Source organism: Burkholderia sp. AU33803 (genome assembly GCF_002223095.1).
GTDB lineage: Bacteria > Pseudomonadota > Gammaproteobacteria > Burkholderiales > Burkholderiaceae > Burkholderia.
Genome location: NZ_NKFJ01000004.1, coordinates 457,256 through 570,790, shown reverse-complemented (window position 1 = coordinate 570,790; position 113,535 = coordinate 457,256). Strand labels below are relative to the sequence as shown.

The following is a 113,535-nucleotide window of genomic DNA, read 5'->3' as shown; positions in this document are numbered from 1 at the left end:
CTTCCTGTTGTTCAGCCGAATCCTTCGCCTTGATCGACAGGTTGATGCCGCGCGACTTGCGATCGATGTTGATCACCATCGCGTTGACCTTGTCGCCTTCCTTCAGCACGTTGCGTGCGTCTTCGACGCGATCCTGCGAGATTTCCGACGCGCGCAGGTAGCCTTCGATGTCACCCGTCAGCGTAACGACCGCACCCTTCGCATCGACCGTCTTCACGACGCCGTCGACGATCGAGCCCTTGTCGTTCATTGCAACGTAGTTGCTGAACGGGTCGCCTTCGAGCTGCTTGATGCCCAGCGAAATACGTTCCTTCTCGACGTCGATACCGAGCACGATTGCTTCGACTTCGTCGCCCTTCTTGTACTTGCGAACAGCTTCTTCGCCAGCTTCGCTCCACGACAGGTCCGACAGGTGAACCAGGCCGTCGATGCCGCCCGGCAGACCGATGAACACGCCGAAGTCGGTGATCGACTTGATTGCGCCCGTGATCTTGTCGCCCTTCTTGAAGTTGCGGCTGAAGTCATCCCACGGATTCGGCTTGCACTGCTTCATGCCGAGGCTGATACGACGACGGTCTTCGTCGATCTCGAGGACCATGACTTCGACTTCGTCGCCCAGCTGGACAACCTTCGACGGAGCAACGTTCTTGTTGGTCCAGTCCATTTCCGACACGTGGACGAGGCCTTCGATGCCCGATTCCACTTCGACGAATGCGCCGTAGTCGGTGATGTTCGTGACCTTGCCGAACAGGCGCGTGCCCGACGGGTAACGGCGCGAGATGCCTTCCCACGGATCGTCGCCCAGTTGCTTGATGCCCAGCGAGACGCGGTTCTTCTCTTGGTCGAACTTGAGGATCTTCGCGGTGACTTCCTGGCCAACCGACAGGACTTCGCTCGGGTGACGCACACGACGCCATGCGATGTCGGTGATGTGCAGCAGGCCGTCGATGCCGCCGAGGTCGACGAACGCGCCGTAGTCGGTGATGTTCTTGACCACGCCGTTGACGATCGCGCCTTCCTTCAGCGTCTCGAGCAGCTTCGCGCGCTCTTCGCCCTGGGTTGCTTCGATCACTGCACGACGCGACAGCACGACGTTGTTACGCTTGCGATCGAGCTTGATCACGCGGAACTCGAGCGTCTTGCCTTCGTACGGGGTCGTGTCCTTGACCGGACGCGTGTCGACCAGCGAACCCGGCAGGAACGCGCGGATGCCGTTGACCATCACGGTCATGCCGCCCTTCACCTTGCCGGTGATCGTGCCGGTGACGAGTTCGTTGTTGTCGAGCGCCTTTTCCAGCGACAGCCACGATGCAAGGCGCTTCGCCTTGTCGCGCGACAGGATCGTGTCGCCGTAGCCGTTTTCGAGTGCGTCGATCGCGACGGACACGAAATCGCCCGACTGCACCTCAACCTCGCCCTGATCGTTCAGGAATTCCTCGATCGGAATGTAAGCCTCGGACTTCAGGCCTGCATTGACGACCACGAAGTTGTGGTCGACGCGCACGACTTCGGCGGAAATCACTTCGCCGGCGCGCATGTCTTGGCGGGTCAGCGACTCTTCGAACAGAGCCGCGAAAGATTCAGTATTCGGGGTAGAGGTTTGCAGGTCGGACATAAAAATCTGATTGTGCATGGATCGCTGTGCCACGCCGGCCGGAATGGCAGGCTGAAAGGGCCAGATCGAGGTCCACACGGGGTTAAGGGTTCGAAACACGCTCCGCACTTACGCGTGGAGCACCTACCGCTGCCCGCCTTCTCAGGCCGGCTGGCCGAGCGCCCGGTACCACTGCAGCACCTGGTCGACCGCTTCGTCGACCGACAGCGCCGACGTATCGAGCAGCTTGGCATCTGCTGCGGGCTTGAGCGGCGCGGCCGCGCGATTGCTGTCGCGCGCATCACGTTCACGGAGATCCCGGAGCAAGTCATCAATATTAGCAGAAAAACCTTTTTGCATCAATTGCTTATGCCGTCTGGTCGCGCGCGCCTCGGCGCTGGCCGTCAGGAACACCTTCAGCACGGCGTCCGGGAAGATCACGGTACCCATGTCGCGCCCGTCCGCGACGAGGCCCGGCGTCTTGCGGAACGCGCGCTGGCGCGCGACGAGCGCGGTGCGCACCGGCCCGTGCACGGCGATCGCCGACGCGCGGTTGCCGACCGCTTCGGCGCGGATGTCGTTCGACACATCGACGCCGTCGAGCTGCGCGCAGCCTTCGCGGAACGTGATGTGGAGATCGTCGATCAGCTTCACCAGCGCGTCGATGTCCTCGGCCTCGATGCCGTAGCGCACGCTCGCGAGCGCGGCGAGCCGGTACAGCGCGCCGCTGTCGAGCAGGTGGAAGCCAAGATGCGCGGCGACGAGCGCGGCGACGGTGCCCTTGCCGGAAGCAGTCGGGCCGTCGATCGTGATGACGGGAGTCGGGTGAAAGGGTCGGGTCGATTTCATCAGAACAGTGGGGTCAGGCTTTGGCGAGCGCGGCGAAGCGGTCGAAATAGTCGGGGAACGTCTTGCCGACGCACTTCGGATCGTTGATCCGCACGGGCACGCCGCCCAGGCTGACGAGCGAGAAGCACATCGCCATCCGGTGATCGTCGTACGTATCGATCGCCGCGTTCGGCGTGAGCTTTTCCGGCGGCGTGACGACGAGGTAGTCCGGGCCTTCCTCGACGATCGCGCCGACCTTGCGCAGCTCGGTCGCCATCGCGGCGATGCGGTCGGTTTCCTTCACGCGCCAGCTCGCGATGTTGCGCAGCGTGCTCGTGCCGTTCGCGAACAGCGCCGCGACCGCGATGGTCATCGCCGCATCGGGGATCAGGTTGAAGTCCATGTCGATCGGCTCGAGCTTGCCGTGGTCGTGGCCGATGCCGCGCACGTCGATCCAGTCGTCGCCCATCGTCACGTTCGCGCCCATCTGCATCAGCGCGTTCGCGAAGCCGACATCGCCCTGGATGCTCGCCCGCCCCACGCCCTCGACGCGCAGCGGGCCGCCGCCGAGCGCGCCGGCCGCGAGGAAGTACGACGCGGACGACGCATCGCCCTCGACCATGATCCGCCCCGGCGAGCGGTAGCGGACGCCGGCCGGCACGACGAAGCGCTGCCAGCCGTCGCGCTCGACGGTCACGCCGAAGCGCTCCATCAGCCGGATCGTGATGTCGATGTACGGCTTCGAGATCAGCTCGCCATCGACCTCGACGACGATCTTGCCGTCCTTCGCCTTCACGAGCGGCAGCGTCATCAGCAGCGCCGTGAGGAACTGGCTCGACACGTCGCCGCGCACGCGGATCGGCGCGTCGACGGAAATGCTCGCCGGCTTGATCCGCAGCGGCGGGTAGCCTTCGTTCAGCTCGTAGTCGATCTGCGCGCCGATTTGCCTCAGACCGTCGACGAGATCGCCGATCGGCCGCTCGTGCATGCGCGGCACGCCGTGCACGCGATAGTCGCCGCCGTTCACCGCGAGCGCGGCGGTCAGCGGCCGCACGGCCGTGCCCGCGTTGCCGAGGAACAGGTCGGCCGTCTTCGCGGTGAATGCGCCGCGCGTGCCCATCACGACGCAGGTGTCGCCATCGCGCGCGAGCTTCACGCCGAGCTTGCCGAGCGCGTCGAGCATCACGCGCGTATCGTCGGAGTCGAGCAGGTTGGTGATCGTGGTTTCGCCTTCGGCAAGCGCCGCGAGCAGCAGCACGCGGTTCGAAATGCTTTTCGAGCCGGGCAGGCGCACGGTGCCCGATGCACTGGAGTACGGGCCGAGATCGAGATAGTCCATGGGAATCGTCCTGTTATTTCTTGACCGGTTCGGCAGCGGGCGCACCGCCGCGCTCCTGCCATACCTTGCGCGCAGCGCGCGAGCGCGTGAACACCGCTTCGAGCGCCGCGCCGTCGCCGGCGTCGATCGCCGCGCGCAGCCGCGTGAGCACACGCGTGTAGCCATCGAGCTCATCGAGCAGCGCCGCGCGGTTCGCGACGCACACGTCGCGCCACATCTCCGGGCTCGACGCCGCGATGCGCGTGAAATCGCGGAAGCCGCCTGCCGCGTACGAAAATTTCAGTTCCGCGTCGGCCTCGCCGAGGATCTGCTCGACGAGCGCGAACGACAGCACGTGCGGCAGATGGCTGATCGACGCAAATACGCGATCGTGCTGCTCCGTGCTCATCGTGCGCACGTCGGCGCCGGTCGCACGCCACATCGCGTCGATTCGCGCGACCGATTCGGGGGCGTTCTCCGGCAGCGGGCACAGCACGACGTTGCGGCCGACGTACAGATCCGGCAATGCGGCCTCGACGCCGCTCGACTCGCGGCCGGCGATCGGGTGACCCGGCACGAACTGCGCGATCCGCGCGCCGAGCGCTTCGCGCGCGGCCGCGACGACATCGGACTTGGTGCTGCCCGCATCGGTGACGATCGTCGCCGCTTCAAGCCACGGCGCGATGCGCGCGAGCAACGGGCCCGTCTGCGCGACAGGTGCCGCCAGCAGCACCAGATCGGCGCCAGTCAGCGCATCGCGCAATTGCGCGTCGTCGTCGAGCGCCGCCGCGCGGTCGATCACGCCGAGTGCGAGCGCACGCTCGACCGAAGCACGCGAACGGCCCACGCCGACAACCTCGCCCGCGCCGCCCGGCGCGCGCTCGCGCAGCGCGCGGGCCAGCGATCCGCCGATCAGGCCGACGCCGAAGATGACCAGTTTGTTGAATGCAAAGCCTGACACGACAAGAGCCAAGTTACGCGCACAGGACGACGCCCCGCACACGGAATTCCAGATTCCGGGCCACGGGACCGCATCCGGCGCAACCTGCGCCGGATGCCGCCCGAACCCGCCTTCGGCAGCGCCGATCGGCCTGCCCTGCCCGCCCGGGCCCAACGCCTGCGCGAACAGGCGACGGGCCGCCACGCATCAGCGTGCGCGCGGATACGAACCGAGTATCTTCAGGAACGCGGCCTTCTGGCCGAGTTCCGCGAGCGCGGCCGCAACCGACGCATCGTCCCGGTGCCCTTCGATGTCGATGTAGAAGTAGTACTCCCACGTGCCGACGCGCGCCGGACGCGACTCGAAGCGCGTCATCGACACGCCGTGCCGCGCGAGCGGCTCGAGCAGCTTGAACACGGCGCCCGGTTCGTTCTTCACCGACACGATCAGCGATGTCTGGTCGTGACCGCTCTGCCCGGCCGGCTGCTTGCCGACGATCACGAAGCGCGTGCGGTTGTGCGGATCGTCCTGGATCAGCGAGAACGCGATCTGCAAGCCGTAATGTGCGGCCGCGCGGTCGCCCGCGATCGCCGCGACGGTCGGATCGGCCGCCGCGAGACGCGCAGCCTCCGCGTTGCTCGCCACCGCCTGCCGCTCGAGCTGCGGCGCATTCGCCGCGAGCCACTGCTGGCATTGCGCAAGCGCCTGCGCGTGTGCGCAGACGCGCTTCACGCCGTCGAGCGTGCCGCTCTGCGTCAGCAGGTTGTGATGGATCGGCAGCGCGAGTTCGCCGCTGATCAGCAATTGCGTCTGCAGCAACAGGTCGAGCGTGCGCGACACGGCGCCTTCGGTCGAATTCTCGACCGGCGCGATACCGAACGCGGACGCGCCGGCCTCGACCGAGCGGAACACCTCGTCGATCGACGGGCACGGCAGCCCTTCGATCGACTGGCCGAAATACTCGAGCATCGCCTGCTCGCTATACGTGCCGACCGGCCCGAGGAACGCGACGTGGATCGTCTGCTCGAGCGCGCGGCTCGCGGCCATGATCTCGCGCCAGATGGCGCTGATGTGCTCGCTCGCGAGCGGCCCCGCGCTCATGTCCTGCAGCCGGGCGATCACTTGCAGCTCGCGCTCCGGCCGGAACACCGGCGCGTTGAAATGCTTCTTGACCTCGCCCACCTCCAGCGCCACCGCGGCGCGCTGGTTCAGGAGCGCGATCAGCTGCGCGTCGATCGCATCGATGCGATCGCGCAGCGGTTTCAGGCGGGAATTCAGTTCGTCGTCCATGCGTTTTGCCGTGCTGTTTGAACAGCGCCGCCGTCAGGCGCCGCGCTGCTCGAAATCCTTCATGTACTCGACGAGCGCTTTCACGCCCTCGAGCGGCACCGCGTTGTAGATCGACGCCCGCATGCCGCCGACGGACTTGTGGCCCTTCAGCTGCAGCAGCCCGCGCGCCTTTGCGCCGGCAAGGAAGTCTTCGTTGCGCGTTTCGTCGGCCAGGAAAAACGGCACGTTCATCCGCGAACGTGCTGCCGGCTCGACCTTGTTCAGATAGAAACTGCTCGCGTCGATCGTGTCGTAGAGCAGCTTCGCCTTTTCGATATTGCGGGCCTCGATCGCTTCGAGGCCACCCTGCCGCTTCAGCCACTGGAACACCAGGCCCGCGATGTAGATCGCGTAGGTGGGCGGCGTGTTGTACAGCGAGTTGTTCGCGGCGATGGTCTTCCATTCGAACGCGGACGGGCAGATCGACAGCGCGCGGTCGAGCAGATCCTCGCGTACGATCACGAGCGTCACGCCGGCCATCCCGATGTTCTTCTGCGCGCCGCCGAACAGCACGCCGTACTTCGCGACGTCCATCGGACGCGACAGGATGTGCGACGAGACATCCGCGACCAGCGGCACGTCGCCGAGATCGGGAATCTCGAACGTCTCGACGCCGTCGATCGTCTCGTTGGTACACAGATGCACGTAGGCCGGATCGTCCGACAGCTGCCATTCGGCGCGCGCGGGCGCACGCGTGAAGCCGTCTTCCGTCTTGCCGGTGGCGGCGAGATGCGGCGTGCCGTATTTCTTCGCTTCGCTGAACGACTTCTGCGACCACGAGCCCGTGACGACGAAGTCGGCCGTCTTGCGCGACCCGAGCAGGTTCATCGGCACGATCGCGTTTTCCGCGATACCGCCGCCCTGCAGGAACAGGATCCGGTGGCTGGCCGGCACGCCGAGCAGGTCGCGCAGGTCGGTCAGCGCGGCCTCGTGGATCGACATGAATTCCTTGCCGCGATGGCTCATTTCCATCACGCTCATGCCGCTGCCATGCCAGTCGAGCATTTCCTCGGCCGCTTGCCGCAGCACTTCCTCGGGCATCGCCGCAGGGCCGGCGGAGAAATTAAAGACGCGCATCGTGAAAACCTCGGAGGGACGCGACCGGCTCGCCGCCGGCAGAACGCGCCAGAAAAGAAATGGCCGCTTGCGCTCGCGCGCAAACGGCCATTATCGCACTGTCGTCAGGCTCCCGCCAAACCCGGCCGAACGGCCGGGGGCGTGCCCGGACGGCTTTACTTGCCCGGCTTGACTGCTGCGACTTCCTTGTCAGCCTGCGTGCGCGTTGCCTGGATAGCTTGCGGCATGTACTTCTGCATCAGGCCGTTGACCACGTCGCGACCGACCTGATCCTGAACCTGGATGAACTTGCGGCCCGTCGGGCTCTTGTAGAACGTCGTCAGATCCTTGATCTCCGACGTGCTGTAGTACTTCGCGTAGGCGTCGTACTGAGCCGACATCGCGTCGTTCTGGAACTGTTGCGTACCGAACACCTTGCCTGCGCCGTCAACCAGCTTCGGCACCGCGTTCTTCTGCAGCGTCGGAACGGCAGCCTGCTTCTGCTTGTCGTTCAGCGTCTTGTTTTCCGACAGCGCGTCCGACAGGATCGCCGGGACGAGTTGCTTGGCCTGCATTTCGGCGCTGTTGCCGATTGCCGACACGAGCTTCGGCGCGTCGATCGCGTCGAGCAGATCCTTGATCGCTGCCTTCTTGTCGGCGTCGATCGGCGCAGCTGCTGCCGGAGCTGCTGGTGCGGAATTCGACAGCGCTTGCGCCATCGCGAACGTCGGCACCAGTGCAGCCAGCAGAACCAGTTGCTTGAATTGCTTTTGCATCATCACTCCCTTTTGGAAATATGAATGGTTGCTCGCCGGCCGCGGCGCTTCGCGCCTGCGGCGGCTAGAGTCTCATCCGTTCTTCAGGCTTCGCCGTCCGACGCCTCGTCGGCTTCGCCCTCTCCCTCTTCGGCCTCCGCGATCTGCTGCAGGCCAGAGAGCTTGGTACCCTCATCGAGACTGATGAGTGTAACACCTTGCGTGGCACGCCCCATCTCGCGAATCTCCGAGACACGGGTGCGAATCAACACGCCGGCCGTCGTGATCAGCATGATCTGATCCTCGGCGTCGACGAGCGTTGCCGCCACGACCTTGCCGTTACGCTCGGACGTCTGGATCGCGATCATACCCTTCGTGCCGCGGCCGTGACGCGTGTACTCGGTGATCGGCGTGCGCTTGCCGTAACCGTTCTCGGTCGCGGTGAGCACCGTCTGCTCCTCGCTGCCGGCAACCAGCATCGCGATGACCTGCTGCCCGTCTTCCAGCTGCATGCCGCGCACGCCGCGCGCCTCGCGCCCCATCGGACGCACGTCGTTCTCGTCGAAGCGCACGGCCTTGCCGGAGTCCGAGAACAGCATCACGTCGTGCGCGCCGTCGGTGATCGACGCACCGATCAGGAAGTCGCCTTCGTCGAGGCCGACCGCGATGATGCCCTTCTTCATCGGACGGCTGAATGCCTCGAGCGGCGTCTTCTTCACGGTGCCGAGCGACGTTGCCATGAAGATGAACTTGTCGGCCGAGAATTCCTTGACCGGCAGCACGACGTTGATCTTCTCGCCTTCCTGCAGCGGGAACATGTTGACGATCGGGCGGCCGCGCGAGTTGCGCGAGCCCTGCGGCACTTCATAGACCTTGACCCAGTACACGCGGCCGCGGTTCGAAAAGCACAGGATGTAATCGTGCGTGTTCGCGATGAACAGCGTCTCGATCCAGTCGTCTTCCTTCATCTGCGTCGCCTGCTTGCCGCGACCGCCGCGCTTCTGCGCACGGTACTCGGACAGCGGCTGCGACTTCACGTAGCCCGCATGCGACATCGTGACGACCATGTCCTGCGGCGTGATCAGGTCTTCGGTGTTCAGCTCGGTCGCGTTCAGCTCGATCTTCGAACGGCGCGCGTCGCCGAACTCGGCCTTCACCGAGGTCAGCTCCTCGCCGATCATCGTCGTGATCCGCTCGGGGCGCGCGAGGATGTCCAGCAGGTCGGCGATCTGGGCCATCACTTCGCGGTACTCGCCGATGATCTTGTCCTGCTCGAGGCCGGTCAGGCGCTGCAGACGCATCTGCAGGATTTCCTGGGCCTGCGTGTCGGACAGGCGGTACAGCCCGTCGGCCTGCATGCCGAACGCCGGGTTCAGGCCTTCCGGGCGGTACGCGGAGCGGCCGCCGGCCGCCGCGTTCTCGCTCTCGGCACGCGTGAGCATTTCGCGCACGAGCGACGAATCCCACGGCTTCGCCATCAACTCCGCCTTCGCGATCGGCGGCGTCGGCGCGGCCTTGATGATCGCGATGAACTCGTCGATGTTCGCGAGCGCGACCGCGAGACCTTCGAGCACGTGGCCGCGTTCGCGGGCCTTGCGCAGTTCGTAGATCGTGCGGCGCGTCAGCACTTCGCGTCGATGCGACAGGAAGCACTGCAGGATTTCCTTCAGGTTCAGCAGCTTCGGCTGGCCGTCGACGAGCGCGACCATGTTCATGCCGAACGTATCCTGGAGCTGCGTCGCCTTGTACAGGTTGTTCAGCACCACTTCCGGCACTTCACCGCGCTTGAGCTCGATCACGACGCGCATGCCGCTCTTGTCGGACTCGTCGCGGATGTCGGAGATGCCTTCGAGCTTCTTCTCGTTGACGAGCTCGGCGATCCGCTCGAGCAGCGAGCGCTTGTTAACCTGGTACGGCAGCTCGTCGACGATGATCGCCATCCGCTGGCCGCGGTCGATCTCCTCGAAGTGCGTGGCCGCGCGCATCACGACGCGGCCGCGCCCGGTGCGATAGCCGTCGCGCACGCCGGCGACGCCGTAGATGATGCCGGCCGTCGGGAAATCCGGCGCCGGGATGATCTCGATCAGCTCGTCGATCGTCGCTTCCGGGTTGCCCAGCAGGTGCTGGCACGCGTCGACGACTTCGTTCAGGTTGTGCGGGGGGATGTTGGTCGCCATGCCGACCGCAATACCCGACGAGCCGTTGATCAGCAGGTTCGGGATGCGCGACGGCAGGACCGACGGCTGCATTTCGTTGCCGTCGTAGTTCGGCTCGAAATCGACCGTTTCCTTGTCGATGTCGGCGAGCAGCTCGTGACCGATCTTCGCCATGCGAATTTCGGTGTAACGCATCGCCGCGGCATTGTCGCCGTCGATCGAGCCGAAGTTGCCCTGCCCGTCGATCAGCATGTAGCGCAGCGAGAAGTCCTGCGCCATCCGCACGATCGTGTCGTAGACCGCGGTGTCGCCGTGAGGGTGGTACTTACCGATCACGTCACCGACGATACGCGCCGACTTCTTGTACGCGCGGTTCCAGTCGTTGTTCAGTTCGTGCATCGCGAACAACACGCGCCGGTGCACGGGTTTCAGGCCATCGCGGACATCCGGGAGGGCACGTCCGACGATCACGCTCATCGCGTAATCGAGATACGAACGGCGCATTTCCTCTTCTAGGGAGGTGGGCAGGGTCTCTTTGGCGAATTGATCCATGTATCCGTATCGTTTCGGAGCGAAGACGGCGAACGCCTTTCGCGTGGGCGCTGCATGCGCAACGCAACGCGAGATTCTAACATGCGCCCATCAGCCGCCAATTCGCCCCCTCTATATATGAATAGCAAAAATCGCGGCGTCGACGAATCGGCCGCCATTGCACACCGCAATCGCACCCGGCTCGTCATCACAGATGAATGCCGCGTCACGTGTTCCTCGCGCACGAGTAAACAACTGCCTCCATCGGCGCAATTTCACCGCCACACTCTTGACAATTCCTAAAAGTTACGGCAGGTCAGTGTTGCGCATGCACCACAAAGTTGAAGCGATCTTGGGGTGGGGAGGATTTTTTTTCGTAGGAAGGGAACGATATGGCAAAATGCCAACGCACTGAAAGTTAGACGCTGCTCGAAGTCTACACAGAGGCGGCGCCGCGTTTTTTGTGCCGCACCAATGTTATACTTCGAGCAATGTATGACTTGTCACCGTCAACAGGCTCGCAGTAAACCTGCGGTAATCTCAATTTCGAGAGGAGAAATATGAATAAACTTTCAAAGCTCGCGTTCATTGCAGCTACCGCAGTTATGGCTGCATCCGCTTCGGCACAGTCGGTGCCGGCGTCGCGCCAAGCCGTCAATGACAACTGGGTCAACGGCACGGGCGAATGGGTGTGGATGAACGGTACGAACGAGCTCTGCTGGCGCGATGCGTTCTGGACGCCGGCCACCGCCAACGCGAAGTGCGATGGCGCACTGGTCGCCCAGGCACCGGCACCGGCTCCGGTCGCTCCGGTCGCTCCGGCCATCACGAGCCAGAAGATCACGTATCAAGCTGACGCACTGTTCGACTTCGACAAGGCAACGCTCAAGCCGCTGGGCAAGCAAAAGCTGGACGAACTGTCGTCGAAGATCCAGGGCATGAACACGGAAGTGGTCGTCGCAACGGGCTACACGGACCGCATCGGTTCGGACAAGTACAACGACCGTCTGTCGCTGCGCCGTGCGCAAGCCGTGAAGTCGTACCTGGTCAGCAAGGGTGTGCCGGCCAACAAGATCTACACGGAAGGCAAGGGCAAGCGCAACCCGGTTACGACTGGCTGCAACCAGAAGAACCGCAAGCAACTCATCGCCTGCCTCGCACCGGACCGCCGCGTGGAAGTCGAAGTGGTTGGTACGCAAGAAGTCCAGAAGACGACCGTTCCGGCAAACTAAGCCGCGGTTTTCGACTGCTTCAAAGCCCCGCTCCGGCGGGGCTTTTTCTTTGACGCCCGCCCAGGCGCTCTCCGCTTCGCCGCTCGTCCGCTTCTTATATACTCGGGGCTGACGAATCGCAGCACCGCCCTCCTTCCGTAGCCCGTTTGCCGACATGACCAACGCCGATCCGCACGAACTCCAGAAATTCAGCGACCTCGCCCATCGGTGGTGGGATCCGAATGCCGAATTCAAGCCGCTGCATGACCTGAACCCGGTCCGGCTCGGCTGGATCGATGCGCATGCGCACCTCGCCGGCAAGCGCGCACTCGACATCGGCTGCGGCGGCGGCATCCTGTCCGAATCGATGGCCGGACTGGGCGCGCAGGTGAAAGGCATCGACCTGTCGACCGAAGCACTCGGCGTCGCCGACCTGCACAGTCTCGAAAGCGGTATCTCGGTCGATTACGAGGCCATCGCGGCCGAAGCAATTGCCGCGCGCGAACCGGGCACCTACGATGTCGTCACGTGCATGGAAATGCTCGAGCACGTGCCGTCGCCCGGCGATATCGTCGCCGCCTGCGCGACGCTCGTGAAGCCGGGTGGCTGGGTGTTCTTCTCGACGCTGAACCGCAACCTGAAGGCATACCTGTTCGCCGTGATCGGCGCGGAGTACATCGCACAAATGCTGCCGAAGGGCACGCACGACTACGCGCGCTTCATCCGTCCGTCGGAACTGGCCAGCTTCGTGCGGGCAACGGATCTGCACATCGTGGAGATCAAGGGCATCACGTATCACCCGATCGGCAAGCGCTTCGCGCTGTCGAACGACGCCGACATCAACTACCTCGTCGCGTGCCGTCGCGGCGCGTGACCTTCCAACCGGCATGACGACTCCCCTCTCGACCGCGCGGGCGGCACTCGACGAACCGCGCCTGCTGCACTGCGATGCCGTGCTGTTCGACCTGGACGGCACGCTCGCCGACACGGCCCCCGATCTCGCGGCCGCCGTCAACAAGATGCAACGCGTGCGCGACCTGCCCGAGACACCGCTCGACGTGCTGCGGCCGCTAGCCTCGGCCGGCGCGCGCGGCCTGCTCGGCGGCGCGTTCGGCATCGATCCGCACACGCCCGGTTATGAAGCGATGCGCGACGAGTTCCTGGCCAACTACGCGACGGATCTATGCGTGCATACGACGCTGTTCCCCGGCATCGACGACGTGCTCGACGAACTCGACGCGCGCGGCGTGCGCTGGGGCATCGTCACGAACAAGGCCATGCGGCTCACGGCGCCGCTCGTCGACCTGCTCGGCCTTGCGCGGCGCGCCGCCTGCGTCGTCGGGGGCGACACAACGCCGCACCCGAAGCCGCACCCGGCCCCGCTGCTGCATGCGGCCGACCAACTAACGCTCGCGCCTGCGCGCATCGTCTACGTCGGCGACGACCTGCGCGACATTCAAGCCGGGAGTGCCGCCGGCATGGCGACGGTCGCGGCGGCGTACGGCTATTGCGGGGATGGCGCCGCGCCGGCCGACTGGCAAGCGCAGCATCTCGTCGACACGACGCTGCAACTGCGCGAACTGCTGCGCGATGTTGGGCTATAATGATCGATCTTATCCGCGGGGGCGACCTGGTTTCGACAGGGGTTGTGAAGCGGCTAGGGCATGTCGAGGACCCGTCACCTCGTTAATCAATGGGAAAATCGTAACTGCAAACGACGATACGTTCGCACTGGCAGCCTAACGGCCGCCGTCCTCTGCCTAGTTCACTGACGGGCTAGTGTCGCAAGACCGGTAGCAATACCGCCAGAGGTCATTTACGTCAGTTAAGCCCTGTCGGCGTCGCGACGCCAGGGTCGAAAACCTAGCGAATCGCCGTAGTGCAGCGTGTTCGTCCGCGTCGCTGCGGTTAAATCAAATGACAGAACTAAACATGTAGAACTAGTCGTGGAGCGCTTCTGGACGCGGGTTCGATTCCCGCCGCCTCCACCAAATTCCGCGCTCACCGCACGAACCCCGCATGACGCAAGTCTGCGGGGTTTTTTGTTGCCGGCGAAACGCACGCGCCCGCTCCTTCCGAAAAAGCGCCCAGCCACGGGTGGGCCGGGCGGAATGCCACCGGACTTCCGGCGACAGGAGGTGACGGATAGCCTGCCGTGCCCGCGCACTCATCGATCGCGCCAGGCAGCGGCCCGCCCGGGTGCTGCGGCTCCAGGCGCGACGCGTCGTCGCACCCGGCATTCACGCACACCGGGCAATACGCGGTTTAGCTGCCGCGATACAGCGACTTCATTTCTTCAGCGGTGGCCGGACGCACACCCATCGCACGCGAACCCGATGCCGACGCGCCCTGTGCCTGTGCGCCGTAACCGCTCGCGTCGGCGCCTTGCACTTGCGCCAGCGCGGCACGCTGCTGCTCCGCAACACGCGCGGTGGCAGCCTGGATCGCCTCCGGGTAGTGCGGATCTTCACCGCGAGCGGAGTTGTAACCAGCCTGCTGCAGCTGGACCAGTTCGGCACGGACCTGCGCGCGGGTGATCGTCGAACCCGACTGGGCGAACGACACGACCGGGGCAACGAGAGCGGCAGCAACGACAACAGCTTGAACGAGCGATTTCATGATGACCTACCTCCAGATTTGTCTGTGTTCGCGGTGAACACCTTGTTCATCGCTGACAACCCGAAGTTTATGTAGGCGGATGCTTAAGAATAAGGCAGGTTTCTGGAAGACACCCTTCCTGATTTACGGGTTAACCCTAAATAAGCCGCCAGGCCGGCAACGCACCTCCTCTCCATCGCCCGGTATCGAATCGCATGACGATTCGACGGAAAGCAAAAGCCCCGCGAAGCGGCAACGTTTCGCGGGGCTCGGACAAAATGGGAATCGTACGGGACTCCTGCCATCACCAATCGCACAGCCAGGGCGACATGCGCGCGCAACACCCGCCGGTCGAATCGGCACTGCGGGCGGCCCTCTCGTTCGGACGCGCCCGTCGGCCAGGTTACCGGCTATCCATCGGACACTTCAGATTGCAGCCGTTGGGGTCCCCCAGGTCACCCTTGCGGCGCAAGGCCGACTTCTTGCCGCTCTGGTATTTCTGCGACGGGGCAGACGCCGCGAACGGCATCTGCGGATGCTCGTTCAGGCGAAACTGTTCGCTCAGGATACCGCCGGGCACACCGGGCGAATTCTGCGCGAGCGCAAACGGCGAAACAGCGGCCAGCAGCCCCGCGGTCAACACTGCCGCGGTGAGGGAAACGGAAAATTTCATGGCGGAATGACGCTTGAACGGCGTACTTGTTGGAACGTTGGTCGAGCGGCAAGCGTAGCGCAAATCCCCTGCTGCTGCATCGCGGTTCGATTGCGCCCGCGTTACCGGGAATTGCCCGCCGGCACGCCCGCGCCGTCGCCGCCGGCCAGCCCCGACGCGATGCTCGTCAGCGTTCCGCACGCAGCCGGATCGTAGCCGTCGAGATGCGCGACGCGCTCGACAAAGCGCGCATCGCGCAGCAGCGCCAGCACACCGGCGAGCGGCCGCGCGTCGAGCCGCGCGCGCTCACATGCGAAGTAATAGTCTTCATCGACGACCGGGATGAAATCGAGCCCGAAATGATGGGCGGCCGGCTCGACGCCGAAACCGAGATCGGCCATCCCGCTCGCGACGAACGCCGCGATCGCCGAATGCGTGAGCTCGGCCGACGCGTAGCCGTCGATGCACTCGGGATCGATGCCGATCGCGCGCAGCGCGAGATCCAGCAGCATGCGCGTGCCCGACCCCGGCTGGCGGTTGACGAAGCGGATGTCATGGCGCGCGAGATCCGCGAGCCCGCGAACCTGCTTCGGGTTGCCGCGCGGAATGAACAGCCCTTGCTGGCGTCGTGTCAGGTGAATCAGAACATGGCGCGTATCGTCGAGCCACGGCCGGTAGATCTGCGCGCACTGCGCGCGAAACGCGCCGCGCGGCAGATGGAAGCCGGCCAGGTCGCACTCGCCGCGGGCAAGCGCCTGCACGGCCTCGACGCTCTCGCGATACTTGATGTCGACAGCCGCCTGCGCATCGACCAGCGCGGAGACGAGCGTCGCGACCGCGTAGCCGTGCGACGCATGGATCCGCACGGCGCCGTCGCGCTGCGCGAGCCGCCGGTTCAGGTCGCTCGCCACTTCGGCGGCCAGCGTGCGCAGGTTCCCGTCGAGCCGGCTGCGCGCGAGGCGCTGCGCATCGACGACGGCCTGCCCGAGCGCCGACAACGTCGAGCCCTTGCCGCGCGCGGTTTCGATCAGTTCCCCGCCGATGCACGCCTCCAGCGCACGCAGCATGCCCCATGCGTGCCGATAGGACAGCCCTTTCGCTTGCGCGGCCTGCGCAATGCTGCCCGTGTCGGCCACGAGTTCGAGCAACGGCGCAACATCCGACAGGCTGGCCGCACGGCCTTCCGTGTCGCGTACGGTCAGATACGCGTCGCATTCGATGCGAATCAATTATGCACTCCGATTTCCTATTGCGACCGCCAAATCTTCCGCTTATCGTTGGTTAAAATCAATCAGAACGAAGTTGCGATGCGCACTATATGAACCTCGAGCGCATATGAGACTTTGGAGGAGCACAACTGATGTCCCCGAATTCCCAAGCGCCCGACGCGCTCGTCGAGCGCCATGCACGCGCCGGCCGGTCGCTCGTGGCGATCCTGCACGCGATCCAGGACGACGCGGGTTACGTGCCGCCAGGCTGCGTCGCGCCGCTCGCCCGCGCACTCAACCTGTCGCGCGCCGAAGTGCATGGCGTCCTGACCTACTACCACCACTTCCGCACCGCGCCGCCCGCCCGCGTGACGATCCAGATGTGCCGCGCCGAAGCGTGCCGCAGCATGGGCTGCGAAGCGCTGGCCGCGCATGCGGAAGCCCGCACGGGTTGCCGGTTCGATACGGCGCACCGCGATGCCGCCGATGCGCATGCCCCCGGTGACGTCGCACTCGAATCGGTCTACTGCCTCGGACTGTGTGCGCAGTCGCCGTCGCTGACGGTCAATGGCGTGCTGCATGCCAAGGTCACGCCGGAGAAATTCGACGCGCTGCTTGCCGACGCCGTCGCCCGCACCCCGGAGGCCGCATGACGACCCGCGTCCATGTCCCGCGCGATTCGTCCGCGCTGGCGCTCGGCGCCGACGCGCTCGCCGCCGCGATCGAGGCGGAAGCCGAACGCCGCGGCATCGCCATCGAACTGGTCCGCAACGGTTCGCGCGGGCTGCTGTGGCTCGAGCCGCTCGTCGAGGTCGGCACGGCCGCCGGCCGCGTCGGCTATGCGAACCTGTCGGCCGCCGACGTGCCGGCCCTGTTCGACGCAAACTGGCTCGAAGGCGGCACGCATCCGAGCGGCGTCGGCCTCGTCGACGCGCTGCCCTATCTCGCGCGCCAGCAACGTCTCACGTTCGCCCGCATCGGCCTGACCGACCCGCTGTCGATCGACGACTACCTGCGATACGAAGGCCTCGCCGGCCTGAAGAACGTGCTCGCGCTCGACGGCGATGCCGCGTGCGAAACATTGATCGAATCGGGGCTGCGCGGCCGCGGCGGTGCGGCGTTCCCGGCCGGCATCAAGTGGCGCACGGTCCGGCAAGCACGCGCCACGCAGAAGTACATCGTCTGCAATGCGGACGAAGGCGATTCGGGCACCTTCTCCGACCGCCTGCTCATGGAGTGCGACCCGTACTGCCTGATCGAAGGGATGATCATCGCGGGCGTCGCGACGGGCGCGACGGTCGGCTACATCTACGTACGCAGCGAATACCCGCACGCGATCGCCACGCTCGAAGCCGCGATCGTCCGTGCACGCGAAGCCGGCTGGCTCGGCGAGCACGTGCTCGGCTCCGCGCACGCGTTCGAGCTGCACGTCGCGAAAGGCGCGGGCTCGTACGTGTGCGGCGAGGAAACGGCGCTGCTCGAATCGCTCGAAGGCAAGCGCGGCGTCGTGCGCGCGAAACCGCCGCTGCCCGCGCTCGCCGGCCTGTACGGCCAGCCGACCGTCATCAACAACGTGATCACGCTCGCAACGGCGCCCGTGATCTTCGCGCGCGGCGCCGCGTTCTATCGCGATTACGGGATGGGCCGCTCGCGCGGCACGCTGCCGTTCCAGCTCGCCGGCAACATCCGCCACGGCGGCCTCGTCGAACTCGCGTTCGGGGTCACGCTGCGCGAACTGCTGTTCGATTTCGGCGGCGGCACGGCCAGCGGCCGGCCCGCACGTGCCGCGCAGGTGGGCGGCCCGCTCGGCACCTACCTGCCCGACCACCAGTGGGACGTGCCGCTCGACTACGAAGCGTATACGGCGATCGGCGCGGTGGTCGGCCACGGCGGCATCGTGCTGCACGACGACACGTCGAACCTCGCCGAGCTCGCCGAATACGCGATGAAGTTCTGTGCGATCGAGTCGTGCGGCAAGTGCACGCCGTGCCGGATCGGTTCGACGCGCGGCGTCGAGACCATCGCACGCATTCGCCACGGCGATACGTCTGAGCGGCAGGTCACGCTGCTGCGCGACCTGTGCGACACGATGCTGGCCGGTTCGCTGTGCGCCATGGGCGGCATGACACCCTACCCGGTGCTGTCCGCGCTCGACCATTTCCCCGAAGATTTCGGGCTCGCTGCCGGCAAACCTGCCGCGTCGGGTCCGGTCAAGGCTGCGGCCTGACCCAGAAGGAGCCCTGCATGTCCCTCGACACGAACAACGTCCGCCAAGGCGGCTGCGGCTCGGGCCAATGCGCGTGCAAGAGCGCTGCGCAGGCGCGTGCCCTCGATCCGTTCGACGATACCGACTACGGCACGCCGCAACGGCATGCCGATACCGACGTCACGCTCGAAATCGACGGCCAGCCGGTCACGGTGCCGGCCGGCACGTCGGTGATGCGCGCGGCGATCGAAGCCGGCGTCAACGTCCCGAAGCTCTGTGCGACCGATTCGCTCGAACCGTTCGGCTCGTGCCGGCTGTGCCTCGTCGAGATCGAAGGCCGGCGCGGTTATCCGGCGTCGTGCACGACACCTGCGGAAGCGGGCATGAAGGTGCGCACGCAGTCGGACCGGCTGCAGTCGCTGCGTCGCAACGTGATGGAGCTGTACATCTCCGACCATCCGCTCGACTGCCTCACCTGCCCAGCCAACGGCGACTGCGAGCTGCAGGACATGGCCGGTGTGGTCGGGCTGCGCGAGGTGCGTTACGGCTTCGACGGTGCGAATCACCTGCGCGACAAAAAGGACGAATCGAATCCGTACTTCACGTACGACCCGTCGAAGTGCATCGTCTGCAACCGCTGCGTGCGCGCCTGCGAGGAAACGCAGGGCACGTTCGCGCTGACGATCGCCGCACGCGGCTTCGAATCGCGCGTGGCCGCCGGCGAAAGCGAATCGTTCATGGCGTCGGAATGCGTGTCGTGCGGCGCGTGCGTCGCCGCCTGCCCGACCGCCACGCTGCAGGAAAAATCCGTCGTGCAACTCGGGCAGGCCGAACACTCGGTCGTCACGACCTGCGCATACTGCGGCGTCGGCTGCTCGTTCAAGGCCGAGATGAAGGGCACGCAGGTCGTGCGCATGACGCCGCACAAGAACGGCCTCGCGAACGAGGGTCACGCGTGCGTGAAGGGACGCTTCGCGTGGGGCTATGCGACGCACAAGGACCGCATCACGAAGCCGATGATCCGCGAGAAGATCACCGACCCGTGGCGCGAAGTCAGTTGGGACGAAGCGCTCACCTACGCGGCAACGCAATTCCGCAAGCTGCAGGACAAGTACGGCCGCGATTCCATCGGCGGCATCACGTCGTCGCGCTGCACGAACGAGGAAACCTACCTCGTGCAGAAGCTGGTGCGCGCCGCGTTCGGCAACAACAACGTCGACACCTGCGCACGCGTGTGCCACTCGCCGACGGGCTATGGCCTCAAGACAACGCTCGGCGAATCGGCCGGCACGCAGACGTTCGCATCGGTCGGCCAGGCCGACGTGATCGTCGTGATGGGCGCGAACCCGACCGACGGCCACCCGGTGTTCGGCTCCCGGCTGAAGCGGCGCGTACGTGAAGGCGCGAAGCTGATCGTGATCGACCCGCGCCGCATCGACGTCGTCGACGGCCCGCACGTGAAAGCGACCCACCACCTGCAACTGCGCCCCGGCACCAACGTCGCGATCGTCAACGCGCTCGCGCACGTGATCGTCACCGAAGGGCTCGTCGCCGACGCATTCGTCGCCGAGCGCTGCGAGACGCGTGCATTCGAGCAATGGCGCGAGTTCGTCTCGCGAGCCGACAACTCGCCCGAAGCGACCGCCGACGTGACGGGCGTGCCGCCCGAGTTGGTACGCGAAGCCGCGCGCCTCTATGCGACGGGCGGCAATGCGGCGATCTATTACGGCTTGGGCGTGACCGAACACGCACAGGGCTCGACGACGGTGATGGGCATCGCGAACCTCGCGATGGCGACCGGCAACATCGGCCGCGAAGGCGTCGGCGTCAATCCGCTGCGCGGCCAGAACAACGTGCAGGGCTCGTGCGACATGGGCTCGTTCCCGCACGAACTGCCCGGCTACCGGCACATCGGCGACGAGGTCGTGCGCACGCAGTTCGAAGCGGCGTGGTCGGCGAAGCTGCAACCGGAACCGGGGCTGCGCATCCCGAACATGTTCGACGCGGCGCTCGACGGCAGCTTCAAGGGGCTTTACTGCCAGGGCGAGGACATCGTCCAGTCGGATCCGAATACGCAGCACGTCGCGGCCGCGCTGTCGGCAATGGAATGCATCGTCGTGCAGGACATCTTCCTGAACGAGACCGCGAAATACGCGCACGTGCTGCTGCCGGGCTCGTCGTTCCTCGAGAAGGACGGTACGTTCACGAACGCGGAACGCCGCATCTCGCGCGTGCGCAAGGTGATGCCGCCGCTCGCGGGCTACGCGGACTGGGAAGTCACGTTGATGCTGTCGCGCGCGCTCGGCTACGAGATGGACTATGCGCATCCGTCGGAAATCATGGACGAAATCGCGCGGCTCACGCCGACCTTCTCGGGTGTGTCCTACGCGAAGCTCGACACGCTCGGCAGCATTCAGTGGCCGTGCAATGAGCACGCGCCGGAAGGCACGCCGACGATGCACATCGACGCATTCGTGCGCGGCAAGGGCAAATTCGTGATCACGCAGTTCATCGCGTCGCCGGAGAAAGTCACGCAGCGCTATCCGCTGATCCTGACGACGGGCCGCATCCTGTCGCAGTACAACGTCGGCGCGCAGACCCGCCGCACCGAGAACGTGCGGTGGCACGAAGAGGATCGCCTCGAGATTCATCCGCACGACGCGCAGGACCGCGGTATCCACAGCGGCGACTGGGTGGGCATCGAGTCGCGTGCGGGGCAGACGGTGCTGCGCGCGCTCGTGACCGAACGCATGCAGCCGGGTGTCGTTTATACGACGTTCCACTTCCCCGAATCGGGCGCGAACGTGATCACGACGGACAGCTCGGACTGGGCGACGAACTGCCCCGAGTACAAGGTGACGGCCGTGCAGGTGCTGCCCGTCGCGCAGCCGTCCGACTGGCAGCAAGCGTATGCGCGCTTCAACGCGGAGCAGCTCGACCTGCTCGAGCGCCGCGAAGCCGCAACCGCCGGCGTGTCGACAGGCAAGTGAGGAAGCGATGGACAACGGACACCTGGTCGACATGGCCAACCAGATCGGCGCATTCTTCGAATCGATGCCCGATCGGGACGAAGCGCTGACCGGCATCGCCGACCATATCCGGCGCTTCTGGGAACCGCGCATGCGCCGCGCGTTGCTCGCGGCGCTCGACGATCCGTCGAGCGAGGCCGGGCAACGTGCGGCACCGATCGTGCGCGACGCGATCGCCGCGCACCGCGCGTCGCTCGTACCCGCCGCGGCGAGCGCCTGACGGCACCGCTACGCGGACCGCGACATGCCCGCGAACCAGCTTTCGCAATGGCGCAGCAGCGCGTTTGCGTCGGTCGCCGTGCGCCCGCGCGCGGCGACGTAACCATCCGGCCGCAGCAGGTAAAACGACGGCCGCGAGCGGCCGTATTCCTGCGCGAGCCCGGTATCGCCGCCTTCGGCATCGGTGACGCGCCAGACGCGCACCGCATCCGGCATGATCCGGTCGAGCCCCTGCACGAGCGCCTGCGCATCGGCCGGCATCGGCGGCACCGCGCCGGTGTCGGCATTCACCGGCTCTTCCAGCAGCAGCAACGTGAAGCTCGCCGGATCGTGCAGATCGTATAGTCGCGCCGTTCCGGGCGCCTGACCGAGCGGCCCGTCGAGCACCCGCACGTGCGCGTCGGGTGCCCGCTCGCCTGCGCGCGGCCCGCCATCGAGCACGCGCTCGAGCGTCAGCGGACTCTTCCGGTACTGCACGCCGAGCTCGCTGACCGTGCGCCGCACCGCGTCGCGCATCGGCCCGAACGACGCCAGCACCGGCACGACGTGATCGCGCAGCAGCTTCATCGCGCCACGCTCGGCTTCGACGATCTGCGTGACGAAACCGGTCTGCCGCAACACGTCGCGCTCGATCGGATGACGCTCCGCGTGATACGTGTCGAGCAACCGCTCGGGCGTGCCCGCGCCCAGCACGCGCGCGAGCTTCCAGCCGAGATTGAACGCCTCCTGGATGCCGGTGTTCATGCCCTGCGCGCCGGCCGGGCTGTGGACGTGCGCGGCGTCGCCCGCGAAGAACACGCGGCCGTGACGCAGCCGGTCGACCATCCGGCTGTGCAGATGAAAATACGACGACCACGCGAGATCGCTCGGCGAGATCGACACGCCGGCACGGGCACGCACGATCGCGTCGCATTCCGCGAGCGACGGGGTCGGCGCATCGGGCGACGCGTCGCTGCCGGGCGGCCGGTCGGCCACGAGCCGGTAACGTCCGCCGCCCATCGGAAACAGGCCGGCGATGCCGTCGGATGTCGTGAACAGGTGGATTTCTTCGTCCGGCCAGTCGGGTATGGCCGCGAAATCGGCGAGCAGGAAGGTCTGCTCGAACGCATGCCCGGCAAAGCCCAGGCCGAGCAGATGCCTGACCGTGCTGTGTGCGCCGTCGGCAGCGATCAGGTACGACGGCGCGAACGATTCGTCGCGGCCGTCGGCGCAGCGGATCGACACGTCGAGCGACGCACCACCCGCCTCGCACGCGGTCAGCGTCGCGCCGCGCTCGACCGTCACGCCGAGCCGGGCCAGATGGTCGGCAAGCAGGCGCTCGGTGACGGTCTGGTCGAGAAACAGCAGGTACGGATAGCGCGTTTGCAACGGATCGAAATCGAGCCGCGCGATCACGCGGCCGTCGGCATGCAGCGCGGCCGCATGGGCACGATGACCGAGCGCGAGAAATGGTTCGACCGCGCGATGCTGCTCGAGCAATTCGAGCGTGCGCGCCTGGATGCCGATCGCGCGCGAATACGGCGCTGGTGCGGCGAGCCGATCGATGATGCGCACCGGCACGCGGGCTCGCGCGAGGCTCATCGCCGCGGCAAGGCCGGTCGGCCCCGCGCCGACGATCAGCACGGGCGGGATATCGGGCAGTGTGTCAGCCATGAGAACCTCGATGACACGCGATCCTGCAAGTCTACGCCGCTCCGCGTGACGGGGCCATATGCCGATCGGCCGACGCGCGGCCCCCCCGCGCGGTGTGGGAAAATACGCGCTTTCCGTCAGTTATCGCGTTATGGATTCCGCATTCGACCGGGCGTATGCCGCACACCGCGCGGGCCGCCTCGCCGAGGCCGAGCACGGCTATCGCAACGCGCTCGCCTCCAATCCCGCCGACGCCGACGCGCTGCATCTGTTCGGCGTGCTGCGGCACCAGCAGGGCCAGCACGCCGAGGCGGCCGATCTCGTCGGCCGCGCCGTCGCGCTGCGGCCGGGCGACGCCGCGCTGCAGCTCAATCTCGGCAACGCGCTGAAGGCGCTCGGCCGGCTCGACGAAGCAGTCGACCGCTTTCGCAACGCGCTGACGCTCGCGCCCGAATTTCCGCTCGCGCACTACAACCTCGGCAACGCGTATGCGGCGCTGCAGCGCCACGACGATGCGATCGATGCATTCGGCCGCGCGCTGCGGCTCACGCCCGACGATGCATCGATCCACAACAATCTCGGCAACGCGCTGAACGCGCTCGGCCGCCACGACGACGCGCTCGCCGCGTTCCATCGCGCGCTCGAGCTGCGGCCCGGGCATGCGGGCGCGCACAACAACCTCGCGATGGCGCTGAACGCGATGGGCCGTGCCGACGACGCAATCGCGCATTTCCAGGCGGCGATCGCCGCGCAGCCGCGCTTCGTCGCCGCCCATTTCAATCTCGGCAACACGTTCGATGCGGTCGGCCGGCATGCGGAGGCGGCCGCCGCGTTCGAAGCCGCGCTCGCACTGCATCCGTCGTTTCCGCTCGCACTGTTCGGGCTCGCGAACGCATTGAGCGCGCAGGGCCGCCACCGCGACGCGCTGCCCTACTACGAGCGTGCGGTCGGTCTCGATCCGTCGTTCAGCCTGGCGTGGCTGAATCTCGGCAACGCCCATCACGCGCTCGGTGCGCACGAGATGGCGCTGCGCGCCTTCGACCAGGCACTGCGCGTCGCGCCCGATCTCACGCTGGCACGGCTGCACCGCGCGGTCACGCTGCTGACGCTCGGCGACTTCACGCGCGGCCTGCCCGCCTACGAAGCCCGCCACGACACGCCCGGCGCGACGCCGCTCGGCACGCTGCCGCGCTGGCAAGGCGAGCCGATTGCGTCGCGCACGCTGCTGATCCGCGCGGAACAGGGCTTCGGCGACACGCTGCAGTTCGTCCGCTTCGTGCCGCTCGCCCGCGCACGCTGCGCGCGCGTCGTGCTCGAAGTCCAGCCGGAACTGGTTACGCTGCTGGCGCCGGCCGCGGCGCGCTGGCGCGTGACGCTCGTCGCGCTGGGCGCGGCAAGACCGCCTGCCGCGGATGTCGCGTGCACGCTGATGAGCCTGCCGTTCCTGCTCGGGCTTCAGACGAAGGAGGACATCGTCGCGGGCTCGCGCTACCTCGACGCCCCCGACGGCGCCGGCCGGCGCTTTCGCGGCTCGCTCGGCGGGCAATCGAAGCGCAAGTTCGGCCTGGCGTGGTCGGGGCGCCGGCAGGCGCAGGAAAACCGTTCGATGCCGTTCGACGCGCTCGCACCGCTGCTCGCGCTGCCGGACATCGACTGGATCGTGCTGCAGCCCGCACTCGACGACGACGAACGCGCGCGCGTCGACGCGCATCCGCGCGTGCATCGGCTCGACGGCCGGCTGAACGACTTTGCCGACACGGCCGCGCTGATCGATCGGCTCGACGGCGTCGTCACGATCGATACGGCGGTCGCGCACCTCGCCGGCGCGCTCGGCAAGCCGCTGTGGGTGATGCTGCCGTTCGCGCCCGACTGGCGCTGGTTCACCGGCGACGACTGCCCGTGGTATCCGCAGGCCAGGCTCGCCCGCCAGCCCGCGCCGGGCGAATGGCACGACGTGGCGGCCGCGGTCGCCGGCATGCTGCGCGAAGCCTGAACGCACACGAAAAAAGGGAGCGCGCCGCGCTCCCTTTTTCATTGCATGGTGTGCGGCCGGCGCCGCGCGTCATACCGCTGCCGGTCAGGCCGCCTTGTACTGGTTGCGCGCCTCGGACGTGCGATACAGCACGAGTGTCGCGATCAGCCCGCAAATCGCGGCAACGCTCAGCCACAACCCCGGCGCCGCCTTGTTCCCGGTCTGATGAATCAGCAGCGTCGAGATCGCGGGCGTGAAGCCGCCGATCGTCGTCGCCAGGCTGTATGCCAGCGAGAAACCGGCCGTGCGCACGTCGGCCGGCATCACTTCGGTCAGCGCAACGACCATCGCCCCGTTGTACGACGCGTACAGGAATGACAACCACAGCTCGACCGCGAGCAGCCGCAGGAACGACGGATCGCCGACGAGCCACAGCACGGCCGGGTACGCCGTCAACAGCGTCAGCACCGTGAACGCGATCAGCACCGGGCGGCGACCGACGCGGTCGGACAACGCACCGGACAGCGGCAGCCACACGAGATTGGAGACCCCCACGCAGACGGTCACGATGAGTGCATCGAGCGACGACAGGTGCAGCACTTCCTTGCCGAACGTCGGCGTATAGGCGGTGATCATGTAGAACGACACCGTCGTCATGATCACCATCCCCATGCCCGCCACCACGACGCCCCAGTTATCGAGCATCGAACGCATGATCTCGCCCATCGTCGGACGATGACGCTTCGCGAGGAACTCGTCGGTCTCCTTCAGCGAACGACGGATCAGGAACAGGAACGGCACGATCAGGCAGCCGATCAGGAACGGAATGCGCCAGCCCCACGCGGTCATCTCCTCGGCCGGCAGTGCGCGGTTCAGCAGCACGCCGACGAGCGCGGCGAACACGACGGCCACCTGCTGGCTGCCCGACTGCCACGACGTATAGAACCCCTTGTGCCCCTTCGTCGCGATCTCCGACAGGTAGACCGACACGCCGCCGAGTTCGACGCCGGCCGAGAAGCCCTGCAGCAGCCGGCCGAGCAGCACGAGCACCGGCGCGAGCACGCCGATCGTCGCATAGCCGGGTATCGCGGCCACCGCGAGCGTGCCGATCGCCATCAGGCCGAGCGTCAGGATCAGCCCCTTGCGGCGGCCGTGATGGTCGATGTACGCGCCGAGCACGATTGCGCCGACCGGCCGCATCAGGAAGCCCGCGCCGAACACCGACAGCGACAGCATCAGCGACGCGAATGCGTTGCCGCTCGGAAAGTAGGTTTTCGCGATGGCCGACGCGTAATAGCCGTAGACCATGAAGTCGTACATTTCCAGGAAGTTGCCGCTGACGACCCGGAACACGGTGCGGACTTTCGATTCCTGCGCGATGGCGGGTGACGCTGTGGACATGTTTTTCTCGCTCAGCTCGGATGGCGCGAATCCGCGCCGCATGGATCCGACGACGCACGCGGCGCCGGGCCGGCGCGCACGGGCATCGCTGCCCGCCGGCGGCGCACCGCGCAACGACGCGCGCACCGGCATGGTTCACGCATCATGCCACGCCAAGCCGACATTTGCCTTGTGTCGCCCCTGCCGGTGCGGTCGCGACGTTCTCCTCGTACAAGTCGCCCCGAAACGGCAGCAAAAATCAGATTGATCTGATCGACCAGCCTTCGCCGGCTGACGACAATGTCTCGATTTGCGACGACATATCCGCGCCGCACCGGCACGGATGCCCGTGTCGCATGGCGCCCCGCCCTCATGACTCCATCGTCCCTCGTCCCCGTTGCAGGCGCACTCGCCCGCCCCCGCGTCGCTCCGCTCGATCACGTGCCGTCGCTCGGCCGCGACTGGACCTTTCGCGGCGCCCCCGGTGCGCGGCCCGGCAAGCACTGCCTCGCGACACTGACGACGTCCTGCATCGACGTGGACCGGCCGCACCGCGCATGCCACTGGCAGCCGCTGCCGATCACGGCGTCGGCACCGACGCGTGCCGGGTCGCCGGTTGCACGGCCTGCCGCCGCGGCCCCGAGCTCCCCCCGTATCGCCGGCGGCTTTCGCGACCGGCGCGCGAAGTACGCGATCTGCTGGAGTATCGGCGCGCTCGGCATCATCGGCTGGCTGATTGCCACGTATGAACCGATTGCAGGGTTCGGGCCTGCCTACGCGATTCACGCGGCCGGTGGCGTACCGGATCACGCGACGTCGTCCTCCGGTGCCGTGCGGGTCGCTGCGGTTCAGCCGAGTACGTCGACGAGCGCGCCTTCGCCGCGCAAGATGGCAGCGCCTGTCGCGACAACGGCCGAGCCCCTGCCGGCCATGCACCAGGTTGCGCGTCCTCCCGCCTCGCTTCGTCCAACGGCAACGTCCAGCGTACCGCCGACCGCCACTGCCGCATCGCCTCGTTCCAGCGGCACGCGCATGGCGGCGGCGCCGGTCCGAACACCAACCGTGATGCGGATGGCCACGCGACCGCCGATCAGCGGCAGCACGGTCGACACCCGCACCCGCGATCGGCTCGCCGCATTGCCGCGTGCAACTGGCGACATGCGCGACACGCTCGACGATCCGCTCACGCTGATCGCGATGGCGAGCGCGCTGCGCGCTACCGAGCCTGTCCCTGCAACGCACGCGCCCGCCACCGGCGTGGACTGGACGGCACAGCTGTCCAACCGCCGCCTGACCGATACGCCGGGCGCATTCGCGCGCTAACGGCCGGCCATGAAAAAACCCGGCGAAGCTTGCTTCGCCGGGTTTTGCTCGTCTCTGCGTCCGTCTGACGACTCGTTACTTGTGCGCGGGCAGCCCCGTCTCGGTCTGCTTCTCGAGCTGTCGCACCTGCTCCTGCAGATCGCGCAGCTGCATCTGTGCAGCCCGCTTCTCGACCTGCAGCGCCTGCGCCTGCTCCTGCGCCGAGCGCTGCCGCTGCGCGACTTCAGCCTGCTGGCTACGCGCTACGCTCAGGTCGGCCTGCAACTGCTGCGCACGATTCGCCTGCAGCGCAATCACGCGCTCGAGAAACGCCTTCTGCGCGTCCAGCTCGGTACGGCGGATCTCGATATCGGCGAGTTGTACGGTCTGCTGAACGAAGTTCGCGTAGACCATCTCGGCGCGGGTCTTTTCCTGCGACCGGATCACGCGCCACAGATGCTTGTCCTGGAACAGCGCGACGTAGTACGTCATCTCGCGCGGGTCGAACATCAGGCTCGCACCGTAGCTGCCGTTGTACGTCGTGCGCATCTCGACGATCCGGCCGTCGTGCAGCATCTGCGTCAGCTCCGCGACGTTGCCTCGTGCGGCGGCATCCGTCGCAGCCGTGGCGGATGCCGCCGTGTCGCCGCGCAGGCTCGTGACCGCCGGACGCGTACCGGCGGTGGGCGCCGTCGCGTCAGCGGACCAGGCCACGCCCGCTTGCGCGCAGGCAGCCAGCGCAACGATCCACGTCGCGCATCGTGCAGGGGAAAAATTTCGGAAAGCCAACGTCAGACTCCGGCAAACGAATCGGAACTCGCGATTATCGTTCAAAACGAAACGGCCGCATCTCGAATTTGTCGGGATGCGGCCGGCCTTCGTACGACGCGAAGCATGCGGCTTGCTACAGGCGGGTTTCGCGTGCCGCGCGCAGGAATGCATCGAGCAGCGGCGTGCAGTCGAGCAGCTCCGAACCGCCGGCACGATGGAACTCCGGGTGCCACTGCACGCCGACGACGAACGGCGAACGGCGATGGCGAATGCCTTCGATGATCCCGTCGCCGGCCGACACGGCCTCGATGTTCAGATCGCGGCCGAGATCGCGGATCGCCTGATGGTGGATCGAGTTGACGATCGCTTCGCTGCGCCCCGGGAACATGCTCGCAAGCGTCGACGAATCCGGGAAGCGGATCGCGTGACGATGCTGGTCGTAATGCTCGCTCACGTGCGCATTCGCGGTCGGCACGTCGGTGGCGATGTCCTGGTACAGCGAACCGCCGAACGCGACGTTGATCAGCTGGCAGCCGCGGCACACGCCGAGAACGGGTTTGCCGGATTCAACGAACTCGTGCAGCAGCTCGAGCTCGTACATGTCGCGCACGCGATCGCCCGGCCATTCGGGGCGGGCGTCGGACGCGGCATAGGTTTGCGGCGATACGTCGGCGCCCCCCTGCAGCAGCAGGCCGTCGAGATGCTTCGCGTAGTCGCGCAGGCGGATGTTGCTCGGGTGAATCATGCCCTGATGGCCGACGGTCGGAATCATGAACACGAGCACGTCGCGCGACATGACCCAGTGCGCGATCGATTCCTCGAGGTACTGGAGCGTCTTGCCTCGCAGCCCCTTCGCCCCCGGTTCCGGATGGAAGATCCGCGCCGACACGCCGATGCGCAGCGTGCGCTGCGTGATGCGCTGGCCGGCACGGTCGAACAGCCGGCGGGCGCGCGCGGCCACGATCCGGCCGAATACCGACCACGGCGTGTCGCTCTGCTTCAGATAGGCCGGCGGCGCATTCTGCGCGCTCGCGGGCGGCGGGCGCGGCGTGTCGAAATCAGGCTGCGCGCCGAATCCGGGGGGCGGCGTTCCCGCCTTCGGCGGCGCGGCGGCGGCAGCGCCATCGATGGCGGCGCCTGTCGCCCCGGGCGCGCCCGGCTCGGACGCGGCCGTAACCGGTGACGCACCGTCAGCAGCGACGTTCTGCGCGGCGGCCTGGGCGGCCGGCGCATCGGGCGCTTTCGCCGGATCGGTACGGGGTGAATCGGAAGAAACGGAGGAGGTGCCGGGCAGACCGGCCGGGGAAGGCGTGTTTTCGCTCATGACGATGGTCTGGTACGTCGCTCACGCGTATGGATAACGAGGATTCATTATGCTTCAGCGCACGATCGAGCGGCAAACCTGCAACATCCTGTCGATATTGTTGCAAATCGGCGGCGAACTGCGTCGGGGAGCGTCCCCGCCCGCGCGCCGGCCACGCTGATACGGCACCACCAGTACTGGACACCTGTGATATATCACAATAATATCCACGGATTGTCCACGCTTCCCGACCGCCCGCGCCATGATCGCGCCCCGCCCGGCCGCCGCGCCGCATCCCGCATGAATGCCCTGACCGACGTCACCCGCGAGCACCCGGCAGCACCGACGGCCAGCCTCGCCGACCGCGCGTATGCGCTGATCCAGCGCGACATCATCACGATGCGCCTGAAGCCCGGCGCCGCCCTCAACGAAGCCGATCTCGTCGCCCGCACCGGCATCGGCCGCACGCCGGTACACCAGGCCGTGCATCGGCTCGTGCTCGACGGGCTGCTGTCCGTGATGCCGCGCAAGGGATTGATGGTGCAGCCGCTGTCGCTCGACGACATCGTCGCGGTGATCGACGTGCGGCGCATCAACGAAGCGCACTGCGCGGAACTCGCCGCGCGCCATGCAACGCCCGACGATCTCGCGGGCCTGGCCGCGCTGCTCGACGACGGGCAGGCCTGCGTCGACACGCACGACGTCGAAGGCATGATGGAACTCGACCGCGCCTTCCACCAGGCGATCGCCGCGGCCGCGCGCAATGCGGTCCTCGCCGACATCCTGCGCGGGCTGCATGAGCGCTCGCTGCGCTTCTGGTTCGTCACGCTGTCCGAACCTCACCATCTCGCCGACGTCCAGCACGAGCATCGCGAACTGTTCGATCGGCTGTCCGCGCGTGACGCCGCCGGCGCACGCGCGGCCGTCGAAAGTCATATCGATTCGTTCCGCTCCACGCTTCTTCAACATCTTCGCCCCTGAGCCGCCATGACCACTTTCACGCCCTTCCCCCCGCTCGCCCAGCTCGCCGCCGACCTCGCCGCCGGCCGGACCACGAGCCGCGCGCTCGTCGACACCGCGCTCGACCGGATCGCCGATCCGTCGGGCCAGGGCGCGGTCGTCTTCACCGAAGTCGATGCCGACAACGCGCGCGCGGCCGCCGACGCGCACGACCGGCTGCGCGCGGCGGGCACCGTGCTGTCGCCGCTCGCGGGCATTCCGGTGTCGGTCAAGGACCTGTTCGACGTCGCAGGCCAGGTGACGCGCGCGGGTTCGCGCGTGCTCGACGGCACGCCGGCCGCGCGCACCGACGCGGTCGCGGTCGCGCGGCTCAAGCGCGCGGGCGCGGTGCTGGTCGGCCGCACCAACATGAGCGAGTTCGCGTTCTCGGGGCTCGGGCTGAACCCGCACTTCGGCCATCCGCGCTCGCCGTACCACCGCGATGTGCCAGGCGACGCGCGGATTTCCGGCGGTTCGTCGTCCGGCGCGGCCGCGTCCGTCGCCGACGGGATGGCCGCCGTCGCGCTCGGCACCGACACGGGCGGCTCGATCCGCATTCCGGCCGCCCTGTGCGGACTGACGGGCTTCAAGCCGACCGCGAGCCGGATCCCGACGCAAGGCGGCGTGCCGCTGTCGACGACGCTCGACTCGTTCGGCCCGATCGGGCTGACGGTCGCCTGCTGCGCGCTCGTCGACCGGATGCTCGCGGGCCTCGAACCGCGCGTGCCGGCCTCCCGGCCGCTCGAAGGCGTACGGCTCGGCGTGCTGACGAACTACGTGACGGACGGCGTCGATGCCGACGTCGCGGCCGCGCTCGACGCCGCGCTCAAGCATCTCGAAGCCGCCGGCGCGATCGTCACGGAAGTGCGCTTCCCCGCGCTCGACCGGCTGCCGGACGTCAACCGCTTCGGCTTCTCGCCGATCGAGGCTTACGCGTGGCATCGCCCGCTGCTCGCCAAGCACCGCGACCGGTACGACCCGCGCGTGCTCACGCGGATCCTGAAGGGCGAACCCGCGAGCGCGGCCGACTATCTCGACCTGCTCGCCGCGCGCACGGCGATGCTCGACGAAGCGGCCCACACGGTCTGGTCGCGCTTCGATGCGCTCGTCGCTCCGACGGTGCCGGTCGTGCCGCCGCGCATCGCCGAACTCGAAGCGGACGACGATGCCTTCACGCGCACCAACGCGCTGATCCTGCGCAACCCCAGCGCGTTCAACTTCCTCGACGCATGCGCGTTGTCGCTGCCCTGCCATCCGCGCGACGCGGCACCGGTCGGCCTGATGCTCGCGGCCGCGCCGCATCGCGACGACGCGCTGCTCGCGATCGGCCAGGCGGTCGAGGCCGTGCTGAACACGATCCGCTGAGCGCCGCCGACCGGGTGCCGGCGGGCACGACGCGCGGTGCGGCAGGTTGCCGCACGCGCGCTGTCAGTTTCGTGCCAGACCGTTCGCGCTAAAATCGCGCGATTGTTTTCCGGACCGACCCACGAGGAACCCCGCCGACATGAACGACTACACGCTCGCCATCCGCCGCGAACGCCGCCTGCTGATGCTGCTCGGATGGGTGTGCATCGCCCTGCTGGCCGGTGCGCTCTACCTGCAGTACGTGAAGAACGAAGATCCGTGCCCGCTGTGCATCATCCAGCGCTACTTCTTCTGCGCGATCGGGATCTTCGCGTTCCTGGCCGCCGGGATCCGCAACTGGCGCGGGGTCTGGGTGCTCGAGCTGCTGATCGCGATCGCCGCGGCCGGCGGCGTCGGCACGGCCGCCCGGCACCTGACGATCCAGATGAATCCGGGCTTCAGCTGCGGTTTCGACACGCTGCAGCCGATCGTCGACAGCCTGCCGCCCGCGCAGTGGTTCCCGGGCATGTTCAAGGTCGCCGGGCTGTGCGAGACGGTCTACCCGCCGATCTTCGGCATCCTGCTGCCCGGCTGGTCGCTGATCGCCTTCGCCGTGATCCTGGTCGCGGTCGCCGCCAGCCTCTGGCGCCATCGCCGCAAGCTCGCGGCCTGACCGGCCGGTTTCGCACCGGCCTGCGCGCGGCCCGTTCGCGCGGGCCGCACACGACCGCCGGTCGGTGACCGCCCGGCTGCGGAGCGCCCGCCGGCCCAGCCCGGCGAGCCGCATCCGGCCCGTCAAGCGTAAACACCTACCCCGCCGCCGCCCGGGTCTCCGGGCGAACGCGCATCGCGCGACTTCCGCGCGCAGCCCCGCCACGCCTGCGTTTCGGCCCGATGTGCACGCATTGGCGCCCCGATCCCGCGCGGCGGGCCTATGATCGACATGATCGCCTCCTGATAGCCCGGATCACCGCCTGGCGATGTTCCCGTCGCCTTACGGTGCTATCTTCGTGACTGGATGGCGATCTACGTGCGCGAGGCCAGGCGGTCTCACCACCCCTGCGTAACGCGCGCCCGATCCGCAATGTCGACTGGATTCATCATGACAACGCAAACCATCCGCATCCGTCACCCTCATGGCGTCCGCGTATCCGGCGGGGCCGTCCGCGCGCGCCGTTCGTGCGCTGCCGCCGCACTGCATCGGCCGTGCGGCCGGCCCGCCTCGCTCCCGTCCGTCATCGTTGCCGCCACGCCCGCCAGCCCGCGCCGCGTGTCGTGCCGCGTCGTCCCGAACGGAGCGTGCTGATGGAAGCCTGGCTCGGCGATCTGCAGCAACTGCTCGCGCATGGCGAAGCGGCCGTGCTCGTGACGGTCGCGCACACCGACGGCTCCGCGCCGCGCGAAGCCGGCACCAAGATGCTCGTCACGCGCGACACGGCCCGCCATACGATCGGCGGCGGTCATCTGGAATGGAAGGCGATCGAGATCGCGCGGCATCTGCTGAAGGATGGCGCGCACGTGCCGCACGCACGCCGGCTCGAACGGCTCGCGCTCGGCCCGAGTCTCGGCCAGTGCTGCGGCGGCGCCGTGGTACTCGCGTTCGAGCGGCTCGACGTGGGCGATCTCGGCTGGATCATGTCGCTCGCGAAGCGTGTCGCGGCCGGCGTCGCGACCGTGCGTAGCGTATCATTCGGCCCCTCGCCGGGCGCGCCGCTGTTGAGCGAGCCCGAATCGGAAGCCGCGCGTGCCGACTGCCTGCTGTGGGAAACCGGCGGCGTGTCGCTGATGACCGAAACGATCGCGCCGTATGCGTTCCCCGTCGTCCTGTTCGGCGCCGGGCACATCGGCACCGCGCTCGTGAAGGTGCTGGCGACGCTGCCGTGCCACGTGCGCTGGATCGACGGGCCCGATGCGGTGTTCCCGCCGGCCGACGCGCTCGCCGGCATCGGCAACCTCGCGATCGAAGCGGCCGCTGCCCCGGCCGACGCGGTCGACGCAGCGCCGCCGCAGTCCTACTTCATCGTGATGACGCACGACCACGCACTCGATTTCGTGCTGGCCGAGCGCATCCTGCGACGTGGCGACTACGCGTATTTCGGGATGACCGGCTCGCACGCGAAGCGCGCGCAGTTCGATCATCGCCTTGCAGCCATCGGCATCGACCCGGCCCAGGTCGCGCGGATGCGCTGCCCGATCGGTGTCGAAGGCATCATCGACAAGGCGCCCGAAGTGATCGCGATCTCGGTGGCTGCGCAATTGCTGCAGGCCGTCGAGGCAAACGCGAATGCGAACGCGTCCACGCAGGCTTCCCCTACCTACTGACCGACCAAGAACGACGCCATGACCCCGACATTCAAGGACAAGATTGCCCGCGCGCCGAAAGCGGAGCTGCATATCCATATCGAAGGCTCGCTCGAGCCCGAACTGATTTTCGCGCTCGCGGAGCGCAACGGCGTGAAGCTCGCGTACGACTCGATCGACGCGCTGCGTGCCGCATACGCGTTCACCGACCTGCAGTCGTTCCTCGACATCTATTACGCCGGCGCGAGCGTGCTGCTGACCGAGCAGGATTTCTACGACATGACGGCCGCGTACTGCGAACGCGCGCTCGCCGACAACGTCGTCCACACCGAGCTGTTCTTCGATCCGCAGACGCACACCGAGCGCGGCGTGCCGATCGAGACGGTGGTCGCGGGCATCGAGCGTGCACTCGCCGATGCCGAACAACGCGGGCTGTCGAGCAAGCTGATCCTGTGCTTCCTGCGCCACCTGTCCGAAGAGGACGCGCTCGCGACGTTCGAATCCGCGCTGCCGCTGTTCGAGCGCTATCGCCATCGCCTGATTGGCGTCGGTCTCGACTCGTCCGAGCTCGGCCATCCGCCGACGAAGTTCGCACGCGTGTTCGAGAAGGCGCGCGCGCTCGGGCTGAAGCTCGTCGCACACGCAGGCGAGGAAGGCCCGCCCGCGTACATCTACGAAGCGCTCGACGTGCTGAAGGTCGACCGGATCGACCACGGCGTGCGCAGCATCGAGGATCCGGCGCTCGTCGAGCGCCTTGCGAAATCCCGCACGGCGCTCACCGTCTGCCCGCTGTCGAACCTGAAGCTGTGCGTGTTCGACGACATGGCGAAGCACACGCTGAAGGCGCTGCTCGATCGCGGCGTCGCGGTGACGATCAACTCCGACGATCCGGCCTATTTCGGCGGCTACGTCAATGAAAACTACTTCGCGACGGCCGAAGGGCTGCAACTCACGGATGCCGAAGTCCATGCGGTGATCCGCAACGGCTTCGAGGCGTCGTTCATCGAACCGGCGCAGCGCGACGCACTGTACGCGCGCCTCGACGCGTACTGGCAGGCCGCGTGACGGCCCGCATCGAGGAACGCTGACAGATGAAACACGGCAACGGCATCCGCTTCGCGACCACCGGCCCGGCCTTGCGCCGGGACGACCGCGTGCGTGAGCGTGCGGCCGCGGCGCTGTGCGTCGGCGCTCGCGCGTGCCTGCCGTCGCGATTTGCCGTTTCGCTCGCCACCGCATCGGTCGTGGGCGCAACGGCTGCGAGGCCCGCCGGCAACCACTCGCCGGCGGCTTCGCCCGCGCAATCGCTTCCGGTCGTGCCGCACGCAGCGTGCCGCACCCGCTCGCCAGGCACCGCCTTGCCCTCGTGCGGCGTCGCCCGTTTTCTTCTGTTCGCCTTACCTTGATGCAGGACCATTCGTCATGACGCAAACCGCTTTCCGTTCCCAGCTGCTGACCTTCAACGGCGACCCGGCCCAATCGAGCCAGGCCGCGAATTACGAGACCGACGGCCTCCTGGTCGTGGACGACGGCAAGGTCGTCGCGGCCGGCCCGTACGCGCAACTCGCTGCGACGCTCGCGCGCGACGCGATCGTCCATGACCTGCGCGACAAGCTGATCGTGCCCGGCTTCATCGACACGCACATCCACTATCCGCAGACCGACATGATCGCGTCGCCGGCGCCGGGCCTGCTGCCGTGGCTGGACAAGTACACGTTCCCGACCGAGCGCCAGTTCGGCGATCCCCAGCATGCGCGCGAAGTCGCCGACTTCTTCGTCGACGAACTGCTCGCGTGCGGCACGACGAGCGCGCTCGTCTATTGCACGGTGCACAAGCAGTCGGCCGACGCGCTGTTCGCGGCGAGCGATGCGCGCGACCTGCGGATGATCGCGGGCAAGGTGCTGATGGACCGCAACTGCCCCGAATTCCTGCGCGATACCGCGCAATCGGGTTATGACGACAGTGCCGAGCTGATCGACCGCTGGCACGGCAAGGGCCGCCAGATGTACGCGCTCACGCCGCGCTTCGCGCCGACGTCGACCGAGGCGCAGCTCGAGGCGTGCAGCGAACTCGCGCGCCGCCATCCGGACGTGTTCGTGCAGAGCCACGTCGCGGAAAACGTCGACGAGGTGAAATGGGTGGCCGAGCTGTTCCCCGGCCATCGCAGCTATCTCGACATCTACGACCGCTACGGGCTGCTGCGCCCGCGCGCGGTGTACGGCCACTGCATCCACCTCGACGACGAGGACCGCCGCCGGATGGCCGAGACACGCACCGTCGTCGCGCACTGCCCGACGTCGAACTTCTTCCTCGGCAGCGGGCTGTTCGATTTCGACAAGGCCGGCGAATACGACGTGCCGGTCACGCTCGCGACCGACGTCGGCGGCGGCACGTCGTTCTCGATGCTGCAGACGATGAACGAAGCGCACAAGGTCGCGCGGTTGTCGGGCCACCACCTGACCGCGACGCGGATGTTCTGGCTCGCAACCGCCGGCGCCGCGCAGGCGCTCGACCTCGCCGACACGGTCGGCACGCTCGCCCCGCGCACCGAGGCCGACTTCGTCGTGCTCGATCCGCAGGCCACGCCGCTGCTCGCGCGCCGCACGAAGCGCGCGGATTCGCTCGAGGAACTGCTGTTCGCGTTCGCGCTGCTCGGCGACGACCGTGCGGTGTATCGCACCTATGCGGCCGGCCAACTCGTCCACGAGCGCGGCGCGGCACGCCGCCCTGCCGCGTAACGACCTGCCGGGGTTCGCCTCGGCACGCGCGGGCCTCCACCGCCGCGCGTGCCGGGCCGCGCGCCGCCGAAATTACCGTAGGCCAACCCCGCCCCGACCCCGGGGCGCTGAGCCCGCCAACCGCTTTCCCGCGCGCAACGCGCCGTGCTAAAATTCGCCGCTCATTGGGGAGTAGCCGCTCCGCTCGATGTCCCGCGCTCCCGGCGCGCATCGTGACGGAGGCGTCCGTCAACAGACTTGGCCGTACGGCCATGGCGGACGCAGCCACCTAGGCCTGGCGAGACCGATGGTTCACAGCGCGCCGCATCAGGGCCCGGCGCGCGGTGGATCGTCGCTCGCACGCACAACATCGGCCCGTGGAACCCCATCCGTGTCCCAAGCCTTCCTGATCTCCACCGGCGCCGTCGCCCTCGCTGAAATCGGCGACAAGACCCAACTGCTTTCCCTCGTACTGGCCGCGCGCTATCGCAAGCCGGTGCCGATCATCCTCGGCGTGCTCGTCGCGACGCTCGTGAACCACGGTTTCGCCGGCGCGCTCGGCGAGTGGCTCGGCGTGCTCGTCACGCCGTCGATCATGCGCTGGGCGCTTGCGTTCTCGTTCATCGCGATGGGGTTGTGGATCCTCGTGCCGGACAAGCTCGATGCCGACGAAGCCAATGCCAACCGCTCGCGGCTCGGCGTGTTCGGTGCGACCCTCGTCGCATTCTTTCTCGCGGAAATGGGCGACAAGACGCAGATCGCGACCGTCGCGCTGGCCGCGCGCTTCCAGGACTACATCGGTGTCGTGGCCGGCACGACGTTCGGGATGATGCTCGCGAACGTGCCCGCGATCCTGCTCGGCGACCGCTTCGCGCACCGCCTGCCGACGAAGCTCGTGCACGCGATCGCGGCCGTGCTGTTCGTCGTGCTCGGCGCGCTGGCGCTGCTGGGTATCGGGGTCTGACTATCGGGGTCTGACGAAAGGGCATGGCCGGCGCGGCCGGACGGCCGCGCCGGGCGGGATCCCGCGTTACTTCGCGGCGGCAGCACCCGACGCGGGCGCGGCCGGCACCACGCGTTCGTTGGCAGCCGGCGCCGCCGGGCCGCCGCGCTTGTCGACCGGCAGCCGGACCGAACGAACCGCGCCGTTGGACAGCGGGAAGTCGGCGAGCGCACTGCGCGCGAGGAACGGCATCGCGTACAGCAGCGTACCGTTGTCGCCGGTCGTGCGCGCGGACACGTTGTACACCTCCTTGCCCGTCGCGCGCTCGGTGATGCGGATGCCGAGCGTGTAGTCGAACACCTGGTACGTCTGCGCGACGTAGCCGGCCGGCATTGGCCCCCAGGGACCCCACGGGCCCCACGGCCCGCGCCGCCAGTACGGCCCGGGCGCGAACCACGGATCGTAATAGACCGGCTGCGGCACCGTCACGAGATCGCTGCCGACCGCGTAAGTCAGCCCGACGAGGTATCGCGCCTGCGCCTGCGGCACCTGCCGGAACGCATACGTCGACAACTCGTTCGCGACGATCGGCTCGTAGGTCGACTGCTCGATGCTGTTCTTCTGCGCCTCGGTACGCGTGAACGCATAGGTGCGTGTCGCGTCGCTGCCGCTCCAGTCGGAGAAGGCCGTGACCTGGGTCGTCACATAGCTGGTGCAGCCGGTCAGCAGCGCCACGCACAGCACTGCCGCCCAGCCCGCCCCGCGTTGAATCCATTCGCGTTTCATGTTGATCCTCTTCGATCCGTCACCCGTTCGTCGCACCGCGCGAACCGTAACGGGATGCCGATAATACGCGGACTCCCGGAACCGGTAAAAAGTTCGCCCGGCACGCGGCCGCCAGCCTTTGTACAATGGCCCGGTTCGCCCGGCCCGTGCCACGGGCCCGTCCCCCACTCCACCGATCTCGACGACCATGTCCGACAACGCCTCCTCCACCGTGATCCGCCGCGCCGACTACACGCCGCCGGCCTTCCTCATCGATGCCGTCGCGCTCGAATTCGATCTCGCGCCGGCCCGTACGATCGTCAGGAATACGATGCGCGTGCGCCGCAATCCGGACGCCGCGCCCGCGCCGCACCTGGAGCTGATGGGCGAAGCGCTCGAATTCCTCGGCGCGCACGTGGACGGCGCGCCGCATGGCGCCGTGCGTGCGCACGAACACGGGCTGACGGTCGAGAACGTGCCCGAAGCGTTCGAGCTGACGCTCGAAAGCGCCTGCGCACCCGACCAGAATACGACGCTGTCGGGCCTCTATGTGTCGAGCGGCAACTTCTTCACGCAGTGCGAAGCTGAAGGCTTTCGCCGCATCACCTATTTCCTCGATCGCCCGGACGTGATGGCGTCGTACACGGTGACGCTGCGCGCCGACAAGGCCGCGTACCCGGTGCTGCTGTCGAACGGCAACCTCGTCGATTCCGGCGACCTGCCCGACGGCCGCCACTTCGCGAAATGGGAAGACCCGTTCCGCAAGCCGAGCTACCTGTTCGCGCTGGTTGCGGGCAAGCTCGTCGCGATCGAGGAGAAGATCACGTCCGGCTCGGGCAAGGAGAAGCTGCTGCAGGTGTGGGTCGAGCCGGCCGATCTCGACAAGACGCGTCACGCGATGGATTCGCTGATCCACTCGATCCGCTGGGACGAGCGACGCTTCGGCCTCGAGCTCGATCTCGACCGCTTCATGATCGTCGCGGTGGGCGACTTCAACATGGGCGCGATGGAGAACAAGGGGCTCAACATCTTCAACACGAAGTACGTGCTGGCGAACCCCGAGACCGCGACCGACACCGACTTCGCGAACATCGAATCGGTGGTCGGCCACGAGTACTTCCACAACTGGACCGGCAACCGCGTGACCTGCCGCGACTGGTTCCAGCTGAGCCTGAAGGAAGGCCTGACGGTGTTCCGCGACCAGGAATTCTCGGCCGACATGGCCGCGGGCGACGATCTCGAATCGGCGGCCCGCGCGGTCAAGCGCATCGAGGACGTGCGCGTGCTGCGCCAGCTGCAGTTCGCCGAGGACGCGGGCCCGATGGCGCATCCGGTGCGCCCGGAAAGCTACGTCGAGATCAACAACTTCTACACGATGACCGTCTACGAGAAAGGTTCGGAAGTCGTGCGGATGTACCAGACGCTGTTCGGCCGCGACGGCTTCCGCAAGGGGATGGACCTGTATTTCAAGCGCCACGACGGGCACGCGGTGACCTGCGACGACTTCCGTCACGCGATGGCCGACGCGAACGGGCGCGATCTCGCGCAGTTCGAGCACTGGTACAGCCAGGCCGGCACGCCGCGCGTGTCGGTGCGCACCGCGTACGACGCGGCCGCACGCCGCTACACGGTGACGCTCGCGCAGGGCTACGGCGACGCGTCTCCGGCCGCGCGCGACACGCAGCAAGGGCCGCTGCTGATCCCGTTCGCGATCGGCCTGATCGGGCGCGACGGCCGCGACCTGCCGCTGCGTCTCGACGGCGAAGCCGCCGCCGCAGGCACGACGCGCGTGCTCGACTTCACCGACACCGAGCAGACTTTCACGTTCGTCGACGTGCCGGAACAGCCGCTGCCGTCGCTGCTGCGCAATTTCTCGTCGCCGGTGATCGTCGAGTACGACTACAGCGACGATGACCTCGCGTTCCTGCTCGCGCACGACAGCGATCCGTTCAACCGCTGGGAGGCCGGCCAGCGCCTCGCGACACGCGCGCTGCTGACGCTCGCCGCGCGTGCGGCCGCGAACGAGCCGCTCACGCTCGGCGAGAACTTCGTCGCCGCATTCCGCCGTGTGCTGACTGATGAAAGCCTGTCGCCCGCATTCCGCGAACTCGCGCTGACGCTGCCGTCTGAAACCTACCTCGCCGACCAGATGGCCGAAGCCGATCCGGCCGCCGTGCATCGCGCGCGCCAGTTCGTGCGCCGCCGGCTCGCCACCGCGCTGCGCGCGGAATGGCTCGCCGCCTACGAGCAGCACCAGACGCCCGGCGCCTACGAACCGACGCCGGAGGCCTCGGGCCGCCGCGCGCTGAAGAACCTCGCGCTCGCCTATCTCGCCGAACTCGAGGATCCGGCCGATGCGGTGCGCCTCGCGAGCGCGCAATACGATGCGGCGAACAACATGACCGATCGCGCGGCCGCGCTCGGCGCGCTGCTGTCCGCCGCGGCCGCCGGCGCGACCGAACCGGCCGAGCACGCGCTCGACGATTTCTATCGTCGCTTCGAGAAGGAAGCGCTCGTGATCGACAAGTGGTTCGCGATGCAGGCCGCGCAACGCGGCACGCCCGCGCAGCCGACGCTCGCAAAGGTTCGCAAGCTGCTCGCGCATCCGGCGTTCAACCTGAAGAATCCGAACCGCGCCCGCTCGCTGATCTTCAGCTTCTGCGCGGCCAACCCCGCGCAATTCCATGCGGCGGACGGTTCGGGCTACGCGTTCTGGGCCGAACAGGTGCTCGCGCTCGACGCGATCAACCCGCAGGTCGCCGCACGCCTCGCGCGCTCGCTGGAACTGTGGCGCCGCTTTACGCCGGCGCTGCGCGACCGGATGCGCGAAGCGCTCGAGCAGGTCGCCGCCGGTGCGAAATCGCGTGACGTGCGCGAGATCGTCGAGAAGGCGCTCGCGTAACGCCATCGCCCGCATCGCGCCTGCGCGATACAGCCGGTGCCGCCCATCGCGGCACCGGCTTTTTTTGGTGTGAAGACTGCTGGAACCGCGCGCAATCGCAGGGGTCGAGCGCGCCGCCTGCCGCTGGCATCAAGCGCGTCCCGCCGGTTTCCACCACCGGAAAACCGGGCCGGGCCGCCCGCCCGGCCATGTAACCGGACGAAAAAAGCCGGTGGCACGGGAGGCGCGGCGGGTAAAATTGCGGCTATTCAAGGATTCTTTTGGCCTTCCGGAGTCTGTCATGTCCATTGCCCGCCGCACCACGCTGTCGAAGTTCCTGATCGAACAGCAACGTGAGACCAACAACCTCCCCGCCGACCTGCGCCTGCTGATCGAAGTCGTCGCACGCGCATGCAAGGCGATCAGCTACAACGTGTCGAAGGGTGCGCTCGGCGAAGCGCTCGGCACCGCCGGCAGCGAGAACGTCCAGGGCGAAGTGCAGAAGAAGCTCGACATCCTGTCGAACGAAATCCTGCTCGACGCGAACGAATGGGGCGGCAACCTCGCCGCGATGGCATCGGAAGAAATGGAAACGTTCTTCCCGATCCCGGCGAACTACCCGCGCGGCGAATACCTGCTCGTGTTCGATCCGCTCGACGGCTCGTCGAACATCGACGTGAACGTGTCGATCGGCACGATCTTCTCGGTGCTGCGCTGCCCGGACGGCAAGCAGGCGACCGAGGAATCGTTCCTGCAACCCGGCACGCAGCAGGTTGCGGCCGGCTACGCCGTGTACGGCCCGCAGACGGTATTCGTGCTGACCACCGGCAACGGTGTGAACTGCTTCACGCTCGACCGCGAAGTCGGCTCGTGGGTGCTCACGCAGAGCAACATGCAGATCCCGGCCGACACGCGCGAGTACGCGATCAACGCATCGAACGCGCGCCACTGGTACGACCCGGTCAAGCGCTACGTCGACGAGCTGAACGCCGGCAAGGACGGCCCGCGCGGCGACAACTTCAACATGCGCTGGATCGCGTCGATGGTGGCCGACGTGCACCGGATCCTGAACCGCGGCGGCATCTTCATGTACCCGGCCGACAAGCGCACGCCCGATCGTCCGGGCAAGCTGCGCCTGATGTACGAAGCGAACCCGATGTCGTTCATCGTCGAACAGGCGGGCGGCGCCGCGACGACCGGCACGCAGCGCATCATGGAAGTGCAGCCGACCGGCCTGCATCAGCGCGTCCCGGTGTTCCTCGGTTCGAAGAACGAAGTCGAGCGCGTGACGGGCTACCATCAAGAAAAGCAATAAATTTGCACTGCAGCACTAGACAGTGTCGCGCGACGTACGTAGAATCGCGGCTCTCGATGTGACCCCAACGGGTCGCATCGCAGTGAACCGAAGCGGGGAAGTTTGCCGAGTCGATGCGTTTCGCGAAACAGCAGCAGCAAGCTGAAAAAATTTCGCAAAACCTATTGCCAAGGTCTCAGATTTCACCTTATAATTTCGTTTCTCTGATGCCGGTGTAGCTCAGTTGGTAGAGCAGCGCATTCGTAATGCGAAGGTCGTAGGTTCGACTCCTATCTCCGGCACCAAGTTATAAAGGGCTGACAAGCAATGCTTGTCAGCCCTTTTCTCATTCCGGGCACCCAATCGTGCGCTGCCCTTCTTCTCTCCGCTTCCGCTCCGCCTGCGGGCTGCGGGCTGCGGGCATCACCCGACTCCCGCGCCGCACGCAGCCGATTACAATCGCCGGACCACTCCGCCCTTTCCGAGCATCATGCGCACCTGGCGTCTCGAGCGACCGAACCTCACCGGGCAACTGGACGTATCACGTGCGACGCGCCTTGTTGCCGCGATCGGCGGCAACGAGCCCAACGCATTCGCAGCCGAAGTGCTGAAGCTGTTCGACGATGCGCTGTCGGTCACGCAATGCACGATCTTCGCGTACGAGTTCGGCAACCGTCCGCGCACGCTATCCGTCGCCGATCATCGCGGCGGCCGCTACCTGCGCGACGTCGCCGACACCTACGCGCGACACTTCTACGCGCTCGACGGCAACCAGAAGATCGTGTCGAGCGCACCCCGCGGCACGCGCCGCCATGACCTGCTGCTGCACCAGCAGGCCGGCGACGAGATCGATCATGAAGCGTATCGAGCGGCCTGCTACCGCGGCCCCGACGTGTCCGACCGGCTGTCGTTGCTGATGCAGCCCGACGATGCGAGCTGGCTGTCGATCAATTTGTACCGCGCGCATCGCAGCGGCGCGTTCCAGCCGCGCGAGATCGCGGAGATCGAAGCGCTCGCGCCGCTGATCGCGCAGGCCGCGAAGCATCACTACGCGCTCGCCGGTGCCGCGCAGATCGGCATCCCGCAACGGATGCTCGCGCGGTTACGCAGCGCCTGTCCGGCGCTGTCCAAGCGTGAACTCGACGTGCTGCGCGGTGTGCTCGAAGGCCAGACCGCACAAGAGATCAGCGACACGATCGGCGTGAAGGCGTCGAGCGTCGTCACGTACCAGAAACGCGCGTACCGGCGCCTGGGCATCTCGAGCCAGCGCCAGTTGTTCGCGCTCTGCCTGCAGCCCTGAACCGAACGGGCTTGCGATGACCGAATCGGGGTAAATCCCGGTCGGCTTGCTGTACCCGGAATGGGGACAGCGGACTTCCGTCCGGCTTCCATACTACTTCGACTGCCTGCACGCGTTTGCCCCGGCGCGCGTGCACGTCGAACCGCCCACCCCCGGAAGCCAACGATGAATATCGACTTCAAGCCCTACCCGTTCGTCGCCGAGCGCCATCCCGCGTATCTGCCGGCCTGCGACGACGGTATCGATACGCACCGGCATCGCGTAGCGATCGTCGGCGGTGGCCCCGTCGGCCTCGCCGTCGCGCTCGGCCTCGCGAACCATGGCATCCGCAGCGTGCTGCTCGAGGCCGACGATGCGGTCTGCCACGGCAGCCGCGCGATCTGCATCTCGCGGCGTAGCCTCGAAATCATCGAGCGGCTCGGCGCGCTCGACGACTTCCTGCGCACGGGGTTGCCGTGGACCGGCGGACGCAGCTTCTACCGTCGCGACGAAGTGCTGCATTTCACGATGCCGCAGGACGAAAACCAGAAGCTGCCGCCGATGATCAATCTCGCGCAATATCACATCGAGCAGTTCCTGCTCGACGCCGCGCTGCGCCGCCCAGAACTCATCGAGATCCGCTGGCAGACGAAAGTCACCGGCGTGGCCCGGCAACCGGGCGGTGCGCGCCTGGACGTCGACACACCGCTCGGCAGCTACGCACTCGACGCCGACTGGGTCGTCGCATGCGACGGCGGGCGCAGCACGATGCGCGAAGCGCTCGGCCTGTCGCTGCAGGGCACGAGCTACGAGGGCCGCTACGTGATCGTCGACATCGCGCTCGACAGCGACCGGCCGGCCGAACGGCTCGCGTACTTCGACCCGTCGTCGAACCCGGGCTCGACGGTACTCATCCACAAGCAGCCCGACAACGTGTGGCGAATCGACTACCAGTTGCGCGACGATGAGGATCCCGAAACGGCCATCAAGCCGGAGAACGTGATCCCGCGCGTGCAGAACCTGCTCGACACGATGGGCGAGCACGGCGACTGGTCGCCGATCTGGATCACGATCTACAAGGCGAATGCGCTGACGCTCGAACGCTATCGGCACGGCCGCGTGCTGTTCTGCGGCGACGCCGCGCATCTCGTGCCGATCTTCGGCGTGCGCGGCGCGAATTCGGGCATCGACGATGCCGACAACCTTGCATGGAAACTCGCGTACGTGACTCGCGGGCTCGCATCGGACACGCTGCTCGACAACTATTCGGACGAACGCGTGTTCGCGACGCACGAGAACCTGCGCTACGGCACGAAGAGCACCGAGTTCATGGCGCCGCCGTCGTTTGCGTTCGAACTGATGCGCAAGGCCGTGCTGTCGCTCGCGGTCCGGCATCCGGCGCTGCGCTCGCTGATCAATCCGCGCCAGACCACCGCCATCGCGTATGCGACGTCGTCGCTCAACGCAGCCGAACGCGACACGTTTTCAGCCGGCCCCGCGCCCGGCACGGTGCTCGTCGAATGTCCGCTGATGCTGTACACGGCGCATGGCAGCGACATACGCCGCGGCCACCTGACCGATCTCGTCGCCCCGCGCTTCACCGCGTTCTGCTTCACGTCCGACGGCGTGCCCGATCCGACGCTCGTCGATCTTGAACAGCGCCTGCACGCAGCGCGGATACCGTTCGCGCTCGTCACGCTCGCGCGGCATGCGGCGCCGCGGCAACCGGCCTGCGGCGGCCACGACGACGACGGCCGGCTGTTCGACATGTACGGCGCGCGCGACGGCACCGTCTATCTCGTGCGTCCGGACGGTCACGTACTCGGCCGCTGGCACGACGCTCGCGCCGGCGACGTGGCCGCCGCGCTCGAACGCGCACTTCGACCGAGCGCATCAACCGATCCTCAGGAGACCGCATGATGACGAACACCGAACGCGACATGCTCTACACCGACCTGTGCCGCACGATGACGCGTATCGGTGAAGCCGATGCGTCGCTCTTTCTTGCGCGCTTCGCCCTGCTGTCGATAGAAGCGATCGGCGAACCCGCGATCGTCGCACGGCTGATCGCCGACGCAGGCGACGGATTGCCCGACACGGGCATGCACGCATCGATGCACGAACGATGACGCCGATGGCCAACCGATTTCACCGGCAGCCTTTTCTTACAAATTCATTTCGACATGCATTGCCCGTGCGCGAGCCATGCCCTATGTAGACAAATTCCCTGGAAAATCCGGTGAAGGATGCATAACATTACTTAACGATTCCGACCCGCCTATCGCGTTACATTGCGTGGGCGGCGCGGCGAGTCGCGATGCCGCCTTCATTCAGCTTGCGGCAGCGCAGCCCGACGTCCGGTCAATCGACACAACTCAAGGAGAGGACAACCATGGCTCATGGCTTGATTATGTGGCTCATCATCGGTGCGATCGCCGGCTGGCTTGCCGGCTTGCTCGTCAAGGGCGGCGGCTTCGGGCTGATCGTCGACATCATCGTGGGGATCGTCGGCGCAGTGATCGGCGGCTGGCTCGCCGGGATACTCGGCATCAGCGTCGGCAGCGGCTTCATCGGTTCGGTGATCGTCGCGGTCGTCGGCGCGGTGATCCTGCTGTTCGTGATCCGGCTATTCAAGCGAGCGGCCTGACGCTTCTCTCCACGCGCCTTCGGGCGCGTTTTCGCCTCAGGCCGGCGCGCGGCACGCTCGCCGCGCGCCGGCCCGTTCAGTGCTTCGCGCGCTGCAACCAGCCGTCGGGTATGTCGGCCGCCAGCAGTCCACCGCGCGCTACGCGTGCATCATCGCGCCCGATCCATAGGGTGCGCGGCATCTCCCCTCGCCATCCCGCATCGAGCGCCGCGCGCAAACGCTCGGGCATCGGCTGACGACAGTAACGCGCACTACAGCGCTCCGCCTGCCGCGAGCGATCTCACAGCGACCATTTCAGTTCTCCATAGAAAGTACGGCCCGGATACGGGTGGAACACGTAGTAGCGGCGATCCGTCAGGTTGTCGATGCCGAGCGACGCAGTCCAGTGACGGTCGAAGCGGTAGCGCGCCTTCAGGTCGACGACCGTGAACGAGCTCGTGCCGCCGTAGACGTCCGGGTTCACGTCGCTGTTGTCGAGCGTGTTGAACTGACGGCCCGAGTAGCGTACGCCGACGCTCGCGAGCCAGTGCTCGTCGAAGCGATACGACGCGAGCAGGTTCGCACGCATGCGCGGAATCCGCGGAAAGCGCGAGCCGACATACGCGGGATTCGCGGCATCGGCGAGGATCTGCGCATTGCTTGCCGACACGTTCGCGTCGATCGCGAGCCCCTTCAAACCGACGTTCTCGCCGCTGAACGCGAGTTCGACGCCGCGCACGCGCACGCGATCGACGTTCGAGACGTTGGTCACCGTCGTCGCGCCCGACACCGTCGCCTGGCTGTAGATCGAATCGCGCAGGTCGCTCTGGAACACGCTGGCACGCACGACGCCGACACCCACGTCGCGCTCGGCCGTGAAGTCCCAGTCGATCGCCTTTTCCGGCCGCAGGTTCGGGTTGTTGTTGACGATCGCGTTGTTCGAGATCGTGCCCTGGAACAGTTCGCCGACCGTCGGGAAACGCGTGCCGGTCGCGAACGACAGCCTGAAGCGCCACACGTCGGTCGCATCCCATTGCAACGCGACCTTCGGCGACAGCGCATTCGCGCCGCGGTCCGCATAGCCGAGCGTGCCCGTTGCATTGCCGAGCGCACCGCCATACGCATCCCAGCGCTCGTAGCGCAGCCCCAGCGTCGCGAGCCAGCCCGGCGCGAAGCGCCACGCGTCCTGCCCGAACAGCGCCTGCGTGCGCGTGTCGCCGCGATAGACGCTCGACAGCGACGTGGTCGGCCCGGCCAGCCAGTCGGCCGTGTTGTACGTGACGTTGCGCAGGAAGTAGTTGTCGTAGTGATAGCCGAACGTGAACGTGTGGCCCCTCGCTTCCGGCGCCTCGGCCTTCAGGTCGAGCGTGCGCCAGCCGGTGCCGTCGCCCTGAAATAGCGTGCCTGCACCACCCTGCACGGTCGACGCCGAGCGTTGCACGTCGCGCGACACGTCGAACGCGGACACGACGCCCGACAGCCGCCAGCCGGAATCGAGCCGGCCATTCAGGCCGAGCGCATACAGCCAGTTCTCCTGGTCGCCGCGCTGCGGCGCGAACGCGTTCGGCGCGACGGTCATGTTCCGGCCGCCGATCGACACGTTGCCGCCATAGACCGGGCCGCCTGCCGCATCGCGCAGGAAGGTTTCGCCGTGCTGCCGGTAATGGTTCTCCCAATGCCCGAGCGTGAGCGTCGCATCGACGTGGTCGGTGAACGCATAGCCCATCCGCACCGTCTCGTTGAGCTGCTCGGTCCGCTCGATCGTCTGCGCGCCGACGATCGTCCGCGGCTTGCCATTGGGCCCAATGTCGGTCGCGGCGCCCGTCACGGGCACGGCCGCGCCGAGCGTCGGGTTGTATGCCGAATTGGGGCTCGCATACTGCATCGGCTGCCCGTTGTTCTCGAGCCGGTCGAGCGACAGCGCGAACCAGAACCGGCCGACCCGGTTCGCGATCCGCGCGGTCTGGTGATTGCCGCCGAAGCTGTCCGCGAATCCGTAGCCGTCGTGGTAGCGCTGCGTGAAGAACTGCGTCGACAGCGACGCCTCGAGCTTTTCCGGGCGGCGCGTCGTGAGCAGCACGGTCGAGCCGATCGAGTTACCCGGATACAGCGCTGAAAAGGGACCATAGAGCACGTCGACGCGCGCGATATCGTCCGGCGGAATCAGCGACCAGCGCGGCGGATACGCGTAGCTCGACCCGAGCAGGTTCGACAGCAGTACGCCGTCGGCGTAGACGAGCCCGCGCGCGCTCTGCAGTTCGTTGAAGTCGCGACCGGCGAACACGCTGTTGCGGTCGCCGATATAGCGCTTGCGGACCATCAGGTTCGGCGCGTACTTCAGCGCGTCCTCGGTGGTGACGTTGGTGTGGGACTCGATCTGCTCGCGCGTGATCGACGTGACGACGGCCGGTGTATCCGGATCGACCGGTTGCCGCTGCGCGGTCACGCTGACGGCGGTCAGCGTCTCGCCGGCCGCCGGCGGCGCGATTGCGACGGCCGAAGCGGGAGCGGCGGCATCGGCGGCACGCTCGACGCCACCGCGCGTGGTTGCGCTGCGTGCAGCGTCGGTCGAGGCCGCATGGGCGGTGGGCCACGCGAAAGCGGCCGCGCATGCGAGCGCGAGCCGACCGCGCGACGGCCGCGCGGCGAAGGGAGAGGACATGAGTGAATTCCTGAAAACGTGATCGGACGCCGCCGGACACGAGCACGCGCCGCGCACGGACGGCGCGGCACGCGGCCCGGCCGCGGACGGCACGCGCGCCACCGGCGCGCGCGAACGACATTAGTCAGATCGGAGCGTTTTCAGGCGGGGCGCGAGGCTGCGCGAGACGGATGCCCGGGCGGGGAAAATCGGCAATGGCGGGCGCGGCCGCGCGATAGGCGAACGTCCGCACGAAGCCCGGCAGGGCCGGCAGGCTCGATCCGAGCGCCACGTTCGCCGCGAAGCCGGGGCAGTACACGCAGTGCGGCACGCCGACATGATCGAACGACGACGTATCGTGCTCGCCGCCCGCCTGCGCGAGCACGACCTGGCGGCCGCCCGCTGCACTGCACAACTCGAGCGTGAGCTCGCCGGAGCCGCTCGATGCAAGACGCGCATAGACGAGGACGGGCGACAGTACGTTCAGTACCAGCGCCAGCCATACGAGGCCGATCCATCGCGTCGTTCGTTTCATCGCGGTCCAGAAAAAGTGCGCGCAAGTATAACAAGCGGCCCGATTGTTGCCGATTCCGCACGATGCAATAGTCGGCATCGCAGCGCGCGTCAGAGCGCATGTGCCGTTAATACAACAGAGACAAAATCTAACGATTCGCCACTGGCATAAATCCAAGCACGAGGTTGATAATCATCGAACCTGCTGGAGAAATGACCATGGACGAAAGACCAACCCGCATGCCACCGCCCGAGCAAGTGATGAGCCCGGATCCGGAACCCGTCGGCGTGGAATTCCTCGCCGAATTGCCCGACCACGTGCGGGCATTCTTCGACGAGCAGCACAAGCTGTACTCGCCGAAGTGAACGCCTGTTCGGTTCTGTAACCGCCACGTGCCGATCCTCGCTATCGTGCGGTTCATCAATGCGCATCGCGCGCAATTCGCCTCGCACCCGGGCCGCAATAGCCTGACGGTGCTGGATCAGCTCGCCTGCTGATTCTCCGGTCGCTGCGCTACGCCGCGCGACTGTCTTCGTCTATCCTTCTGGTTTTCCACCTCCGGCCCGCCCGGCTCTCCCGATCGTTCCGATGAAGCAAGCCATTCGTGCCAGCCTCGCTGTCGCCGCGCTCGGCGTCGCCCTCCTTTCGTCCCCGCGCCTCGCCAATGCAGACGGTGACGACACTGCCCTCACCAATATCGTCGCGCTCGCGTCGCAGCGGCTCGCGCTCGCCGAACCGGTCGCGCGATGGAAATGGGCGAATCACAAGGCCATCGAGGACCGGCCGCGCGAAGCGGAACTGCTCGTGTCGGTCGAGAAGCGCGCGGCACAGGCCGGCGTCGATCCCGCGTTCGCACGGACGTTCTTCGAGGATCAGATCACCGCGAGCAAGGATGTGCAGAATGCGCTGTTCGCGACCTGGCGCGCGACGCGGCCGCCGGAAGGCACGCCGCCCGACCTCGCGACCAGCACGCGCCCGGCGCTCGACCGGCTGACGCAGAAAATGCTCGCGGGGCTCGCGCAGGTTGCACCGCTGCGGGATGCGCCTGATTGCCAGGCGCGGCTCGCGCGCAGCATCGCCAACTGGAAGACGCTCACGCGCTACGACGCCACGCAAACTCAGGCGCTCGACATCGCGCTTTCGCACGTCTGCGCGGCCGGCGGCGCAAGCGCGATCGGCTGACGACCGCGGGCGCGGGTCGCGCGAGCTCGCCCTGATTAACCCGCCTGCCCCGCAGGCGTGAGCGCGGCGAGCGGAATCAGCTGCAGGCCGCGGGCGAGATGCGTCTGCAGCAGCCGGTGGGTGAAGGGCTCGAACGCACCGTCCGTCCCGTCGGCCGCGAGCTGGGCGGCCGCGTCGAGCGACTCCGCCGCGCCGAGATAGCGCCAGCCGTCGATCACATGAAACAGGTTGCGCTCACCGCTCGCCTCGAATGCGACCGCGCCTTCGAACGGCCAGGGCGCAGCGCCGGCACGGGCGTCGGCCGCGGGGCGCCGGTTGTATGCCGGCCGCAGCCGGACAATCCATTGCGCTTCGGCCAGCATCGCCCCCAACTCGTTGCCGGTATCGCGCCATTCGACCCGCCGCACCTGCTGCGCCAGTCGCATTTCCTTCGACGAACGGCGCTCGCCCGTCAGCAGCGCGCGCAGCCGCTGCCGCACACGCACGCTGCGGCCGACATACAGCGGCACATCCTCCTCCCCGAACAGCGCGTACGCACCGCAGCCGGGCGGCGCGGTATCGAGCCAGGCTTCGGTCAGGTCGCCGCCCAGACGGAAGTGGCGCGTCGTGCGCGCGATCTGCTCGCGCAGCCGCTCGAGCGGCACGATGTCGTGCAACAGGCGCCAGAACTGCCACAGCAGGTCGGCGTCCGCCAGCGCGCGGTGGCGCGCGGCCGGCACAAGGCCGTGACGTTCGATCAACGCGTCGAGGCCGTGCCGCGATTCACGCGGGAACAGCGCCTTCGACAGCCGCACCGTACACAGCACATCGGGGTTGAACGCGAAGCCGGCGCGCTCGAATTCGGCCCGCAGGAAGCCGCGGTCGAAGCTCGCGTTATGCGCGACGAAAAGCTTGCCGTCGAGCCGCTCGAACAAACCCGGCGCCAGCGACGCAAATGACGGCGCATCGCGCACCATCTCGTCCGAAATGCCCGTCAGTTGCTGGATGAACGGCGGAATGGGCTGCCCCGGATCGACGAGCGTCGTCCACGTCGACACCCCGAACGGGCCGATTTCGACCACGCCGATTTCGGTGATGCGGTGTTCGGCGGGCGAGCCGCCAGTGGTTTCAAGGTCGACGAAAACGAGCGGCTGTTCGCTGGCGGGATCGGACGGTCGGGGGGAATCAGACATGAAAAGACTGGGAAACGATGCTTCCGTGAGTATGCACCGGCATTCGGGTTCGCGGCCAGCCTGAAGCCGAATGTTCCGCCCCCGTAAAACAAAAAGCCCCCGCAATGCGGGGGCCGGACGTGATCGGCAATGCGTGGCGCGTCAGACCGCCTGGATATTCGCTGCCTGCTTGCCTTTCGGCCCGACTTTCACGTCGAACGAAACACGCTGGTTTTCCTTCAGCGTCTTGAAGCCGTCCATCTTGATTTCGGAAAAGTGTGCAAACAAATCTTCACCGCCATTGTCCGACGTAATAAAGCCGAAACCTTTAGCATCGTTAAACCATTTCACGATACCGGTATCCATGTCTTCGTTCCCCACTCGATTAGATCCAAAAAAGCTATTTTTATAGCCGTTTCCCGAAATCCCGAAACATTGCGCCAGCACCCACACCAGCACCAGCACGCCGCCCGAGGACGGAGTGCTGACTTTATAAATTGGACAATCCGGGCGCGTCAAGAAAATTTTTGACGATAGTTTTATCAAAAAAGCGCTAATACCACTGGAATCGGTACACCGGCACCTTTGATTAATTGATTCGCATCAAAAACCTGTCAATATTACCGGGATCAGAACATTAATAATCGTGGCCGTGAAATTCCTACCGGGGACAAATCGGCTCGGTAAATTCCTCGGGTTTTTTCCGGGTTGCGGAAACCCGGGGACATTGCGATGCTCACTTAACGTCGGAAGGAAGGAGAAGGTCATGTGGCTGGACGGAATCAAGCGCTTCGCGAGCCGGCTCGGACGCGTACACCGCAAGTCCCGCGCCCTGGCCGAGTCCTCGCGCGAAGCGCCGTGCGACACCGAATTCGATACGACCTGGCATGGCGATCACTGGCAGAACCTGCTCTCGTCGCCTCTCGATGCCCGTCACTACGTGATGGAAGACTGGACATACACGCCGCCCCCCAACGAAGCCAAGGAGGCCGCACCCGCGGCCAAGCGCAAACGGCGCTCGTTCGCGCAATAACGCGCGAATCGATGGGGCAAAAAAAAGCGCGACTGGGAAGTCGCGCCGACAAAGGTTTGGAGATCTTTTCCGTCAACGAAAAAGTCTGCTTCGGAAAGCAGAGATCGCAGTATAGCGAGAGAACAACCTTTCATTAGCCATGCTCCGCACAAACCTCTATTGCCGATGTGTCAATAATCGGATGACGACGGTCCGCGTCTCCGGCTGACCATCTGTCGCGATCGCGCAACGCTCGCTACGTAGTCCTGATCGCCATTTTTCTTCGCTGCACCGCCGCAAATCCTTGATGGTCAATCGTTTGCGCCATATCGCCGATCTTTGCGGATTCCAAAATATATTATTGCTTAAAGCGCATCGCTCCCCCACTCCACGCTCTCCGTACACTGCAAATGGCTTTTGATAAGCGCACCGCCGCTCTGCCGGACCGGCCGCAACGTCAAGCACAACACGCCAGTCCGCAGCAGGTTCGATCGACATCTTCCTGTTTGGAGACAGATCCATGAAAAAAACCCTGATCGTCACCGCGTTGTCGGGTGTATTCGTTACGGCGGCTCACGCCCAAAGCAGCGTGACGCTCTATGGCCTGATCGATGCAGGCATCACCTATACGAACAACCAGGGCGGCCACAGCTCATGGTCGGAACGCAGCGGCCAGATCAACGGCAGCCGCTGGGGCCTGCGCGGCACGGAAGATCTCGGTGGCGGCCTGAAAGCAATCTTCGTGTTGGAAAACGGCTTCAACATCGCCAACGGCACGCTCGGCCAGAATGGCCGCGAATTCGGCCGCCAGGCGTTCGTCGGTCTGTCTCATGACCAGTTCGGCGCCGTCACCCTCGGTCGCCAATACGATAGCGTCGTCGACTACATCGGGCCGCTGTCGCTGACCGGCACGCAATTCGGCGGCACCCAGTTTGCCCACCCGTTCGACAACGACAACCTGAACAATTCGTTCCGGATCAATAACGCCGTCAAGTACACGAGCATCAATTTCGGCGGTCTGAAGTTCGGCGCGTTGTACGGTTTCTCGAACAGCAACCAGTTCTCGAACAATCGCGCATACAGCGCGGGCGTGTCGTACACCTATGCCGGCTTCAATATCGGCGCCGGCTACCTGCAGTTGAACAATGACATCTCGGGCCTCACGTCGGCGGCAGTCACCAACAGCGGCGGCGCGGTGGCGGGCGACAATACGTTCGTCGGCAAGCGTCAGCGCGTATTCGGCGGCGGCCTGAACTACACGTTCGGTCCGGCAACGGCCGGCTTCGTGTTCACGCAATCGCGCGTGAACCGGGCGCTCGGTATCTCCGCGGGTGCCTCGGGCGTGTCGAACGGGCTGGGTCTCGACGGCACGTTTGCCCGCTTCAACAACTACGAAGTGAACGCGCGCTACGCGCTCACGCCGGCGTTGTCGCTTGCCGGGTCGTACACGTACACCGCCGGCTTCCTGGACGGCCGCCATCCGGGCTGGAACCAGTTCAACCTGCAGACCGACTATGCCCTGTCCAAGCGGACCGACGTGTATGTGCAAGGCGTGTATCAGCGCGTCAGCACGGACGGCCTGGGCATCGGCGCCTATGTCAATGGCCTCGGTGGCGCTTCATCGACCAACAAGCAGATCGCGGTCACGGCCGGCCTGCGCCATCGCTTCTGAGCCACCGGCATTCCGCCGCACGCCGGATGACGAAGCGCCCCATCGGGGCGCTTTTTCTTTGCCGGGCCGCGCCGTGCGCCGCTCAGGCGTTGCCCGGTGCCGGGTAACGGACGTCGAGCACGTCGATCGGCTGCGGGCCGGCCGGCGTCATCAGCATGACGGTATCGCCGATCTTCGCCTTGATCAGTGCGCGCGCGACCGGCGAAATCCAGCTGACGCAGCCGCGATCGAGATCGACCTCGTCGATCCCGACGATCGTGATCGTGTGAACCTCGCCGTCCGGTGTCTCGTAATCGACCGTTGCGCCGAAAAACACCTGGTCGACATTCTCCTGCCGGCTCGCATCGACGACTTCGGCCAGATCGAGCCGCTTCGTCAGGAAGCGGATGCGGCGATCGATCTCGCGAAGCCGCCGCTTGCCGTAGATGTAGTCGCCATTCTCCGACCGGTCACCATTCGATGCGGCCCACGACACGAGCCGCACGACCTCGGGACGCTCGACGTCGATCAGGTTCAGCAGTTCGTCCCTCAGCCGCTTGTGGCCGGCGGGCGTGATGTAGTTCTTCGAGCCCGCCGGAATCGCGGGCTGGGCCTGGTCCAGATCGTCGTCGTCGCCGTCCGACTCTTTGACAAACGCCTTGTTCATGATGCGAATTCAACATGGATGACTGATGCTCCAAGGGTACACGAAGGGCGCCCCGGCAAGGCCATGCACCCAATTTGCGAATAAGGCTTCCCTTTTTATACAACCCTGCTATAATTTCGCTTCTGCGTGCGGCTGTAGCTCAGTTGGATAGAGTACTTGGCTACGAACCAAGGGGTCGTGGGTTCGAATCCTGCCAGCCGCGCCACTTTTTTCGAGGGCCTTCTGAACCGAAGGCCCTTTCAGTTCGAAGCAGTAGAAGTTTTGTTTTGCGTGCGGCTGTAGCTCAGTTGGATAGAGTACTTGGCTACGAACCAAGGGGTCGTGGGTTCGAATCCTGCCAGCCGCGCCACTTTTTTTGGGGGCCTTCCCATCGCAGAAGGTTCCGACAGTCAAGCAGTACCGTTTTGCGTGCGGCTGTAGCTCAGTTGGATAGAGTACTTGGCTACGAACCAAGGGGTCGTGGGTTCGAATCCTGCCAGCCGCGCCACCTTAAAAGGGCTTTCCTCCGGGAAAGCCCTTTTTCTTTTCCGCCCCCTTTCCTTCCCTTGCTCGACGCACGGCAACCTCCGGTTGCGTAGCGTCCCTTTTCGGAAGAGCGTCGAGCACGCCGCACGTTCACCTCTCCGGCAGCCCAGATGAAAACGGCGGCCATTGGCCGCCGTCCATCGATCGCCCCTGCGGGCCACGCATCAATAATCCTGACGCTCGCGCTCGATGCGCATGCCTCCGTCGTGGCGCGCATGCGCACCGTCGTCGGTCGAACGCTCGCGCATGATCCGCATCACGTCCGGATTGGTTCGCACGCGTCGCATCACGTTCGCGAGATGCACGCGGTCGCTGACCTGGATCACGAAGCGCAGCACCGTCGACTCGTGCGTCAGATCCTCGTCCATCGCGATATGCACGATATTCGCGTCGGCCGACGTGATGTCCGCCGCCACGCGCGCAAAGATGCCCTTCGTGTTCTTCACGAGCGCCTTCACCGCGACATCGAACAGGCGGCCCGGTTGCGGCGCCCATTCGACGTCGATCCAGCGGCCCGGATCACGGCGATGGATACGCTGCGCCACGCGGCAATCGGTCGTATGAATCGCCATCCCCAGGCCGATGCCGATGTAGCCCATGATCGCGTCGCCGGGAATCGGCCGGCAGCATGCGGACAACTGCACGGACATCCCTTCGGTGCCGGTGATCACGACCGGCGGCGCGTGGTGCGCGGGATGCCGCTCGGACTTCGGCAGATCGTCGTCCGCATCGCGGCCGCTCATCAGCACCTCGATGCGCTTGGCCATCACCGCGGCCACGCGGCGGCCGAGGCCGATGTCCGCGAAGATTTCCTGACGGCTCTTGTTGCCCGTCCACTGCACGAGCTTCTCCCACACTTCCGGCTCGACATCGGCCAGCGCGAGACCGTAGCCCTTCAGGCTCTGGTCGACCAGCCGCTCGCCCAGCTGCACCGACTCGTTCAGGCGCATCGTCTTCAGGTAGTGCCGGATCGCCGAGCGCGCCTTGCCGGTACGCACGAAGCCGAGCCACGCAGGGTTCGGCTTCGAATACGGCGCCGTGATCACCTCGACGATATCGCCGCTCTTCAGCTCGGTGCGCAGCGGCAGCAACTCGTTGTTGATCTTCACGGCCACGCACTGGTTGCCGAGATCGCTGTGGATCGAATACGCGAAATCGAGTGCCGTCGCGCCGCGCGGCAGCGCCATGATCTTCGACTTCGGCGTGAACACGTAGACCGCATCCGGGAACAGGTCGATCTTCACGTGCTCGAGGAATTCGCTCGAATCGCCGGCTTCGCTCTGGATGTCGAGCAGCGACTTCAGCCACTGGTGCGCACGTTTCTGCACGTCGCTGAGATCCGCGCTGCCGTTCTTGTACAGCCAGTGCGCGGCGACCCCCGCCTCGGCGATCTCGTGCATCTTGCGCGTGCGCACCTGGAACTCGATCGGCGCGCCGAACGGGCCGACCAGCGTGGTGTGCAGCGACTGATAGCCGTTGATCTTCGGGATCGCGATGTAGTCCTTGAACTTGCCGGGTACGGGCTTGTACAGCGCGTGCAGCGCGCCGATGCACGTGTAGCAGTCGAGCGGGCTGTCGACGACGACGCGAAAGCCGTACACGTCGAGCACCTGCGAGAACGACAGCTGCTTGTCGCGCATCTTGCGGTACACGCTGTAGATGGTCTTTTCGCGGCCGGTGATCTCGGCGTCGATCTTCGCATCGGCCATCGCGCGCTGCGCGGCTTCGAGGATCTTGCTGATCACTTCGCGGCGGTTGCCGCGCGCGGCCTTCACGGCCTTCTCGAGCGTCGCGTAGCGATGCGGGTTGAAATTCGCGAAGCTCATGTCCTGCAGCTCGCGATACGTGTTGTTCAACCCGAGGCGGTGCGCGATCGGCGCGTAGATGTCGAGCGTTTCCCGCGCGACGCGGCGGCGCTTTTCCATCGGCACCGCGCCGAGCGTGCGCATGTTGTGCAGACGATCGGCGAGCTTGACGAGAATGACGCGCACGTCGCGTGCCATCGCGAGCAGCATCTTGCGGAAGTTTTCCGCCTGCGCTTCCTCGCGGCTGCGGAATTCCATCTTGTCGAGCTTCGACAGCCCATCGACCAGTTCGGCGACCTTCGGGCCGAACCGTTCGGCCAGCTCGCTCTTGGTCACGCCCTGGTCTTCCATCACGTCATGCAGCAGCGCGGCCATGACGGCCTGCGCGTCGAGCTTCCAGCCGGCGCAGATTTCCGCGACGGCGACGGGATGGGTGATGTAGGGTTCGCCGCTCTGGCGATATTGACCGAGGTGGGCTTCGTCGCTGAAATGGAACGCCGCCTTGACCTCTTTGATTTCTTCCGGAGGAAGATACTCGGCAAGCACGGCCGTCAGTTTCGCGATCGAAACGACGCCGTGCTTGCGGGGCTGCTCCGGTGTGGCGGTCGGCCCGAACAGATGCCGGAAGGACTGTTCGAGGACCGCGTCGATGTACTGGCGCGCAGGCGACTGGGCCGTGGCTTCGGTGGTCGAATCCGCGGAGGCGGACGATGGGGTGGTGCTCATATTCGCCTCCAGGTCGAGTCGTTGCGCGCGTGGATTACATGGCTGGAACGGGCCGGATGCGCGTTACACCGGCACCTTCTTCAGCATCTCGACGCCGACCTGGCCGGCAGCGATTTCGCGCAGCGCGACGACGGTCGGCTTGTCGCGGCTTTCAATCTTCGGCGTATGGCCTTGCGCGAGCTGCCGCGCGCGATAGGTGGCGGCGAGCGCCAGTTCGAAGCGATTCGGGATTTGCTTCAGGCAGTCTTCGACGGTAATGCGAGCCATGTTGGTAATTCCTTCTGAATATAGTCCTTATTCTACCTTATGTCCCTCGTCCCCCGCGTCATTCCGCGTGGGGCAGATGGATGCCGAGCTCGATGAACAGCTCCGTGTGTCGCGCGTACTGCGAAGCAAAGCGCAGGCGCGTGGCCGCGACGATGCATTCGAGCTCCGCGAGCGCACGCTCGAAGTTCTCGTTGATCACCACGTATTCCGCTTCGGACGCGTGCGCGATCTCGCTACCTGCGGCAAGCAGGCGGCGCGTGATCACGTTCGGCTCGTCCTGGCCGCGCTTCTTCAGGCGCTCCTCGAGCGCGTCGAGCGACGGCGGCAGGATGAAGATGCCGACCGCGTTGCGGAACTGCTTCTTCACCTGCAGCGCGCCTTGCCAGTCGATCTCGAGCAGCACGTCGTGGCCGTTCTTCATCTGCTCTTCGATCCAGACGCGCGACGTGCCGTAGTAGTTACCGTGCACTTCCGCGCTCTCGAGGAATTCGTGCGCCGCGTGACGCGCGCGGAAATCCTCGACCGTCGTGAAGTGATAGTGCTGACCGTCCTGTTCGCCCGGGCGCGGCTTGCGCGTCGTGTACGAGATCGACAGGCAGATGTCGCTGTCCTTCGACAGCAGCGCATTCACGAGCGTCGACTTGCCGGCGCCCGACGGCGCGACGACCATGAACAGGTTGCCGGGATAGACGCCGCCGTGCAGCGAATGCGACGCGTGCGCGTCGCGGGTAGATTCCGTCATGTTGCTTTACTCCAGGTTTTGCACTTGCTCGCGCATCTGCTCGATCAACAGCTTGAGCGCCATCGATGCGTCGGCCAGCTCCTTCGCCGCCGCCTTCGAGCCGAGCGTGTTTGCTTCTCGATTCAGTTCCTGCATCATGAAGTCGAGACGCTTGCCGACGCGGCCGCCCTTCTCGATCACATGACGCGTTTCGTTCAGGTGCGCGGTGAGTCGCGACAGCTCTTCCGCGATGTCGATCCGGATCCCGTACATCGTCACTTCCTGACGAATGCGCTCCGCGGCTTCCTCGCGCGTGACGATCGTCGAGCTGCCTTCGGGCGCCGCGATGCCGAGCGCCTCCTGCAGCCGTTCGACGATTTTCTGCTGGTGCTTCGCGATCAGCTCCGGCACGAGCGGCGTGATGCGCGCGACGATCGCTTCCATCTCGGTGACGTTCGACAGCAGCATCGTCGCCAGTTGCGCGCCTTCGCGCGAACGCACGACGACGAGCTCGCCGATCGCTTCCTTGCCGCACGCGAGCACCGCCTCGCGGATCGCGTCAGCCGACACGCCGCTCTCGGCGATCACGCCGGGCCAGCGCAGGATCTCGCCCGCGCGCAGGCGGCCGACGCCCGGGAACGCGTCGAGCACCGAGCGCTCGAGCTCGGCGAGCTGGCCGAGCGCGGACTGGTTCAGCGCGCCCGCGCCGATGCTCTGCTCGCCGCGCTGCAGGTTGATACGGATGTCGACCTTGCCGCGCGACAGCTTGTTCATCAGCATTTCGCGCAGCGCGGGTTCGCACGCGCGCACGTCGTCCGGCATCCGGAAATTCAGGTCGAGAAAGCGCGAATTCACGGTGCGCAGTTCGACCGACACGCTGGTGCCGCCGTTGCCGGTGGCCGTCGCGAGTTCGCGCGTCGCGCTCGCGTAGCCCGTCATGCTGTAGATCATGGTTCGTCTCGCCGTCTGGGTGCCCTCGCGGGCGGGGATATGTCGAGGCGCCCGGCGCATCGGAAAGCGCGGGGCGGGAAGCGCGCATTATCCCATTTTTGCGGACCACCCCGCCGGGCACGCCCGCCGTTCGGCGCTAAAATCGGGGTTTCCTCTCGTTCCGCGATTCCCACATGACGTCCTCCGTTTCCCGCCCGAGCGGCCGCCGCGCCGACGCACTGCGCAAGGTCGCCCTTACGCGCCACTACACGAAACATGCCGAAGGCTCGGTGCTGGTCGAATTCGGCGACACCAAGGTGCTCTGCACCGCGAGCGTCTCCGAACGCGTGCCCGACTTCCTGCGCGACCGCGGGCAAGGCTGGCTGACCGCCGAATACGGGATGCTGCCGCGCGCGACGCATACGCGCAGCGACCGCGAAGCCGCCCGCGGCAAGCAGACCGGCCGCACGCAGGAAATTCAGCGCCTGATCGGCCGCGCGCTGCGCGCGGTGTTCGACCTCGAAGCGCTCGGCCCGCGCACGATCCACATCGACTGCGACGTGATCCAGGCCGACGGCGGCACGCGCACGGCGAGCATCACCGGCGCGTTCGTCGCCGCGCACGACGCCGTGTCGAAGCTGATCGCGGCCGGCAAGCTCACGCGCTCGCCGATCACCGACCACGTCGCCGCGATCTCGGTCGGCGTGTACCAGGGCGCGCCCGTGCTCGATCTCGATTACGCGGAAGATTCGCAATGCGACACCGACATGAACGTCGTGATGACGGGCGCCGGCGGTTTCGTCGAAGTCCAGGGCACGGCCGAAGGCGTGCCGTTCTCGCGCGCCGAGATGAACGCGCTGCTCGACCTCGCGCAAGGCGGGATCGCCGAGCTCGTGCAGCTTCAGAAAGACGTGCTGGGCGCCTGACATGCCGGACGACCACACCATCGCGCCGCTGTCGCGCATCGTTCTCGCGTCGAACAACGCCGGCAAGCTGCGCGAATTCACCGCGCTGTTCTCGACGGTCGGCATCGAGATCGTCCCGCAGGGCGACCTTGCGGTGCCGGAAGCGGAAGAGCCGTTCGGCACCTTCATCGAAAATGCGCTGACGAAGGCACGCCACGCGTCGCGGCTCACCGGGCTGCCGGCGATCGCCGACGATTCGGGCCTGTGCGTGCGCGTGCTGCGCGGCGCGCCGGGCGTCTATTCGGCGCGCTACGCGCAGCGCGCGGGCCGCGACAAGGGCGACGCGGCGAACAATGCGTATCTCGTCGAGCAGCTGCGCGGCGTCGACGACCGGCGCGCATACTATTGCTGCGTGCTCGCGCTCGTGCGCCATGCGGACGACCCGGAGCCGCTGTTCGCCGAAGGACGCTGGGCCGGCGAAATCGTCGACACGCCGCGCGGCGAGCACGGATTCGGCTACGACCCGTATTTCTACCTGCCGTCGCTCGGCGCGACGGCCGCCGAACTCGAGCCGGCCGTGAAGAACACGCACAGCCATCGCGCGCTGGCACTGAAGGCGCTGCTGGCGCGGCTCGCGGAGGAAGCATGAGCATGCCCGATACCCGTTCGCCAGCGGAGGTCGCATGAGCCAGGCCGCGCAAACCGGCGCGCGCGTCGTCGCGACCTTCACGTCGCCCGGCCAGGTGCGGCTCACGTCGCTGCCGCCGCTCGCGCTGTACGTGCATTTCCCGTGGTGCGTGCGCAAGTGCCCGTACTGCGATTTCAATTCGCACGAGTGGAAGGGCGAACGGTTTCCGGAAACCGAATATCTCGACGCGCTGCGCGCCGATCTCGAGCAGGCGCTGCCGCTCGTGTGGGGCCGCCAGGTGCATACGGTATTCATTGGCGGCGGCACGCCGAGCCTGCTGTCGGCGGCCGGCCTCGACCGGATGCTGTCCGACGTGCGCGCGCTGCTGCCGCTCGACGCCGATGCCGAGATCACGCTCGAAGCGAATCCCGGAACGTTCGAGGCCGCGAAGTTCGCGCAGTTCCGCGCAAGTGGCGTGAATCGCCTGTCGGTCGGCATCCAGAGCTTCAACGAAACGCACCTGAAGGCGCTCGGCCGGATTCACGACACGACGCAGGCACGCGCCGCGGTCGAGATCGCCGCGAAAAACTTCGACAACTTCAACCTCGACCTGATGTTCGCGCTGCCGAACCAGACGCTCGACGAATGCCGTACCGACATCGAGACCGCGCTGTCGTACGCGCCACCGCATCTGTCGCTGTATCACCTGACGCTCGAGCCGAATACGTTGTTCGCGAAGTTCCCGCCGGTCGTGCCCGACGACGACGCGTCGGCCGACATGCAGGAATGGATTCACGCGCGCACCGCCGAGGCCGGTTACGGACGCTACGAAGTGTCCGCGTATGCGAAGCCGAATCATCAGTGCAAGCACAACCTGAACTACTGGCGCTTCGGCGACTATCTCGGGATCGGTGCGGGCGCACACACGAAGCTGTCGTTCCCGAACCGGATCCTGCGGCAGGCACGCTACAAGCATCCGGCGACCTTCATCGAGCAGGCGATGGCCGGCACGGCCGTGCAGGAAGAGCGTGAAGTCGGCGCGCGCGACCTGCCGTTCGAGTTCATGCTGAATACGCTGCGGCTCGTCGAGGGCTTCCCCGTGCACAGCTTCGCCGAACGCACGGGCCTGCCGATGAGCACGATCGAGCCGGCGCTGCAGGAAGCGGAACGGCGCGGGCTGATCGCGCGCGATTTCGCGCAGATCGCGCCGACGCCGCTGGGCCAGCGTTTCCTCAACGACCTGCAGGAATTGTTCCTGCGCGACGATTGAAGGGGTGAACCACGCGGCATTTCGGTTACAATGCCGCCTCGTGTGGAAGCGTGGCCGAGCGGTTTAAGGCACCGGTCTTGAAAACCGGCGACGGGAAACTGTCCGTGAGTTCGAATCTCACCGCTTCCGCCAGGAAGTTCGCCAAACCCCGTCCATTCACCGAATGACGGGGTTTTTTGTTGGTCCGCACACGCCCTTCCCTCACGTTCCGACGTGTCACGCCGGATGCCGTTACAATCCGGCGCTCCGATTCGCGAAACGGGAAACCCACGTCATGAAGCCCTTCATCGTCTCGTCGCTCGCTGCCCTGCTGGTTGCCGTCAGCTCGCCGGCGACGGCCGACACTGCCGCCGGCAGCGACGCGCAAGCGTCGTGCGCGATCGCCTACGTGACGGGCGTCGGCGGCTCGCCGCGCGGCCTGAGCGAATACCTCGCGAGCCCGTCGCCGTACAACTACGTGAAGGACAACGACCTCCAGTGCAAGGTGGGCGACGACGGACGCACGTCGAACTGCACCGGCGTGACCTATCTCCGGAACGAGCAGGTCAGCGTGTACGACGATTCCGATCCGGCGACGCTGACCGTCGTGGCGCGCGTGGAGCTCGACCACGGCCAGAAATACCCAGTGATCATCGTCGTGCAGCGCAAGGACGCGCGCTGCAAGCAATGATGCAGCGCCGCGCGCGAACCCGTCCGCCGAAACGGCACGGGCGTTCGCGCCGGGCCTCGCGCGCCACCTGAGCGACGGGCACCGGCAGCGGCCCGCCATCGCATTGCATCGCACCGCGCCGGAAGCCATCCTCCCCGGCGGCCGCTCGATCACCTAGAATTCGATCAACACGGCGACACGACCGCCGCCGCGTACTCGATGCCGCGCGCGCCACCCCTGCGTGCGGTACACGGAGATCGCCATGACCGAACTGTCGACACCGACGGAACACGTCGATTACGAAGGCTTCGAGGTCCATGTCGTGCCGGCCGTCGTGCCCGGCAGCGACACGCGCTACACCTACACCGGTTACGTGTGCCATCCGGGCGCGAATCCCGCGTTGCCCGGCCACGCGGTGCCCTTCCATGCGGACGGCGAGGAAAGCTTCGCGAGCCTCGATGAAGCCGTCCACGAAGCCGTGCACGTCGGCAAGAGCATCATCGACGGCACGCACCCCGACCTGTCGATCCTGTCGCTCGTCACGCACGGCTTCTGAACCTGGCCGCACGCACCGCCGACGATGGCGCGGGCGCGCTCGTGGTGCTGCCTGCGACGACCCGCTCCACTTGCGCCGGCCACTCGCCACGCGCCTGCGTGCCACTCGCGTGCCTCGCGTTTCTTTCAACCTTGCAACACGCACGCCGGGATGCACACGTGCGGCAGCCACGCGAGCGCGCTGTCATATGTCACGTCACACCGCGCTGCGCGAGCGCACGCCTTCGCGTCATCGGCGATCGCAACATCCGGCATCGCCCCTTATGCGTTTCTCCCGATATCGGCCCGCGTCCGTGCGCCTATCATTTTTTTATAGTCACTTCCGGCTAGCCTCCCATGCGCCCTCTTCCCCGTTTGCATGTCGACCGGCTGCGTGCAGTTGCGCTGGCCGTCGTCGCCATGCTCGCGGCGTGCACCATCACGCCGCCTCCGTCGCTGCACTCGATCCTGACGATTCCGTCGATCACCCGCAGCGGCAGCCTCGACCAGTACCGCGTCGAAGTCGCGCAGCGCGTCGCCGAACGCAATCCGTCCGGCATGCTGCACGGCGTACCCCAGGCCATGCTCCGCTCGCTCGTCGTCGTGGCCTTCACCGTCGATGGCAGCGGCCGGCTCGTCAACGCGTCCGTCTATCGCAGCAACGGCGACAGCGAAGCGGAAGCACTCGCGCTCGCGTCGCTGCGCCGCTCGGCGCCGCTGCCGCCGCCACCGTCACGACTGCTCGACGGCAACGGCCGGCTCGAATTGATGGAAGGCTGGCTCTTCAACGACGACGGCCACTTCCAGTTGCAAAGCACCGCGTCGGCGCAGGCGCAATCGATCGACTGAGTAACCGCCGCCCCGCGATTGCCGGTGCGCGGCGGCGCTGGCTATAATTTTCCGCAATCGCGCGGCCATCACGCCGCGCGCGCGTTCGCGCGCCCCACCCGGCATGCGAGCCGACCACGCCGGCACCGGGCGGCGGCGACATACCCGTCTCCCTCGTCGACCGGCGGGTGACGTCCGCGCCACGGCGCGCGTCCACGCCGCCACCGCATCATCCGCTCGGCTGTCCCCGGCAGGCATCCGCCTGCCCGGCCGCACGCCCAGCCGACCGCCCCAACGACAAAACGGAGACATCCATGTCCGCATCCCCCCCGACCGTTGCACACGCAACCGGTTCGGCCGGCGCCGTCAGCCACCGGCGCATCGTGTTCGCCAGCTTCATCGGCACCGCGATCGAGTTCTACGATTTCTACGTGTATGCAACGGCCGCCGCGCTCGTCATCGGCCCCGTGTTCTTCCCGCACGGGTCCGCGACCGCACAGGCGCTGTCCGCCTTCGTCACGTTCGGCATCGCGTTCATCGCTCGCCCGATCGGCTCGTTCCTGTTCGGGCACTTCGGCGACCGCATCGGCCGCAAGTCGACGCTCGTCGCATCGCTGCTCGTGATGGGCGTATCCACCACCGCCATCGGCTTCGTGCCCGGCTACGACGCGATCGGCGCGCTCGCGCCGGTGCTGCTGTGCGTGCTGCGCTTCGGCCAGGGGATCGGCCTCGGCGGCGAATGGGGCGGCGCCGCGCTGCTCGCGACCGAGCACGCGCCGCAGGGCAAGCGCGGCTGGTTCGGGATGTTCCCGCAGCTCGGGCCATCGGTCGGCTTCCTGATGTCGAACGGGCTGTTCTTCGCGCTCGCGCTGTCGCTGTCGGACGAGCAGTTCCGCAGCTGGGGCTGGCGCATCCCGTTCCTGGTCAGTGCGGTGCTCGTCGCGCTCGGCCTGTACGTGCGGCTCAAGATCACCGAAACACCCGCATTCCAGGCCGCGCTCGATCGCAACGAGCGCGTGCGCGTGCCGGTCGCGACGCTGATCACGCAACACTGGCGGCCGACGCTGCTCGGTGCGCTCGCGATGGTCGTCTGCTACACGCTGTTCTACATCTCGACGGTGTTCTCGCTGTCGTATGGCGTGTCGGCGCTGCATATTCCGCGCCAGAGTTTCCTCGGCCTGCTGTGTTTCGCGGTCGTGTTCATGGGACTCGCGACGCCGCTGTCCGCGTGGGCATCGGACCGCTTCGGCCGCAAGCCGGTGCTCGTCGCGGGCGCGATCACCGCGCTGCTGTCGGGTTTTGCAATGGAGCCGCTGCTCGGCAGCGGCTCGATGCCGCTCGTCGCGCTGTTCCTGACGATCGAGCTGTTCCTGATGGGCGTGACGTTCGCGCCGATGGGCGCGCTGCTGCCGGAGCTGTTCCCGACCAACGTCCGCTACACGGGCGCGGGCGTCGCGTACAACCTCGGCGGGATCCTCGGCGCGTCGATCGCGCCGTATATCGCGCAACTGCTGGCGGCGCGCGGCGGGCTGTCGTGGGTCGGCGGTTATGTGTCGGTTGCGGCGGCCATCAGCCTGATCGGCGTGCTGCTGATGCGCGAGACACGCGACGCATCGCTCGTCTGAGACTCCGGGGCGACCCGGGTTGTGCGCAGGCCGGCGCTGCCTATACTCGATCCCGGGGGCGCCGCTGCGCGCCCCCGGGATCCCGCCCCGAAGGAGCCGCCGCCATGAACATCCGCCTCGGCAATGCCGATCTCGTCCTGATCCTCGCACTCGCGCTGGGTGGCGCGATCCTGCTCGCGATGCGCTTCCGGCCGCAGACCTGGCGCGGCCTCGTGTTCGAGGCGCTGCTGGCGAATCTGGCGGCCGTCGCCGCCGTCGTCACGGTCGAGGCGCTGCTCGCCTGAACCGCTTCGCCCCATCCCCTCGTCAGGCGGTCAGCCGCGCGCGCAGCGCGCCGTAGGCCGGGCTGACCGTATCGATCGCGTCCAGCGCCTCGTCGACCGACGGCACCGTACCCGGCTCGCCGATCGACAGTGCATTCGGCGCGCCGCCGATGCCGCAATGATGGCGCGACGTCGCGACGAAAATCATCACGGTCGGCCGCTGCAGCGCGTGCGCCATGTGTACGAACCCCGTATCGACCCCCACCACGAGCGCAGCCCGGCCGAGCGCCGCACCGAGCTCGCGCACCGTCATCGCGGGCAGCACGACCGAACCCGGCGCGCGTGCGGCAATGTCCTGCGCATCGCCATGCTCGGCAGGCGAACCCCACGGCAACAGCACGCGTACGCCGCGCGCCATCATCTGCGTGGCGAGCGCGGCCCAGTGGTCGGCCGGCCATTTCTTGTCGGGGTTGGACGTCGCATGGAACAGCAGCATGAATGGGGCGCCATCGGTCACGGCGGCCGGCAGGTTCACGTTCCGCGGCGGGACGATGCCGTACGTGGCGATACCCTCGGGCACGTAGCCAAGCGCCTCGCCGGCGCTCACGCGCATCCCGTGCCACGCGTCGCAGTCCGGCCGCGGGCCGAAACGATGTGAATACGCGAAGCGTGCGCCCGTTTCGCCGAGATCCTGCGTCTGGTAGCCGACGCGGCGCGCGGCGCGCGCGAGCGCCGAAATGATCGCGCTCTTGTAGACGCCGTGCAGATCGATCACCGCATCGTAGCGGTGCGCCCGCAGCGCGCCGATCGACGCCGTGATCGCCTTCAGGTCGCCACGATTGCGCAACTTCTTGAAACGGCGCAGCGGCGCGCCCAGGACACGGCTGACGCCCGGATGCCAGCGCACGACCTCCGCGCACGATTCATCCACTGCCCAGTCGACCGTTACGCCGGGAAAGGCGCGATGCAGATCCGCGACGACGGGTAGCGTCTGGACAACGTCGCCAAGCGACGTCACTTTCACGATGAGGATACGTTTCACGATGTGTGGAATAAGCCAGTCAATTTGGCGTGCTCACGATGGTTACATGCGCAGACATTACGTGAAATTACTTTTGCAACAAAATGCATCTCCTTTCAGGAACATTCTCGCTCCCCGCCCGCATCCGGATCTTTTTATAATTCGATCTTTGCCTGCCGGCCCGTGCCGATGCCACGCCCCGCTCTTCCCGCCCTGTTTCCCGCCCTCACCCGTCGTTCGCTGAGGATCTGGCGCCAGTACGGCGTTTTCTGGCTCGGTGCGATCGTCGTCGGCCTCGCGGCCGTACTTTACGCGCGTCTGATCGACTGGGGTTACGAAACCTTCCGCACGATGCGCGATCACGCCGCGTGGCTGCCGCTGCTGCTGACGCCGGCCATCGCCGCGTTGTCGGTATGGATCACGCGGCGCTTCTTCCGCGGCGCCGAGGGCAGCGGCATCCCGCAGGTGATCGCGACGCTGCATGCGCGCCCGAGTGCGTTCGGCTCCCGGCTGCTGACGCTGCGCATCCTGTTCGGCAAGGTGCTGGTGTCGTTCCTCGGCATCCTGGGCGGCTTCACGATCGGTCGCGAAGGGCCGACCGTACAGGTCGGCGCGGCGCTGATGTTCAACCTGCGACGGTTCTACCCGCGCTCGAACGCGCAGATCGAACGCCAGCTGGTGCTCGCCGGTGCGGCGGCCGGGCTGTCGGCCGCGTTCAATACGCCGCTCGCCGGAATCGTGTTCGCGATCGAGGAACTGACGCGCAGCTTCTCCGCGCGCGCGAGCGGCGTGCTGATCACCGCGATCATCCTCGCCGGCGTCGTCGCGCTCGGCCTGAACGGCAACTACACGTATTTCGGCACGATCGATGCCGGCCCCCATTTCCCGAAACTGCTCGCGCTCGCCGTGCTGGTCACCGCGATCGTCACGGGGATCGCAGGCGGCGTGTTCTGCTGGCTGCTGCTCAATACGGGACGCTGGCTGCCCGCGCAGCTGCTGGGCCTGTATCGCGAGCGGCCGATCACGTTCGCCGCACTGTGCGGCTTCGCGATCGCCGTCGTCGGCCTCGTATCGGGCGGCACGACCTTCGGCAGCGGCTATGCCGAGGCGCGCGGCCTGCTCGACGGCAGTCAGCACCTGTCGGTGTTCTATCCGTTCCTGAAGATGATTTCGATGGTGGCGTCGTACCTGCCGGGCATCCCGGGCGGGATCTTCGCGCCGTCGCTGTCGATCGGCGCCGGGTTCGGCAACCTGTTGCATATCGTGTTCAGCAACATGAGCCTGCCGATGCTGATCGCGCTCGCGATGGTCGGCTACATGGCGGCCGTCACGCAGTCGCCGATCACGTCGTTCGTGATCGTGATGGAGATGATCAACGGTCACGCGCTCGTGATTTCGCTGATGGCCACCGCGCTGGTGTCGAGCCGCGTGTCGCGCTTCTTCGCGCCGCCGCTCTACGAGACGCTCGCACTGCGCTATCTCGCGCCGCCCGTCACAGCCGCCGAACCGGCTGCGGCAACCGCGACGAGCGCGACGGCGGCAACCGGCATCACCGAGCCGCAGGATGCGGCCGCGGCGCCCGCCGATCCGCTCGACACGTTGCGCGACGAAGGCGGCACGGGCGACGAAGCGTCCCCCGCCACCGCGCCGGCCGAGGACGCAGCACATGCCCCGGCGCCGCACGACGACGAGCCGGCCGCAGCCGGGACGCACGACCCGGCACAGCCCGGCCCGCGCGACGCTCAATAGATCACGACGGGCGCCGGCCGGTAGTACACGGGCCGCGCCGGCACGACGATACATCCGGCCAGCGTGATCGCGACGAGCGCGATGGCGATTGCGGTTCTTTTCATCGCCCGCCTCCATCATGCCCAGTGACCACGGGTCCAGAACCAGTTCGGACCGCGCTGGTCCCAGTGGCCCGGCACCCATTGCATGCCGACGCGCTCGGCTTCCCAGTGGCCGCCGATCCACACGTAACGGCCATGCTCCCAGTGCCAGTGCCCGCGATCCCACACGTAGCCCACGCGCGAGGCCGGCACGACCTCGTAGCGCACCGGCGGCGGTGCGTTCGGCGCGACGATCACGACTTCCTCGGTGCGCATGGCGACCGGCTCGGCGACGACCATGCGGCCCTGCGGCACGATCACGGGGGTGCCGACGAGAATCTCGTCCGCATGCGCGGCAAGCGGCGCGACGACGGCTGACAGGCTCGCGGCAAGCAAGGCGAGCGAAACGATACGACGTTGAACGGTAGAGACAGCCATCACAACCTCCTGGTTGAACAAGTTACGCGAGCGTATTCGTTCAATGCGGGAGGGGCGCGAACGGCCGACAGACGCCGTGTTACGGCATGCCCGAAAGTGCAACAGGGCGTAAGACGCGCACGGCGGCAAGTGCCGCCGTGCGGAGGGATACCTGCAACGGTCAGGCTTGCGGGATCTCGATCTTCACTTCGAGGACTTCGAGATCGTCCTGGCGCTCGAGGCTCACGCGGATGTCATCGTCCGAAATATGGACGTACTTCGAGATGACCGCGACCAGCTCCTTCTGCAGCGCCGGCAGGTAATCGGCCGGCGGCCGGCCGCCGACGCGCTCGTGCGCGATGATGAGCTGCAGGCGCTCCTTCGCGACCGATGCGGACTTTTTCTTCTCGCCGAGGAGAAACGAAAGGATGGACATGGGCGGCCTCCGTTACTTGCTGCCGAAGAGGCGCTGCAGCAGGCCCGGCTTCTGGTAATCGGTGAAGCGCAGCGGCTTGTCTTCGCCGAGGAAACGCGCGACGACGTCCTTGTACGCTTCCGCCACGTCGGTACCGTCGATATGCACGGCCGGCAGACCCTGGTTCGATGCATGCAGCACGGCTTCCGACTCGGGCACCACGCCGATCAGCTTGATGCGCAGGATCTCGCTGATGTCCTCGAGCGACAGCATCTCGCCTTCGCTGACGCGCTTCGGGCTGTAACGCGTGATCAGCAGGTGTTCCTTGATCGGATCCTTGCCTTCGGTCGCGCGCTTCGTCTTCGACGACAGGATGCCGAGAATGCGATCCGAGTCACGCACCGACGACACTTCCGGGTTCGTGACGATCAGCGCTTCGTCCGCGAAGTACATCGCGTGCAGTGCGCCCGCCTCGATACCGGCCGGCGAATCGCAGACGATGTATTCGAAGTCCATCGCGACCAGGTCGTTCAGCACCTTCTCGACGCCGTCACGCGTGAGCGCATCCTTGTCGCGCGTCTGCGACGCCGGCAGGATGAACAGGTTCTCGCACTTCTTGTCCTTGATCAGCGCCTGGTTCAGGTTCGCTTCGCCCTGGATCACGTTCACGAGGTCGTACACCACGCGGCGCTCGCAGCCCATGATGAGATCGAGGTTGCGCAGGCCGACGTCGAAGTCGATCACGGCCGTCTTGTGGCCGCGCAGCGCGAGACCGGACGCAAAGCTCGCGCTGGTCGTCGTCTTGCCCACGCCGCCCTTGCCCGAGGTCACCACGATGATTTTTGCCATTTACCCAATACCCTGTGTTCGTCAATGAGAGCCGATCGATCCGGAGCGCACCGCGTGTGTTACGTCAGGCGCAGCGGTTCGATCATCAGTTTTTCCTCTTCGAGCCGGATCTGCACCGATTTGCCCAGTACTTCGGCGGGCAACGGGTTCTCGGTTGTTCGATAGATACCCGCGATCGAAATCAGTTCCGGTTCGAGACACGTGCAGAAAATGCGCGCGTCGTGATTGCCGTGCACGCCCGCGAGTGCGCGGCCGCGCAACGGCGCGTAGATGTGGATATTGCCTTCCGCGATGATCTCTGCGCCGTGACTGACCGGCGCGAGCACCACGAGGTCTCCTTTCGCGTAAATCTGCTGCCCCGAACGCAACGGCCGGTCGATCACGAGCGTCTGGCCGCCGGCCTGCACCGGCGTCGGCGCGGGCTCCGACGGCTGTTCGGGCGCCGCTGCGGCTGCCGCAGCGGTGGCGGGCGCGACGGCTGGCACTGCCGCCGGTTCCGCTTCGTCGGCAGGTTTCGCGGCCGGCGCGCGGCGATCGCGCGCCTCCAGCAACGGCAGGCCGGCTTCCCCCGCCCAGCCCTGCGTTGCCAGTGCGACGACGCCCACCGGACGCATCCGCACGTCGTTCAGCATCTGGCGGATGTCCGCGAGCGCGACGCGCTCGCCGTCAGCCAGGCGGCGGACGTCGATCGCGACGACATCGTCGGCGAAAAACTCGGGAGTCGCTTCGAAGCGCTTGACCAGTTCGGTACGCAACGCATCGAGATCGGTCGTCTTCACGGTGAACAGCAACGTATCGACCGATCCGCTGCGCAGCTCGAAGAATGGCGATTTTTTAAGCGACATGGACACTCTGCAAAAATTTTTTGCGTATTTTACAGGCGTCCACGCGCGCGGCCATTATTTTTGGGGAACCGGGTGGCGACAGCCCGGGCGGGCGCGCAACCGGCAGGCGGGCAGGCAAGCGGGCGACCCAAGCCTCATCGCGCCGAGCGGCCCGCGTTCCGACGTCACGTCAGTGCTTCACCTGCGATACGTACAGCGATTTCATCGCGCCGGGCATCCGTGCGATCGGCGCGTGTTCGCCGGTATTGCCGAAACCCGCCCGCTCGTAGAAGCGGATCGCGTTGCGGTTCGCATCGGCAATCCACGCGTAGACGTCCTGGGCGCCGCGCTCGGCGAGCCAGGCGGTGGCCGTCTCCAGCAGCAGCACGCCGCCGCGCAGATGACGCACCGCGTGCGCCACCCACAGCTCGCTGACGAACGCGCGCCGATCGGGCGTATTGTCGAAATACGCGCCGATCATGCCGGCCGGATGGCCTTCGGTATACAGCAGGAAAGTCGTCGACTCGTCGGACACGGCGCGCTGCGCGGCAATCGCCGACGCCGCGTCCGTTTCGACGTTCAGCAATTCGGCCTCCGGCGCTTCGCCGGGCGCGTAGGGCTCGCGCAGCGATGCGGCGCGGAGTTCGCGATACACGCTGCCCTGGTCGGCAACGATACGACGAACGGTCAAGGTCGAACTCATGCAGGCACAGCCCCCTTCGGACAGCAAGCTACTAGCTTCAACCGAAAGCGGGGCATGAGTCAAATCGTTATTTTCAAATGACAGCGCGAATCGAAAGGCAGCACGCACCGGCGGCGGCCGGTCGGCCCGTTCATGTGCAGGTGCAGCATCGCCGTGCCGATGCGTGCCGCCGAAAGACGGTTGCGGCGGCCTCGTTCGACGCATGGCACCCGTCGCCTTGCGACATCGGGCAGTTGCCCGTCGGGCCCCGCGGATTTCAGCACGGATATCGTAATGATCCGTAAGATTGCCCCCCCGAAAATCGGTATCACGGGTACCTGCAGCCATCCGCATATTGCATCGCAACATTTGTTGCGAGCCAGTCACGCCGCCACGCGCACGCGTCATGACACGCCATCCGTCTGACAAACCGCTCGCCCGTACGGGTCGAACCGGCGTTCCGCGCATGTTTCAATCAGCGTGCGCGGGCCCTTCCCTGCCTGCGCCGCACACGCCGGTCCGTTTGGAGCCGCGCGCCTAGTGCCGGAGTTTGGCAAGCGTGCGCGTGGGTCGTATAACAGGCAGAACCGGGTGACGATCCGGCTCGCCGCGCGTGCTTCGCGGACCAACGAGAATTCGAACAACCGTACAGGCGGCCGCCCTCGGGCCGGCCGGCAGGAGGGAGACAATGTCAATGACCCACGGATCGGCCTCGGGCTGGTCGGATGGCAAGCGTTACCTGTGGCTGCTCGGCGCGCTGACGATCACGTTGCCGATCCTCGCCGCCCAGCTCGCGCTGTCGACGGGCCTGCACGTGTTCTGGTGGTTCGGCCCGCTGTTCGCGTTCGGCGTGATCCCGATCCTCGACACGCTGATCGGCGACGATCGCGACAACCCGCCCGAGGACGTCGTGCCGCATCTCGAACGGGAGCGCTACTACCGGTTGATCGTTTATCTCGCGACGCTCGTCGAATACGTCGCGTTCTTCGCGTGCGTCTGGATCGTCGGCACGCATGCGCTCGCCTGGTACGACTACGTCGGCTTCGCGCTGTCGCTCGGCGCCGCGACGGGCATCTCGATCAATACCGCGCACGAACTCGGGCACAAGACCAACCGCTTCGAGCGCTGGCTCGCGAAGATCACGCTCGCGCCGGTGGCATACGGCCACTTCTATGTCGAGCACAACCGCGGACACCACGTGCGCGTCGCGACGGCGGAGGACCCGGCGAGCGCGCGCTACGGCGAATCGTTCTGGGCCTTCCTGCCGCGCACCGTGACCGGCAGCATCCGCTCGGCGTGGCGGCTCGAGAAGGCGCGCCTCGAACGGCTCGGGCATTCGCCGTGGACCTGGCGCAACGAGGTGCTGCACGCGTGGGCGATGACCGTCGTCGTGTGGGGCATCGCGATCGCGATGGCCGGCAAGGTCGTGATTCCGTTCCTCGTGATCCAGGCCGTCTACGGCGCGTCGCTGCTCGAAGTCGTGAACTACGTCGAGCATTACGGGCTCGGCCGCCGCAAGCTGCCGAACGGCCGCTACGAACGCTGCTCGCCGCAGCATTCGTGGAACAGCAATCACGTCGTCACCAACCTGTTCCTGTACCAGTTGCAGCGGCACGCCGACCATCATGCGAATCCGACGCGCTCGTACCAGGCGCTGCGCCACTTCGACGATGCGCCGCAACTGCCGGCCGGCTACGCGACGATGATCCTGTTCGCGTACGTGCCGCCGCTCTGGTATCGCGTGATGAATCCGCGCGTCGTCGCGCACTACGGCGGCAACATGGCGCAGTCGAACATCAAGCCGTCGATCCGCGCCCGCGTGCTCGCGCAATATCCGGCCGCGGCGTAATCGCGGGGGACGGGCCGGGGTCGACTGGCGCAGGTGCGCCGCTGAGAGCCGGCGCCGCGCCGGCCCCGGTTCCATCGAAGCCCGGCGCGGCGGCCCCCGCCGTCACGCCATTTCCGGCAGCCTGAACACCGCCACCGCATGCCGCAGCGCGCTCGCCTGCTCAGCCAGCGCTTGCGTCGCGGCCGAGGCCTGCTCGACGAGCGCCGCGTTGCGCTGCGTCGCTTCGTCCATCTGCGTCACCGCGATGTTCACCTGCTGGATGCCGCCGCTCTGCTCCTGCGACGCGGACGAGATCTCGCCGACGATCGTCGTGACACGCTGCACCGCGCCGACGATCTCGTGAATCGATTCACCCGCTCGACCGATCAGCACGGCGCCCTCGTCGACCCGCTTCGTCGACTGCTCGATGAGCGCCTTGATCTCCTTCGCGGCGGCAGCGCTGCGTTGTGCAAGCGTACGCACTTCCGCCGCGACGACTGCAAAGCCGCGGCCCTGTTCGCCCGCACGCGCGGCTTCGACCGCCGCGTTCAGCGCGAGGATGTTGGTCTGGAACGCGATGCCGTCGATCACCGCGATGATCTCGCCGACCTTGGCGGAGCTGTCGGCGATGCCATTCATCGTGCCGACGGCATCCGTCATCACGCCGCCGCCCGCCGCTGCGATGTTGGACGCGTCATGCGCCAGCTGCGCCGCGTGCTGCGCGTGCTCGGCCGACTGGCGGACGATGCCCGTGAGTTCGGTCATGCTGGCAGCCGTCTCCTCGAGCGAAGCAGCCTGCGCCTCGGTACGCGCCGACAGATCGTGATTGCCCGATGCGATCTGTGCGCTCGCCGTCGCGACGGCTTCGGCGTGCGTACGCACTTCGAGCACGACGCCCGACAGGCTCGCCTGCATCGTCTGCAACGCGCGCAGCAGATCGGCGATCTCGTCGCGGCCGACTGCATCGACGTCGCGCGTCAGGTCGCCTTCGGCGACGGCCTGTGCGCACGCCACCGCACGGTCGAGCGGACGCAGGATCGCGCGACTGAACAGGAATGCGCCGACCATCGCGACGCCGAGCACGACCAGCATCAGCACGAGACTCGCGGTCGTGGCGTGCTGCGCGTCGCGGCTCGCCTGCGCCGACACCGCGGCGCTCTCGTCGGCGATCGACTTCGCGGCCCGCTCCAGCAGCGCTGCCGGCTCGCGGTCCACGCCCGCCACCGCGGCATCGCCCGCCGACGGCTCGAAGCCGGCCGCCTTGAACGCGTCGAACCCGCGCCGGTAGCCCTCGCCCATCGCCGTGTGCGCGCGCATGAACTGCTCGACGAGCGAGCGGCTCTCGCCGGGCGGCAACTGGTGAACGAGCTGCGCGGCGAGCGTGTCGACCGTTCGCTCGCGCGTCTGGAAAGCCTGCCAATACTTGTCGAGCTTGTCGGGCTGCTTGCCGCGCAACAGCGTGTCCTTCCATTCCTGAACCTGCAGCTTGAACTGCACGAGCGTGGCCGACACGAGCCGTTCGTTGCCAACGTTCGTCTGCACGTCTTCGACGAACGTATCGATCGACCGATTGAGTATGTGGATACCGTACAGCGCGCCACCGAACATCAGCAGCAGCGCGACGGCGAATGCGAGGGGAATCTTGTAGCTCAGCTTCATGGAACCTTGAGTCGACGGGGAACGATGCGATCCGGCACGGGCGCCGGCCGCCGCCTCGTGTTAACGGCGCGGGAAGCGCAGGCTTAAAGCTGAAGAATTCGGCAAAGGCCGGACGCGCGTATCGACGAGGCCGGCCAGTGCGCTCAGGTCGGATGCGGGCTGTTGCTACTGCAACGGCGTGCGACATGACGCACGCACCGCGAACCCAAAACGAAAAACCCCTTGATCCTTCCGGATCAAGGGGCTTCGTATTTTGGCGGAGAGGGTGGGATTCGAACCCACGGTACGGGGAAACCGTACGCCTGATTTCGAGTCAGGTACATTCGACCACTCTGCCACCTCTCCTTCCTTGCTGCATCTCGCGGCTGGTCGTTTCCGCGAGAAAAAGATTATAAGACGATCGCTTCGCAGCTGACAAGCCCTTTCTGCAATTTTTTTTGCGAGGGCTTTGAAGGCCGCGTTACGACGCCTGTGCCGGCGCGTCGATACGCTCGATGCCGCCCATGTACGGACGCAGCGCTTCCGGCACCGTGACCGAGCCGTCCGCGTTCTGGTAGTTCTCCAGCACCGCGACGAGCGTACGGCCGACGGCGAGACCCGAACCGTTCAGCGTATGCACGAGCTCCGGCTTGCCCTGCGCGTTGCGGAAACGCGCCTGCATCCGGCGCGCCTGGAACGCTTCGGTATTCGAGCAGCTCGAGATCTCGCGATAGGTGTTCTGCGCAGGCAGCCACACTTCGAGGTCGAACGTCTTCGCGGCCGAGAAACCCATGTCGCCCGTGCACAGCGTGATCACGCGGTACGGCAGGCCGAGCTTCTGCAGGATCGCTTCCGCATGGCCGACCATCTCGTCGAGCGCGGCGTACGACGTTTCCGGCGCGACGACCTGCACCATCTCGACCTTGTCGAACTGGTGCTGGCGGATCATGCCGCGCGTGTCGCGGCCGTACGAACCGGCTTCCGAGCGGAAGCACGGGGAATGCGCGGTCAGCTTGATCGGCAGTGCGGACGCGTCGACGATCGATTCGCGCACGGTGTTGGTCAGCGAGATTTCCGACGTGGAGATCAGGTATTGCGTGACCTTGTTTTCCTCGCCGCCCTTCTCGACGCGGAACATGTCGTCCGCGAACTTCGGCAGCTGGCCCGTGCCGTACAGGATCTCGGGGTTCACGATGTACGGCGTATACGTCTCGGTATAGCCGTGCTGCTGCGTGTGCGTGTCGATCATGAACTGCGCGAGCGCGCGGTGCAGGCGTGCGATCGGGCCGCGCAGCATCGTGAAGCGCGCGCCGGCGAGCTTCGCGCCGGTCTCGAAATCGAGGCCGAGCGGCGTGCCGACGTCGACGTGATCCTTCACCGCGAAATCGAACTGGCGCGGCGTGCCCCAGCGGCGCACCTCGACGTTGTCGGCTTCGTCCTTGCCGACCGGCACGCTTTCATGTGCGACGTTCGGCATGCCCAGCATCAGGTCGGACAGGCGCGCCTGGATCTCGCCGAGCTTGGCTTCCCCCGCCTTCATTTCGTCGCCGATCCCGCCGACCTCGGCCATCACGGCCGACGTGTCCTCGCCCTTCCCCTTCATCGCGCCGATCTGCTTCGACAGGCTGTTGCGGCGCGCCTGGAGCTCTTCGGTACGGGTCTGGATCGCGCGGCGTTCCGCTTCGAGCGCGGAGAAGGCGGCGATGTCGAGGGTGTAGCCGCGATCGGCGAGGCGCTGGGCGACGCCGTCGAGGTCTTTGCGCAGCAACTGGATGTCGAGCATGGGAGGACTTGGAGAATCGTTGTGTAAGACGGGAATTCTAACGCACCGCGGGGCCGACACGGCACTGGCCGGACGGACAATGCTGCAAACGGGCGATGACCGTGGCGCGACGGCCATGGCAGTATCGCAATGCCGGTCCGCCCGCCGGCACCCGCGAAATCGCGCGGCATCGACGCGCCGCGGATCGCGAAACACCCGGGCGTGCCCGCCGCAACGCATCGAACGCGGCACGCGCCCCCGTCACAACGACTCAAGGAACCCGATGGCCATCGAACTGGAGAAGGACGTACGCGACCGCGCGATCGCGTCGCTGCAACGCTATTTCACGGAAAACATGGATGAGCCGATCGGCAATATCCAGGCGGGTGCCCTGCTGAACTTCTTCGTCGAGGAAATCGCGCCCGCGATCTACAACCTCGCGATCGCGGATGCGCAGCAGAGCCTGCACGCCCGCGTCACCGAACTCGACATCGAGTGCCATCAGGAGCCGTTCGGCTACTGGAAGAAGCAGCCGGCCCGCAAGCGCTGACGCGTTCGCGGCCGCATCGGCGCAGGCCGCGCCGGACGGTGCCCGGCTCAGTCCTTCTTGCCGGCCTCGCGGTCGAGTTCGCGCAGCCACGCGAGCTTGTCGGCGATCTTCGATTCGAGCCCGCGCGGCACCGGCTTGTACCAGCGCGGCTCGCGCATCCCGTCCGGCAGGTACGTCTCGCCGGCCGCATACGCATTCGGCTCGTCGTGCGCGTAACGGTACGCATGACCGTAGCCGAGTTCCTTCATCAGCTTGGTCGGCGCGTTGCGCAGATGCACGGGCACCTCGCGCGACTTGTCCTGCTTCACGAACGCCATCGCCTGGTTGAACGCGTTGTAGCCCGCGTTGCTCTTCGCCGCGCATGCGAGATAGATCACCGCCTGCCCGAGCGCGAGCTCGCCTTCGGGCGAGCCGAGCCGCTCGTAGGTTTCGGCCGCGTCGTTCGCCACCTGCAGCGCGCGCGGATCGGCGAGGCCGATGTCTTCCCACGCCATCCGCACGATCCGCCGCGCGAGATACTTCGGATCCGCGCCGCCGTCGATCATCCGGCAGAACCAGTACAGTGCGCCGTCCGGGCTCGAACCGCGCACCGACTTGTGCAGCGCCGAGATCTGGTCGTAGAAGTTGTCGCCGCCCTTGTCGAAGCGCCGTGCGTTCAGCGTCATCGCGCTGCTGACGAATTCGGCATCGATCGTCGTGGTGCCGGCCGACGTGGCCGCCGTCTGCGCCTGCTCGAGCAGGTTCAGGAAGCGCCGCGCGTCGCCGTCCGCATAGCCGACCAGCGTATCGACCGCCTTGTCGTCGAACGACAGGCCGTCGAGTGCGATTTCCTGTGCGCGCTTCAGCAACTGGCGCATCTCGTCGTCGTCCAGCGACTTCAGCACGTACACCTGCGCTCGCGACAGCAACGCCGAGTTGACCTCGAAGCTCGGGTTCTCGGTCGTCGCGCCGATGAAGGTCACGAGCCCCGACTCGACGAACGGCAGCAACGCATCCTGCTGCCCCTTGTTGAAGCGGTGGATTTCGTCGACGAACAGGATCGTGTGGCGGCCGGTGCGGTTCAGCGTGTCCTTTGCCTGCTCCATCGACTCGCGGATGTCCTTCACGCCGCCAAGCACCGCGGACAGCGCAATGAACTCGCAGTCGAACGCGAGCGCGGTAAGCCGGGCGAGCGTCGTCTTGCCGACGCCCGGCGGCCCCCACAGGATCATCGAATGCGGCTTGCCCGATTCGAACGCGAGCCGCAGCGGCTTGCCTTCGCCCAGCAAATGCGTCTGGCCGATCACCTCGGCGAGCGTCTTCGGCCGCAGCGCCTCGGCGAGCGGGCGGCGCGGCTCGACTTGAAACAGGTCGGACATGAACCCTCGCTCCACATCAAACAATGGCGGCCGAACCGGCCGCCGGACCCGACATTATGACAGCCGCACGAAAGCACCGCCGCGCCTGGTGCCGGGTGCTCGCGTCCAGCGCCCGGCGCCCAGAAACAACAAGGGCCTGCCGTCGCCGGCAGGCCCTTCGGTGAAACAGCAGCGCGCGGGCGCCGGTCAGCCGGTGATCACGTCGGCGCCCTTCGGCACGACGAACTTGAACGTATCGCCCTTCAGCGCCGGATTCGTCTGGATGTTCGTGAACGTCAGCAACGTGACGTTGCCGAACACGTCGTGCAGTTCCATCGCGGCGAGCGTGCCGTTCTTGAAGCCGATGCCGATCCGCTGGAACTGCGTGTCCTGCGCCTTCGGCAGCATTTCGAGCCACTCGATGCCTCCCTTTTCGCCGGCATCGCGCAGCGTGTAGTTCTTCTCCAGATCGTTGCTGCCGAACAGGATCGCGGCGGGGCTCGCGCCCAGCGCGCCGTTCAGCTTGCGCTCGGTGACCTGGTTCAGGTCGCGGTCGTACACGTAGAGCTTGTCGCCGTCGGCCTGCAGCACCTGCTGGTACGGCTTCTGGTACGTCCAGATGAACTTGCCCGGGCGCGCGAACACGAACGTGCCGCTCGAATTGTCGGTGGGCTTCGGCACGGCCTGCGCGGCGCTCGCGCCCTTCGCCGGGGCCTTGACGATCTGCTGCGTGAAGTCGCCCTTCGCCGAACGCACCTGCGACACGAACGCCTTCAGTTGCTCGGTGCCGCCCGCGAACGCGTGCGTCGCCGCGAGCATCAGCGACGCGCCGGCGAGCGCCGCGCCGAGCCAGCGCCGCGTCGAACGAAGGGACATTGCGAACGAATGTTGCTGCATATTGCGGTTTTCTCCCTGGGTGGCCGGCGCTGCGAACGCCGCGGACTCATTCCGCGTCGCGCGCCGGCACAAGAATTTCGCGGTTGCCGCTCGACGACATCGCCGACACGAGCCCCGACTGCTCCATCTGCTCGAGCAGCCGCGCCGCGCGGTTGTAGCCGATCCGCAGATGGCGCTGCACGAGCGAGATCGATGCGCGGCGGTTCTTGATGACGATCTCGACCGCCTGGTCGTACAGCGGATCAGACTCCTCGCCGCCTTCGCCGGTTCCCGCGCCGGCCGAGCCTTCGTCGCCGTCGGCGGTGCCGCCTTCGAGCAGGCCCTCGACGTAGTTCGGCTCGCCCTGCTCCTTGAGCTTCTCGACGACACGATGCACTTCGTCATCCGCGACGAACGCGCCATGCACGCGCACCGGTAGCCCGGTGCCCGGCGCCAGGTACAGCATGTCGCCCATCCCGAGCAGCGATTCGGCGCCCATCTGGTCGAGAATCGTGCGCGAGTCGATCTTCGACGACACCTGGAACGCGATCCGCGTCGGCACGTTGGCCTTGATCAGGCCGGTGATCACGTCGACCGACGGACGCTGCGTCGCGAGGATCAGGTGGATGCCGGCCGCGCGCGCCTTCTGCGCGATCCGTGCAATCAGTTCCTCGACCTTCTTGCCGACGACCATCATCAGGTCGGCCAGCTCGTCGATCACCACGACGATGTTCGGCAGGCGGCCGAGCGGCTCCGGATCTTCCGGCGTCAGGCTGAACGGATTCGGCAGCTTCTCCTCGCGCTTCGCGGCCTCGTCGATCTTGTTGTTGTAGCCTGCCAGGTTGCGCACGCCGAGCTTGCTCATCAGCTTGTAGCGGCGCTCCATTTCGGCGACCGTCCAGTTCAGCGCGTGGCCGGCCTGCCGCATGTCGGTGACGACCGGGCACAGCAGGTGCGGAATGCCTTCGTAGACGCTCATTTCGAGCATCTTCGGATCGATCAGGATCAGGCGCACCTGCTCGGCGGTTGCCTTGTACAGCAGCGACAGGATCATCGCGTTGATCCCGACCGACTTGCCCGAACCGGTCGTGCCGGCCACCAGCAGGTGCGGCATCTTCGCGAGATCCGCGCACACCGGCTTGCCGCCGATGTCCTTGCCGAGGCTCAGCGTGAGCGCCGACGACGCGGCCGCGTACACCTCGGAACCGATGATCTCGGACAGGTGCACCGTCTGGCGGCGCTGGTTCGGCAGCTCGAGCGCCATGTAGTTCTTGCCGGGAATCGTCTCGACGACGCGGATCGACACGAGCGACAGCGAGCGGGCGAGATCCTTCGCGAGGTTGACGATCTGGCTGCCCTTCACGCCGGTGGCCGGCTCGATCTCGTAGCGCGTGACGACCGGGCCCGGATAGGCGGCGACGACGCTCGCCTCGACGCCGAAATCCTTCAGCTTCTTCTCGATCAGGCGCGACGTGAATTCGAGCGTGTCGGCGGAAATCGCCTCCTGCGCCTTCGGCGCGGGATCGAGCAGCGATACCGCGGGCAGCGTCGAATCGCCCGGCAGGTCGGTGAAGAGCGGCACCTGGCGCTCGCGCTCGACGCGCTCGGACTTCGCCGGCGTGACGACCGGCGGCACGATCGTCACCGGCTCGTGATCCTCGATGCGCACGCGCTCCTCTTCGACCTTGCCTTCGCGGCGCACGGCCGCGGCCTCGCCGAGCTTGCGGTCGCGCTCGGCCTCGCGGCGCAGCTTCGCGACGTTGACGGCGGACAGGATCGCGCCGCCGACGCGCTCGGCGACCGACAGCCACGAGAAGCGGAAATACAGCGACAGGCCGATGGCCAGCGCGATCAGCAGCAGCAGCGTGCCGCCCGTGAAACCGAACGCGTGCGACATCGCACCCGCGACGGCCTCGCCGACGACACCGCCCGGCGCGCGCGGCAACTGCACCTTCAGCGACCACATGCGCAGCGCCTCGATGCCGTCGCACGCCAGCACGACGAGCACGAACGCGAGGATTTCGGTGAGCCAGCCGATCGGCCGCTCGGGTTCGTCCGAGACCGCCTCGTGGCGCGTGATGCGGCGATAGTTGACGGCGATGCGCCGTGCGAGCGGCACGATCAGCCAGTAGGCCGACAGACCGAACAGCAGCAGGATGATGTCGGCCGTCCACGCGCCGACGCGGCCGGCCCAGTTCGTGATGTGATCCACCTGGGCGGCGTGCGTCCAACTCGGATCGCGCCGGCTGTAGCTCAGCAGGGCCATCACCAGAAATGCGCAGAGCGCGACCTGGAGAATCCAGCGGATCTCCGTGAGGAGCTTCGACATCCGGTGCGGCAACGCCTGTGCCTGGGCGGAATAAGGAGCTTTTGCCATGAATCCGTATAAAGAGGACGGGCCGTGCGCCCGCCTGTCGTTCGATCCCGCTTATTGTAAACGCTGCACCGGGCCGCCAAGTGTAAATGACGGTTACATAACAGGGCCGGGATCCCGACACCCCCGCGGATGTATTTCCCGGCAGCCCGGTCGCCGTGGTGCGGCCGCCCCGGTCGGGCGCCGCCGCGACGCCCGTCGAGCGGGTGCCAGGCCCCGTTGCCCACGTGCGGCAACGCGCCGCCGGGCGCCCTGCCCGCCCCGCGTGCGCGGCCGTCGCGGTGCCCGACACTATCGCGACGATTGAAACTCTCGTTCGGCAACGCGGCAACGGGGCCTTTATAATGCGCGTCTGATACCCATCTATGACGGCATCCCGGTCAACCCGGATCGTACGGCGAGCCCTACCCCGCCCGCCACGGCCGCCTTTTACGGATTCGCACATGTCCACGCCCAAACACGCCAAAGTCCTGATTCTCGGTTCCGGCCCCGCCGGCTACACGGCTGCCGTCTACGCGGCACGCGCCAACCTGTCCCCGGTGCTGATCACCGGCATCGCGCAGGGCGGCCAGCTGATGACCACGACCGACGTCGAAAACTGGCCGGCAGACGCGAAAGGCGTGCAGGGTCCGGAGCTGATGGCGCGCTTCCAGGAGCACGCGGAACGCTTCAACACCGAAATCGTGTTCGACCACATCCACACCGCGAAGCTGCACGAGCAGCCGATCCGCCTGATCGGCGACTCGGGCGAATACACGTGCGACTCGCTGATCATCGCGACCGGCGCGTCCGCGCAGTATCTCGGCCTGCCGTCCGAAGAAGCGTTCATGGGCAAGGGTGTGTCGGCCTGCGCGACCTGCGACGGCTTCTTCTATCGCAACCAGGAAGTCGCGGTGATCGGCGGCGGCAACACGGCCGTCGAGGAAGCGCTCTACCTGACCGGCATCGCGAAGAAGGTCACGGTGATCCATCGCCGCGACAAGTTCCGCGCGGAGCCGATCCTGATCGACCGCCTGCTGGAGAAGGAAAAGGAAGGCGCGGTCGTGATCAAGTGGGATCACGTGCTCGACGAAGTGACCGGCGAGGATTCGGGCGTCACCGGCCTGCGCATCAAGAACGTGAAGACCGGCTCGACGGAAGATCTCGCCGTGCAGGGCGTGTTCGTCGCGATCGGCCACAAGCCGAACACCGACCTGTTCCAGGGCCAGCTCGAGATGAAGGACGGCTACATCCTGACGAAGAGCGGCCTGCACGGCAACGCGACGTCGACGAGCGTGCCGGGCGTGTTCGCTGCGGGCGACGTGCAGGACAACGTGTACCGCCAGGCGATCACCAGCGCCGGCACGGGCTGCATGGCCGCGCTCGACGCGCAGCGCTACCTCGAAAGCCTGCACGACAAGAAGTAAGCCGCGAGACCTGTCGCGCCGGGCGCTACAATGGCGTCCGCTGCCGCGAAGCGGGTCTGGCCGGACAAGCCGCTGCCGCCGTGCAGCGGCTTTTTTTTGCCCGCGCGCCCGAACGCGCCTGCCCTGCGTACCGAATCATGGCGAAGAACCAGCCCCATCCGAGCGATCCCGCAAAGCGCCAGATCGCCGCCCGTCCCGCGAACCCCGCGCCCGTCGCGCCGGCGCCCACGCCCGATCCCGCCGCGTTGCGCGGCCAGGGGCTCGCGGGCCTCGGCGCGCTGCGCAAGTCGCTGCAAGGCGAAGCCGATCGCCGCGACCGCGAGCGCATCGAAACGGCCAAGGCCGAGCGCAAGGCGGAAGCCGACGCGAACCTGTTCCGCAACGAGATCGGCGCGATCCGCCCGCTGAACGCGCCGCCGCGCGCGGCGGCCGGCCGCACGCCGCCCGACCCGGTGCCGAAGCAGACGCAGCGCGACGAGGAAGCCGTGCTGAACGCGACGCTGTCCGACGAATTCGATCCCGAGACGCTGCTCGACAGCGACGACTCGCTGTACTACCACCGCCCCGGCATCAGCCGCGACGTCGTGCGCAAGCTGCGCAGCGGCGCGTGGATCGTGCAGGCGCAGATCGACCTGCACGGGATGCGGCGCGACGAGGCGCGCGACGCGCTCGCCGAGTTCATCCGCGAAACCGGCAAGAAGGGGCTGCGCTGCCTGCGCGTGATCCACGGCAAGGGGCTCGGCTCGATCGGCAAGGAGCCGGTGCTGAAAGGCAAGGTGCGCGCGTGGCTCGTGCAGAAGGAAGAAGTGATCGCGTTCTGCGAGGCGCGCGGCCACGACGGCGGCGCGGGCGCGGTGCTGGTGCTGCTGCAGCCGTTCGCGGCGCCGGGCGACCGGGGGCCGCGTGCCGCATCCTAGGCTGACGCTCGCGATCGCGGTACTGGAGGCGATCGCCACGCTGGCCTTTGCGATCTCGGGCTTCATCGAGGCGCGCAAGAACCGCCTCGACTCGGTCGGCACGTTCGTGGTCGCGCTCGCCACCGCGTTTGGCGGCGGCACGCTGCGCGACATCCTGCTCGAGCGCCGGCCGTTCTACTGGGTCGTGCATGACGACTACGTGATCGTGATCTTCGTGCTCGCGCTGTTCGCGCCGTTCGTGCTGCGGATGCTGTCGCGAATATCGGCCGAGCGGCTGCTGCTCGTCGCCGATGCGATCGGGCTCGGGATCTTCAGCATCTCGGGCACGGCGATCGCGCTCGATGCCGAGATGCCGCGCTTCATCGCGGTGATGATGGGCGTGATCACGGGCGTGGTCGGCGGGATCATCCGCGACGTGCTGTGCAACGACATCCCGCTGATCCTGCGCGATTCGCGGCCCTACGCGACCTGCGCGTTCGTCGGCTGCTGGTTCTACCTGCTGCTCGTGTGGCTGCAGTTCGATTCCGTCTACAGCGTGCTGCTCGCGACCGGTTTCATCCTCGTCGCGCGGCTCGCGACGTTCAAGTTCGACGTAAGGCTGCCGCACTGAGGCTAACGATTCCCGGAAACTCAAGGGGCTGCTGAAGCAACCCTTTGCCGTTGCCCGCTCGTGATTCAGGACCAAAGCGAGCTATTGCGTACGGACACGGATTTTTACAATTGCCTTTCATTGCTCGACGAAGCCATGCTACGTTCCGCACCATGATTTCAAACGGACGGCAAGGGCATGGTCATCTTTTACGCGGTAGTCGAAGACGATCCGCTGGACAGTGGCGGCTACGTACTCGACGGAGGCGAATGCGGAACGATCGTCGGTGACGACGGCACGCGCCGCAGAATCACATTCGTCGGACAGCGGGCTTGGTGCAGTACCTGCGAAAGCATCGGAACGATTGAAGCAGCGCCCGGTACGCCGAACAAAAGGCGACTGCGCGACTTCACTTCTGCAGGACGAGTTCAAGCCCTCAGTGGTGATTGGGTCCGATGCCGCTGTGAACGTCCTCCACGCATCAACTCGCGGTACGGGCGCAAATGGAAAATAGACGAAACCGAACACGATACCGGGATACCGGCCGCAGCCGCTGCAATGCCCGGCACCCCGGCAACTGCGCTGTCCGCCTATGACGATCGCTTCGTCCTTCGGGACGCTGACGGCAACCCTCTGAGCTACACCGGTTATGCGCTGCGGCGTGACACGGGAACATTCGAGTACGGCAGAACAGATGCGTCGGGACAAACGCACCTGCTCGCCGCTACGCCGCATGCTGAAAATATCACGATCTATCTCGCCGAATAGCCATGCCGGAAAATACTCACGTCTCCCCTAACGGTAACCGATACAAGCTGGTCGCGGCACGCACGACCACGCCAACGAGTGATGCTGCACCTAAGCCGGTCACCGCCCGCTCCAAGACATTCTGGAAATCGATCCGTGAATGGACTGATACCGACATCGCTGAATATCACCGCACCGTCCCACAACTCGCAACGCAGATCCAGGCCGAAACGTACTGGGATCGAAATGGAAGCACGCGCGCAAATCGATTTACTTGCGAGGACTTCGCGCTACGGTCGCTCATCCAGTTCTCCGCATTGCGAGGACTGCCGCTCAACGTGACAACCGGCGTGCGAAGCTATCGGAATGAGGAAATCTACGGCGAACCCGAGCACCGACGATACGATTCGACAATGTACGGTTTCGCCGATATGGTATCGCTGACTTTCGGTGCACCAGACGTACAGCGTACAGGTTCGAATACCACACTACTCCAGACACCGGAGTCGCTCCTGCCCGGAGACATGCTTGTACAGGCCAATGATCGCGCGGGCATTGGACACCACGTTCAAATGGTCACGAGGGTCTCACCGTCTTCCATTGCGATCATGCAGGGGAATTCGAGCGGCGTGATCGTTCGTCCGTTCACAACAATCATGCGAATATTCGGCCGCAATCGCGCCGACCCGCAAAGCGCCAGCTATGCAGGCATGGGCGTCGAAAACGGACATTACACGCTCGGCGAAGATGGGTGGGACTACAGAAACGAGACGACAGGAGCCGAGGTCAAAAACTTTCTGAAGCAGTTTCAGCTGTATCGCTGGAATTTCACTGCATTCAATCAGTAACCCGTGGAGCGGACATGCGTGCGTTTTTTTCGGTGATCGCGGACAGCGATCTATTTGGTGCACTCGCGACCGTATGCTTGCTTGTCGCAGTGGGCGGCTTGTTTTCCAGGGTACGTCACTCGAAGCATTATTTTCCGGCCGTCTTCGCATGTCTCCTGTTCATGCCCGTGCTACATGCAATCGGCTCGTATTTTTTGTCGCTGCCGAGTCCATGACTACAACCGCCGGCCCCCAGGCATCGAGGGGAAGGCGGTAACTGCTGCGAATGCAGCGACCCCGCTTGCGCCGGGGCAACCGACGAGCCGCCAAAACCCACGTGTGGCCCGGACACCCACCGATCGCCCCAAGCGACTTGCATCACGCGATCCGCTCCTCCGACGCCGGATCGAACAGCACCGCCTTCGACACATCGAACAGCAGCGACAGCGTCTGGTCGGGCTGCGGGTTCGCGGCCGGATGCACGCGGCTCACGATGCGCTTGCCGTTCACCTGCGCGAACACGTGCGTGTCCGGCCCGGTCGGCTCGGTCACGTCGACGCGCACGTCGAACGGTTGCAGATGCGACGCGTCGCCGTTGTGCGCATGGCGCACGTCGGTGATGCGCTCCGGGCGCAGGCCGAGGATCACCTCGCGGCCGACGTGCGACTTCAGCTTCGCCGCATCGAACGGCAGGTTCAGCACGCCGCGCTTGACGCCCGTGTCGACTTCGAGCGCGATCCCGCTGCCCTGCTCGACCAACTTGCCGTTGATGAAGTTCATCGGCGGCGCGCCGATGAAGCCCGCGACGAACAGGTTCGACGGCGAATCGTAGATCTCCTGCGGCGCGCCGAACTGCTGGACCACGCCGTCCTTCATCACCGCGATCCGGTCGCCGAGCGTCATCGCCTCGATCTGGTCGTGTGTCACGTAGACGATCGTCGTGCCGAGGCGCTGGTGCAGCAGCTTGATTTCCGCGCGCATCTCGATGCGCAGCTTCGCGTCGAGGTTCGACAGCGGCTCGTCGAACAGGAACAGCGACGGATCGCGCGCGAGCGCACGACCCATCGCGACGCGCTGGCGCTGGCCGCCCGACAGCTGGCCCGGCTTGCGGTCGAGCAGGTGCTGGATCTGCAGCATCTGCGACACGCGCTCGACGATCTGCTGCTGTTCGCTCTTCGGCACCTTGCGGATGTTCAGGCCGAACGAGATGTTCTCGCGCACCGTCATCGACGGATACAGCGCGTACGACTGGAACACCATCGCGATGTCGCGATCCTTCGGCGACAGGTCGTTGACGACCTTGCCGTCGATGCAGATCTCGCCGCTCGTCACGGTCTCGAGCCCGGCGATCATGTTGAGCAGCGTCGACTTCCCGCAGCCCGACCCGCCGACCAGGATCAGGAACTGTCCGTCCTCGATCTCGATGTCGACACCCTTCAGGACCGGCACCCCGTTCGGGTAGGTCTTGTACACGTCACGGATGGAAAGGCTTGCCATGCTGTGAATCCTCTGTCTCGTCTCGCGCGGCACACTCCGGCGCCGCGTCGGGTTCGTTTCGATGCGCCGCGCGCGAGGCGCGGCCGGTTCGTCGTATCGGATGAAGCCGCGCTTACCCCTTCACCGCGCCCGCCGTCAGGCCGCGCACGAAGTAGCGGCCGGCGACGATGTAGACGAGCAGCGTCGGCAGCGCGGCGATGATCGCGCCGGCCATGTCGACGTTGTATTCCTTCACGCCCGTCGACGTGTTGACGAGGTTGTTCAGCGCAACCGTGATCGGCATCGAATCGACGCCGGAGAACACGATCCCGAACAGGAAGTCGTTCCAGATCTGCGTGAATTGCCAGATCAGGCACACCATGAAGATCGGCAGCGACACCGGCAGCAGGATCTTCGTGAAGATCGTGAAGAAGCCCGCGCCGTCGATGCGCGCGGCCTTCACGAGCTCGGCCGGCACGCTCACGTAGAAGTTGCGGAAGAACATCGTCGTGAACGCGATGCCGTACACGACGTGCACGAACACGAGGCCCGGAATCGTGTTGGCGAGGCCGAGCATCCCCTGCAGGCGCGCCATCGGCAGCAGGATCACCTGGAACGGGATGAAGCAGCCGACCAGCATCATCGTGAACAGCGCGTCAGCGCCGCGAAAGCGCCAGTGCGTGAGCACGTAGCCGTTGAACGCGCCGATCAGCGACGAGATCAGCACGGCCGGGATCACCATCTGCAGCGAATTCAGGAAGAACGGCTTCATGCCGTCGCAGCGCACGCCGGTGCATGCGCCGCTCCAGGCCTTCACCCACGGGTCGACGGTCCACGTGGTGGGCGGCGTCAGCAGGTTGCCGGTGCGCAGCTGGTCGAGATCCTTGAACGACGTCGACAGCATCACGTAGATCGGGAACAGGAAATACAGCGCGAACAGGATCAGTGCCGCATAGATCACTGCCCGGCTGATCGTCATCTTAGGCTGCATTGCGGGTGCTCCTCGATTCCATATACATCAGCGGCACCAGCACCGCGACCACGGTCGCGAGCATCATCACCGAGGACGCCGCGCCGAGCCCGAGCTGGCCGCGGTTGAACGAAAACGTGTACATGAACATGGCCGGCAGCGACGACGACGTGCCCGGGCCGCCCGCCGTCAGCGCGACGACGAGGTCGAAGGTCTTGATCGTGATGTGGCAGAGGATCAGCAGCACCGAGAAGAACACCGGGCGCATGCTCGGGATCACGATCTTGCGGTAGATGGTCGGCAGCGTCGCGCCATCGACCTGCGCGGCCTTGAAGATCTCCGCGTCGACCCCGCGCAGCCCCGCGAGGAACAGCGCCATCACGAAGCCGGTCGACTGCCACACGGCCGCGATCACCACGCAGAAGATCGCCTTGTCCGGATCGTCGAGCCAGCCGAACGAGAAGCTCGTCCAGCCCCAGTCGTGCATCACCTTCTCGAGGCCGAGGCCCGGGTTCAGGATCCACTGCCACGCTGTGCCGGTGACGATGAACGACAGCGCCATCGGGTACAGGAAGACCGCGCGCAGCGCGCCTTCGTTGCGGATCCGCTGGTCGAGCAGGATCGCGAGGAACAGCCCGAGCGCGACGCAGATCACGATGAACGGAATCCCGAACCAGCCGAGGTTCGCGGCGGAGGTCCACCACACGTCGTTCTGGAACAGGTCCGAGTAACGGCCGAAGCCGTCGAATTCGTAGTTCGGCAACAGCCGCGAACGGGTCAGCGACAGATAGCCGGTAATCAGGATGAAGCCGTAGATGAACACCACGGCGATCGCGACGCTCGGCGCAAGCACGAGCTTCGGGATCCAGCGATCGGCGAAGGCCGACATCGGCGACGTACGCCGTGCGGCGGCAGCGCCGGATCCGTTTCCGCTAAGAGGGGCAGCCACTTGATTCGACTCCTGGAACGAGGGCGACGCAGGCCGGGCCGGCGCCGGGTACGGCACGGGCTTCGCGGGCGAGCCCGTTTGCTGCACATGCAAAAACGCCCGGCCGATGAAGCGTTTCCGGCCGGGCGCCTGTCGCGCGTTACTTGACCTTCGCGGCCTTCGCGAGCGCGGCGACCGCGCTCTTCGAATCCTGCTGCGAGTTCATGAACTTCGTCACGACGTCCGTGATCGCGCCGGCGGTCGCGTCGCTCTGCGCCATCCCGTGCGCGAGCGACGGGACGAAGCCGCCCGACTTGATCGCGGTCTGCTCGTCGGCATACGACTTCTTCGCGCAGTCGTCGAACTTGTCCATCTTCACGCCGAGGCGGACCGGCACCGAACCCTTCAGCAGGCTGAACTGCTCCTGGAAGTCCGGCGTCATGATCGTCTTCGCGAGCGCGAGCTGGCCCGGCGTCGCGTTCTTCTCGCCCTTCTGCTGGAAGAACACGAACGAATCGACGTTGAACGTATAGGCATTCGCCGTGCCCGGCACCGCCGCGCAGATGTAGTCCTTGCCCGCCTTCTTGCCGGCGTTCTCGAACTCGCCCTTCGCCCAGTCGCCCATGAACTGCATGCCGGCCTTGCCGTTGATCACCATCGCGGTCGCGAGGTTCCAGTCGCGGCCGTTACGGCCGGTATCGAAGTAGCCCTGGATCTTGCGCACCGTATCGAACACGGACAGCATCTGCGGCGAAGTCAGCGTCGCCTGGTCGAGGTCGACCAGCGCCTTCTTGTAGAACGCCGGGCCCTGCGACAGCACGACGTCTTCCCACAGCGTCAGGTCCTGCCACGGCTGGCCGCCCATCGCGACCGGCTGGATGCCCGCGGCCTTCAGCTTGTCGGCCACCGCGAAGAATTCAGGCCAGGTGGTCGGCACCTTCGCGCCGACCTTGTCGAGCGCGGCCTTGTTGATGTACAGCCAGTTCACGCGGTGCACCGAGAACGGCGCCGCGACGGTGTGGCCCTTGTACTTGATGATCTTGTCGATTTCCGGCGGCAGGTTCTGCTTCCAGTCGCCGGCAGCGGAATCGATGTTGACGAGCACGCCCTGGTCGGCCCAGTCCTGGATCAGCGGGCCCTTGATCTGCGCGGCCGACGGTGCGTCGCCGCTGATCACCTTGGTCTTCAGCGCGGTCATGGCCGCGGCGCCGGCGCCGCCCGCGACCGCGAAATCCTTCCACACGTAGCCCTGCTTCTGCACGTCGTCCTTCAGCACGCCGACGGCCTTCGACTCGCCACCTGAGGTCCACCAGTGCAGCACCGTCACATTCTCGGCTGCCTGCGCCGCCACGGCGCCGGCCATCAGACCTGCAGCGCAGAGCGCACCCATGATCGAGCGAACTTTCATTACTTATCTCCTCCAGACTGAATCAACTCGTGAGGCTCCCCGACGGGGAACCGGCTTCTTGATAACGACGGGGAAATCGAGCCGCGGGACGCATGCAGCGTACGGGGCCGATGACCGGCCGGGCTCTTACAGAAAGCGTGAATCGAGATTCAACGGCGTGTCTCCTCTTTGTGTTTCTGGCCCGCCGCGATGATGCGGCGCGAGCCCGGGGCCGACGCCGCGCTGACGATGCGCGCCGTCAATGTCCGATAACATTCGGCACATGGCGTTCCCTAAGGCGAAGCTCGCGCGGTTCATCGACCGCACTTCTTTTTTTCTTCACCCAGGTGCTACCCCTTGCGGCGGATTGTAGTTAAACTACAATTCAGTGTCAAAAATATTTTTATCGCACTACGGATCGCTTCCGAGCACCCCCAACACGGCGGAGACACATGCATACCGATTCCAGCTTTACCTTCGTACTTTTCGGCGGCACCGGCGATCTGTCGATGCGCAAGATCCTGCCTGCGCTGTTCGAAGCGCACCGTGCGAACATGCTGGCGGAGAGCGGCCGGATCGTTGCCGTGGCGCGTCATGAATCGGATCGGGCGTCCTATCTCGAATGGGTCGACACGCACGTGAAGCCGCACGCGGCCAAGGCCGCCGGCAACGCGTTCGACGAAGCTGCGTGGAAGTCCTTCCTCGATCGCATCGAATACGTGCACCTCGATCTCGGCCGTGCGGAAGACTACGTCGTGCTGCGCGACGCGGTGGCATCGCTGCCCGGCATCCGCGTGTTCTATCTCGCGACGGGCCCGTCGCTGTTCGTGCCGATCTGCAAGGCGCTCGCGTCGGTCGGCCTGAGCGAAGGCTCGCGCATCGTGCTCGAGAAGCCGCTCGGCTACGACCTGAAGTCGTCGAACGCGATCAACGACGCGGTCGGCGAAATCTTCGCGGAAGACCAGATCTACCGGATCGACCACTACCTCGGTAAAGAACCCGTGCAGAACCTGCTCGCGCTGCGCTTCGGCAATGCGCTGTTCGAGCCGCTGTGGCGCCGCGAATGGGTCGAGAGCATCCAGATCACGATCGCCGAGGAGCTCGGCGTCGAGGCACGCGGCGATTTCTACGACAATACGGGCGCGCTGCGCGACATGGTGCAGAACCACCTGCTGCAGCTGCTGTCGATCGTCGCGATGGAGCCGCCGCATTCGATGGATTCGGATTCGGTGCGCGACGAAAAGCTGCGGGTGCTGCGCGCGCTGAAGCCCGTCGATCCGCGCGACATCGGCAAGGTGGCCGTGCGCGGCCAGTATCATGCGGGCGTGATCAAGGGCGCGCAGGTGCCGGCCTATGCAACCGAACCGGGCGTGAAGCCCGACAGCCAGACCGAAACCTTCGTCGCATTGAAGGTCGAGATCGAAAACTGGCGCTGGGCCGGCGTGCCGTTCTTCCTGCGCACCGGCAAGCGGCTGGCCGATCGCGTCGCGGAGATCGTCGTCAATTTCCGCCCGGTGCCGCATTCGGCGCTGGGGCCCACCGCGCTGCGTCCCGGTTCGAACCGCCTCGTGATCCGGCTACAGCCGAACGAGACGATCCGCCTGTACTGCCTCGCGAAGCAGCCCGGCGAAGGGATGAACCTCGCGAGCGTGCACCTCGACCTTGCGTTCGACCAGTTCTTCAAGGAAGGGCAGATGGAGGCGTACCAGCGCCTGCTGCTCGACGTGATCAACGGCCGTCTCGCCCTCTTCGTGCGACGCGACGAACAGGAAGCCGCATGGCGCTGGGTCGAGCCTATCCTGAACGAATGGGCACGCACGCTGAAGCCGCCCAAGCCGTATGCGGCGGGCACGTGGGGGCCGGCCGCGGCGAGCGCGATGCTCGCGCAGCACGACACCTGCTGGCTCGAAGAAGAGAACTGATGCAAACCGTTGCCGCGCACGCCACCGTACGCGGCAACGTGCCCCACGATTCGTACGATTTGAACAGACAAAGCAGTCCGGAGGAGATGTGATCGAGATTCACGCTTTCGACACCCAGGAAGCGCAAAGCGAAGCGCTCGCGCGCGCCGTCGGCGATGCGCTGCGCGCCGCGCTTGCCGGCCCCGCGCGCCCGACGCTCGCGGTGTCCGGCGGCACGAGCCCGCGCCCGTTCCTGCAAACGCTGTCGCACGCGACGCTCGACTGGGCCGGCGTCGACGTGACGCTGGTCGACGACCGCTGGGTGCCGGAGGACGATGCAGCCAGCAACGCGCACCTCGTGCGCGACACGCTGCTGCAGCACGCCGCCGCCCCTGCCCGCTTCCTGCCGCTCGTCGACACGCGCGCCGCGCTCGACGCGCACGTCGCCGCGCTGAACGCGAACGCCGACTACCGCGTGCCGAGCGTCGCGGTACTCGGCATGGGCGAGGACGGCCATACCGCGTCGATCTTCGCCGATGCGCCCGAATGGGATCACGCGATCACGACGCCCGAGCGTTTCGTCGCCGTCCATCCCGGCGCCGCGCCGCATGCGCGCGTGAGCTTCTCGCTCGATGCGCTCAAGCGCGTCGACCGGCTGTTCCTGCTGATCGCGGGCGAACGCAAACGCGCGGTGCTCGACGCCGCGGCCGCGTCGCTGCAGAAGAACGCGATTTCCCAACTGGCCAACGACAAGGGGACCCAGCTCGATGTCTACTGGTGCGCAAAGTAAGGCGGTCGTCGCGGGTCAGCATGCCGACGGCCCACGCCTGCTCGCGGACGTCGGCGGCACCAACGCGCGCTTCGCGCTGGAAACCGGCCCGGGCGAGATCACGCAGATTCGCGTCTATCCCGGCGCCGACTATCCGACGATCACCGACGCGATCCGCAAGTATCTGAAGGACGTGAAGATCAGCCGCGTGAACCACGCGGCGATCGCGATCGCGAACCCGGTCGACGGCGACCAGGTCACGATGACCAACCACGACTGGAGCTTCTCGATCGAGGCGACGCGCCGCGCGCTCGGCTTCGACACGCTGCTCGTCGTCAACGATTTCACCGCGCTCGCGATGGCGCTGCCGGGGCTGACCGACGCGCAGCGCGTGCAGGTCGGCGGCGGCGCGCGCCGCCAGAACAGCGTGATCGGGCTGCTCGGGCCCGGCACCGGGCTCGGCGTGTCGGGGCTGATTCCGGCCGACGACCGCTGGATCGCGCTCGGCAGCGAAGGCGGCCATGCATCGTTCGCGCCGCAGGACGAGCGCGAGGACCTGGTGCTGCAGTACGCGCGCAAGAAGTTTCCGCATGTGTCGTTCGAACGCGTGTGCGCGGGCCCCGGCATGGAGATCATCTATCGCGCGCTCGCCGCGCGCGACAAGAAGCGCGTGGCCGCGACCGTCGACACGGTCGAGATCGTCGAGCGCGCGCATGCGGGCGACGCACTCGCGCTCGAGACGGTCGAATGCTTCTGCGGGATTCTCGGCGCGTTCGCGGGCAGCGTCGCGCTGACGCTCGGCGCGCTCGGCGGCGTGTACATCGGCGGCGGGGTCGCGCTGAAGCTCGGCGAACTGTTCACGCGCTCGTCGTTTCGAGCGCGCTTCGAGGCGAAGGGCCGCTTCACGCACTACCTCGAGAACATCCCGACCTACCTGATCACCGCCGAATACCCGGCGTTCCTCGGCGTATCGGCGATCCTCGCGGAGCAACTGTCGAACCGCTCGGGCGGTGCGTCGTCGGCCGTGTTCGAACGGATTCGCCAGATGCGCGACGCGCTGACGCCGGCCGAGCGCCGCGTCGCCGATCTCGCGCTGAACCATCCGCGTTCGATCATCAACGATCCGATCGTCGACATCGCGCGCAAGGCCGACGTGAGCCAGCCGACCGTGATCCGCTTCTGCCGCTCGCTCGGCTGCCAGGGGCTGTCCGACTTCAAGCTGAAGCTCGCCACCGGCCTCACCGGCACGATCCCGATGAGCCACAGCCAGGTACATCTCGGCGACACGGCCACCGACTTCGGCGCGAAGGTGCTCGACAACACGGTGTCCGCGATCCTGCAGTTGCGCGAGCACCTGAATTTCGAGCATGTCGAGAACGCGATCGAGATCCTGAACGGCGCGCGGCGCATCGAGTTCTACGGGCTCGGCAACTCGAACATCGTCGCGCAGGACGCGCATTACAAGTTCTTCCGCTTCGGGATCCCGACGATCGCGTACGGCGACCTGTACATGCAGGCCGCATCGGCCGCGCTGCTCGGCAAGGGCGACGTGATCGTCGCGGTGTCGAAGTCGGGACGCGCGCCCGAGCTGCTGCGCGTGCTCGACGTCGCGATGCAGGCCGGCGCGAAGGTGATCGCGATCACGTCGAGCAACACGCCGCTCGCGAAGCGCGCGACCGTCGCGCTCGAAACCGACCACATCGAGATGCGCGAGTCGCAGCTGTCGATGATCTCGCGGATCCTGCATCTGCTGATGATCGACATCCTCGCGGTCGGCGTCGCGATCCGCCGTGCGTCGACGAACGGCGAACTGCCCGAGGCCGTCGCGCAGGCGCGGGCACGCGCGAGCGACGACGAAACGGCCGACGTGCTCGACTGGCTGAGCCACGGTGCGTCGCCGGCGGCGAAGGACGTCGCACGGGATTGACGCGGCGCGGCGGCAGCCGCTTCCCGCGTTCGAAACAAAAACGCCACCGGCGCAGCGCGCGCGGTGGCGTTTTTCATGCTGTCGTCAGGCCGCGGATCAGGCGCCCGCCTTGACGGGCCGCCCGTGCCAGCGCAGCACGAGGAAGCGGCCGGCGAAACACAGCACCCCCGACACGCCGATCGTCACGCCCATCGCGAACGGCGTGCCGTCCGCGAGTGCGCCGATCGCGACGCTCGCGAGCGCGCCGAGCGCCAGCTGCATCGCGCCGAACACGGCCGCCGACGCGCCGGCGTTGTGCGGATAGCGATGCATGAGGTCGGTCGTGCAGTTTGCCGACAGGATCCCGACCACGCCGACGACGAAGAACAGGCACACGACGATCGACCACAACCCGCCCCACCCCGTCAACGCGACGAGCGCGACCGCGAGCGACGCGATGCAGCTCACGAGCGACGCGGCCGCGATGATGCGCAGCGAGCCGAGGCGGCCGACGAGCCGCGTGTTCGCGAAGTTGCCGATCATGATGCCGACGACGTTCAGGCCGAACAGCAGCCCGTAGTGTTGCGGCGACACGTGGAAATACTCGATGTACACGAACGGCGTGGCGGTGATGTACGAGAACATCGACGCGAACGCCATCCCGCCGCACAGCATGTGCCCCCAGGCGACAGGATCGGACAGGATGCGCCCGTACGACGCGAACGACGCGAGCACGGCCGCGCTCTTGCGCCGCTCCTTCGGCCAGGTTTCGGGCACGCGCAGGTACGCGGTCGCCGCGCATACCGCGCCGAATACGGCCAGCACGACGAACACGCCGCGCCAGCCGGAGAAGCGCAGGATCTGGCCGCCGATCAGCGGCGCGAGCAGCGGCCCGACCGCGGTGACGATCGCCACCATCGACAGCACCTTCGCCGCGTCGGTCGGCTCGTGCGCGTCGCGTGCGATCGCACGCGACAGCACCGACGCCGCGCCGGCGCCGAGCGCCTGCAGGAAGCGTACGAGGATCAGCATGTCGATCGACGTCGACACGAAGCAGCCGATGCTCGCAAGCGTGAACAGCGCGATGCCGCCGAGCAGCACGGGCCGGCGGCCCCACGTGTCGGACAGCGGGCCGTACAGCAGCATGCCGATCGAGAAGCCGGCCATGAAGCTCGTCAGCGTGCGCTGCGCGGCGCCGGCGCTGACGGAGAAGCCGGCCGCGATCGACGGCAGGCTCGGCAGGTACATGTCGGTAGCGATCGGCCCGCAGGCGGCGAGCGCGCCGAGCAACAGGATCAGCCGGGCATCGGGCCGGCGTCGGATGACGTGAGACATGGGTATCCGGAATGGAGCCCGCGCGCATCGGGGCGCGCGTGGCGGTGAAGACGGGAGGCCGCGCCGCGAACGGCACGCCCAGGCCCATGATTGTACGCGCAACTTTTTTTCGTGCAGGCTGCCGAGTGCGCAGCGGGCCCGAAAGGCACTGCACGGTACCCGCCGCGCGGGATCGAGCGCCGGATTCGATTAAGCTTGCAGCGACTCACCCCTTCTTGTCTGACCAATACAGCGCACGACCGAACCGATGACCGCTTTCCTGCTGATCTGGAGCCCCAAGAAATGGCCGTGGCCCGAACTGCCCGACGTCGCCGCGCGCGTGAAGGCCGGCGAGGCCGTGCATGACGTGTGGGGCTGCGGCTTCGCGCGCGGCATCCTGCCGGGCGACCGCGTGTTCCTGCATCGCGTCGCGAAGGAGCCCAAGGGCGTGTTCGGCTCCGGTTACGTGACGCGCGCGCCGTACGAGGTACCCGATCCGTCGACGAAGCGCGGCTACCGGCTGTGCATCGACTTCGTGTACGACTGGCTGGTCGACGCGCACCAGGACGTCGTGATCGCGCGCGACGCGCTACGGGTCCATCCGTACTCGGTGCAGACCTGGGACGCGCAAAGCTCCGGCACGGTGATCAAGCCGATGGTCGAAGGCCCGCTCGAGAAGCGCTGGGCCGAGCTGACCGGCAAGCGCAAGCCGCCCCCGTTGCCGGATCGATAACGGGGCCGAATCACCCGCTCGTCCTCCCCCTGCCCGCGCGATCCCTCGCGCCGATACGCCGCAGACGGCGCCGCGGGCTCGCCGCGCGCGTCTCCGGTACAATCGGACGATCGTTCCGCCCAGGCGCCGCGGCCCGTGCACAGGCCCCCGCGCCCTTCTCTCGCAGGTTTCGTCCATGTCCAACAATCAGATCCTCTTCGAACGCGCCCAGAAGACCATTCCCGGCGGCGTCAACTCGCCGGTGCGCGCATTCCGTTCGGTCGGCGGCACGCCGCGCTTCGTCGCACGCGCGCAAGGCCCGTATTTCTGGGATGCCGACGGCAAGCAGTACATCGACTACATCGGCTCGTGGGGCCCGATGATCGTCGGCCACGTCCATCCGGAAGTGCTGTCGGCCGTGCAGAACGTGCTCGCCGACGGCTTCTCGTTCGGCGCGCCGACCGAAGCCGAGATCGAGATCGCCGAGGAAATCTGCAAGCTCGTGCCGTCGATCGAGCAGGTGCGGATGGTGTCGAGCGGCACCGAGGCCACGATGAGCGCGCTGCGTCTCGCGCGCGGCTTCACGGGCCGCAGCCGCATCGTCAAGTTCGAGGGCTGCTACCATGGCCACGCGGACAGCCTGCTCGTGAAGGCCGGCTCGGGCCTGCTGACGTTCGGCAACCCGACGTCGGCCGGCGTGCCCGCCGACATCGCGAAGCACACGACCGTCCTCGAATACAACAACGTCGCCGCGCTCGAGGAAGCGTTCGGCGCGTTCGGCGACGAGATTGCCGCCGTGATCGTCGAACCGGTCGCGGGCAACATGAACCTCGTGCGCGGCACGCCGGAATTCCTGAACGCGCTGCGTGCGCTGTGCACGAAGCACGGCGCCGTGCTGATCTTCGACGAAGTGATGTGCGGGTTCCGCGTCGCGCTCGGCGGCGCACAGGCGTACTACGGGATCACGGCCGACCTCACCTGCCTCGGCAAGGTGATCGGCGGCGGGATGCCGGCTGCCGCGTTCGGCGGCCGCCGCGACATCATGGCCCACCTCGCGCCGCTCGGCGGCGTCTACCAGGCCGGCACGCTGTCGGGTAACCCGATCGCGGTCGCCGCGGGCCTGAAGACGCTGCAGCTGATCCAGGCGCCCGGCTTCTACGACGCGCTCACCGCGCAGACGAAGCGTCTCGCCGACGGCCTCGCGGCCGAAGCGCGTGCGGCCGGCGTGCCGTTCGCGGCCGACTCGATCGGCGCGATGTTCGGCCTCTACTTCGCCGAACGCGTGCCGACCAGCTTCGCCGAAGTGACGAAGAGCGACACCGAGCGCTTCAACCGCTTCTTCCACCTGATGCTCGACGAAGGCGTGTACTTCGCGCCGTCCGCGTATGAAGCCGGCTTCGTGTCGAGCACGCACGACGACGCGGTGATCGACGCGACGCTCGCGGCCGCGCGCCGCGCATTCGCGGCACTCGCTGCCTGACCCGGGGCCGCGCGCATGTTCTCGGACATCGATTTCGCCCACATGCAGCGCGCGCTCGCGCTCGCCGCGCGCGGCATGTATACGACGGCGCCGAACCCGCGTGTCGGCTGCGTGATCGTCAAGGACGGCGACGTGATCGGCGAAGGCTTCACGCAGCCGGCCGGCCAGGATCACGCGGAAGTGCAGGCGCTGAAAGATGCGCGCGCACGCGGCCACGACGTCGCGGGCTCGACCGTCTACGTGACGCTCGAGCCGTGCAGCCACTTCGGCCGCACGCCGCCGTGCGCGAACGCGCTGATTGAAGCGCGCGTCGCGAAGGTCGTCGCCGCGATGGAAGACCCGAACCCGCAGGTGTCGGGGCGCGGCCTCGGCATGCTGCGCGACGCGGGCATCGACGTGCGCTGCGGGCTGCTCGCGCATGAAGCGGGCGAACTGAACATCGGCTTCGTGTCGCGCATGACGCGCGGCCGCCCGTGGGTGCGGATGAAGACCGCCGCGTCGCTCGACGGCCGCACCGCACTGCCGTCCGGCGAAAGCCAGTGGATCACCGGCGAGGCCGCGCGCCTCGACGGGCATGCATGGCGTGCGCGCGCCTGCGCGATCCTCACCGGCATCGGCACCGTGCGTGAAGACAACCCGCTGCTGACCGTGCGCGGCATCGACACGCCGCGCCAGCCGCAGCGCATCCTCGTGGACAGCCGCCTCGACCTGCCGCTCGACGCGCGGCTGCTCGAAGGCGCGCCGCTGCTGATCTTCTGCGGCCGGCTCGACGCCGCCGGCGAAGTGCGCGCGAACGTGCTGAAGTCCCGTGGCGCGGAAATCGTGCCGATCGCGAACGCGCAAGGCAAGGTCGACCTGCCCGCGATGCTGGCGGCGCTCGGCGCGCGCGGCGTCAACGAGCTGCACGTCGAGGCCGGCCACAAGCTGAACGGCTCGCTGCTGCGCGAGCAGTGCGTCGACGAATTGCTCGTCTACCTCGCACCGAGCCTGCTGGGCGCCGATGCGGCCGGCATGTTCGACCTCGCCGCGCCGGCGAACCTCGACGCGCGTACGCGGCTGTCGTTCCACGGATTCGAGCGGGTCGGCGACGACCTGCGGATCCTCGCGCGCTTCGCGCCGGCCGACGCCGCGCACTGAACGGGGTCGATCACGGTCAACGGCGCGAGCCTGACCGTCAACACGGTCGACGATCGCGCGGGCGGCTGCGCGTTCTCGATCAACCTGATCTCCGATCCCATTTCGCGCCGCGCGTCGCCGGTCGACGCCACGACGCGTGCGCTCGTCGCTCGCCCGCCTGCCCCGACAGCTGGCCGAATGGCCAACGACGCGCACGGGTCATGCCGCCGCGCTAAGATGCGTCGACAGCGGTTCCAGCGTCGCAACGCACGGCGCGGCCGCGTATTGGTCACCCTCTTCCTCAAGGAGTCGTCCCCATGTCCATCTCGATGTATCAGGCCTCGGTGCCTGTCCTGATCCGTGGCCTGACCAATCTTCAGCACATTCTCGGCAAGGCGCAGGCCCATGCGGCCGAAAAGCAGATCGATCCGTCGGTGTTCGTCGGCGCCCGCCTGTACCCGGACATGCTGCCGCTCGTCCGCCAGGTCTATATCGCGACCGACACGGCCAAGGGCTGCGCCGCGCGCCTCGCCGACGTCGAAATCCCGAGCTACCCGGACGTCGAGCAGACCTTCGACGAACTGCACGCCCGCATCCAGAAGACGATCGACTACCTGAAGAGCTTCGACGCCGCGCAGATCGACGGCAGCGAGGCGCGCCAGATCGTGCTGAAGATGCGCGTCGGCCCGATCGAGTTCACCGGCCAGTCGTACCTGCTGAATTTCGTGCTGCCCAATTTCTTCTTCCACGTGACGACCGCGTACGACATCCTGCGCCACAGCGGCGTCGAGCTCGGCAAGCTCGACTACCTGGGCGGGCGCGACCAGCACGCGTGACGCGCGGCCGGGCAAGCCCGGCCCGCCACCGTCCGCACGCACGTGCGCCAATGCGCGGCGGCCCCGCCAGGCCTGCCGCGCAGGCCGGCCGCAGCGCTTTCCGGAGCGCTCGCCGGGCGCGCGCGGTCCGCGCCAGCCGAAACGTCGTCCGGCTGGCGTAAAATACGCACTTTCCTCTTTCACGCCCCCTTATGACGCTCGCCTCCACGCTCGACATCATCGCCGAGCTGAAAGCCGGCCGGATGGTGATCCTGGTCGACGAAGAAGACCGCGAAAACGAGGGCGACCTCGTGATCGCCGCCGAATTCGTCACGCCGGAAGCGATCAACTTCATGGCCAAGTACGGCCGCGGCCTGGTTTGTCTGACGTTGACGCAGGAACGCTGCAAGCAGCTGCACCTGCCGCTGATGACCTACCGCAACGGCACGCAGTACGGCACCGCGTTCACGGTCAGCATCGAAGCGGCCGAAGGCGTGACGACCGGCATCTCGGCCGCCGACCGCGCGCACACGATCGCCACGGCGGTCGCACATGACGTGCGCCCCGAGCACATCGTGCAGCCGGGCCACGTGTTCCCGATCATGGCGCAGCCGGGCGGCGTGCTCGTGCGCGCGGGCCACACCGAGGCCGGTTGCGACTTCACCGCGCTGGCGGGCCTCACGCCGGCCGCGGTGATCTGCGAGATCATCAAGGACGACGGCACGATGGCGCGCCTGCCCGACCTGATCGAGTTCGCGCAGGAACACAACCTGAAGATCGGCACGATCGCCGACCTGATCCAGTACCGCAGCCGCACCGAATCGATCATCGAGCGGATCGCCGAGCGCACGATGCAGACCGCGCACGGCACGTTCCGCGCGGTGCTGTACCGCGACCAGCCGAGCGGCTCGCCGCACATCGCGCTGGTGCGCGGCACGCCGTCGCCGGACGTCGATACGCCGGTGCGCGTGCACGAGCCGCTGTCGGTGCTCGACCTGCTCGAGACGGGCGTGTCGACGCACTCGTGGACGCTCGACGCCGCGATGCGCGAGATCGCGGAGCGCGACCTCGGCGTGATCGTGCTGCTCAACTGCGGCGACACGAAGGAACACCTGATCGACGTCTTCAAGGCGTTCGACGAGGAAGAAAAGGCCGCTGTGCTCAAGCGCCGGCCGGTTGATTTCAAGACGTTCGGCATCGGCGCGCAGATCCTGCGCGATGTCGGGGTCAGCAAGATGCAGGTGCTGTCGAATCCGCGCAAGCTGGGCAGCATGTCCGGCTACGGCCTCGAAGTCACGGGCTTCATTCCGATGCCCGGCGGCGAAGCCAAGTCCTGCCCGGCGTCCAACGCGTAACCCGCCACGGCGCTTTCGCCCTATAACCGTTCATCCACACCACGGACAAGATCATGGAAATCGGACAATACCAACCGAATCTCGAAGGCGACGGCCTGCGTATCGGCATCGTGCAATCGCGCTTCAACGAGCCCGTGTGCAACGGCCTCGCCGACGCGTGCGTCGAGGAACTGGAACGCCTCGGCGTCACCGGTGAAGACGTGCTGCTCGTGTCGGTACCCGGCGCGCTGGAAATCCCGCTCGCGCTGCAGAAGCTCGCCGAAAGCGGCCAGTTCGACGCGCTGATCGCGCTCGGCGCGGTGATCCGCGGCGAGACCTACCACTTCGAACTCGTGTCGAACGAGAGCGGCGCGGGCATCACCCGCATCGGCCTCGACTTCAACCTGCCGATCGCGAACGCGGTCCTGACCACCGAAAACGACGAGCAGGCCGTCGCGCGCATGACCGAAAAGGGTCGTGACGCCGCACGCGTCGCCGTCGAGATGGCCAACCTGACGATGGCCCTCGACCAGCTCGGCGATGACGACGAGGACGAAGAAGAGGAAGACGACGAAGAGGAGCGCGCATGAAGAAGAGCGCCCGCCGACAATCGCGCGAGCTGGCGACGCAGGGGCTGTACCAGTGGCTGCTGTCGAACGCATCCTCCGGCGAGATCGACGCGCAACTGCGCGGCGCGCTCGGTTACGACAAGGCCGACAAGGAGCTGCTCGACGCGATCCTGCACGGCGTGATCCGCGAGCACGCCACGCTCGTCGAAGCGCTGACGCCGTCGCTCGACCGCCCGATCGACCAGCTGTCGCCGGTCGAACGCGCCGTCCTGCTGATCGCCACGTTCGAGCTCACGCACCACGTCGAAACGCCGTACCGCGTGATCATCAACGAAGCTGTCGAACTCGCGAAGACGTTCGGCGGCTCCGACGGCTACAAGTACGTGAACGGCGTGCTCGACAAGCTCGCCGCGAAGCTGCGCCCCGCCGAAACGCAGGCGCGCCGCAACGGCTGAACCCGTTGGTCCGGAACGGGCGCGCATGCGCCCGTTTTTTCTTTTGCCCCGCCTCCTTCGCCTTGCCCGCCCGATGAATACCGCCACCGATTCGCTCGTCAGACTCGCCGCACGCGTCGACGCGATCCAGCCCTTCTACGTGATGGAACTGATGAAGGAGGCACAGCGTCTCGAGTCCTCCGGGCGCGATGTTATCCACATGGGCATCGGCGAGCCGGATTTCACTGCGCCGGAGCCGGTCGTCGAAGCGGCCGCGGCCGCGCTGCGCCGTGGCGTCACCCAATATACGAGCGCGCTCGGCATCGCACCGCTGCGCGAGGCGATCGCCGCGCACTACGCACGCGCGTACGGCCTCACGATCAGCCCGGAACGGATCGTCGTGACGGCCGGCGCGTCGGCCGCGCTGCTGCTCGCGTGCCTCGCGCTCGTCGGGCGCGACGACGAGGTGCTGATGCCCGACCCGTCGTATCCGTGCAACCGGCACTTCGTCGCCGCGGCCGAAGGCCGCGCGGTACTCGTGCCGAGCGGCCCGGATGCGCGCTTCCAGCTTACCGAGGACGACGTCCGCACACGCTGGGGCGACCGCACGCGCGGCGTGCTGCTCGCGTCGCCGTCGAACCCGACCGGCACGTCGCTCGAACCCGACGAACTGAAGCGGATCGTCGAAGCCGTGCGCGCACGCGGCGGCTTCACGATCGTCGACGAGATCTACCAGGGGCTCAGCTACGACGCGGCCCCCGTGTCGGCGCTGTCGTTCGGCGACGACGTCGTCACCGTGAACAGCTTCTCCAAGTATTTCAGCATGACGGGCTGGCGGCTCGGCTGGCTGGTGGTGCCGCCCGCGCTAGTCGGCACGTTCGAGAAGCTGGCGCAGAACCTGTTCATCTGCCCGTCCGCGCTCGCGCAACACGCGGCGCTCGCGTGCTTCGAGCCGGCCGCGCTCGACATCTACGAAGCCCGCCGGCTCGAATTCAAGCGCCGGCGTGATTTCATCGCACCGGCGCTCGAACGGCTCGGCTTCACGGTGCCCGTGATGCCGGACGGCGCGTTCTACGTGTATGCGCACTGCGGCGGCGTCGCCCACCCGGCGGCCGGCGACAGCGCCGCACTCACGACGGCGATGCTGCACGACGCGGGCGTCGTGCTGGTGCCCGGCATGGACTTCGGTGTCCATGCGCCGCGTGACTATATCCGCTTGTCCTATGCGACGGCCTACTCGCGGCTCGAGGAAGCGGTCGACCGGCTCGCGACACTGTTCGGGCAGTACTGACACGCGGCCGGCGCGGCGGCCATTCCGCACCCCGCAAAAGCAAAAAGGCACCCGATCCGGGTGCCTTTTTCACATCCTGCTGGCTGAAGCCGTGCGCAAGTTACGCGCCAAGCTCCGAACGATCGCCGTGCGACTGCTTCGCGGTATCGACGCTCGCGTCGTCCTGCGACGTGGCTTCCTTCGATGCCGCCGACTTCGCCGACGTTTCGAGCGTCGCATGCACGCGCTTCGCGCCGCCTGCGGCTGCCGTCACGGCGGCGGCCGTGACGATCGGCTTCGCCGGCGCCTGCGGCGCATTGACCGGCACGCTGCGACCCCGCGCGACGTCACGCAGGCGACCGCGCTCGGCCATCACCTTCGAACCGTAGCCGTTGTCGTCGGGGTTCGTCGAGCCGTTGTACAGGCGCAGGCCGTTCGCGAGCGAACCGCCGCGTGCGATGCAGTCCTTCAGCACGAGTGCGCCGACCTGGAGGTTCGCGAGCGGCTGCAGTGCGGTATCGGTGCCGCCGAAATACTCGAACTTGTCGGAATGGACCTTCGACATGACCTGCATCAGCCCCTTCGCGCCGACGCCGCTCTCGGCGTACGGGTTGAAGCCCGATTCGATCGCCATCACGGACAGCAGCAGCAGCGGATCGAGGCCGACGTCCCGGCCGGTCTGGAACGCAGCCTTGACGAGCTGGCCGAGCGGCTCCTGCGCGACGCGGTAACGGCGCGACAGGTAGGTCGCGACGAGCGCCTGTTCGCGATTCGATGCGAGCGCACGGTCGTCACGCGCATCGGCCGCCACGCGCTGGGTCGGGATCAGCTTCGCCAGCGCGACGGGCGACGGGCCGTTGCGGGCCGGGTCGGACGCATCGCCCTGCGCGGCGGCGGCTTCCGGGGCGACGTCGAGGCCGACCGCAAGCGCGTCCGTTTCGGGACTGTTCTCTTCCTGCTGCGGCTGCGCGCCGGCGGGCGCGAAGTTCGGCAGCGGATGGCCGGTCAGCAGACGGGCCGGGCCGGCTTGCACGGCCGCGGACACGACCGGCATCAGCTTCGCGGCCAGCGTGCCGCGGACGGTTGGCAGCAGCCACAGTGCAAGCGCCACTGCGACCGCGAGACAGCCGACAACGCTGAATAGATGGTGACTGACACGCGTCCCGCGACGCAGCATGCTGCGCACGAATTGCGCATGCTGCTCACTAGGACGCCACGATAACCAAGCGTTCATTCAGATCATCTCCCATGAACATGACTCGTGCGGCTCGCTCAGCTCGATGGCGAGACAGGTAACGCGCCGCGGAATCACGACGCCGCACGCTTTGGTTGGGGCGTGCGGACATCGGGGAAACGGTATAAGTACCGTTCGAGGCCACGGTGTAAGAGGGCCGGCACCTTCGCACACTGGGCGAGGCGGGCATACGCGGTGGCACCCACGCAAAAAACCAGCGTCTGGTGGCGCTGGCTGAGACTACGACTAAAGCCGTCGGATACGCCGTGCAGGATTCGGCGGACGGTGACGCGCTGCGTCAAAGATCGGTGATTGGCGGCTCGAAGCCTTTTACCCTGCAGCCAATGTGAGCGGATTCTAGCAGGGTTTTATAGATCGTCAACACTATAAAACATTGAAATCATAACAAAAAGTAATTTAACAGCACTCTTCAGAACGCAATCCCCGTGCCGTAGAGGGTTTGCGCGCGGTCGACTTTTTTCTCCGCCGGGCGGGCATGCGGCGGCGCGGGTAAAATCGTCGGTCGATTCGGGGTCGCAGCCGGCCGCTGCGCCCACCCATCGCTGCCCGCCTGGCGGGTGGCCCGGACCCTCTTCATGAAATACAAAGACTTACGCGATTTCATCCAGCGCCTCGAGGCGCTCGGCGAACTGCGGCGCGTCACGCAGCCCGTGTCGCCCGTGCTCGAAATGACCGAGCTGTGCGACCGCGTGCTGCGCGCCGGCGGCCCTGCGCTGCTGTTCAACGCGCCGACCGGCTACGACTTCCCGGTGCTCGGCAACCTGTTCGGCACGCCGCGCCGCGTCGCGCTCGGGATGGGCGTCGATGCCGGCGACGACGCCGCGCTCGATTCGCTGCGCGATCTCGGGCGCCTGCTGTCCGCATTGAAGGAACCCGATCCGCCGAAGAGCCTGAAGGACGCCGGCAAGCTGCTGTCGCTCGCGAAGGCCGTGTGGGACATGGCGCCGAAATCGGTGTCGTCGCCGCCGTGCCAGGAGATCGTCTGGGAAGGCGCCGACGTCGACCTGAACCGGCTGCCGATCCAGACCTGCTGGCCGGGCGACGCCGGGCCGCTCGTCACGTGGGGCCTGACGGTCACGCGCGGGCCGAACAAGTCGCGGCAGAACCTCGGGATCTACCGCCAGCAGCTGATCGGCCGCAACAAGCTGATCATGCGCTGGCTCGCGCATCGCGGCGGCGCGCTCGACTTCCGCGAATTCGCGCTGCGGAACCCCGGCAAGCCGTACCCGGTCGCGGTCGTGCTCGGCGCCGATCCGGCCACGACGCTGGGCGCGGTGACGCCCGTGCCCGATTCGCTGTCCGAATACCAGTTCGCCGGCCTGCTGCGCGGCAGCCGTACCGAGCTCGCGAAGTGCCTGACGCCCGGCGTCGACACGCTGCAGGTGCCCGCACGCGCGGAGATCGTGCTCGAGGGCTTCATTTATCCGCAGGAAGGTACCCCTGCCCCGGCTCCGGCCGGCGCACCGCCGCGCCCGGCCGGCAATGCGTCCGCCACGTACGAGCACGCGCTCGAAGGCCCGTACGGCGACCACACCGGCTATTACAACGAGCAGGAGTGGTTCCCGGTGTTCACCGTCGAGCGCATCACGATGCGCCGCGACGCGATCTACCACTCGACCTACACGGGCAAGCCGCCTGACGAGCCGGCCGTGCTCGGCGTCGCGCTCAACGAGGTGTTCGTGCCGCTGCTGCAGAAGCAGTTCACCGAGATCACCGACTTCTACCTGCCGCCCGAGGGCTGCAGCTACCGGATGGCCATCGTCCAGATGAAGAAGAGCTACGCGGGCCACGCGAAGCGCGTGATGTTCGGCGTGTGGAGCTTCCTGCGGCAGTTCATGTATACGAAGTTCATCGTGGTCGTCGACGAGGACGTGAACATCCGCGACTGGAAGGAAGTGATCTGGGCGATCACGACGCGCGTCGACCCCGTGCGCGACACCGTGATGGTCGACAGCACGCCGATCGACTATCTCGACTTCGCGTCGCCGGTGGCCGGTCTCGGTTCGAAGATGGGCCTCGACGCGACCAACAAGTGGCCCGGCGAGACCAGCCGAGAATGGGGTCGCCCGATCGAGATGGATGCGGTCGTGAAGGCGCGCGTCGACCGGCTCTGGCAGGAGATCGGCCTCTGACGCCATGCGGCCGGCGCCTGCCGGCCCGTGGACCGCCATCGCGACCCGAGCATCGAAGATGACCTTTCCGCCCGCCTCCATGCTGTCCGACGGCTTCTTTCTGTCGCTGTCGCTGTGCCTCGACATCGGCCTGGTCAATGTCGCGATGCTGTCGCTGACGCTGTCGCACGGCTTCCGGCCGGGCTTCTGGCTCGGCATCGGCTCGTGCGTCGGCGATCTCGTCTATGCGGCGCTCGCGCTTGGCGGGATGGCCGTGCTGCTGCAGTTCGAGCCGGTGCGCTGGATCGTGTGGATCGGCGGCGGCGCCGTGCTGCTGTTCCTCACGTGGAAGATGGCGCGCGAAGCGCTCGCGCCGGCCAAGGTGACCAGCGACGACGACGAGGACGCGCCGCCGCCGCGCGCCAGCGCACGGCGCAGTTTCCTGCGCGGGATGCTGCTCGCGATGTCGTCGCCGAGCGCGATCCTGTGGTTCGCGGCGGTCGGCGGCGCGCTGATCGCGAAAGCCGGCGCGACCACGCCGGCCACCGCGTCGGTGTTCCTGTCGGGCTTTTTCCTCGGCGGCCTCGCGTGGACACTCTTCATGTGTACGCTCGCGAGCCAGGGCCGCAAGCGCGCGGGCGCCGGGCTGATGCGCGCATGTCATGTCGCGTCGGCGCTGCTGTTCGCGTATTTCTCGTACAGCGTGATCGTCGGCGGCTACCGCGACCTGATCGTGCACGCGGTGTAATCGGAGTCGGCCCGCACGGGCCACTCACCACGGTCAAACGGCGGCTCCCCAGAAAAAACGGCGCAGCGCCCCTTGCGGGACGTTGCGCCGTTTTGCCACGCGCGGCCAAGGCCGCGCGGCACGAATCAGCGACGCCAGTAGCCGTGATGGCCCCAGCCGCCACCATAGTAGCCATGGTGCCAGTACGGTCGGCCATAGTAGCCGCCGACGACCACGGCGGGCGGCGGCGCGTAGTAGGCCGGCGCCGGAGCGTAATAGACGGGCGGAGGCGGCGGCGCGTAGTACACGGGCGGCGGCGGTGCATAGACGGGATACGCGGGCGCGACCGGGATACCGATGCCGACCCCGATCGACACGTGAGCCTGCGCAACGCTTGCGGCACCCAGGCCCAGCGCGGCGGCGGCGATGAACGGAATGAGCTTTTTCACTTCGATTCTCCTGCTGGAGCGGTAATTTATGCGCCCCTGTCGGCAACGGCGGGCGTGCACGTCGCATGGAAGCAATGTAGCGAAAACCCGCCCCTCGCGTGTCGTGCATTTGTTGCAAATTGCAATTGCACGCGGGCGAAGCCGCCGCGCGGCGCGGCTCGCAGCGCCTGCGGCGACCCTTGCCGGTCGCGCAACTCCGTCCGACGAGTCGGGTCGCCACCTGATGACCGGTCAGTCTTACCGGATACGGCGCGCGCAGCGGGCACGCAACCGTAATGAACGATTACAAATTTGAGACAAGATGCCGACATTTCAAGCCGGATACGGGGGCGATATGTTTCGGGGTCAGGGTCCGCGATCTTGAATCCACGGTGTGCCGGGCGGTGAAATACTTGCCGATATAGCGCGCATGCCGTTAAGCCAGCCACGTGCCCGCACAGAAACTGCCCTTTCGCGGCCCGGCTGTCATTCCTGCGATACTGGCGGCTGCTTCGTTTTCGCTTACACCCGCCGCCATGTCCGCTCCCGACACACCCCGCCTCGGCTTCATCGGCGCCGGCCGTCTCGCGCGCTGCGTCGCGCAGCGCTTCGCGCAGGCCGGCTTTCCGGTCGTCGCGATCGCGAGCCGCACGCCAGCGTCGGCCGCGGCGCTCGCCGCGCGCATCGACGGCTGCCTTGCAGTCGACTCGCCGCAGCAAGTCGCCGACATCGCCGACCTGATCTTCCTGACGGTACCCGACGACCATCTCGCGTCGGCCGCCGCGGCGCTGCGCTTCGACGCATCGCGCGCCGCGCAGCAGGCCGTCGTTCACTGCAGCGGCGCGTCGGCGGTCGCCCTGCTCGATCCGGCGAAGCGGCAAGGCGCGGCCACCGGCGGCTTCCATCCGCTCTACCTGTTCGGCGGCACCGACGCCGACCTCGCCCGCATCGACGGCTGCTCGGTCACGATCGAAGCCGACGGCGCGTTGCACGCGACGCTGCTGCGACTTGCTGCCGCACTCCGCTGCCATCCGCTGTCGATTCCGGCCGGCGGCCGGATGCTCTATCACGCGGCCGCGCACTACGCGGCGAGCTTCGCGCTGTGCGGGCTGGCGGAAGCCGTCGAGCTGTGGCGGGGCCTCGGTTTCGACGAAGACGCCGCGCTGCGCGCACTGCTGCCGATGCTGGCCGGCACGATCGAAACCGCGCGCGACAAGGGGCTCGCGAACGCGCTCTCCGGCCCGGTATCGCGCGGCGACACAGGCATCGTCGAACGCCAGTTGGCCCTGCTTGAAACACGCGGCGGCGATCACGCGACGCTGTACGCGCTGCTGACCCGCCGCGCGATCGCGCTCGCGGCGCAGCGCGCCACGCCGCCGGCATCGCTGCCGGCGCTCGCCGAAGCCGTCGAAACGTCGCTCGCGCGCACCGCCGCACACCCCTCCCCGTCGCAAGACGAGGCGTGATAATGTGTCGGCCGATGCGCCGCCATCCGGCGTTGGCGGCCGCACGCTACTGACTAAAAAGGATGCCAACGATGTTCGGCGAGATCGCCCGTTTTCTGCTCAATACCGTCTTCACGCTGTTCGGCGCCGCGCTGATCCTGCGCGTCTGGATGCAGGCCGTCCGCGTGCCACCGTACAACCCCGTCACGCAGGCCGTGCTGCAGGCGACCAACTGGCTCGTGCTGCCACTGCGCCGCGTCATCGCGGGCGTGCGCGGCATCGACTGGGCCAGCGTCGTCGCCGCACTGCTCACCGCGCTCGTCTACGTCGTGCTGATGGTGGTGATGGCCGGCTTCGATCCGGCGGCGGTGATCGCGACGCTCGTCGTGGTCGCGCTGCTCACCGTCGTGAAGTGGGCGCTCAATCTCGTGATCTGGATGACGATCCTGATGGCGCTGCTGTCGTGGCTCAACCCGCGCTCGCCGGCGATGCCGATCCTTTACCAGCTCACCGCGCCGTTCCTGAACCCGCTGCGCCGCGTCATTCCGAACCTCGGTGGCATCGACCTGTCGCCGATCCTGCTGTTCGTGATCGTGCAGGTGCTGCTGATGATCGTCACGCGCGCCGCCGTGTCGCTGACGATGTTCGGCATCTGACGCGAACGCT

The 113,535-nt window shown here is 66.8% G+C and carries 101 protein-coding genes, 6 tRNA genes, 1 other RNA gene, 2 pseudogenes and 1 riboswitch (1 of these 111 running past the window's edge); of the genes and pseudogenes, 65 read left to right on the top strand and 45 right to left on the bottom strand.

What is annotated here, in order from left to right; all coding sequences use genetic code 11:
* The 8 genes from rpsA to gyrA all read right to left on the bottom strand — a co-directional run.
* Nucleotides 1–1,615 carry the 5' portion of a 30S ribosomal protein S1 gene (gene rpsA, locus CFB41_RS05090; protein WP_011544885.1) on the bottom strand. 98 nt of this gene lie to the left of the window's left edge, so only the first 1,615 of its 1,713 coding nucleotides appear in the window; its start codon is at nt 1,613–1,615; the stop codon falls past the left edge of the window.
* 141 nt (nt 1,616–1,756) lie between these two features.
* Nucleotides 1,757–2,443: a (d)CMP kinase gene (cmk, locus tag CFB41_RS05085; protein WP_039343267.1), complete on the bottom strand. Its 687-nt coding sequence runs from the start codon at nt 2,441–2,443 to the stop codon at nt 1,757–1,759.
* Between the two features lie 13 nt (nt 2,444–2,456).
* Nucleotides 2,457–3,761 carry a 3-phosphoshikimate 1-carboxyvinyltransferase gene (gene aroA / locus CFB41_RS05080; protein WP_089455808.1) on the bottom strand — a complete coding sequence of 435 codons (1,305 nt, stop codon included), beginning with the start codon at nt 3,759–3,761 and terminating at the stop codon, nt 2,457–2,459.
* Between the two features lie 13 nt (nt 3,762–3,774).
* Nucleotides 3,775–4,701: a prephenate dehydrogenase/arogenate dehydrogenase family protein gene (locus tag CFB41_RS05075; RefSeq protein WP_089456561.1), complete on the bottom strand. Its 927-nt coding sequence runs from the start codon at nt 4,699–4,701 to the stop codon at nt 3,775–3,777.
* A gap of 186 nt (nt 4,702–4,887) precedes the next feature.
* A complete protein-coding gene (gene pheA / locus CFB41_RS05070) occupies nt 4,888–5,970 on the bottom strand; it encodes a prephenate dehydratase (protein WP_011351331.1) in 1,083 nt (360 codons plus the stop codon).
* 33 nt (nt 5,971–6,003) lie between these two features.
* Entirely contained in the window at nt 6,004–7,086 is a 1,083-nt protein-coding gene (serC, locus tag CFB41_RS05065; RefSeq protein ID WP_089455807.1) for a 3-phosphoserine/phosphohydroxythreonine transaminase, read from the bottom strand.
* Between the two features lie 155 nt (nt 7,087–7,241).
* Entirely contained in the window at nt 7,242–7,841 is a 600-nt protein-coding gene (locus tag CFB41_RS05060) for a DUF2059 domain-containing protein (protein ID WP_011351329.1), read from the bottom strand.
* Nucleotides 7,842–7,924: 83 nt separating this feature from the next.
* Nucleotides 7,925–10,528: a DNA gyrase subunit A gene (gene gyrA / locus CFB41_RS05055; RefSeq protein ID WP_089439493.1), complete on the bottom strand. Its 2,604-nt coding sequence runs from the start codon at nt 10,526–10,528 to the stop codon at nt 7,925–7,927.
* 539 nt (nt 10,529–11,067) lie between these two features.
* Here gyrA and ompA point away from each other — a divergent pair.
* From ompA to ssrA, 4 genes are all read left to right on the top strand, one after another.
* A complete protein-coding gene (gene ompA, locus CFB41_RS05050) occupies nt 11,068–11,739 on the top strand; it encodes an outer membrane protein OmpA (RefSeq protein ID WP_039343284.1) in 672 nt (223 codons plus the stop codon).
* Between the two features lie 154 nt (nt 11,740–11,893).
* Complete coding sequence (ubiG, locus tag CFB41_RS05045) at nt 11,894–12,592, top strand: bifunctional 2-polyprenyl-6-hydroxyphenol methylase/3-demethylubiquinol 3-O-methyltransferase UbiG (protein ID WP_089424797.1); 699 nt, start codon at nt 11,894–11,896, stop codon at nt 12,590–12,592.
* Between the two features lie 13 nt (nt 12,593–12,605).
* Complete coding sequence (gph, locus tag CFB41_RS05040; protein ID WP_089455806.1) at nt 12,606–13,322, top strand: phosphoglycolate phosphatase; 717 nt, start codon at nt 12,606–12,608, stop codon at nt 13,320–13,322.
* A 17-nt stretch (nt 13,323–13,339) separates the two neighbouring features.
* Nucleotides 13,340–13,709: a transfer-messenger RNA gene (gene ssrA, locus CFB41_RS05035) on the top strand.
* A 274-nt stretch (nt 13,710–13,983) separates the two neighbouring features.
* Here the strand turns inward: ssrA and CFB41_RS05030 are convergent.
* From CFB41_RS05030 to CFB41_RS05020, 3 genes are all read right to left on the bottom strand, one after another.
* Nucleotides 13,984–14,337 carry a DUF4148 domain-containing protein gene (locus tag CFB41_RS05030; RefSeq protein ID WP_089455805.1) on the bottom strand — a complete coding sequence of 118 codons (354 nt, stop codon included), beginning with the start codon at nt 14,335–14,337 and terminating at the stop codon, nt 13,984–13,986.
* 382 nt (nt 14,338–14,719) lie between these two features.
* Nucleotides 14,720–14,989, bottom strand: coding sequence for a hypothetical protein (locus tag CFB41_RS05025; protein WP_089439491.1), 270 nt, complete (start codon nt 14,987–14,989; stop codon nt 14,720–14,722).
* A gap of 101 nt (nt 14,990–15,090) precedes the next feature.
* The gene (locus tag CFB41_RS05020; protein WP_089455804.1) at nt 15,091–16,197 is read right to left on the bottom strand and encodes a substrate-binding domain-containing protein; all 1,107 of its coding nucleotides are present in this window, start codon (nt 16,195–16,197) and stop codon (nt 15,091–15,093) included.
* Between the two features lie 131 nt (nt 16,198–16,328).
* Between CFB41_RS05020 and CFB41_RS05015 the strand changes: the two genes are divergently transcribed.
* From CFB41_RS05015 to CFB41_RS05000, 4 genes are read left to right on the top strand one after another with little or no spacing between them, the layout of a single operon-like run.
* Entirely contained in the window at nt 16,329–16,829 is a 501-nt protein-coding gene (locus tag CFB41_RS05015; protein ID WP_089455803.1) for an NAD(P)H-dependent oxidoreductase subunit E, read from the top strand.
* Nucleotides 16,826–18,403, top strand: a complete 1,578-nt coding sequence (locus CFB41_RS05010; RefSeq protein WP_089455802.1) for an NADH-quinone oxidoreductase subunit NuoF — start codon at nt 16,826–16,828, stop codon at nt 18,401–18,403. The genes CFB41_RS05015 and CFB41_RS05010 overlap by 4 nt, the downstream gene beginning before the upstream one ends.
* A 17-nt stretch (nt 18,404–18,420) precedes the next feature.
* Nucleotides 18,421–21,372: a formate dehydrogenase subunit alpha gene (gene fdhF, locus CFB41_RS05005; RefSeq protein WP_089455801.1), complete on the top strand. Its 2,952-nt coding sequence runs from the start codon at nt 18,421–18,423 to the stop codon at nt 21,370–21,372.
* Between the two features lie 7 nt (nt 21,373–21,379).
* Nucleotides 21,380–21,631 carry a formate dehydrogenase subunit delta gene (locus tag CFB41_RS05000; RefSeq protein ID WP_089439486.1) on the top strand — a complete coding sequence of 84 codons (252 nt, stop codon included), beginning with the start codon at nt 21,380–21,382 and terminating at the stop codon, nt 21,629–21,631.
* 8 nt (nt 21,632–21,639) lie between these two features.
* On the opposite strand, the gene CFB41_RS04995 is transcribed toward CFB41_RS05000, so the two are convergent.
* Nucleotides 21,640–23,283 carry an FAD-dependent monooxygenase gene (locus tag CFB41_RS04995; RefSeq protein WP_089455800.1) on the bottom strand — a complete coding sequence of 548 codons (1,644 nt, stop codon included), beginning with the start codon at nt 23,281–23,283 and terminating at the stop codon, nt 21,640–21,642.
* A gap of 58 nt (nt 23,284–23,341) precedes the next feature.
* On the opposite strand from CFB41_RS04995, the gene CFB41_RS04990 reads away from it, so the two are divergent.
* A complete protein-coding gene (locus CFB41_RS04990; RefSeq protein WP_089455799.1) occupies nt 23,342–25,255 on the top strand; it encodes a tetratricopeptide repeat protein in 1,914 nt (637 codons plus the stop codon).
* Between the two features lie 84 nt (nt 25,256–25,339).
* Here the strand turns inward: CFB41_RS04990 and CFB41_RS04985 are convergent, their stop codons facing one another.
* Entirely contained in the window at nt 25,340–26,635 is a 1,296-nt protein-coding gene (locus tag CFB41_RS04985) for an MFS transporter (RefSeq protein ID WP_089456560.1), read from the bottom strand.
* A gap of 420 nt (nt 26,636–27,055) precedes the next feature.
* Between CFB41_RS04985 and CFB41_RS04980 the strand changes: the two genes are divergently transcribed.
* Nucleotides 27,056–27,937: a hypothetical protein gene (locus CFB41_RS04980; protein ID WP_306427066.1), complete on the top strand. Its 882-nt coding sequence runs from the start codon at nt 27,056–27,058 to the stop codon at nt 27,935–27,937.
* A 75-nt stretch (nt 27,938–28,012) separates the two neighbouring features.
* On the opposite strand, the gene CFB41_RS04975 is transcribed toward CFB41_RS04980, so the two are convergent.
* A complete protein-coding gene (locus CFB41_RS04975) occupies nt 28,013–28,705 on the bottom strand; it encodes a DUF2968 domain-containing protein (RefSeq protein ID WP_089455797.1) in 693 nt (230 codons plus the stop codon).
* A gap of 115 nt (nt 28,706–28,820) precedes the next feature.
* On the bottom strand, nt 28,821–30,011 hold the full coding sequence (locus tag CFB41_RS04970; protein WP_089455796.1) for a gamma-glutamyl-gamma-aminobutyrate hydrolase family protein: 1,191 nt from the start codon (nt 30,009–30,011) through the stop codon (nt 28,821–28,823).
* A gap of 279 nt (nt 30,012–30,290) precedes the next feature.
* On the opposite strand from CFB41_RS04970, the gene CFB41_RS04960 reads away from it, so the two are divergent.
* The 8 genes from CFB41_RS04960 to CFB41_RS04915 all read left to right on the top strand — a co-directional run bounded on the left by CFB41_RS04960 (nt 30,291) and on the right by CFB41_RS04915 (nt 38,316).
* The gene (locus tag CFB41_RS04960) at nt 30,291–30,971 is read left to right on the top strand and encodes a GntR family transcriptional regulator (RefSeq protein WP_089455795.1); all 681 of its coding nucleotides are present in this window, start codon (nt 30,291–30,293) and stop codon (nt 30,969–30,971) included.
* Between the two features lie 6 nt (nt 30,972–30,977).
* Complete coding sequence (locus CFB41_RS04955; RefSeq protein WP_089455794.1) at nt 30,978–32,354, top strand: amidase; 1,377 nt, start codon at nt 30,978–30,980, stop codon at nt 32,352–32,354.
* A gap of 139 nt (nt 32,355–32,493) precedes the next feature.
* Complete coding sequence (locus tag CFB41_RS04950; protein WP_089439478.1) at nt 32,494–33,006, top strand: disulfide bond formation protein B; 513 nt, start codon at nt 32,494–32,496, stop codon at nt 33,004–33,006.
* 632 nt (nt 33,007–33,638) lie between these two features.
* Complete coding sequence (xdhC, locus tag CFB41_RS04940) at nt 33,639–34,655, top strand: xanthine dehydrogenase accessory protein XdhC (RefSeq protein WP_089455793.1); 1,017 nt, start codon at nt 33,639–33,641, stop codon at nt 34,653–34,655.
* 18 nt (nt 34,656–34,673) lie between these two features.
* Nucleotides 34,674–35,699: an adenosine deaminase gene (locus CFB41_RS04935; RefSeq protein WP_089455792.1), complete on the top strand. Its 1,026-nt coding sequence runs from the start codon at nt 34,674–34,676 to the stop codon at nt 35,697–35,699.
* 26 nt (nt 35,700–35,725) lie between these two features.
* Nucleotides 35,726–36,040 carry a hypothetical protein gene (locus CFB41_RS04930; RefSeq protein ID WP_256940844.1) on the top strand — a complete coding sequence of 105 codons (315 nt, stop codon included), beginning with the start codon at nt 35,726–35,728 and terminating at the stop codon, nt 36,038–36,040.
* 16 nt (nt 36,041–36,056) lie between these two features.
* Complete coding sequence (guaD, locus tag CFB41_RS04925; protein ID WP_089455791.1) at nt 36,057–37,373, top strand: guanine deaminase; 1,317 nt, start codon at nt 36,057–36,059, stop codon at nt 37,371–37,373.
* A 154-nt stretch (nt 37,374–37,527) separates the two neighbouring features.
* Nucleotides 37,528–37,665: riboswitch (yybP-ykoY riboswitch) on the top strand.
* A gap of 78 nt (nt 37,666–37,743) precedes the next feature.
* Nucleotides 37,744–38,316: a TMEM165/GDT1 family protein gene (locus CFB41_RS04915; RefSeq protein ID WP_046545165.1), complete on the top strand. Its 573-nt coding sequence runs from the start codon at nt 37,744–37,746 to the stop codon at nt 38,314–38,316.
* Between the two features lie 66 nt (nt 38,317–38,382).
* On the opposite strand, the gene CFB41_RS04910 is transcribed toward CFB41_RS04915, so the two are convergent.
* The gene (locus CFB41_RS04910; RefSeq protein ID WP_089424759.1) at nt 38,383–39,081 is read right to left on the bottom strand and encodes a DUF4136 domain-containing protein; all 699 of its coding nucleotides are present in this window, start codon (nt 39,079–39,081) and stop codon (nt 38,383–38,385) included.
* 187 nt (nt 39,082–39,268) lie between these two features.
* On the opposite strand from CFB41_RS04910, the gene pepN reads away from it, so the two are divergent.
* The 7 genes from pepN to CFB41_RS04875 all read left to right on the top strand — a co-directional run bounded on the left by pepN (nt 39,269) and on the right by CFB41_RS04875 (nt 47,161).
* The gene (gene pepN, locus CFB41_RS04905) at nt 39,269–41,962 is read left to right on the top strand and encodes an aminopeptidase N (RefSeq protein ID WP_089455790.1); all 2,694 of its coding nucleotides are present in this window, start codon (nt 39,269–39,271) and stop codon (nt 41,960–41,962) included.
* 280 nt (nt 41,963–42,242) lie between these two features.
* Nucleotides 42,243–43,256, top strand: coding sequence for a class 1 fructose-bisphosphatase (locus tag CFB41_RS04900; RefSeq protein ID WP_089439471.1), 1,014 nt, complete (start codon nt 42,243–42,245; stop codon nt 43,254–43,256).
* 208 nt (nt 43,257–43,464) lie between these two features.
* A tRNA-Thr gene (locus CFB41_RS04895) sits at nt 43,465–43,540 on the top strand.
* A 185-nt stretch (nt 43,541–43,725) separates the two neighbouring features.
* Nucleotides 43,726–44,535: a LuxR C-terminal-related transcriptional regulator gene (locus CFB41_RS04890; RefSeq protein WP_089455789.1), complete on the top strand. Its 810-nt coding sequence runs from the start codon at nt 43,726–43,728 to the stop codon at nt 44,533–44,535.
* Between the two features lie 165 nt (nt 44,536–44,700).
* Nucleotides 44,701–46,434 (top strand): FAD-dependent oxidoreductase, encoded by a 1,734-nt coding sequence (locus CFB41_RS04885; protein ID WP_089455788.1) that lies wholly within the window; start codon nt 44,701–44,703, stop codon nt 46,432–46,434.
* The gene (locus CFB41_RS04880; RefSeq protein WP_089455787.1) at nt 46,431–46,643 is read left to right on the top strand and encodes a hypothetical protein; all 213 of its coding nucleotides are present in this window, start codon (nt 46,431–46,433) and stop codon (nt 46,641–46,643) included. Before CFB41_RS04885 ends, CFB41_RS04880 begins: the two co-directional genes overlap by 4 nt.
* 263 nt (nt 46,644–46,906) lie before the next feature.
* Entirely contained in the window at nt 46,907–47,161 is a 255-nt protein-coding gene (locus CFB41_RS04875) for a GlsB/YeaQ/YmgE family stress response membrane protein (RefSeq protein WP_089439467.1), read from the top strand.
* Between the two features lie 76 nt (nt 47,162–47,237).
* On the opposite strand, the pseudogene CFB41_RS38920 reads toward CFB41_RS04875, so the two are convergent.
* From CFB41_RS38920 to CFB41_RS04865, 3 genes and pseudogenes are all read right to left on the bottom strand, one after another.
* A pseudogene (locus tag CFB41_RS38920) lies at nt 47,238–47,396 on the bottom strand (TlpA family protein disulfide reductase); the annotation flags it as partial.
* A gap of 45 nt (nt 47,397–47,441) precedes the next feature.
* On the bottom strand, nt 47,442–49,802 hold the full coding sequence (locus tag CFB41_RS04870) for a TonB-dependent receptor (RefSeq protein WP_089455785.1): 2,361 nt from the start codon (nt 49,800–49,802) through the stop codon (nt 47,442–47,444).
* A 124-nt stretch (nt 49,803–49,926) separates the two neighbouring features.
* A complete protein-coding gene (locus CFB41_RS04865) occupies nt 49,927–50,316 on the bottom strand; it encodes a DUF2946 domain-containing protein (RefSeq protein WP_089455784.1) in 390 nt (129 codons plus the stop codon).
* Between the two features lie 197 nt (nt 50,317–50,513).
* On the opposite strand from CFB41_RS04865, the gene CFB41_RS38050 reads away from it, so the two are divergent.
* Together CFB41_RS38050 and CFB41_RS04860 are read left to right on the top strand one after the other, a co-directional pair.
* Nucleotides 50,514–50,660 (top strand): hypothetical protein, encoded by a 147-nt coding sequence (locus tag CFB41_RS38050; protein ID WP_006756195.1) that lies wholly within the window; start codon nt 50,514–50,516, stop codon nt 50,658–50,660.
* A 223-nt stretch (nt 50,661–50,883) separates the two neighbouring features.
* The gene (locus CFB41_RS04860) at nt 50,884–51,477 is read left to right on the top strand and encodes a chorismate mutase (RefSeq protein WP_089455783.1); all 594 of its coding nucleotides are present in this window, start codon (nt 50,884–50,886) and stop codon (nt 51,475–51,477) included.
* A 35-nt stretch (nt 51,478–51,512) separates the two neighbouring features.
* On the opposite strand, the gene CFB41_RS04855 is transcribed toward CFB41_RS04860, so the two are convergent.
* A complete protein-coding gene (locus CFB41_RS04855; RefSeq protein ID WP_089455782.1) occupies nt 51,513–52,649 on the bottom strand; it encodes an exonuclease domain-containing protein in 1,137 nt (378 codons plus the stop codon).
* 141 nt (nt 52,650–52,790) lie between these two features.
* Entirely contained in the window at nt 52,791–52,994 is a 204-nt protein-coding gene (locus CFB41_RS04850) for a cold-shock protein (protein ID WP_011351289.1), read from the bottom strand.
* A 400-nt stretch (nt 52,995–53,394) separates the two neighbouring features.
* Here CFB41_RS04850 and CFB41_RS04845 point away from each other — a divergent pair, with 400 nt between their 5' ends.
* Both CFB41_RS04845 and CFB41_RS04840 read left to right on the top strand, forming a co-directional pair.
* Nucleotides 53,395–53,661 (top strand): hypothetical protein, encoded by a 267-nt coding sequence (locus tag CFB41_RS04845; protein ID WP_089439462.1) that lies wholly within the window; start codon nt 53,395–53,397, stop codon nt 53,659–53,661.
* 499 nt (nt 53,662–54,160) lie between these two features.
* Nucleotides 54,161–55,312, top strand: a complete 1,152-nt coding sequence (locus CFB41_RS04840) for a porin (RefSeq protein WP_089439461.1) — start codon at nt 54,161–54,163, stop codon at nt 55,310–55,312.
* An 82-nt stretch (nt 55,313–55,394) separates the two neighbouring features.
* On the opposite strand, the gene greB is transcribed toward CFB41_RS04840, so the two are convergent.
* Nucleotides 55,395–55,958: a transcription elongation factor GreB gene (gene greB, locus CFB41_RS04835; protein ID WP_089455781.1), complete on the bottom strand. Its 564-nt coding sequence runs from the start codon at nt 55,956–55,958 to the stop codon at nt 55,395–55,397.
* A gap of 128 nt (nt 55,959–56,086) precedes the next feature.
* Here greB and CFB41_RS04830 point away from each other — a divergent pair.
* The 3 genes from CFB41_RS04830 (at nt 56,087) to CFB41_RS04820 (ending at nt 56,445) form a co-directional block, all read left to right on the top strand.
* Nucleotides 56,087–56,163: transfer RNA gene (locus tag CFB41_RS04830), tRNA-Arg, on the top strand.
* 67 nt (nt 56,164–56,230) lie between these two features.
* A tRNA-Arg gene (locus CFB41_RS04825) sits at nt 56,231–56,307 on the top strand.
* 61 nt (nt 56,308–56,368) lie between these two features.
* A tRNA-Arg gene (locus CFB41_RS04820) sits at nt 56,369–56,445 on the top strand.
* A gap of 202 nt (nt 56,446–56,647) precedes the next feature.
* On the opposite strand, the gene CFB41_RS04815 is transcribed toward CFB41_RS04820, so the two are convergent.
* From CFB41_RS04815 to CFB41_RS04800, 4 genes are all read right to left on the bottom strand, one after another.
* Nucleotides 56,648–59,014: a bifunctional (p)ppGpp synthetase/guanosine-3',5'-bis(diphosphate) 3'-pyrophosphohydrolase gene (locus CFB41_RS04815; RefSeq protein ID WP_059529553.1), complete on the bottom strand. Its 2,367-nt coding sequence runs from the start codon at nt 59,012–59,014 to the stop codon at nt 56,648–56,650.
* 63 nt (nt 59,015–59,077) lie between these two features.
* Complete coding sequence (gene rpoZ / locus CFB41_RS04810) at nt 59,078–59,281, bottom strand: DNA-directed RNA polymerase subunit omega (RefSeq protein ID WP_006025620.1); 204 nt, start codon at nt 59,279–59,281, stop codon at nt 59,078–59,080.
* Nucleotides 59,282–59,339: 58 nt separating this feature from the next.
* Entirely contained in the window at nt 59,340–60,023 is a 684-nt protein-coding gene (gene gmk / locus CFB41_RS04805) for a guanylate kinase (protein WP_089439459.1), read from the bottom strand.
* 6 nt (nt 60,024–60,029) lie between these two features.
* Nucleotides 60,030–60,953: a YicC/YloC family endoribonuclease gene (locus CFB41_RS04800; RefSeq protein WP_089439458.1), complete on the bottom strand. Its 924-nt coding sequence runs from the start codon at nt 60,951–60,953 to the stop codon at nt 60,030–60,032.
* Nucleotides 60,954–61,126: 173 nt separating this feature from the next.
* Between CFB41_RS04800 and rph the strand changes: the two genes are divergently transcribed.
* The 9 genes from rph (at nt 61,127) to CFB41_RS04750 (ending at nt 67,655) form a co-directional block, all read left to right on the top strand.
* Entirely contained in the window at nt 61,127–61,858 is a 732-nt protein-coding gene (gene rph / locus CFB41_RS04795) for a ribonuclease PH (protein WP_039343387.1), read from the top strand.
* A 1-nt stretch (nt 61,859) separates the two neighbouring features.
* Nucleotides 61,860–62,486: an RdgB/HAM1 family non-canonical purine NTP pyrophosphatase gene (gene rdgB, locus CFB41_RS04790; RefSeq protein ID WP_027788105.1), complete on the top strand. Its 627-nt coding sequence runs from the start codon at nt 61,860–61,862 to the stop codon at nt 62,484–62,486.
* Between the two features lie 34 nt (nt 62,487–62,520).
* Complete coding sequence (gene hemW, locus CFB41_RS04785) at nt 62,521–63,735, top strand: radical SAM family heme chaperone HemW (protein ID WP_089455780.1); 1,215 nt, start codon at nt 62,521–62,523, stop codon at nt 63,733–63,735.
* Between the two features lie 44 nt (nt 63,736–63,779).
* Nucleotides 63,780–63,867 (top strand) — tRNA-Ser (locus CFB41_RS04780).
* A 142-nt stretch (nt 63,868–64,009) separates the two neighbouring features.
* Entirely contained in the window at nt 64,010–64,405 is a 396-nt protein-coding gene (locus tag CFB41_RS04775) for a hypothetical protein (protein ID WP_089455779.1), read from the top strand.
* 241 nt (nt 64,406–64,646) lie between these two features.
* The gene (locus tag CFB41_RS04770) at nt 64,647–64,940 is read left to right on the top strand and encodes a hypothetical protein (RefSeq protein WP_089455778.1); all 294 of its coding nucleotides are present in this window, start codon (nt 64,647–64,649) and stop codon (nt 64,938–64,940) included.
* A gap of 335 nt (nt 64,941–65,275) precedes the next feature.
* On the top strand, nt 65,276–65,767 hold the full coding sequence (locus CFB41_RS04765; protein WP_089439455.1) for an energy transducer TonB: 492 nt from the start codon (nt 65,276–65,278) through the stop codon (nt 65,765–65,767).
* A gap of 293 nt (nt 65,768–66,060) precedes the next feature.
* Nucleotides 66,061–67,371 (top strand): MFS transporter, encoded by a 1,311-nt coding sequence (locus CFB41_RS04755; protein ID WP_089455777.1) that lies wholly within the window; start codon nt 66,061–66,063, stop codon nt 67,369–67,371.
* Nucleotides 67,372–67,475: 104 nt separating this feature from the next.
* A complete protein-coding gene (locus CFB41_RS04750) occupies nt 67,476–67,655 on the top strand; it encodes a hypothetical protein (protein ID WP_039343411.1) in 180 nt (59 codons plus the stop codon).
* Between the two features lie 22 nt (nt 67,656–67,677).
* On the opposite strand, the gene waaC is transcribed toward CFB41_RS04750, so the two are convergent.
* Entirely contained in the window at nt 67,678–68,676 is a 999-nt protein-coding gene (waaC, locus tag CFB41_RS04745; protein ID WP_089455776.1) for a lipopolysaccharide heptosyltransferase I, read from the bottom strand.
* Between the two features lie 168 nt (nt 68,677–68,844).
* Between waaC and CFB41_RS04740 the strand changes: the two genes are divergently transcribed.
* The gene (locus CFB41_RS04740) at nt 68,845–70,404 is read left to right on the top strand and encodes a chloride channel protein (RefSeq protein WP_089455775.1); all 1,560 of its coding nucleotides are present in this window, start codon (nt 68,845–68,847) and stop codon (nt 70,402–70,404) included.
* Between the two features lie 116 nt (nt 70,405–70,520).
* Here the strand turns inward: CFB41_RS04740 and CFB41_RS04735 are convergent, their stop codons facing one another.
* The 5 genes from CFB41_RS04735 to CFB41_RS04715 all read right to left on the bottom strand — a co-directional run bounded on the left by CFB41_RS04735 (nt 70,521) and on the right by CFB41_RS04715 (nt 73,692).
* Complete coding sequence (locus CFB41_RS04735; protein ID WP_089455774.1) at nt 70,521–70,922, bottom strand: YXWGXW repeat-containing protein; 402 nt, start codon at nt 70,920–70,922, stop codon at nt 70,521–70,523.
* Between the two features lie 160 nt (nt 70,923–71,082).
* Nucleotides 71,083–71,337 (bottom strand): cell division topological specificity factor MinE, encoded by a 255-nt coding sequence (gene minE / locus CFB41_RS04730; RefSeq protein ID WP_006476634.1) that lies wholly within the window; start codon nt 71,335–71,337, stop codon nt 71,083–71,085.
* Nucleotides 71,338–71,349: 12 nt separating this feature from the next.
* Nucleotides 71,350–72,165: a septum site-determining protein MinD gene (gene minD / locus CFB41_RS04725; RefSeq protein ID WP_046545140.1), complete on the bottom strand. Its 816-nt coding sequence runs from the start codon at nt 72,163–72,165 to the stop codon at nt 71,350–71,352.
* A gap of 59 nt (nt 72,166–72,224) precedes the next feature.
* Nucleotides 72,225–73,010 carry a septum site-determining protein MinC gene (minC, locus tag CFB41_RS04720; RefSeq protein ID WP_089455773.1) on the bottom strand — a complete coding sequence of 262 codons (786 nt, stop codon included), beginning with the start codon at nt 73,008–73,010 and terminating at the stop codon, nt 72,225–72,227.
* Nucleotides 73,011–73,179: 169 nt separating this feature from the next.
* Nucleotides 73,180–73,692 carry a GNAT family N-acetyltransferase gene (locus CFB41_RS04715; protein ID WP_179250008.1) on the bottom strand — a complete coding sequence of 171 codons (513 nt, stop codon included), beginning with the start codon at nt 73,690–73,692 and terminating at the stop codon, nt 73,180–73,182.
* 667 nt (nt 73,693–74,359) lie between these two features.
* On the opposite strand from CFB41_RS04715, the gene CFB41_RS04710 reads away from it, so the two are divergent.
* A complete protein-coding gene (locus CFB41_RS04710) occupies nt 74,360–75,520 on the top strand; it encodes an alkane 1-monooxygenase (RefSeq protein WP_089455771.1) in 1,161 nt (386 codons plus the stop codon).
* A 102-nt stretch (nt 75,521–75,622) separates the two neighbouring features.
* Here CFB41_RS04710 and CFB41_RS04705 read toward each other — a convergent pair whose 3' ends face one another.
* The 3 genes from CFB41_RS04705 to serS form a co-directional block, all read right to left on the bottom strand.
* Entirely contained in the window at nt 75,623–77,158 is a 1,536-nt protein-coding gene (locus CFB41_RS04705; RefSeq protein WP_089455770.1) for a methyl-accepting chemotaxis protein, read from the bottom strand.
* A 254-nt stretch (nt 77,159–77,412) separates the two neighbouring features.
* Nucleotides 77,413–77,503 (bottom strand) — tRNA-Ser (locus CFB41_RS04700).
* 115 nt (nt 77,504–77,618) lie between these two features.
* Nucleotides 77,619–78,920 carry a serine--tRNA ligase gene (gene serS / locus CFB41_RS04695; RefSeq protein ID WP_089455769.1) on the bottom strand — a complete coding sequence of 434 codons (1,302 nt, stop codon included), beginning with the start codon at nt 78,918–78,920 and terminating at the stop codon, nt 77,619–77,621.
* 262 nt (nt 78,921–79,182) lie between these two features.
* On the opposite strand from serS, the gene CFB41_RS04690 reads away from it, so the two are divergent.
* Complete coding sequence (locus tag CFB41_RS04690; RefSeq protein ID WP_089455768.1) at nt 79,183–79,449, top strand: DUF2164 domain-containing protein; 267 nt, start codon at nt 79,183–79,185, stop codon at nt 79,447–79,449.
* 47 nt (nt 79,450–79,496) lie between these two features.
* On the opposite strand, the gene CFB41_RS04685 is transcribed toward CFB41_RS04690, so the two are convergent.
* The 3 genes from CFB41_RS04685 to CFB41_RS04675 all read right to left on the bottom strand — a co-directional run bounded on the left by CFB41_RS04685 (nt 79,497) and on the right by CFB41_RS04675 (nt 84,039).
* Complete coding sequence (locus CFB41_RS04685) at nt 79,497–80,807, bottom strand: replication-associated recombination protein A (RefSeq protein WP_089455767.1); 1,311 nt, start codon at nt 80,805–80,807, stop codon at nt 79,497–79,499.
* Nucleotides 80,808–80,993: 186 nt separating this feature from the next.
* Nucleotides 80,994–81,683 carry an outer membrane lipoprotein chaperone LolA gene (gene lolA, locus CFB41_RS04680; protein ID WP_089439443.1) on the bottom strand — a complete coding sequence of 230 codons (690 nt, stop codon included), beginning with the start codon at nt 81,681–81,683 and terminating at the stop codon, nt 80,994–80,996.
* Nucleotides 81,684–81,729: 46 nt separating this feature from the next.
* The gene (locus tag CFB41_RS04675; protein ID WP_089439442.1) at nt 81,730–84,039 is read right to left on the bottom strand and encodes a DNA translocase FtsK; all 2,310 of its coding nucleotides are present in this window, start codon (nt 84,037–84,039) and stop codon (nt 81,730–81,732) included.
* Between the two features lie 440 nt (nt 84,040–84,479).
* Here CFB41_RS04675 and trxB point away from each other — a divergent pair, with 440 nt between their 5' ends.
* The 5 genes from trxB to CFB41_RS37195 all read left to right on the top strand — a co-directional run bounded on the left by trxB (nt 84,480) and on the right by CFB41_RS37195 (nt 88,543).
* The gene (gene trxB / locus CFB41_RS04670; protein WP_089439441.1) at nt 84,480–85,442 is read left to right on the top strand and encodes a thioredoxin-disulfide reductase; all 963 of its coding nucleotides are present in this window, start codon (nt 84,480–84,482) and stop codon (nt 85,440–85,442) included.
* A 137-nt stretch (nt 85,443–85,579) separates the two neighbouring features.
* Nucleotides 85,580–86,359, top strand: coding sequence for a Smr/MutS family protein (locus CFB41_RS04665; RefSeq protein ID WP_089455766.1), 780 nt, complete (start codon nt 85,580–85,582; stop codon nt 86,357–86,359).
* Nucleotides 86,346–86,969 (top strand): trimeric intracellular cation channel family protein, encoded by a 624-nt coding sequence (locus CFB41_RS04660; RefSeq protein ID WP_089439439.1) that lies wholly within the window; start codon nt 86,346–86,348, stop codon nt 86,967–86,969. Before CFB41_RS04665 ends, CFB41_RS04660 begins: the two co-directional genes overlap by 14 nt.
* Nucleotides 86,970–87,146: 177 nt before the next feature.
* Nucleotides 87,147–87,716 (top strand): PAAR domain-containing protein, encoded by a 570-nt coding sequence (locus CFB41_RS38530; protein ID WP_256940843.1) that lies wholly within the window; start codon nt 87,147–87,149, stop codon nt 87,714–87,716.
* A 2-nt stretch (nt 87,717–87,718) separates the two neighbouring features.
* On the top strand, nt 87,719–88,543 hold the full coding sequence (locus CFB41_RS37195; RefSeq protein WP_144029901.1) for a hypothetical protein: 825 nt from the start codon (nt 87,719–87,721) through the stop codon (nt 88,541–88,543).
* 357 nt (nt 88,544–88,900) lie between these two features.
* Here CFB41_RS37195 and CFB41_RS04640 read toward each other — a convergent pair whose 3' ends face one another.
* The 4 genes from CFB41_RS04640 to CFB41_RS04625 form a co-directional block, all read right to left on the bottom strand.
* Nucleotides 88,901–90,019, bottom strand: a complete 1,119-nt coding sequence (locus CFB41_RS04640) for an ABC transporter ATP-binding protein (RefSeq protein WP_089439438.1) — start codon at nt 90,017–90,019, stop codon at nt 88,901–88,903.
* 112 nt (nt 90,020–90,131) lie between these two features.
* On the bottom strand, nt 90,132–90,989 hold the full coding sequence (locus tag CFB41_RS04635; protein WP_011544828.1) for a carbohydrate ABC transporter permease: 858 nt from the start codon (nt 90,987–90,989) through the stop codon (nt 90,132–90,134).
* The gene (locus CFB41_RS04630; RefSeq protein WP_089439437.1) at nt 90,979–91,917 is read right to left on the bottom strand and encodes a carbohydrate ABC transporter permease; all 939 of its coding nucleotides are present in this window, start codon (nt 91,915–91,917) and stop codon (nt 90,979–90,981) included. Before CFB41_RS04630 ends, CFB41_RS04635 begins: the two co-directional genes overlap by 11 nt.
* A gap of 139 nt (nt 91,918–92,056) precedes the next feature.
* A complete protein-coding gene (locus CFB41_RS04625) occupies nt 92,057–93,304 on the bottom strand; it encodes an ABC transporter substrate-binding protein (RefSeq protein ID WP_059485260.1) in 1,248 nt (415 codons plus the stop codon).
* A 431-nt stretch (nt 93,305–93,735) separates the two neighbouring features.
* Here CFB41_RS04625 and zwf point away from each other — a divergent pair, with 431 nt between their 5' ends.
* From zwf to CFB41_RS04610, 3 genes are all read left to right on the top strand, one after another.
* On the top strand, nt 93,736–95,205 hold the full coding sequence (zwf, locus tag CFB41_RS04620; RefSeq protein WP_089439436.1) for a glucose-6-phosphate dehydrogenase: 1,470 nt from the start codon (nt 93,736–93,738) through the stop codon (nt 95,203–95,205).
* Nucleotides 95,206–95,293: 88 nt separating this feature from the next.
* Nucleotides 95,294–95,974, top strand: coding sequence for a 6-phosphogluconolactonase (gene pgl, locus CFB41_RS04615; RefSeq protein ID WP_089439435.1), 681 nt, complete (start codon nt 95,294–95,296; stop codon nt 95,972–95,974).
* Nucleotides 95,952–97,880 (top strand): bifunctional transcriptional regulator/glucokinase, encoded by a 1,929-nt coding sequence (locus CFB41_RS04610; RefSeq protein WP_089439434.1) that lies wholly within the window; start codon nt 95,952–95,954, stop codon nt 97,878–97,880. Before pgl ends, CFB41_RS04610 begins: the two co-directional genes overlap by 23 nt.
* Before the next feature lie 96 nt (nt 97,881–97,976).
* On the opposite strand, the gene CFB41_RS04605 is transcribed toward CFB41_RS04610, so the two are convergent.
* Nucleotides 97,977–99,194, bottom strand: a complete 1,218-nt coding sequence (locus tag CFB41_RS04605) for a Bcr/CflA family multidrug efflux MFS transporter (protein ID WP_089439433.1) — start codon at nt 99,192–99,194, stop codon at nt 97,977–97,979.
* 247 nt (nt 99,195–99,441) lie between these two features.
* Here CFB41_RS04605 and CFB41_RS04600 point away from each other — a divergent pair, with 247 nt between their 5' ends.
* The 9 genes and pseudogenes from CFB41_RS04600 to CFB41_RS04565 all read left to right on the top strand — a co-directional run bounded on the left by CFB41_RS04600 (nt 99,442) and on the right by CFB41_RS04565 (nt 106,924).
* On the top strand, nt 99,442–99,906 hold the full coding sequence (locus CFB41_RS04600) for a hypothetical protein (protein ID WP_011351244.1): 465 nt from the start codon (nt 99,442–99,444) through the stop codon (nt 99,904–99,906).
* A gap of 175 nt (nt 99,907–100,081) precedes the next feature.
* Nucleotides 100,082–101,365, top strand: coding sequence for a glutamate-1-semialdehyde 2,1-aminomutase (gene hemL, locus CFB41_RS04595; protein ID WP_014897811.1), 1,284 nt, complete (start codon nt 100,082–100,084; stop codon nt 101,363–101,365).
* A gap of 15 nt (nt 101,366–101,380) precedes the next feature.
* Nucleotides 101,381–102,502, top strand: a complete 1,122-nt coding sequence (gene ribD / locus CFB41_RS04590; protein ID WP_089455762.1) for a bifunctional diaminohydroxyphosphoribosylaminopyrimidine deaminase/5-amino-6-(5-phosphoribosylamino)uracil reductase RibD — start codon at nt 101,381–101,383, stop codon at nt 102,500–102,502.
* Between the two features lie 3 nt (nt 102,503–102,505).
* Nucleotides 102,506–102,592 (top strand): annotated as a pseudogene (locus CFB41_RS38525) (riboflavin synthase); the annotation flags it as partial.
* 206 nt (nt 102,593–102,798) lie between these two features.
* The gene (locus tag CFB41_RS04585; protein WP_069247362.1) at nt 102,799–103,317 is read left to right on the top strand and encodes a DUF1993 family protein; all 519 of its coding nucleotides are present in this window, start codon (nt 102,799–102,801) and stop codon (nt 103,315–103,317) included.
* A 191-nt stretch (nt 103,318–103,508) separates the two neighbouring features.
* A complete protein-coding gene (ribBA, locus tag CFB41_RS04580) occupies nt 103,509–104,651 on the top strand; it encodes a bifunctional 3,4-dihydroxy-2-butanone-4-phosphate synthase/GTP cyclohydrolase II (protein WP_089439431.1) in 1,143 nt (380 codons plus the stop codon).
* A gap of 53 nt (nt 104,652–104,704) precedes the next feature.
* Nucleotides 104,705–105,220 (top strand): 6,7-dimethyl-8-ribityllumazine synthase, encoded by a 516-nt coding sequence (gene ribH / locus CFB41_RS04575; protein ID WP_039371042.1) that lies wholly within the window; start codon nt 104,705–104,707, stop codon nt 105,218–105,220.
* Complete coding sequence (gene nusB / locus CFB41_RS04570) at nt 105,217–105,654, top strand: transcription antitermination factor NusB (protein ID WP_021157083.1); 438 nt, start codon at nt 105,217–105,219, stop codon at nt 105,652–105,654. Before ribH ends, nusB begins: the two co-directional genes overlap by 4 nt.
* A gap of 73 nt (nt 105,655–105,727) precedes the next feature.
* Nucleotides 105,728–106,924 (top strand): pyridoxal phosphate-dependent aminotransferase, encoded by a 1,197-nt coding sequence (locus tag CFB41_RS04565; protein WP_089455761.1) that lies wholly within the window; start codon nt 105,728–105,730, stop codon nt 106,922–106,924.
* Between the two features lie 100 nt (nt 106,925–107,024).
* On the opposite strand, the gene CFB41_RS04560 is transcribed toward CFB41_RS04565, so the two are convergent.
* On the bottom strand, nt 107,025–108,137 hold the full coding sequence (locus CFB41_RS04560) for a transglycosylase SLT domain-containing protein (RefSeq protein ID WP_089455760.1): 1,113 nt from the start codon (nt 108,135–108,137) through the stop codon (nt 107,025–107,027).
* Nucleotides 108,138–108,733: 596 nt separating this feature from the next.
* Between CFB41_RS04560 and CFB41_RS04555 the strand changes: the two genes are divergently transcribed.
* Nucleotides 108,734–110,290, top strand: a complete 1,557-nt coding sequence (locus CFB41_RS04555) for a UbiD family decarboxylase (RefSeq protein ID WP_089455759.1) — start codon at nt 108,734–108,736, stop codon at nt 110,288–110,290.
* Nucleotides 110,291–110,348: 58 nt separating this feature from the next.
* The gene (locus CFB41_RS04550; protein ID WP_089455758.1) at nt 110,349–111,017 is read left to right on the top strand and encodes a LysE family translocator; all 669 of its coding nucleotides are present in this window, start codon (nt 110,349–110,351) and stop codon (nt 111,015–111,017) included.
* Nucleotides 111,018–111,142: 125 nt separating this feature from the next.
* Here CFB41_RS04550 and CFB41_RS04545 read toward each other — a convergent pair whose 3' ends face one another.
* A complete protein-coding gene (locus CFB41_RS04545) occupies nt 111,143–111,445 on the bottom strand; it encodes a hypothetical protein (RefSeq protein ID WP_089439427.1) in 303 nt (100 codons plus the stop codon).
* 515 nt (nt 111,446–111,960) lie between these two features.
* Between CFB41_RS04545 and CFB41_RS04535 the strand changes: the two genes are divergently transcribed.
* Both CFB41_RS04535 and CFB41_RS04530 read left to right on the top strand, forming a co-directional pair.
* A complete protein-coding gene (locus CFB41_RS04535) occupies nt 111,961–112,890 on the top strand; it encodes a Rossmann-like and DUF2520 domain-containing protein (RefSeq protein WP_089455756.1) in 930 nt (309 codons plus the stop codon).
* Nucleotides 112,891–112,961: 71 nt separating this feature from the next.
* The gene (locus CFB41_RS04530) at nt 112,962–113,525 is read left to right on the top strand and encodes a YggT family protein (protein ID WP_006488584.1); all 564 of its coding nucleotides are present in this window, start codon (nt 112,962–112,964) and stop codon (nt 113,523–113,525) included.
* Nucleotides 113,526–113,535: the final 10 nt, after the last annotated feature.

Excerpts from the sequence above, each read along its gene's own strand:
- cmk (WP_039343267.1), bottom strand. The coding sequence starts at position 2,443 with ATGAAATCGACCCGACCCTTTCACCCGACTCCCGTCATCACGATCGAC.
- aroA (WP_089455808.1), bottom strand. The coding sequence starts at position 3,761 with ATGGACTATCTCGATCTCGGCCCGTACTCCAGTGCATCGGGCACCGTG.
- pheA (WP_011351331.1), bottom strand. The coding sequence starts at position 5,970 with ATGGACGACGAACTGAATTCCCGCCTGAAACCGCTGCGCGATCGCATC.
- serC (WP_089455807.1), bottom strand. The coding sequence starts at position 7,086 with ATGCGCGTCTTTAATTTCTCCGCCGGCCCTGCGGCGATGCCCGAGGAA.
- CFB41_RS05060 (WP_011351329.1), bottom strand. The coding sequence starts at position 7,841 with ATGCAAAAGCAATTCAAGCAACTGGTTCTGCTGGCTGCACTGGTGCCG.
- gyrA (WP_089439493.1), bottom strand. The coding sequence starts at position 10,528 with ATGGATCAATTCGCCAAAGAGACCCTGCCCACCTCCCTAGAAGAGGAA.
- ompA (WP_039343284.1), top strand. The coding sequence starts at position 11,068 with ATGAATAAACTTTCAAAGCTCGCGTTCATTGCAGCTACCGCAGTTATG.
- ubiG (WP_089424797.1), top strand. The coding sequence starts at position 11,894 with ATGACCAACGCCGATCCGCACGAACTCCAGAAATTCAGCGACCTCGCC.
- gph (WP_089455806.1), top strand. The coding sequence starts at position 12,606 with ATGACGACTCCCCTCTCGACCGCGCGGGCGGCACTCGACGAACCGCGC.
- CFB41_RS05030 (WP_089455805.1), bottom strand. The coding sequence starts at position 14,337 with ATGAAATCGCTCGTTCAAGCTGTTGTCGTTGCTGCCGCTCTCGTTGCC.
- CFB41_RS05025 (WP_089439491.1), bottom strand. The coding sequence starts at position 14,989 with ATGAAATTTTCCGTTTCCCTCACCGCGGCAGTGTTGACCGCGGGGCTG.
- CFB41_RS05015 (WP_089455803.1), top strand. The coding sequence starts at position 16,329 with ATGTCCCCGAATTCCCAAGCGCCCGACGCGCTCGTCGAGCGCCATGCA.
- CFB41_RS05010 (WP_089455802.1), top strand. The coding sequence starts at position 16,826 with ATGACGACCCGCGTCCATGTCCCGCGCGATTCGTCCGCGCTGGCGCTC.
- fdhF (WP_089455801.1), top strand. The coding sequence starts at position 18,421 with ATGTCCCTCGACACGAACAACGTCCGCCAAGGCGGCTGCGGCTCGGGC.
- CFB41_RS05000 (WP_089439486.1), top strand. The coding sequence starts at position 21,380 with ATGGACAACGGACACCTGGTCGACATGGCCAACCAGATCGGCGCATTC.
- CFB41_RS04995 (WP_089455800.1), bottom strand. The coding sequence starts at position 23,283 with ATGGCTGACACACTGCCCGATATCCCGCCCGTGCTGATCGTCGGCGCG.
- CFB41_RS04990 (WP_089455799.1), top strand. The coding sequence starts at position 23,342 with ATGCCGATCGGCCGACGCGCGGCCCCCCCGCGCGGTGTGGGAAAATAC.
- CFB41_RS04985 (WP_089456560.1), bottom strand. The coding sequence starts at position 26,635 with ATGTCCACAGCGTCACCCGCCATCGCGCAGGAATCGAAAGTCCGCACC.
- CFB41_RS04970 (WP_089455796.1), bottom strand. The coding sequence starts at position 30,011 with ATGAGCGAAAACACGCCTTCCCCGGCCGGTCTGCCCGGCACCTCCTCC.
- CFB41_RS04960 (WP_089455795.1), top strand. The coding sequence starts at position 30,291 with ATGAATGCCCTGACCGACGTCACCCGCGAGCACCCGGCAGCACCGACG.
- CFB41_RS04955 (WP_089455794.1), top strand. The coding sequence starts at position 30,978 with ATGACCACTTTCACGCCCTTCCCCCCGCTCGCCCAGCTCGCCGCCGAC.
- CFB41_RS04950 (WP_089439478.1), top strand. The coding sequence starts at position 32,494 with ATGAACGACTACACGCTCGCCATCCGCCGCGAACGCCGCCTGCTGATG.
- xdhC (WP_089455793.1), top strand. The coding sequence starts at position 33,639 with ATGGAAGCCTGGCTCGGCGATCTGCAGCAACTGCTCGCGCATGGCGAA.
- CFB41_RS04935 (WP_089455792.1), top strand. The coding sequence starts at position 34,674 with ATGACCCCGACATTCAAGGACAAGATTGCCCGCGCGCCGAAAGCGGAG.
- CFB41_RS04930 (WP_256940844.1), top strand. The coding sequence starts at position 35,726 with ATGAAACACGGCAACGGCATCCGCTTCGCGACCACCGGCCCGGCCTTG.
- guaD (WP_089455791.1), top strand. The coding sequence starts at position 36,057 with ATGACGCAAACCGCTTTCCGTTCCCAGCTGCTGACCTTCAACGGCGAC.
- CFB41_RS04910 (WP_089424759.1), bottom strand. The coding sequence starts at position 39,081 with ATGAAACGCGAATGGATTCAACGCGGGGCGGGCTGGGCGGCAGTGCTG.
- pepN (WP_089455790.1), top strand. The coding sequence starts at position 39,269 with ATGTCCGACAACGCCTCCTCCACCGTGATCCGCCGCGCCGACTACACG.
- CFB41_RS04900 (WP_089439471.1), top strand. The coding sequence starts at position 42,243 with ATGTCCATTGCCCGCCGCACCACGCTGTCGAAGTTCCTGATCGAACAG.
- CFB41_RS04890 (WP_089455789.1), top strand. The coding sequence starts at position 43,726 with ATGCGCACCTGGCGTCTCGAGCGACCGAACCTCACCGGGCAACTGGAC.
- CFB41_RS04885 (WP_089455788.1), top strand. The coding sequence starts at position 44,701 with ATGAATATCGACTTCAAGCCCTACCCGTTCGTCGCCGAGCGCCATCCC.
- CFB41_RS04880 (WP_089455787.1), top strand. The coding sequence starts at position 46,431 with ATGATGACGAACACCGAACGCGACATGCTCTACACCGACCTGTGCCGC.
- CFB41_RS04875 (WP_089439467.1), top strand. The coding sequence starts at position 46,907 with ATGGCTCATGGCTTGATTATGTGGCTCATCATCGGTGCGATCGCCGGC.
- CFB41_RS04870 (WP_089455785.1), bottom strand. The coding sequence starts at position 49,802 with ATGTCCTCTCCCTTCGCCGCGCGGCCGTCGCGCGGTCGGCTCGCGCTC.
- CFB41_RS04865 (WP_089455784.1), bottom strand. The coding sequence starts at position 50,316 with ATGAAACGAACGACGCGATGGATCGGCCTCGTATGGCTGGCGCTGGTA.
- CFB41_RS38050 (WP_006756195.1), top strand. The coding sequence starts at position 50,514 with ATGGACGAAAGACCAACCCGCATGCCACCGCCCGAGCAAGTGATGAGC.
- CFB41_RS04860 (WP_089455783.1), top strand. The coding sequence starts at position 50,884 with ATGAAGCAAGCCATTCGTGCCAGCCTCGCTGTCGCCGCGCTCGGCGTC.
- CFB41_RS04855 (WP_089455782.1), bottom strand. The coding sequence starts at position 52,649 with ATGTCTGATTCCCCCCGACCGTCCGATCCCGCCAGCGAACAGCCGCTC.
- CFB41_RS04850 (WP_011351289.1), bottom strand. The coding sequence starts at position 52,994 with ATGGATACCGGTATCGTGAAATGGTTTAACGATGCTAAAGGTTTCGGC.
- CFB41_RS04845 (WP_089439462.1), top strand. The coding sequence starts at position 53,395 with ATGTGGCTGGACGGAATCAAGCGCTTCGCGAGCCGGCTCGGACGCGTA.
- CFB41_RS04840 (WP_089439461.1), top strand. The coding sequence starts at position 54,161 with ATGAAAAAAACCCTGATCGTCACCGCGTTGTCGGGTGTATTCGTTACG.
- greB (WP_089455781.1), bottom strand. The coding sequence starts at position 55,958 with ATGAACAAGGCGTTTGTCAAAGAGTCGGACGGCGACGACGACGATCTG.
- CFB41_RS04815 (WP_059529553.1), bottom strand. The coding sequence starts at position 59,014 with ATGAGCACCACCCCATCGTCCGCCTCCGCGGATTCGACCACCGAAGCC.
- rpoZ (WP_006025620.1), bottom strand. The coding sequence starts at position 59,281 with ATGGCTCGCATTACCGTCGAAGACTGCCTGAAGCAAATCCCGAATCGC.
- gmk (WP_089439459.1), bottom strand. The coding sequence starts at position 60,023 with ATGACGGAATCTACCCGCGACGCGCACGCGTCGCATTCGCTGCACGGC.
- CFB41_RS04800 (WP_089439458.1), bottom strand. The coding sequence starts at position 60,953 with ATGATCTACAGCATGACGGGCTACGCGAGCGCGACGCGCGAACTCGCG.
- rph (WP_039343387.1), top strand. The coding sequence starts at position 61,127 with ATGACGTCCTCCGTTTCCCGCCCGAGCGGCCGCCGCGCCGACGCACTG.
- rdgB (WP_027788105.1), top strand. The coding sequence starts at position 61,860 with ATGCCGGACGACCACACCATCGCGCCGCTGTCGCGCATCGTTCTCGCG.
- hemW (WP_089455780.1), top strand. The coding sequence starts at position 62,521 with ATGAGCCAGGCCGCGCAAACCGGCGCGCGCGTCGTCGCGACCTTCACG.
- CFB41_RS04775 (WP_089455779.1), top strand. The coding sequence starts at position 64,010 with ATGAAGCCCTTCATCGTCTCGTCGCTCGCTGCCCTGCTGGTTGCCGTC.
- CFB41_RS04770 (WP_089455778.1), top strand. The coding sequence starts at position 64,647 with ATGACCGAACTGTCGACACCGACGGAACACGTCGATTACGAAGGCTTC.
- CFB41_RS04765 (WP_089439455.1), top strand. The coding sequence starts at position 65,276 with ATGCGCCCTCTTCCCCGTTTGCATGTCGACCGGCTGCGTGCAGTTGCG.
- CFB41_RS04755 (WP_089455777.1), top strand. The coding sequence starts at position 66,061 with ATGTCCGCATCCCCCCCGACCGTTGCACACGCAACCGGTTCGGCCGGC.
- CFB41_RS04750 (WP_039343411.1), top strand. The coding sequence starts at position 67,476 with ATGAACATCCGCCTCGGCAATGCCGATCTCGTCCTGATCCTCGCACTC.
- CFB41_RS04740 (WP_089455775.1), top strand. The coding sequence starts at position 68,845 with ATGCCACGCCCCGCTCTTCCCGCCCTGTTTCCCGCCCTCACCCGTCGT.
- CFB41_RS04735 (WP_089455774.1), bottom strand. The coding sequence starts at position 70,922 with ATGGCTGTCTCTACCGTTCAACGTCGTATCGTTTCGCTCGCCTTGCTT.
- minE (WP_006476634.1), bottom strand. The coding sequence starts at position 71,337 with ATGTCCATCCTTTCGTTTCTCCTCGGCGAGAAGAAAAAGTCCGCATCG.
- minD (WP_046545140.1), bottom strand. The coding sequence starts at position 72,165 with ATGGCAAAAATCATCGTGGTGACCTCGGGCAAGGGCGGCGTGGGCAAG.
- minC (WP_089455773.1), bottom strand. The coding sequence starts at position 73,010 with ATGTCGCTTAAAAAATCGCCATTCTTCGAGCTGCGCAGCGGATCGGTC.
- CFB41_RS04715 (WP_179250008.1), bottom strand. The coding sequence starts at position 73,692 with ATGAGTTCGACCTTGACCGTTCGTCGTATCGTTGCCGACCAGGGCAGC.
- CFB41_RS04710 (WP_089455771.1), top strand. The coding sequence starts at position 74,360 with ATGTCAATGACCCACGGATCGGCCTCGGGCTGGTCGGATGGCAAGCGT.
- CFB41_RS04705 (WP_089455770.1), bottom strand. The coding sequence starts at position 77,158 with ATGAAGCTGAGCTACAAGATTCCCCTCGCATTCGCCGTCGCGCTGCTG.
- serS (WP_089455769.1), bottom strand. The coding sequence starts at position 78,920 with ATGCTCGACATCCAGTTGCTGCGCAAAGACCTCGACGGCGTCGCCCAG.
- CFB41_RS04690 (WP_089455768.1), top strand. The coding sequence starts at position 79,183 with ATGGCCATCGAACTGGAGAAGGACGTACGCGACCGCGCGATCGCGTCG.
- CFB41_RS04685 (WP_089455767.1), bottom strand. The coding sequence starts at position 80,807 with ATGTCCGACCTGTTTCAAGTCGAGCCGCGCCGCCCGCTCGCCGAGGCG.
- lolA (WP_089439443.1), bottom strand. The coding sequence starts at position 81,683 with ATGCAGCAACATTCGTTCGCAATGTCCCTTCGTTCGACGCGGCGCTGG.
- CFB41_RS04675 (WP_089439442.1), bottom strand. The coding sequence starts at position 84,039 with ATGGCAAAAGCTCCTTATTCCGCCCAGGCACAGGCGTTGCCGCACCGG.
- trxB (WP_089439441.1), top strand. The coding sequence starts at position 84,480 with ATGTCCACGCCCAAACACGCCAAAGTCCTGATTCTCGGTTCCGGCCCC.
- CFB41_RS04665 (WP_089455766.1), top strand. The coding sequence starts at position 85,580 with ATGGCGAAGAACCAGCCCCATCCGAGCGATCCCGCAAAGCGCCAGATC.
- CFB41_RS38530 (WP_256940843.1), top strand. The coding sequence starts at position 87,147 with ATGGTCATCTTTTACGCGGTAGTCGAAGACGATCCGCTGGACAGTGGC.
- CFB41_RS37195 (WP_144029901.1), top strand. The coding sequence starts at position 87,719 with ATGCCGGAAAATACTCACGTCTCCCCTAACGGTAACCGATACAAGCTG.
- CFB41_RS04640 (WP_089439438.1), bottom strand. The coding sequence starts at position 90,019 with ATGGCAAGCCTTTCCATCCGTGACGTGTACAAGACCTACCCGAACGGG.
- CFB41_RS04635 (WP_011544828.1), bottom strand. The coding sequence starts at position 90,989 with ATGCAGCCTAAGATGACGATCAGCCGGGCAGTGATCTATGCGGCACTG.
- CFB41_RS04625 (WP_059485260.1), bottom strand. The coding sequence starts at position 93,304 with ATGAAAGTTCGCTCGATCATGGGTGCGCTCTGCGCTGCAGGTCTGATG.
- zwf (WP_089439436.1), top strand. The coding sequence starts at position 93,736 with ATGCATACCGATTCCAGCTTTACCTTCGTACTTTTCGGCGGCACCGGC.
- CFB41_RS04610 (WP_089439434.1), top strand. The coding sequence starts at position 95,952 with ATGTCTACTGGTGCGCAAAGTAAGGCGGTCGTCGCGGGTCAGCATGCC.
- CFB41_RS04605 (WP_089439433.1), bottom strand. The coding sequence starts at position 99,194 with ATGTCTCACGTCATCCGACGCCGGCCCGATGCCCGGCTGATCCTGTTG.
- CFB41_RS04600 (WP_011351244.1), top strand. The coding sequence starts at position 99,442 with ATGACCGCTTTCCTGCTGATCTGGAGCCCCAAGAAATGGCCGTGGCCC.
- hemL (WP_014897811.1), top strand. The coding sequence starts at position 100,082 with ATGTCCAACAATCAGATCCTCTTCGAACGCGCCCAGAAGACCATTCCC.
- ribD (WP_089455762.1), top strand. The coding sequence starts at position 101,381 with ATGTTCTCGGACATCGATTTCGCCCACATGCAGCGCGCGCTCGCGCTC.
- CFB41_RS04585 (WP_069247362.1), top strand. The coding sequence starts at position 102,799 with ATGTCCATCTCGATGTATCAGGCCTCGGTGCCTGTCCTGATCCGTGGC.
- ribBA (WP_089439431.1), top strand. The coding sequence starts at position 103,509 with ATGACGCTCGCCTCCACGCTCGACATCATCGCCGAGCTGAAAGCCGGC.
- ribH (WP_039371042.1), top strand. The coding sequence starts at position 104,705 with ATGGAAATCGGACAATACCAACCGAATCTCGAAGGCGACGGCCTGCGT.
- nusB (WP_021157083.1), top strand. The coding sequence starts at position 105,217 with ATGAAGAAGAGCGCCCGCCGACAATCGCGCGAGCTGGCGACGCAGGGG.
- CFB41_RS04565 (WP_089455761.1), top strand. The coding sequence starts at position 105,728 with ATGAATACCGCCACCGATTCGCTCGTCAGACTCGCCGCACGCGTCGAC.
- CFB41_RS04560 (WP_089455760.1), bottom strand. The coding sequence starts at position 108,137 with ATGAACGCTTGGTTATCGTGGCGTCCTAGTGAGCAGCATGCGCAATTC.
- CFB41_RS04555 (WP_089455759.1), top strand. The coding sequence starts at position 108,734 with ATGAAATACAAAGACTTACGCGATTTCATCCAGCGCCTCGAGGCGCTC.
- CFB41_RS04550 (WP_089455758.1), top strand. The coding sequence starts at position 110,349 with ATGACCTTTCCGCCCGCCTCCATGCTGTCCGACGGCTTCTTTCTGTCG.
- CFB41_RS04535 (WP_089455756.1), top strand. The coding sequence starts at position 111,961 with ATGTCCGCTCCCGACACACCCCGCCTCGGCTTCATCGGCGCCGGCCGT.
- CFB41_RS04530 (WP_006488584.1), top strand. The coding sequence starts at position 112,962 with ATGTTCGGCGAGATCGCCCGTTTTCTGCTCAATACCGTCTTCACGCTG.